A 104,809-nucleotide genomic window follows, 5' to 3' on the forward strand; every position below is an offset into this window, starting at 1 on the left:
CTCAACTCCCCCCTGACCCCGAAGTCCTGACACCCAGCACGACGAACGCCCCGGACAGCAGTGCTGGCCGGGGCGTTCCCCGTGCATGCGACGCTCCGGTCGCGGTCAGTGCGGTCCGCGGTACAACACGATCTGCGTGTTCCGCTGCGGCCGGGCGCCAGCTCGCAGCGAGATCGCCGCTCCGGACGCCGTCGCCGCGAACACGCGCGCGCCCGGTCGGCTGATCAGCTGGTCCGCGAGCGCCCGCTCGAGTTCACGCACCCGGTCACGCAGCGCCTTGTTCTCGTTCTCGAGTTCCAGCACCCGCCGGATGCCCTCCAGCGACACCCCCTCGGAGCCGAGCCGTGCGATCTCGCGCAGCTGCACGACGTCCCGCATCGAGTACCGACGGGAGCCACCACGGGTCCGCCCCGGCACGACCAGGCCGACTCGGTCGTACTGCCGCAGCGTCTGCGGGTGCATCTCCGCCAGCTCCGCGGCGACCGCGATCGCGAAGACGGGCGAGTTCTCGTCCATGTCGGTCATGGGGCTTCCTTCCGTCGTTCGCGTGGTCCTGGAACAGCCTGGAGGCGCGGCGAGCGTCCGTCAGGAAGCCACACCGAGCCTCCAGGCCGGGTCTACTGCTGTTGGTGCTGCTAGCTGCGCGCCTTGGCGAGCAGGTCCTCGCGGGGGTCCTCGTCGGGCAGTGCGGCGGCGAGTGCCTCGACGGCCTCGCGCGCCTTGTCCGACAGGTGCGACGGCACCGCGACCTGGACGGTGGCGAGCAGGTCGCCCGTGCCGTCCTTCGTCGCGACGCCACGGCCCTTGACGCGGAGGACACGACCGGAGGGCGTCCCCGGCGCGACCCGGAGCTTGACGGGTTCGCCGCCGAGCGTGGGCACCTGGATCGTGGCGCCGAGCGCTGCCTCCACGAACGTCACGGGGACGTCCACGCGGAGGTGCTGCCCGTCGCGCTCGAAGACCGGGTGCTTGCGGACGTGCACAAGCACGACCAGGTCACCGGCGTCGCCGCCGTCGGGTGAGGGCTCGCCCCGACCACGCAACCGGATCTTCTGCCCGTCGGCGACGCCCGCAGGGATGCGGACGTTGACCGGTCGGCCGTTGCCCTGCGACAGCTTGACGGTGTCACCGGCGATCGCCGTCGTGAAGTCGAGGGTCGTCGACGCCGTGACGTCGCGGCCCTTCGTCGGCCCACCGAAGCCGCGGTAGCCGCCGGAGGTCTGGCCGAAGCCACCACCCCCGCCGAACATCCCACCGAGGATGTCCTCGAAACCGCCGGCACCGCCAGGGCCGCTCTGGCCGAAGCGGACGCGCTGTCCGCCACCGCCCTGCTGCCCGAACATCCCGCCGAAGACGTCCTCGAACCCGCCCTGGCCCCCGCCGCCCGCCGTGAAGCGGGCGCCGGAGCCCATGGCACGGACCTGGTCGTACTCCTGGCGCTGCTCCTTGTCGGAGAGCACCGAGTACGCCTCGCTGATCTCCTTGAAGCGGTTCTCGGCGGCGGCGTCACCCGGGTTGGAGTCCGGGTGGAACTGCCGCGCGAGCTTGCGGTACGTCTTCTTCAGCTCGGCGTCGGAGGCGTCCTTGGACACGCCGAGGACCTTGTAGAAGTCCTTGTCGAACCAATCCTGACTGGCCATGGATCACCTGCCTTCTTCTGTCGTCACCGTGAGGACCCGGCTCAGGCCGGGACCGCCACCGCGACCTTGGCCGCGCGGAGGACCCGCTCACCGAGCTTGTAGCCCGGCTCGACGACGTCCGCGACGGTCTGTCCGGTGGCACCCGGGGTGGGGAGCTGGACGATCGCCTCGTGGATGTTTGGGTCGAACGCCTCGCCCTTCTCGCCGATCTGCACGAGCTTGAACTTCTCGAAGCCCCCGCGGATCTTCTGGCCGATGACCTGCATCGGACCCTCGGCGAGGTCACCGTGGGCCTCGGCCCGGGTGAGGTCGTCGAGCGCCGGCAGCAGTGCCCGCACCACTTCGGCGATGGCGACTTCGCGGTTGGCCTCACGGTCACGCTCGACGCGCTTGCGGAAGTTGACCAGCTCGGCCTGCGCCCGGAGCATGTCCGCACGCATCTCGGCGACGAGGTCGCGGTCCTCGGTGCTCAGCTTGTCCTCTGCGATGCCGCGGGCGGCGTCGGCGAGCAGCGCTTCGTCCTCCGGGGAGAGGTCGTTCGCTGCATCCGCCGCCGGGCCCCCGGCGGCGGGGCCGTCCGTCGGTACTTCGACGTCGGGCCCCTCCGCCTCGATGAGGTCCTCGGGCTCGGCCGCGTTCGTGGCGTCTCCCTCGACCTGGGGTTCTTCCTCGTTCGGCACGTTGTCCTTGGGATCCGTCATCGTTACTTCTTGTCCTTGTCGTCCTCGTCGTCCACGACCTCGGCGTCGACGATGTCCTCGTCGTCGGCCGGCTGCTCACCCGCGGGCTGCTCGCCACCGGCGGCGCCGGCTGCTGCGTCCTGCTGGCTGTAGATGGCCTGGCCGAGCTTGCCCTGCGACTCGTTGAGCTTGTCGAAGGCGGACTTCACGGCGTCGTCGTCCTCGCCCGCGAGTGCGGACTTGAGCGCGTCGACGTCGGCCTGCACCTCGGACTTGACGTCCGCGGGGAGCTTCTCGTCGTTCTCCTTGATGAGCTTCTCGATCGAGTAGACGAGCTGCTCGGCCTGGTTGCGACGCTCGTTGGCCTCGCGACGAGCCTTGTCCTCGGCGGCGTGCTCCTCGGCTTCGCGGACCATGCGCTCGATGTCCTCCTTCGGCAGCGAAGAACCGCCGGAGATGACCATCGACTGCTCCTTGCCGGTGCCCTTGTCCTTCGCGGACACGTGCACGATGCCGTTGGCATCGATGTCGAAGGTGACCTCGACCTGCGGGACGCCGCGGGGAGCCGGCGCGATGCCGGTGAGCTCGAAGGTACCGAGCGGCTTGTTGTCGCGGGTGAACTCGCGCTCGCCCTGGAAGACCTGGATCGCGACCGACGGCTGGTTGTCGTCAGCGGTCGTGAAGGTCTCGCTCCGCTTGGTCGGGATCGCGGTGTTGCGGTCGATGAGCTTCGTCATCAGGCCGCCCTTGGTCTCGATGCCGAGCGACAGCGGCGTGACGTCGATGAGCAGGACGTCCTTGCGCTCGCCCTTCAGGACACCGGCCTGCAGTGCGGCGCCGACGGCGACGACCTCGTCCGGGTTGACGCCCTGGTTCGGGGACTTGCCACCGGTCAGCGACTTGACGACCTCGGCCACGGCGGGCATGCGGGTCGAGCCACCGACGAGCACCACGTGGGCGATGTCGTTGACCGAGACACCGGCTTCCTTGATGACGTCGTTGAACGGCTTCTTGGTGCGGTCGAGCAGGTCGGAGGTCATCTGCTCGAACTGTGCGCGCGAGATCGTCTCGTCCAGGTTCAGCGGGCCCTCGGCGGTGAGCGTCAGGTACGGGAGCTGGATGTTCGCCGACATCTGCGACGACAGTTCCTTCTTGGCCTGCTCAGCCGCTTCCTTCAGGCGCTGCTTGGCGATCTTGTCCGTGGACAGGTCGACGCCGTGCTCGTCCTTGAACTTCTTGACCAGGTAGTCGACGATGCGCTGGTCCCAGTCGTCGCCACCGAGGCGGTTGTCACCGGAGGTCGCGCGGACCTGGATCGTCGAGAAGTCGTCGTCCTTGCCCACCTCGAGCAGGGAGACGTCGAACGTGCCGCCACCGAGGTCGAAGACCAGGATGAGCTCGTCTTCCTTGCCCTTGTCGAGGCCGTAGGCCAGGGCGGCCGCGGTCGGCTCGTTGATGATGCGGAGGACGTTGAGGCCGGCGATCTCACCGGCGTCCTTCGTGGCCTGGCGCTCGGCGTCGTTGAAGTACGCCGGGACGGTGATGACCGCGTCCGTGACGTCTTCGCCGAGGTACTGCTCGGCGTCGCGCTTGAGCTTGCCGAGGGTGCGCGCCGAGATCTCCTGCGGCGTGTACTTCTTGCCGTCGATGTCCGTCGTCCAGTCGGTGCCGATGTGGCGCTTCACGCTGGCGATGGTGCGGTCGACGTTCGTCACGGCCTGGCGCTTCGCGGTCTCACCGACGAGGACTTCCCCGTCCTTGGTGAACGCGACGATCGACGGCGTGGTGCGGAGACCCTCGGCGTTGGCGATGACCGTGGGCTCGCCGCCCTCGAGCACGCTGACGACCGAGTTGGTGGTTCCGAGGTCGATGCCTACTGCACGTCCCATGTGTGGGTGCTCCTTCTTGCTAGGGGTAAGTCGTTGGACTTGCGTCCGATGGACTCAACTCTACTCAGGACCGCCTGGGCATCAAGTCGTAGGGGCGGGAAGTTGCGTTGATCAGGCTCAACTCCCAGCGCCAGACGGCGCGCAGAGCGGCTGTCCGTTCGTATTTCACATGCTATTCTTGATACACGATTGCGCCGGAGAAGGCGCAATCACCCCTTCCCGCACAGCCGCCGTAGGGCGGCCTGTCCTGAAAGATGTACATGTCTCACAAGAAGAAGGCCTCGGTGGCCTTCAAGTCCATCGGTGCGGCCGGACTGGCCGCCGCCACCATCGTCAGCGGACTGAGCTTCGGCTCGGCCGCCATGGCTGCTCCGTCCGAGTCGCCCAAGGCGTCGGTGAACGCCTACGACACGGAGCACCCCTTCAAGCTCGTCTGGAAGAAGGGGAACGAGTTCCTCACCGCCAAAGCAAACAGCGGCCAGTACACCTCCGCGTACGTGAGCGAAGCACTCAAGCAGGCTCCCGAGGTCGTGTTCGACCCGGCGAACGGGTACATCAAGCGGGTGGACGACGGCCGTTGCCTTGGCATCGACACTTTCCCGGACGGTGTTGCAGACAGTAGGCCGAACAGTTCCCTCGCCTGGCAGCCGTGCAGCGATTTCGCAAACACGAGCGTTGGCCCGTGGACGTTCGACTCGAACGGAGTACCGAGCATCAGAGGCCTGAAGGTCACTGGCACGGTCACGGCGCCCTCGCCTTTCAACGGCAGCTTCCTCTACGCAGGCACGGGCACCGCCCTGGCAATGGCGAGCACGTACGACCCGACACCCACGGTGCCGTCGAACCCCGCGGCGATCGTGGGGCAGACCGGCACGTCGACGACGCTCGGACGGGGCACGGACACGGAGGTCGAGGCCGTGTTCAAGACCAGCGGCTCGGTCAGCAAGCCCGAGGCCACGGTGGAGTTCACCGCCCCGGCTGGCACGACGTTCGCTGCCGGGCAGAGCACCGTGAACGGTTCCTACCAGAAGCCGGGCGAGGGTTGGACGAACGAGTCCATGACCCTCACCAACGGTGTCCGGTCCGCGGACGGCACGAAGTACACCTACGACTTCACGCCCACCGAGACGGGGTGGGGCCTCCCTGACGCCTCGCTGATGAAGTGGGGCATCGAGGTCACCACCCCGGCCGGAGCCGCTGCAGCGACCGGATCGATGTCCGCGAAGCTCGTCGGTACCGCAACCGAGGGCTCCTACAACACGACGGCGACCACGCCGACCACGATCGAGGCACCTGCCCCGGCTCCGTTGAAGGAGATCATCGCGACCACGCCGTCGGGCGAGGCAGGTACGACCTCCTCGAAGGGCACCGCGAAGGTCCAGGACGAGCAGGTCGTCGGACCGATGACGTTGACCGCGCCGACCGGCACCACCTTCGCCGACGTCGCCGCACGCCACGTCAGCGATGACGTCGTGCAGGGCAACTACCGCTACACGTTCAACGCTGACCGAACGACCGTCACCATCGATGGCCCTGAGAACAACTCCGGCGCCTACTGGGGCACGAAGAACCAGTACGTGGACTACACGCTGAACATCCCCGCCTCGGCTGCGGCCGGCACCATCACCGGCGGCACCGCGACCGTCGCCGTGGACGGCGTGAACCTCGCAGTGGGCGCCTTCGGCGTCACGGTCACCGCGAACGTCGCCGCCCCGACGGGCACGGTCACGTTCTCCGACGACGTCACCCAGAAGGCGACCGTGTCGGGAACCGGTGTCGACGGCGCCACGATCACCCTCTACGCCGGCGACTCGACCACCGCCATCGGCACCGCCGTGGTGCGCAACGGCACCTGGTCGACCACGATCGACCCGATCGGCGCCGGGGACCAGAAGATCCGCATCGAGCAGTCCGGCATCGACGGCATCCAGACCGCTGACACGACCGCCGAGTACGGCGCCGCGGTCGTCCTCGACGAGCCGGCTTCCTCGACGGTCACCCCCGGCGCCGTGACCGTCACGGGCACCGGCCAGGCCGACACCACGGTCACCATCACCGGCGGCGACAAGCCGGTCACGACCACGGTCAAGGCCGACGGCACCTTCACCGCGGAGGTCGTACTCGAACCCTCGAACACCGCGAAGACCCTCACCGCGCAGCAGCACTCCAAGGGCAACCTGACCACCTCCGACACGATCACGGTGACCCCCAACGGCGCCCAGACCGCGCGCGAAGTCGTCATCACCGAGCCGACCAGCCACACCTACCAGCCCAACCGCGCGACCACGATCAGTGGCACCGCGACCCCGTATGCCACGGTCGAGCTCCGCTTCCAGTGGAACGACACCGTCTACGGCACCGCCACGGCAGACATCAACGGCAACTGGTCGATCACCCGCGGCTTCGGCCCGGCAGCGAAGTACGAACTGACCGCGACGCAGACCCGCTTCGACAAGACCACGTCCACCTCCACCATGTTCACCCTCGACCCCGAGGGCATCACGAACAAGGAGATCGTGATCACCGGGCCGGCCGACCACGCCTACAAGCCCGGCGAGCCGACCCGGGTCACCGGCACCGCCACCCCGTTCGCCAAGATCGAGCTCCGCTTCCAGTGGAACGACACCGTCTACGGCACCGCCACCGCGAACGCCGACGGCGAGTGGAACATCCTCCGCGCCTACGGCCCCGCTGCGACCTACGAACTGACCGCGAAGCAGCTCCGAGCCGACGGCACCACGTCGCTGTCGAACAGCTTCACTCTCGCCCCCACCGGCATCGACCGTCCGTTCACGCTGACCACGCCCACGATGGACTCGACCTTCGAGGCCGGCGTCCCCGTGTCCTTCACCGGCACCGGCACCCGCGGCGCGAAGATCACCGCCATCGCCCCGGCCTGGAACAACAACGAGATCTTCACGACGGAGGTCGACGACAACGGCATGTGGCAGATCCGACGCGGCCTCGCCACCGGGATCACCTACGACCTGACCCTCGTCCAGCAGCCCGTCGACGGAGAGCCCACCAGCATCTCCGGCGTCCACCTCAAGCCCGCCAGCTGACCCCGGCCAGCTGACCCGGGCCAGCTGATCCCCAACAGCTGCCCCACCCGGAACCACAAGAGCGGCGACTCCACTGAGTCGCCGCTCTTGTCATGTCATGTGATATACTAACGGCACACTTCAACCCGAACTGGAGCATCATGACGCTCTCTGACTTCCTCCGCATCATCCGGCGATCGCTGGTCGTGCTCCTCGTGGCGACGCTCCTCGGGGGCGGCGTCGGCGCGCTCATCGCCGTCGTCAGCACCCCCCAGTACCGCTCGACCGGTCAGGTCTTCGTGTCGGTGCAGCCAGGCGCCCCGGACGTGAACGACCTGGCGCAGGGCAACAACGCGGCACAGCAGAAGGTCAACTCCTACGTGCAGGTCGTCCGGAGCGCGAGCGTGCTGCAACCCGTGATCGACGAGCTCCGGTTGGACACCACGGTGACCGAGCTCGCGCAACATGTGGCGTCCACCGCCACGGTCGACAGTGTGCTGCTGGACATCTCGGTGACCGAAGACGACCCGAAGGAAGCAGCCCGCGTCGCCGCGGCCGTCATCTCCAGCTTCGCGCACGTGGTCACCGAGAACCTCGAGAAGCCGACCGACGGTGGCGCCTCACTCGTCCGGATCGAGACCGTGCAGCCGCCGCTCGTCCCCGGAGCACCGAGCTCACCAGACCTCGTCAAGTACGTCGCACTGGGGCTCGCGTTCGGACTCGCGCTGGGCGTCGGTGGAGCGCTCGTCCGACAGACACTGGACTCCAAGGTACGGACACAAGAGGACGTCGTCCGCGTCACCTCGGTGCCGGTCCTCGGTGCGATCGGGTTCGACGCCGCAGCGACGACGAACCCGCTCGTGGTCCACTCCGATCCGCGGAATCCGCGCGCGGAGTCCTTCCGCTCCCTCCGCACGAACATCCAGTTCGTGGAGACCGATGCGCAACGGCGGAGCTTCACCGTCACCTCGGCCATCCCGTCCGAGGGCAAGTCGACCACCGCCGCGAACCTCGCGATCACCATGGCGGAGAGCGGTTCCCGCGTCGTCCTGGTGGACGCCGACCTCCGGCGTCCTCGCATCGCCGAGCTCATGGGCATCGAGGGGGCAGTCGGACTCTCCGACCTCCTCATCGGCAGGACCGAGCTCGAAGACGTGACGATCCCGTGGGGACGCGGCAGCCTCTCTGTCCTGCCTGCGGGTCAGATCCCGCCCAACCCGAGCGAGCTCCTCGGCAGCAACGCGATGCTCGCCCTGATCGACCAACTGACCACGGAGTTCGACTTCGTCATCTTCGACGCACCGCCACTGCTGCCGGTCACTGACGCGGCCGTCCTCAGTCGCCTCACCGGCGGCGCCGTCGTGATCTCCTCCGTCCGCCGCGTGACGCAGAAGCAGCTCGCCTCGGCGCTCGATGCCCTCCGGAGCATCGGCAGCAAGACGCTGGGGGTCGTCATGACGATGGTCCCCACGAAGGACCGCGGCGCCTACGACACCTACTACGCAGCTGAGAACGCAGCCCCCAGCGCCCCCAGCGCCCCCAGGCAGGGTCGGCGAACCCGCGAGCTGCCCACTGACCGCCCTACCTCTGACAGAAAGAGAACCTCATGAAGCGCAAGACCCTCGTCACCGTCGCCCTCGGCGCCGCCCTGGCTGCCGCACTCACCGGCTGCAGCGGTGGTGCAACCCCGGACAAGACCTCCTCTCCGACCCCCTCCCCGACGAAGACGAGCGCCGCCAACGAGACCGTCTACAACGAGTGCATCGACGGTCTCGCGACGATCGACGCCTCCGACGCAACGACCAAGAAGCCGCTCACGGTGGGCGACTGCACGCATGTCTCCGTGCTCGGCGCCGCGAAGGACGGGTCGACGATCACGCTCGGCGCCGTCGAGGACCTCCTCGTCGAAGCGAGCGGTGCCACGATCGACGTCAAGAGCGCGAAGAGCATCACGGTGCCCGGGTCCGACAACACCGTGAAGTACTCCGGTGAGGCCGAGGTCCAAGACCTCGGCCAGGACAACACGATCTCTGCACGCTGACGAGACGCGGCACTGATCGGGGCAGGACGCCTGCTCCCGATCAGTGCCGTTGCACGTGACCTGAACGTCCGGACGGAGGCACCATGAGCTACATCGAGTCACTGCGCACCCTGCAGTCCGAGATCAGGGAGGACAGAGCGGCGAACGTCGGCCGCTCGGCCCGCACACTGCTCTGGCTGTTCCGTGTCGCACGGGCAACGCAGGCGCTACCCGCGGCACCACGCCTCCTGGCGAGTCCGCTCCGCATCGCCTACCGGGTGGTGTCGACGACGGTGCTCGGGGCCGAGATCCCCCTCGACACGGAGATCGGTCCTGGGCTGGCCCTGCCGCACTGCCGTGGACTCGTGGTCCACGAGGCCGCAGCAATCGGTCCGGCGAGCACCCTCCGGCACAACGTCACGATCGGCGTTCGTCGGTCAGGTGAGTCGACTCCCGGGGTACCGCGGCTCGGCCCGCGTGTCGACGTCGGCGCCGGCGCGCAGATCCTCGGCGACATCGAGATCGGCGCTGGAGCCCGGATCGGGGCCGGCGCGATCGTGTTGTGCGACGTCCCCGAGGGCGGCGTCGCCGTCGGCAACCCCGCTCGGGTCATCACGCAGACCCGGCCGTAATCGGCAACGGGTCGTCAACCCAGGGGCTGGTGGCCCTCGGCGATCGACGCGATCCGTTCCGCAGCGGTTCGACCGCGCTTGTCGTCCTCCGCCGGCCAGGTCGCGATCTTCGCCATGAGGTCGCTGGTCCGACCGATCACCTTCGCGGGCACACCGCCGACGATCGAGCCGTCCGGAACCGACCTGGTGACGACCGCCCCGGCAGCGACCACCGAGTCGGAGCCGATGCGGACCCCCGGCATGAGCGTGGCCCGGGCCCCGATGAAGCACCGGTCGCCGACGCTCACCGGCGCGTACCGGTACCGACGACCGCGCTCGTCCCGGTACAACCACCCGGTGCCGTCATGGGTGACGAAGAGCACGTCGACGGAGATCGTCGTGTCGTTGCCGATGGACACCATCGAGTACTCCGAAGCGACGCGGCACGAGTAGATGCGGCAGCCGGTGCCGACCTCGAGGCCCAGTCGGCGGGCGGCCACATCGCCGCCGGCGACACGTGACACGACTGCGAACACCCAGGGTCGCGGGATGCGGAGCGGGAGTGGATTGCGCATGGTGATCCTCTCATGTAGCGTTTACATATCAGATACTAGTTTATTCCGAAGGACCCCGTGGCCTCCTACATCTTCGTCCAACCGCACCTCCGCTTCGGTGGTGCGGAACGCCAGACGGTCATCGTCGCCAACCGACTCGCCGAGAACGGCCACCGTGTCACCGTGGTCCTCCACTCCGGCGGCGGTGGCCTCGTCACGCTGCTGCGCCCGGACGTCTTCGTCCACGTCCTCGGGATCGAGAGCCATGCGGCAACCGTCGACGTCGCGCGCCGCCTGCACGCGGTCCTCCGATCGCTGCCCCGGTCGCTCGTCGTCGTGAAGCTCTGGTCGTCGATCCTCGCGTGCGCCATGATCGACCGGCGCCGATCCGTCGCCCACCACGTCTTCAACTACTGCGAAGACCTCGACCCGACGGACCACGCCGAGTACATCCGCTTCGGTCGACTCAAGCAACACCTGATCGGGTCGGTCTTCCGAGCTCGACAGGTCCTCTCCGCCAACACGCACACGGTCGCCGACTCCATGACCGAGGTCTACGGACTCGACCACCGACCCGCCGTCATCCCGAGCACCGTCGACCCGGTCGCGATCCGGTCGGCCGCTGCAGCGAGCCCACGCGAACGCCACGCTGCGTTCACCGTCGTCTCGGTGGGCAGCCTCATCCGACGCAAGGGACTGGACGTCACGCTCGCGGCCCTCGAAGGCCTCGGGGTCCCGGTGCACTGGCGCGTCGTCGGCGCCGGACCCCTCGCAGCGGAACTGGCTCGGCACCACGACCCGAAGGGGCGCGTGACGGTGTCCGTCGAAGGTGCTCACGCCGAGCCGTACTCCTTCGTCGCAGCAGCCGACGTCCTCGTCCACAGCGCTCGGAGCGAGGCCTGGGGGATCGTCCTCCTCGAAGCCCTCGCGGTCGGGACCCCGGTCCTCGCGGCGGACACCATCGGCCCGTCGGAGATGCAGGCGCTGCTCGGTGTGCGGAACGACCTCTTCGAACTCTTCGAGAACGGCTCCGTGCCGGATCTGCAAGCCCGTCTGCACACGCGACTGCACGCACCGCGGCCCCGTCTCGACGACTGCGACACCTACATCGAACCGGTGACGCTCGACCACGCCGTTGCCCTGTGGGAGCGGCGCGCACACGACCTCATGGAGTCCCCAGCATGACCAACATCCTCTTCGTCTGCAGCAGTGGTGGTCACCTCGACCAGCTGCTCGCGCTCCTCCCGGCACCGGACGGCACCGACGTCGCGATCGCGACGTTCATGAAGCCCGACGCCGTCGCCAAGGTCGTCGGTCACCGGACGTACGGCCTGCACTGGCCAACCAACCGGAGCGTCACCGCGCTCGTCCGGAACCTCGTGATCGCCGCCCGGACGTTGCGCCAGGAACGTCCCGACCTGATCGTCAGCAGCGGTGCCGCCGCAGCTGTCCCCTTCTTCTGGTTGGGGAAGGTGTTCTTCCGGACGCACACCGTCTTCATCGAGTGCGTCGACCGGATCGACAACCCCACGCTCACGGCGAAGCTGGTCCGGCCGGTGACGGACCGCTTCATCGCCCAGTGGGACGACCAGCTCGCGGGGTTCCCGCGGCGCGAACGCGTGGCGGTCAGTCGATGAAGGTCCTCCTCACCGTGGGGACGCACGAGCAGCCGTTCCAGCGCCTCCTCGACGCCGCCCAGCAGACACTCCTCGCCCGACCGGACGACGAGTGGGTCGTCCAGTACGGCGTCGGCTCGTGGAGCCTCCCCCTCCCGAGCATCCGTGCCACTGCGGACTACTTCGACGCCCCGAGCATGCAGGCACACCTCGCGTGGGCCGACGTGGTCGTCAGTCAGTGCAGCCCCGGCACGGTGTTCGGTGCACTCGCGGCGGGCACCTGGCCCCTCGTCCTCGGCCGCCAGATCGCGTTCGACGAGCACGTCGACGACCACCAGGTCCTCTTCGCCCGGGAGCTCGACCGTGCGGGCCTCGCGCTCGACCTCCAGACCGCAGGACGACTCGCCACGGCCCTCGCGGAGGAAGACCAGCTGGACTGCACCGACCGACAGCGACGGTGCCGCCAAGCGGCCGACCGATCCGCCGAGAACGCCGCACGCTTCCGGACCGATGTTTGGCGCGTCCTCGGGAACGTCGCATGACGCTCGCCCCTCGGAAGTCCTTCGTCCGACGTGCGACGGTCGCGGCACTGGTCTCCGTGGCGCAGCTCTGCCGTGCCGCGGGCTACGCCGTCCGGACACGTCCGGTGACCGGGACGGCACCCGTCGTCGTGTCGCTCACCTCGCACGGCCGCCGGCTCCGGTCGGTGTCACTGGCCATCGAGTCCATCGTCAGCGGGAGTGTGCGGCCGCAGCGCCTCGTCCTCTGGGTCGACGACGAGGCCGATCGCGAGCGTGCCCTGCGCTCCCGTCCGCTCCGCCGGCTCATCGCGCGTGGACTCGAACTCCGGGTGGGCGAGCCGGTCGGTCCGCACGGCAAGTGGTGGCCGTACGTCCGGTCCGAAGCCCACCACACGCTCCCACTCGTCACGGCGGACGACGACATCCGGTACGGCCGCGCGTGGTTGCGAGCGCTGCTGGACGCCCACGCCACCACCCCGGACACCATCCACTGTCACCGGGCCCACCGCATCGTCGTGACGGCGGACTCGACCCCGGCTCCCTACATGACCTGGCCGCCCTGTCGGAGCACGACGCCGTCGCACGCGTGGTTCCTGACCGGTGTGTCCGGGGTCCTCTACCCGCCAGCGCTCCTCGACGCACTGCGCGACGACGGTGACGGGTTCCGGACGACCGCGCCGCACGCTGACGACGTCTGGTTGACGGCGAGGGCGATCGCGAACGGCGTGCGCGTCGCACAGGTCGAGACCACACCCCGCGTCTGGCAGACGATCGTCGGCGGACAGCGGTCGGCGCTCTCCCGGAGCAACGGGACGGACGGGGGCAACGACGCGCAGATCGCGGCGACGTTGACTCCCGACCTGCTGCAGGTCGTGCGCGACGAGACCACCCCGTGAGCGCCCGCCGACCGATCACCGCGAGCACGGTCATGCTGGTCGTCGGGAACGTCTTCCCGCCGGCAGCGACCTTCGTCATGGCTCCGTTCCTGGCGCACTCGCTCGGTGTCGACGGTCGGGGCGAACTCGCCGCCGTGACCGCACCGTTCCTCCTCGCGCTGTCGATCGGCACGTTCGGCATCCCCGACGCCGTGACCCAGACGATCGCCTCCGGGCGTCGGGTGGCACGGTCCGGGTGGTGGCTCGCCTGGCTGCTGCTCGCCGTCGGCGGGATCGCTGCCCTGGCGGCCGTGACCGTCGCAGCGCCGCTCATCGTGGGGACCGACGCCGCCGATCTGACCACCCTCGTGACCGTCGCGACGGCCGCCACCGCTCCCGCACTCTTCGTGGCGCTCCTCCGGGGCCGTGCGGCCGGTCGTCACGCGTGGGGCTTCGTGACCGCGGAACGCGTCACCGCCGCCAGCGTCAAGATCGTCGGCACACTGGTGCTGGCCGGCGTCGATCGTCTCGACCTCCCCTCGGCCGTCGCCCTCATCGCGTTCTCCCCCGTCGTGGGCGGCGTCGTCTACCTGTTCATGCCGCGCGCGACCCCGCCGAGCGATGTCGCAGCGGTCGTGCACGCACGGTCGATGCTCGGCTTCTCGCTCCGCAGCTGGCTCGGCTCCGCCGCCGGGGTGTTGCTCGTCCGCCTCGACCAGCTCCTGGTGCTCCCGCTGGCGAGCGCCGAGCAGCTCGGGCTCTACGCCGTGGCGGTGAACGTGGCCGAGGTCCCCGTGATCGTCACCAACGCGATCCGAGAGGTCATGCTCTCCAACGACGCCGCTGACGCGGACGACGTCCGCGTCCCCCGCGTCGCTCGGTCAGCGGCCGTGCTCGCCGTCGCGATCGCACTGCCCCTCGGGTGCACTGCGCCGTTCTGGGTCCCGTTCGTGTTCGGCCCGGCGTTCGCCGCCGCAGTGCCCGTCATGGCCGTCTCGATCGTCGCCGTCGTGATCGGTGTACCCGGTTCGATCGCGGGGAGCACGCTGACCGCTCGCGGGCGTCCCGAGCTCCGCAGCATGAGCATCACGATCGGCTGCATCGCGAACGTCGTGGCCCTCGTCGTGCTCGTCCCGGTCCTGGGGGCGGTGGGCGCTGCGACGGCGGCGCTGATCGGCAACCTGCTCTCGAGCAACGGCAGCGTGCGCTGGGCCGCTCGCCTCACCGGTGCGCGGATGCGTGACTTCTACGCCGTCGGTCCCGCCGATGTTCGCCGCGTCGGCGCCCTGGCCGTCCGGCTCGTCCGACCAGTCCTGGCGAGGGGGTGACCGTGGAGCTCCTCCGTCTGGCCGTCTGGGTCCTGTTCTGTCTCATCGTCGTGGCGACCCAGCAGTCGCGGCCGGTGGTGGTCCTGTCCGCCGTCGTCGCGCTCCGCCTCCTCGTCCCGTCCACCGCCGGAGGGCTCCTCCTCGGCAACTGGGAGGGGAACGCAGCGCTCCATCCGGCGACAGTCCTGCTCGTCGTGTACTGCGTGTTCGGCCTCCGTGGTCAGTGGAACAGCGTGGTCGCCGAGGTGGCGCCGCGCCGCGGTTGGTACGCCGGTCTGGTCGTGGTCGCGTTCCTGCTCGTGGTGCAGGCCGTCGCCGGCAGTGGCCCGACGTCGCTCCTCGGGCTGGCCAACGCCGTCCTCGCCCCGATGCTGCTCTGCTTCGTCGCGCGCACGAGCGAGCAGGCCGTCCCCGGGACCCTGCGCCGGCTGGCCGTGGTCTTCCTCGGGGTGATGCTCGTCGTCGCGGCCGTGGTCGTCGTCCAGGTCGTCCTCCGGTCCGACCTGCCGTGGGGACTGCTCGGTGGGCCGGGGACCTCGGGGATCGCCCAGTTCCGCCCGCGAGGGACGCTCGACAGTCCGCTCGACCTCGGGTTCGCTGCAGCGGTCGCGATCCCGCTGACCTCGTTCATCCACCGTGCGCCGCTCCGCCTGGTCGTCGCGCTGATGCTCCTGAGCACGGTCGTCCTCACGGCATCACGGGCACCGACCGCCGTCGCGGTCGTGGCGACCGTCTGGGTCATCGCGCGCTCGACACGGTCCTTCGTCGCTGTCCTGACGATCGTCCTCAGTGGTTGTGCCGCGGTGTTCGTGGTCCTGCGGACGTCGATGCTCAGCGGACTGGTCGAGCGCGTGACGGGTGACGACGGGAGCTCGTCCTCGGCACGTGGGGCGGCCGCGCAGTACGTGGTCGAGCACATCTGGGACCACACGTTCATCGGTGGTGGGTGGGGAGCAGCGTGGCAGCTGAAGGGCGAGGTCCTCCGCACGAGTCTCGAGAACTCCTTCGCGATCCTGGCCTTCGACCTCGGGCTGGTCCCGGTGGTGGTGTTCGTGCTCGTCCTGCTGCGTCCTGCGCTCGACGGATCCGCGCCGGTCGGTGCTCGTCTCGCCGTGGTGGCCGGCGTCGTCCTGGGGTTCTGCTACTCCGGGTTCGCGACGATGTCCGCCGCGTCGACCGTGCTCTGGCTCGCGCTGGCACTGTGCGGCCAGGCGCTGGCCGGTCGATCGCCCGAGTCATCCCGGCCAGATTCCGCTGCGCACCGCCCGCTAGTCTCGATCCCGTGCGATGGAGTCGAGTGAACTGGCCCTCCGTTGGCTACGTCTCCCTCGAGGACTTCGACGGCCAGCGCGAACACGTGACCCGGCTGCTCGAGGACGCCCCGCCGACGATCGCCGCGCTCCTGACGGTCAAGTGGACCGACTCACGGATCGAACGCTGGGTCGTGGAGTCCGCCGACGCCGTCGTCGACCCGGACGCCGACGAGGACGACGTGACGACCCCCGTCGACCTGCCGGGGCACGGTGTGCCGGACCCGGTCGTCGTGCACGCCGACATCGTGGTCCGCAACGACGAGGTGCTCGACACCCCGAGCGGCCTGTGGCGCCGCTGGAACCACGCCAGGGTGTCGCTCCGGCTGCGGGACGCCGTCATCGACCCGCCGGGTGTCGACGCCGCAGCGCTGATCGCCGGTGACGCGCACGTCGCCCGGGGCGAGCTCGAGTACCTGAACGAGCACGACGCCTGGGAACTCCGCCTGCTGATCTCCCCCGTCGGTGAGGTCGCGATCCGGTTCCGGGGCGTCCGGGTGGCGATCCGGAGCGTCGCCGAGTCCGTGTACTCCGGCCTCGAGTCGCGCCCGGCACGCGGCTGGCACGGCCCGGTGCCGGACGGTTGGGTGGAGTGGGCGACCGAGGTGGTACGGGCCGCGGCGTACGGCGACCTCGGCGGGCTGCACCTGGCCGATGACGCGAGCGACGTCGACGACGTCGACCCTCGCTGGGGCTTCGCCCCGCTGCACGCCGCCGCGTGGTTCGACCACCCCGAGATGCTCGAGGAACTCCTGCGCCGCGGGGCGACCCTGCAGCTGGAGGACACCGAGGGGCGGACGCCGCTGACGCTGGCGATCGACCGCGACGCGCGACGGGCGGTCGACGTGCTGGTCGCAGCGGGCGCCGACCTGGAGGCTCGTGACGGCGACGGCAACACCCCGATCGTCCGCGCTGCGTGGGGCGGGCACGCCGCGATCGTGCGTGCCCTCGCCGCCGCGGGTGCGGACACCAGGGCGCGCGGGTCACGGGGCGCGACGCTGCTGATCGCTGCCGTCGACTCCGGCGACCTCGACACGGTCCGCGTCGTGCTGTCGCTCGACGTCGACCGGGACGCCGCCGACGACGAGGGCTCGACCGCTGCGGACCGCGCGGAGCTGCTCCGCGAGACGGCCGTCGCCGACCTGCTCGCCGCCGCCTGAGCGCTGTCCGCACCACGGCCCGTGGGCCGACCCGTGCCGGACACGACGAAGCGCGGCGGACGGGAGCAGGGCCTCCCGTCCGCCGCGCGCCTGCGGGGTCGACCGTCCTAGACGGCGACCGACTCGAGGGCGTTCGCCTGCGCGACCCGCCCGTACCAGCGGGCGGAGTCCTTCGGCGTGCGCTCGAAGGTCTCGCGGTCCCACGCGACCAACCCGAAGGTCGGTCGGAAGCCGGAGGCCCACTCGTAGTTGTCGAGCAGCGACCAGTGCTGGTAGCCGAGGACCTCGATGCCGTCCTCGATGCAGCGGTGGATGCCCTCGAGCGCGCCCTGCGTGTACACCTGCCGGCGGGAGTCGTCGGCCGTGGCGATGCCGTTCTCGGTGATCATCAGCGGGACACCACCGGAGAGCTCCCACGCGCTGCGGAGCCCGTCGGCCGAGGCCTCGGGGTAGAACTCCCAGCCGGTGAGGGTCGTCTCGACGTCGTCCGCGACGGGCAGGGGCCCGTCCGGACCGATGAACGTGCGGGTGTAGGCCTGCACGCCGAGGAAGTCGTCGCCCGCGGCGTTCTCGAGGTACCAGTCGTCGCGCGGGTACCCGTACTCGCGGAGCATCGCGTCCGCGCCCGGCTCACCGTTGGACTTGAAGGCCTGGGTCGCGACGGTCCACCCTGACCGGAGGCCCGACACCTGTGACAACACCTCTCGCGACCGCTTGTGGCTGGCCAGCAGGGCGTCGGCGACCCCCAGGTCCGGGTTCGGCAGGCCGAAGGCCACCAGGTTGGCCGCGTCCTCGCCGCCGGCGAGCATGGCCGCGATGTTCGGTTCGTTGATCGTGCAGACGTAGCGGACGCCGTCCTGCACCACGGGGAGCGCGGCCTCGGTGTAGCGGGCGAACAGGTCGGCGGCGTCGGGTGCCCGCCAGAAGCCGTCGCGCTCGAACCAGCGCGGCACGGTGAAGTGCATGAGGGTGACGATCGGCTCGATGCCGAACTCGTGGCAGGCGTCGACCATGCGGCGGTAGTGGTCGACCTCGGCACGGCTGACGAACCCGCGCTCGGGCTCGATGCGGGCCCACTCGATGCTGAACCGGTAGGAGTTCAGCCCGAGCTCGGCCGCGATGCGGATGTCCTCGCGGTACCGGTGGTAGCTGTCCGCCGCGTCACCCGAGGGCTCGACGATGGTGGTGTCCGGCTCGTGCTCGTGCACCCACCAGTTGCTGTTGACGTTGTTGCCCTCGATCTGGTGGGCGGCGGTGGCGGCACCCCAGAGGAAGCCGTCGGGGAACTGCAGCGTGGAGATGATCGTGCCTTTCAGTGCGTGTTCGAGTCAGTGCTGGCTCAGGAATGCGTCGAAGACGGCGACCGTCCCGAGCGGGTTCTCGACCTGGGGACCGTGGTAGCTCGCGGGGATGACGACGTACTCGGCACCGGTCTGCTCGGCCATCGCCCGCTGCCACGGGATCGGCCAGGCGTTGTCCCACTCGCCGTGGGCGACGAGGACCGGCAGGCCGGTGGCGCGCAGGGCGTCGGAGGCGTCGGTGTGGTCCTCGAGGATGTGGCCACCGGCGACGACGCTGAGCGGGCTCGTCGCGTCGAAGCGGTCGCGCACCATCCGGACGTCGTCGGGCAGCTCGTCGTCAGGCCGGTACGCCCAGAGCGGGTTCGTCGAGTCGAACAGCTGCCGGAGGTTCCCGCCGGTGTCGTGCAGGATCGTCAGCTCGGCGACCTTGCGGTACGGCCACCCGTGCGGCCCGGAGCAGAACTGCACGACGTCGCGGAACGCCGTCGGGTCCTGGAGCGCGGCGGCCCGGACGATCACGCCGCCGAGCGAGTGCCCGATCAGGTGCACGGGGGCGCCGTCGTCGAGGAGGCGCGCGACCCGGACGACGTCGGCCGCTTCTTCGTCGAGGGAGTAGTCGCGGGGTTCGGTCGGTGCGGCCGAGTCGGCCTGACCGCGCCGGCTGATCGCGACCGCGGTCCAGCCGGCGTCGCGGAGGACGGGCAGGAAGGTCCGCCAGTCCTCCTTCGAGCCGGTGTAGCCGGGGACGATGAGCACGGTGCCCTTCGACACCCCCTCGGGCACGATCCGGTAGGCCGTCAGCCGCCCGACGGGGACGTCGATCCCCACGACGTCGACGCCGTCCGGGGTGGGCAGGTGGCCGAACGGCGGGACCGTCGGGAAGTCGTGCAGGTTCGTCATGCGCGCAGGGTCCTCCGCGGGTTGGGGACAGCATCGAGGAGGGCGATCGTGTACGGGTCCTGCGGGTCCTGCAGCACCTGGGCCGTGTGACCGCGCTCGACCACGGCGCCCTCGTGGAGCACCATGATGTCGTCCGTGATGAGCCGCGCACTCAGCAGGTCGTGCGTGATGTAGAGGAGCGAGACGCCCCACTGCTCGCGGAGGTCCTCGAGCAGTGCGAGCACACCGGCGCGCAGCGTCACGTCGAGCATCGACACCGGCTCGTCGGCGATGATCACCTGCGGGTCGCTCGCGAGCGCCCGGGCGATCACCACGCGCTGCCGCTGCCCACCGGAGAGCTGGTGCGGGAGCTTCTGTGCGAACTGCTCGACGGGGGTGAGCCCCACCGTCTCGAGCAGCTCGAGCACACGGCGCCGGGCATCGCGGCCGGTCAGCCCGGTGTAGTTCGCGATCGGCCGGGACAGCGTGTACTCGACCGTGTGCAGCGGGTTGAGCGCCGAGTACGGGTCCTGGAACACCATCTGGACCTCGGAGCGCAGGTCGCGCAGGCCGCGCTTGCCGAGGCGGGCGACGTCGAGGTCCCCGAACCGGACGGTGCCGGTGGTCGGCTTCTCGACGCCGGTGAGCAGCTTCGCGATGGTCGACTTGCCCGATCCGGACTGGCCGACCAGGGCGAGCGACTGCCCGGGCTCGAGGGTGAACGACACGTCGCGCACGGCCCGCACCGGCTGCTCACCGCGGCGGGGAGCCGGGTAGGTCTTCACGATGTGGTCGACGACGATCGGGTTGCGGGCGGCACTGCGCTCGCGGGAGCCGACGGTGCTGAACGACGAGGTCGTCTCCTGCCGCTTCTCGCCGGCCTCGGCACGGAGCGAGCGGTCCGGGAAGCCCGGCAGCGACACCACCTCGGCGCGGGGGTCGGCGTAGTGCGACAGGAGCATCTGCGTGTACTCGTCCTGCGGGTCGCGGAGGATCTCGCGGGAGCCGCCGTCCTCGACGATCCGGCCCTCGTGCATAACGAGGACGCGCTCGGTGGCCTCGAGGACGATGCCGAGGTCGTGGCTGATCAGGATCGCCGTGAAGCCCTCGGTGCGCTGCAGCTCGATGATGGTGTCCATCACGGCGTGCTGCACGAGGACGTCGAGCGCCGTCGTCGGCTCGTCGAACACCATGAGCTGCGGCTCGAGCGAGAGCGCCAGGGCGATGGAGACGCGCTGCCGCATGCCGCCGGAGAGCTCCCCGGGGAACCGGGCGAGCATCGAGGTCGGCAGCTTCACCTTCTCGATGAGCTCCTTCATCCGAACGTCCCAGCGGTCGCGCGACACGTGGCCGTGCGCCTTGAAGACGTCGATGAAGTGGTTCCGGATGGTGCGCACCGGGTTGAGCGCGTTCATGCCGGACTGCAGCACCATGGCGAAGCCGCCCTGCCGCTGCTGGCGCAGGGCTTCGTCGTCGAGGTCGCGGATGTCCTTGCCCGCGAAGACGATGCTGCCGCCGTTCGTGCGCGCCGGCGGCTTCTGCAGCCGCGTCAGCGCGTAGCCGAGGGTCGACTTGCCGGAACCGGACTCGCCGACCAGGCCGACGAACTCGCCCTTCTGCAGCTGGAACGACACGTGGTCGACGGCCTGGACGGCGCTCTGGCCGGCCGATTCGTAGACGACCGACAGGTCGCGGACGTCGAGCAGGACGGAGGCGTCGCCCTGGACGGCACCACCGTCGGACTGGAGGCCCGTGGCGGCGCCGGTGGGCGCCTCCAGGCCGTCTGCCGGGTGCGTTTCTGGCAAGCCGCTCATGCGCGCTTCTCCTTACGGGGCCGTGCGCCGTCGCGCAGCCGCGGGTTGGACACGGCGTCGACGCCGAAGTTGATCAGGGTGAGGCTCATCGCGAGGAGCGCGATGCAGAGACCCGGCGCGAAGAGCAGGATCCACTGCCCGGTGAGGAGCGCGTTCGAGTTCTGCGCCCAGTACAGGATCGTGCCCCAGCTGACGATCGACGAGTCGCCGAGTCCGAGGAACTCGAGGCCCGCCTCGGCGAGGATGGCGCTGGTGGCGGCCCCGAAGAAGCTGCCGACGATGAGGCTCGTCATGTTCGGCAGGATCTCGCGGAACACGATGCGGGTCGCGCCATCACCGGAGAACTGGGCGGCGGTGACGAAGTCCCGACCGCGCAGCGACTGCGTCTGCGAGCGGAGCACGCGAGCGCCCCACGCCCAACCGGTCACGACGATGACCGCGATGATCACCGCGATGCCGCCGTTCTGCAGGTAGGCGGCGATGACGATCATCAGTGGCAGACCCGGGATAACGAGGAACAGGTTCACGATGAACCCGATGACCTCGGCGATCCAGCCGCGGACGTAGCCCCAGCTGAGGCCGATCGCGACGGCGACGAGCGTGGACAGGATGCCCGCGACCGCGCCGACCATGACCGAGATGCGGGCGCCGTAGATGATCTGGGACAGGACGTCCTCGCCGGCGGCGGTGGTGCCCATCCAGTGGTCGGGCGTCGCGTCGGCGGACCGGGCGAAGCCGTTCTGGCTGGCGCCGTACGGGGCCAGGAGCGGGGCGAAGACCGCCACGAACACGAAGACGCCGAGGATGATGATGCCGATCCGGGCCTTCTTGTTCGACCAGACGACGCCGAACTGGCGGGCGGCGGCGCGCCACTTGGACGGCGCTGCTTGTTCTTCCGTGTCTTGCGTTCGCACGGCGATGGTTGCGTTGTTGGTCATCGACGCGTCCTCGGGTCCAGGACGCCGTACATGACGTCCACGATGAAGTTGGCGATGAGCACCGACACGGTGATCATCAGGAAGAGGGCCTGCATGAGCGGGTAGTCCTGCCCGATCACGGCGTTGAACAGCAGGTAGCCGATGCCTGGGTAGCCGAAGACCTGCTCGACCAGGACGGAACCGCCGACCACGCCACCGAGCGCCAGACCGAAGCCGGTCAGGTTCGGCAGGATGGCGTTGCGGGCCGCGTAGCGGATGGCCACGGTGCGTCCGCGCAGGCCGTTGGCCTCGGCGAAGGTCACGTAGTCGTCACCGAGGGTGTTGATCATCGCGTTGCGCATGCCGATGATCCAGCCGCCGAGGCTCGTCACCAGGATCGTGACCGCCGGCAGCACCGCGTGCTGCAGCGCATCGCCGAAGAAGGCGCCGTTGAGCCCGGGCGTCGTCGTCGCCGAGTAGGCGCCCGTGGTCGGGAACCAGTGCAGTACGTAGCCGAGGAAGAACAGCAGCAGCAGGGCGGTCCAGAAGTACGGGAACGTCGACATGAAGCTGCCCGACAGAGTGGGGAGCGAGTCGAGCCAGGTGCCGCGCCTCCACGCCGCCGCGACACCGATCAGGGTGCCGAGGACGAACGCCAGGATCGTGACGACCCCGACCAGGATCAGCGTGTACGGCAGGGCCTTCGACACGAGGTCACCGACGGGCTGCGGGTAGAACGTGTAGCTGACCCCGAAGTCGAGCGTGACGACCTGGTGCAGGTAGCTGACGTACTGGTCCCAGAGGTTGCCGGTCGGCACCCCGAGCTGGGCTTCGACGGCTTTCTTGGTGGCCTCGGTGACGGGGCCGTTCCGGCTGAGCTTCGCCAGGGCGGCGTCCGACGGGCTGCCCGGCATGAGACGCGGAAGCAGGAAGTTCAGCGTGACCGCGGCCCAGAGGGTCAGGACGAAGAGGACGAGTTTCTGGAGGATGTACTTCACTTCTGGTCCTCCTGCTGCGCAGCCTTCTGCTCCTGCAGGATCTGCTTGCCCGCGGCGCTGTCGCGCAGCCGGAGCTTCGTGAAGATGAGCAGCGGTGCCGAGTCGTAGTTCTGCGGTGCCATGTAGGGGTCCTTCGCGCTCGGCCAGCCGACGAACTTGCCGGTGTTGAACAGGCCCCAGAGTCCGCCGTAGTACATGCCGATGACGGGGAGCTCGTCGTAGACGGTCTGCTGCAGCTGGTCGAGGATCTCCTGCTGCTTCGCGGTGTCCGTCGTCGCCTTGTACTCGTCGAGGAGCTTCTGGGTGTCGGCGTTCTTGTACCGCTCGTAGTTGTTGACGGTCGACTTGCCGACCGGCTGGTAGAACTCGCTGCTGAGCAGGGAGTTGAACGCCTGGTAGACGTCACCGTTGCCCATGCCGCCCATCGCCATGTCGAACTCGCCGTTGTTGATCGACTGCTGGTACCCGGCGGGCTGTGGTGCGCTGATCGTCACGTCGACGCCGATCGCGGCGAGGTTCTTGCGGACCTCCTGCGCCGCGCGGAGCCAGTCGGAGTAGCCGTTGGCCGTGGTGATCGTGATCGACAGCTGCTTGCCGTCCTTGACGAGCTTCCCGCCCTGTTCCACGTACCCGGACTTCGCGAAGTTCGCCTTCGCGGCCTCGAGGTCCTGGGTGATCATGCCCTGGTCGGGGATGTCCGGGTTGAGGTAGCGCTCCTGGTTCGGCAGGATCAGACCGGTCTGGCCCGCCGCCGACAGGTTGCCCTCGGACGCGGTCTCGGCGATGGCGTCGCGGTCGAGCGCGAGCGAGATGCCCCGGCGGACGTTGACGTCGTTGAACGGCGCCTTCGTGAGGTTCGGGATGAGGCCGATCACACCGCCGGCCGGGAACCACCACTCGTTCGTCTTCGACGCGGCGCCCCAGGTGCCCTTGACGTCGGAGATGAACGAGTACGCCCAGTCGTAGCCGCGGGTGACGGTGTCCAGCTGCGTGTTCGTCGCCGGCAGGATGAGGTGCTTGATGGCGATCTTGTCGGCCTGCCAGTACTTCGGGTTCTTGTCCATCGAGTACTGCTGGTCGGTGTAGTTGCCGAGGACGAACGGACCGGTGCCGACCGGGTTCGGGTCGCGCCAGGTCGTCGGGTCCTTCACGCCGCTCCAGTGGTCCTCGCCCAGGATGTACGTCTGCCCGATGATCGTCAGGCTCGGGACGTCCTCGCTCTTGAGGTGGAAGACGACGTGGTCACCGTCCTGCTCGATGCGCTCGATGTGCTGCCAGGCCCCCTTGACGTCCATGGCGGGGAACTTCTTGAGCAGGTCGAAGGTGAAGACGACGTCCTTCGCGCTGAACGGCGAACCGTCTGACCACTCGACACCCGAGCGGATCGTCATGTCGATCGTCTTCGCATCGGGCTGGCTCCACGCGCTGGCGAGCCACGGGTTGCGCTTGCCGTCGAGGGGGTTCACCTCGATGAGGGGCTCGTACATCCACTTGGAGGCTGTCCGGGCGTTGGTGATGTACGGGTTGAAGTTGCGGTCGAACAGCGGGTTGCCGCGGTCCGCGTTGATGAGCATCGTGTCCTTGCCGATGGTGGGATCGGGTTCGGAACGGACCTGGATGCTGCAGCCGGTGGCCACGAGGGCCACTGCGGCGAGGCCGGCGATGGCCGCGACGAGGCGGCCTCGGCGGCGGGGGCCTGGGTCACGCGTGCCGCGCGTGCGCTGTGGGGGAAGCGTCATTGCTCGGTCGACCTCCATGTCGAGTCGGTACGTGCTCAATGTATGCGCTTACATCACGGCATGCAAGCGCGGGTGTTGTTTCGCGGGGTGGCACCGTGCGAGGTCTCGGCGGCGCGGGGCGGCGCACGGTGCGAGGGGCGTCGCGCGTGGTGCGAGGTTCCGTCCGTGGTGCGAGGTCGCGAGGCTCGCACCGAACACGGAAGCCCGCACCACACGCCCCTCGCACGGTGCGAGCCGCCGCACGCCTACAGCGCGGGCGGGCAGCTCTCGCGCAGCAGCACCTCGACGGGCAGGCGCACGGCGCGCGGCGGCCCCTCGCGGCGCTCCAGCCGGTCCACGATCGCCAGGACGGCAGCACGGCCGAGCGCCCCCATCGGCTGGTGCACGGTCGTCAGGCGCGGCGACGAGAACCGACCGGCGTCGATGCCGTCGAACCCCGTCACGACGAGGTCCTCGGGCACGCGGAGCCCCCGCGCAGCGGCGGCGTCGAGCACCCCGAGCGCGGACTGGTCGTTCGAGCAGACGACGGCTCGTGGGACGTCGTCGGCGAGCAGCGACACCGCGAGCTCCCGCGCCCGAGCCCGCCCGAAGTCGCCGTGCACGGTGCGCACCGTCGAGGCCGGCACCCCGTGGTCGGCCAGCGCCGCGCGGAACCCCGCCGAGCGCTCCATGTCGTCGGGCGAGTCGATGGGCCCCGCGACGTACGCGAGGGACCGGATCCCCAGGCGGCCGATGACGTGCGACGCCAGGGTCCGCATGCCCGCGGCGTTGTCCACGCTCACCGAGTCGAACCCGTGCGAGCGCCGGTCGTCGGCGAGCACCACCACCGGGATGCGTCGGGCGACGTGCTCGAGCAGGTCGTCGGGCACGGTCTGTGCCAGCACGGCCAGCCCGTCGACCCGGCCGGCGACGTCGTTCACGATGACGTCGCGCGACGACCCCCGCCCGGCGGCGACCATGAGCGCGAGCCCCCGCTGCCAGGCCTCGGTCTCGGCACCGCGCAGGACCTCGTCGAAGTACAGGTTGGACGAGAACGGCTGCGTCACGTGCCGCCGGTCGTCGACCACGCGGACGCCGCCGTCGGTGACCAGGTCCGGCCGCTCGTCGAGCACCACGTCGAACCCGGGCAACAGCAGTCCGACGACGCCGGTGCGCTTGCCGGCGAGGGCCCGGGCGTTGCCGGACGGGACGTACCCGAGGCTCCGGATCGCCGCCTGCACGCGGTCCCGGGTGCCCTCGCGGACGGCGTCGGGCGTGCGGAGCACGCGCGAGACGGTGGCGATGGAGACGCCGGCTGCAGACGCGACGTCGTAGACCGTGGGAGGTGCGGTGCGCTGGTCGGCCAACCCGTGCCTCCCCTTCGACGTCCGCTGGTGCCGCGCCTCGCGCTGTGCGGCCGGACCATCCTAGGCATGCCGTGTCCCGGGAGTTCTCCACACGGTGCCGGAAACGCTTGCGGGACCGCGGGGGTCGCGCGACACTGTTCCGACCTCAGTACGTCCCGTGAGGAAGCGCACCAGCGGGCCGCGTGCCCGCACCGATCAGGTTGCCCACACGCAGGGGAAGGACACGACATGTCACAGTCGACACGTTCCGGGAGCAAGCTCGCACTCCGCGCGAGCCACGACGAGGCCGAGGTGCGCGACGCGCTGCTCGAACGCACGGATTCGATCCGCACGTTCGACGATCTCGACGCGCCGCAGGAGACGACGGACCTGCGCTAGCGGCTCGCGCCCGGCCTCCCCCCGGACACGGCCAGGAGGCCCGGGTAGGCGCCCGCAGACCGCTCACGTCCGCGGACACTCAGCGCTCGGTCGCGCCCACGATCGTCATGCCCGCTCCACGCAGGCGTCGGCGCTCCTGCGCGATCCAGCTGAGCAGCCGGTCGTTCGTGCCCGCGACGTGGGCGGCCACGAGTTCCGCTGCGCGGTCGGCGTCACCGTCGCGGACGGCGTCGATGATGGCGCTGTGCTCGTCCCACGCGGCGTCGCGCGCCTCGGGTGTGCGGACCTCGATCCAACGCGTGCGCTCGAGCCGCGTCAGGGCGTCGGCGATGGCGTCGGTGACGAACCGGTTGCCACCGAGCGCGGCGAGGTCGAGGTGGAACGTCGACCCCATCCGGATGCCGGCCTGCTGGTCGGGGGTGGGCCGGAGCGCGTCGAGGTGCCCGCGGACCTCCGCCAACTGCTCCGGGGTGGCGCGCTGGACGGCCAGCCGCACCGCAGCGGGCTCGAGGATGCCGCGGAGTTCGGCGAGCGAGGCGATCTCGTCGAGGTCGATCGGGGTGACCGTCCACGAACGACCCTCGTGCAGGATGAGCCCCTCGCGCTCGAGCCGCGACAGTGCGGCGCGGACCGGCGTGCGCGAGGCGTGGAACCGCGCCTCGAGTCCCCGCTCCGAGATGCGCTCCCCCGGTGCGATGTCGAGGGTCAGGATGGCTGCGCGCAGGTTGTCGTAGAGCTGGGCCGTCTGCGACACGGGCGCGGCGTCGGTCGTGTCGGTCACGGCGGACAAGCCTAGCGGCGTGACGGCGGGAATGGTATACCGTTCTGGTATACCAATCCGTTCCGCGATGGAACGACGACGAACGGCCGACACGACCCATGCCCACGACCGACGCCCCGCAGCGATCCACCACGACGCCGCCGGTCTCCGCCCGCGCCTGGACGATGCTCGCCCTCGGGGTCGCGGCCCAGGCGGCGGGGACGCTCGTCGTGTCCGCGCCGGCGCTCCTCATCCCCCACCTGCTCAGCCGCGGCACGTCCCTGCCGGTCGCCGGGGTCCTCGCCGCCGCCCCGACCTTCGGCATGGTCCTGACGCTCATCGCCTGGGGCGCGATCACCGACCGGTTCGGCGAGCGCGTCGTCATCGCCGGCGGGCTCGTGCTCACCACGCTGGCCGTGGTCGCCGCCTGGCTGGCTGCGGGCGACCCGGTGCTGCTCGGGTTGGCGTTCCTGGCCGCCGGCATGACGAGTGCCTCGACGAACGCCGCGAGCGGCCGGGTCGTGGTGGGGTGGTTCCCGAAGGAGCGCCGGGGACTCGCGATGGGCATCCGGCAGATGTCGCAACCGCTCGGGGTGACGCTCGCGGCGGTCACGGTGCCGCAGCTCGCCGAGGGCTCCGGGATCCGTGCGGCCCTGGTCCTGCCGATCGTGCTGTGCGCGGTGCTCGCCGTGTGCTGCGCGATCGGGATCACCGACCCGCCACGACCTGCCCGGACCACGGTGGCGACGACGGCGACCGCGAACCCCTACCGGTCGAGCGGGTTCCTGTGGCGGGTGCACGCGGTGTCGGTCCTGCTCGTGGTGCCGCAGTTCACCCTGTCGACGTACGGGCTCGTCTGGCTCGTGGGCCTCGGCTGGTCGACGCCGGCCGCCGGGCTGCTCGTCGGCGCCGCGCAGTTCGTCGGGGCGATCGGCCGGATCCTGGTCGGTGGCTGGAGCGACCGGGCCGGGTCGCGCGTCGGGCCCCTGCGGATCGTCGCGGTGAGCGCCGCGGTGGTGATGGCGGTGCTCGCGGTCGTCGACGCGACGCACCTGGCCGGGGCTGCGGTGTTCCTGGTGCTCGCGACGAGCGTGACGGTCGCCGACAACGGGCTGGCCTACACGTCGGTCGCCGAGGCGGCGGGACCGTTCTGGTCGGGCCGGGCGCTCGGGGCGCAGAACACCGGGCAGTTCATCGCGGCGAGCGCCGTCGGTCCGGGCATCGGCGCCCTGGTCGGTGCGCTCGGGTTCGCGGCGTCGTTCGGCATCGTCGCGGTGCTCCCGCTGCTCGCGGTCCCGCTGGTGCCCCGACGCGACCGGTTGCACGACTGAGCGCGAGCCGCGCCGAGACGGACGGGAGGCCCGGTACCAGCTGGCACCGGGCCTCCCGTCCGTCGTCCGGTCACCGCTCAGGCGGTCGGCACCGCCGGTCCCACCGGCCACCGCAGCAACGCCGCGGCGGGCGCGCCGTTCGGGAGCGACGCGGCGTTCACGAGCAGCAGCTCCGCGTCGGTGAGGGCGACCGCCCGGACGATCGCGCACACGGCCGGGACCGGTCCGATGACCGGTGCCCCCGCCGCCTGCTCGGGTGCCGTGGCGATCCACGGCACCGCTCCCAGCGCGAGCAGGGTGCGGTCGCCGATCGCGGCGGCGTCGATCGCGACGACCGAGGCCTGCGCCTGCTGCAGCGCCTCGACGACGGAACCGAGACCGGTGACCGTCTGGTTGTCCCCGCGGCCGACGTGGGTGCGGAGCAGGTCCTCGAAGTCGTGCCGGCGGGTCGCGATGACCCGCGCGAGCGCGATGTCGACGTGCTCGACGAGCGCGGTCTCCGACGCGTCCGACGCCCGGGTGTCGACCGGGACCTCGGAGACGACGGCGCGCGCTTCGGTGGACAACTGGTCGAGCAGGAGCCCCCGTGCGCGGATGTCCCCCGCGACCACGATGAGCTTCGGCTGCAGCCGCCGGAACGCCTCGTCGACGGCCGTGGCGACCTCGTTCTGGTTGTCGCGCCAGATCTCCTCGGTGTGGTGCTGCCACCGCAGGTGCGACCAGCCGCCGCCCTGGAACTTGTGGAGCGTGTCGGTGCGGCCCTGCACGCGCTGCTCGTCGCGACGGTCCGGCACGTCGGCGTGGCCCAAGCGGTAGGCGCGGTAGCCACCGCCCTCGCGACCGACCTCGACGATCAGGAACGGCAGGTCGAGCGGCCGGTGCGCCAGGAGCGGCAGCAGGTCGGGCACGGGGTCGTGGCCGATCGACGTCGGGGCGTGCATCGCGCCGGGCAGGACCTCGCTGAGCACGAGTTCGCCGTCGTGCACGAGCACGTACCGGCTGACGGGTGCCGGCACCCCCGGCGTCTCCTCGAGCTCGGCCATCACCGTGTCGACGACCTCGGCGTCCGCCCCGGCCGACCGCAGCACGTCCTCGGCCTTCCGGCGCTGCAGGGCGGCGAGGTGCTGCGGGTCCTCACGGTCACCGGACGCGTCGACGTAGGCCCACGTCCACGTGCCCCCGCGCTTCAGGCGTTCGGCGATGCCGGACTGCAGGTGCGGGGCGTCATTCTGCGTCAGAGCCATCGGCGCTGCCCTCCCCGGTCTCGGTGCGGTACACGGTCGCGTCGGCTCCGTCGCCCTCGCCGGTGGGCAGCGGGTCGGCACGGTCGGCGTCGTCCTCGGGGAGCACGTCGGTGGTGTCGTCCTGCAGCTCGCCCTCGAGCTCGCCGTCGTAGCCCGACGCGGCGAGGGTCTCCGGGCTGTCGGTGTCGTCGGGGACCGGCTCGGACTGCCGGAACTCCTCGACGTGGGCGTTGCTGCCGTGCCCCTGGACGATGCTCTGCGCCTCGTGCGCGAGCTGCTCGTCGAGTTCGGGGCGATGGGTGGTGTTCCCGCGTTCGGTCATCGCTTCTCCTCCCGGTCGTGCCACCGGCGGCCTTCGCCGTCCGGGGCGTCGGTGTCTGCTCTGTGACCCCACCGTCCGCGCCCGGGCCTGGGGCCGTTCCAAGGTGCGCCGGGAACGCGCAGTGTCGGTACGGTCACGAAACCACAACGGCGTTCGGTTCTGTGGTTGGGTGTGGACAACCCCGATCAACGACGAACGGAGTGCGGCAATGGCGCCACGACCACGACCCATCACGAGACGACACCTGTTGGGCTTCGGCCTCGGCACCGCGGCGGCGGGACTCCTCGCCGGCTGTGCGGTCCCGGGCTCGACCAACGTCAACAAGGCGGCCCTCGTGCCCGCCGCGGCCTCGGGTGAGACCGTCCAGCTCACCTACTGGGCCTGGCTCAAGGACCTGCAGAAGGTCTGCGACGTCTGGAACGAGACACATCCGAACATCCAGGTGTCGGCGAACTGGATCCCCGGCGGCAACAGCGGCGGGTACCAGAAGATGTACTCCGCGCTCGCGGCCGGCGGCGGCCCGGACATCGGGCAGGTCGAGCTCCGGCAGATCCCCGAGTTCATGCTCGCGAACGGCCTGGTCGACCTGGCCCGGTACGGCGCGAAGGACTTCGAGTCGAAGTACGACGAGGCCGCGTGGGCGCAGGTGTCGTTCGTCGACGGCATCTACGGCATCCCGCAGGACACCGGCCCCATGGGGTTCTACTACCAGACCGCGATCCTCGAGCAGGCCGGCGGCGAACCCCCGACGACGTGGGACGAGTGGCGTGACCTGGCCGACAAGGTCCGGAGCACCGGGAAGCAGAACTACCTCGAGGTGTTCCCGGTCGCCGACGCCTCACCGTTCGCCGCGTACGCACAGCAGGCCGGCGCGCGCTGGTTCAAGGTCGACGGCGACGAGTGGGTCGTCGACATGACCGATGACAAGACCCTGATGGTCGCGGACTTCTTCGACGGTGTGATCGACGACAAGCTGGTCGACACGAGTGCCGGTGCGTACTCCCCCGGGTGGTACGCCGCGGCCGCGAGCGGCAAGATCGCCGCGGTCACGAGCGCCAGCTGGGGTGACGCCCTGATCGAGTCGGTGCAGGGCGGCGAGGGCAAGTGGAAGGTCGCCCCGATGCAGAAGTGGGGCGCCGACGGCTTCGGCTCAAGCGCCATCGGCGGTTCGACCGCCGCGGTCCTGGCGAACGCGAAGCACCCGAAGGAGGCGCTCGAGTTCATCACGTGGATGACCACCTCGAAGGAGGGCATCGACGCCATGATCAAGCACTGCGGCATCGGCTGGTCGCCCGCGGTCGACTACATCGGGGCGCAGCGTGAGAAGCCGTCGAAGTGGTTCTCCGGCCAGAACTACAACGAGGACGTCTTCGTGCCGGCCTCGAAGGAGCAGAACATCGACTGGTCGTGGTCCCCGGTGACCCAGTCGGCCTTCACCAGCCTGCAGAACCAGTTCCGCCGCAAGCTCACCTCGGGCCTGAAGCTCAGTGACGCCGTGGAGCTCGCACAGCGGGAGATCGTCCAGTCCTTCAAGGACAAGGGCCTCAGCGTCAGGACGGCACGATGACCCAGCAGGCCACCACCCCACGGTCCACCGGTCGACCGGCCGGCGGCACCCCCGCGTTCCGCACGAGCACGAAGGCCACGAGTGCGCAGAAGCGTGCCCCGTGGATCCTGCTCGCCCCGTTCCTGGCGCTGTTCCTGCTGACGTTCGTCATCCCGATCATCAGCGCCCTGTTCCAGTCGTTCACCACCGTCGACCGCGAGGGCCTGTTCGGCGAGGACGGCGTCGTCGGCCGGTTCGCCGGGTTCGACAACTACGCGATCGCCCTGCAGGACAGCGGGTTCGTCGCCTCGATCGGCCGCATGCTGCTCTTCGGCATCGTCCAGGTCCCGGTGATGATCATCGCCTGCACGATCCTCGCGCTGCTGCTCGAGTCGGCGAGCGCCCGCTGGCCGGGCTTCTTCCGGGCGATCTACTTCATGCCGTACGGCGTCCCCGGGGTCATCGCCACGATCCTGTGGTCGTTCCTGTACGTGCCCGGCCTGTCACCGATCGTGTCGCTGCTGCAGTCGATGGGGCTGCAGCCGGACTTCCTCGGCGCGAACAGCGTGCTGTGGTCGATCGCGAACATCGTCACGTGGACGTACACCGGCTACAACATGCTCATCATCGTGGCGCAGCTGAAGTCCATCCCCGGCGAGGTCTACGAGGCCGCCAAGGTGGACGGAGCGAACGCGTTCCAGGTCGCGTGGCGGATCCAGATCCCGCTCATCGCGCCGGCCCTGGTGCTCACGACGGTGTTCTCGATCATCGGCACCCTGCAGCTCTTCGCGGAGCCGCAGATCCTGTCGACGGTCGCCCCGGCGATCGACACCGAGTACACGCCGAACTACGCCGCCTACACGAACGCGTTCGCGTTCAACGAGTACGGCGTCGCGAGTGCGCAGGCGGTCATCATCGCGTTGGCCGCGTTCATCCTGTCGTTCACGTTCCTCGCGCTGACGAACCGACCACCCAAGGACGAACGCGACCGACGCAAGCGCGCACGGCGCGACGGCCGGGAGGCCCGCACCGCGCTCCAGACGCGCGCTGCGGCGGGCAGCACGGTCACCACCCAAGCCGACCCGGGCCTCCAGGCCGGTCGCGTCGCGACCACCGAAGGGACTGACCGATGACCAGCGAAGCCATCGAAGCGCCGGCCACGGCGAAGTCCGCCGTCCCCGTGGACACCACGTCGATCTCGGCGCACCAGCGCCGGAAGCTCGACCGGTCCCCACGCTCGCAGATCGTCGTCACGGGGATCCTCGTCGTCGTCGCGCTGTACTTCATCGTCCCGCTGTACTGGGTCGTCATCGCCGCGACGAAGACCACGGGCGCGCTGTTCTCGACCAACGGGTTCTGGTTCGGCGGCGAGTTCGCGCTCTGGAGCAACCTGCAGCAGGTGTTCACCTACGACGGCGGCATCTTCGTCCGGTGGATCGCGAACAGCATCCTGTACTCCGGCGTCGGTGCGGTCCTGGCCACCTACTTCGCCGCGGCCGGCGGGTACGCGCTGGCGAAGTACGACTTCCGGGGGCGCCAGTTCGTGTTCGGCACGATCCTCGGCGGCGTGCTCGTGCCGGGGACCGCGACGGCACTGCCGCTGTTCCTGCTGTTCTCGTCGATGGGCCTGACGGACACGTACTGGAGCGTGCTCATCCCGAGCCTGGTGTCGCCGTTCGGCCTGTTCCTGTGCCGGGTGTACGCCGCCGCGTCGGTGGACACCACCCTGCTCGAACAGGCACGCATCGACGGTGCCGGTGAACTGCGGATCTTCCACACCGTGGTGCTCCGGCAGATGACCCCGGCGCTCGTCACCGTGTTCCTGTTCCAGGTGGTCGGGATCTGGAACAACTTCTTCCTGCCGCTCATCATGCTGGCAGACCAGAAGCTGTACCCGATAACACTGGGTCTGAACAACTGGCGCTCGCAGGTCGACCGCCTGCCGGAGTTCTACCAGCTCACCACCGGCGGGGTGCTCGTCTCGGTCATCCCGCTCGTCATCGCCATCATCGTCCTCCAGCGCTTCTGGCGTGGAGGCCTCACGGAAGGATCGGTCAAGGGTTGACCCACTCCGCACTCTCGTCCACCGCACCCGGCTCCGACTCGCGGCTGGCACCCCGTGCCTGGCTGCACACCGACGCCCCGTCCCTGTCGCTGAACGGGGACTGGCGGTTCCGGTGGTCGCCCGTCGCCTCGGTCTCCGAGGACTTCGCGACCGAGGGTGGGGAGGACGACGACCCGGCCTGGGGCGAGCTCCCGGTGCCGTCGCACTGGGTGCTGCACGGCCACGGCGCTCCGAGCTACACGAACCTGCAGTACCCGTTCCCGATCGACCCGCCGCACCCGCCGGAGGAGAACCCGACCGGTGACCACCGCCGCACGTTCGAGCTGCCGTCGTCGTTCGACGGTGCCGGCCGGGTGCTGCTGCGGTTCGACGGGGTCGAGTCGCACTTCCGGGTGTGGCTGAACGGGACGCTCGTGGGGTGGTCGACGGGCTCCCGCCTGGCGACCGAGTTCGACGTCACCGAGCTGGTGCGCCCGGGAGCGAACGAGCTCGCGGTCCGGGTGCACCAGTGGTCGGCGGCGTCCTACCTGGAGGACCAGGACCAGTGGTGGCTGCCGGGCATCTTCCGTGACGTCACCCTGCTCGCCCGGCCCACGGCGCCGATCGACGACGTGTTCGTCCAGGCCGGTTGGCGAGCGACGCTCGGCACGGCTGCGTCGGCGGGCACCGCGGCGTCGGGACGGCCGGAGACGGGGACCGGCACGATCACGTTCCCAACGCTCGACGCGGTGTTCCCGGTGCGGTTCGCGGTGCCCGACCTGGGCGTCGACGTGACCTGGGCCACGGCGGACGACGTCGCGCCGATCGAGGTCGAGGGTGTCCAGCCGTGGAGTGCCGAGCTGCCGAAGCTGTACGACGCGACGCTGTCGACCGGCGCCGCGGCGGCCGGCGGCTCGGGGGGCGAGACGGTCTCGCTCCGGCTCGGGTTCCGCACCGTGTCGATCGTCGGCGACCGGTTCCTGGTGAACGGCGAGCGCGTGGTCTTCCACGGCGTGAACCGGCACGAGACCCACCCCGTGCGCGGCCGGGTGTTCGACGAGGAGCACGCCCGCGCCGACATGGCGCTGATGAAGCGGAACAACGTCAACGCCATCCGCACCTCGCACTACCCGCCGCACCCCCGCGTGCTCGACCTGGCCGACGAGCTCGGGTTCTGGGTGATCCTGGAGTGCGACCTGGAGACCCACGGGTTCCTGTTCACCGACTGGGTGGGCAACCCCTCCGACGACCCGGCGTGGGCCGAGGCCTACCTCGACCGCATCGCCCGCACCGTCGAGCGCGACAAGAACCACGCGTCGATCGTGATGTGGTCGCTCGGCAACGAGTCCGGCACCGGCCGGAACCTCGCGGCGATGTCGCAGTGGGTGCACGACCGCGACGCCGAGCGCCCGGTGCACTACGAGGGCGACTACACGGGCGAGTACACCGACGTCTACTCGCGGATGTACCCGACGCTGCAGGAGACCGAGTCGATCGGCGGCGGCACCCCGACGCCCCTGCTCGGCTGCGGCCCGGCCGAGGCCGCACGGCAGCGGTCGAAGCCCTTCATCCACTGCGAGTACGTGCACGCGATGGGCAACGGCCCCGGGCAGATCGCCGAGTACGAGGCCCTGGTCGACCGGTACCCACGGCTGCACGGCGGGTTCGTGTGGGAGTGGCGGGACCACGGCCTGCTCGCGAAGACGCCCACGGGCGAGGACTTCTACGCCTACGGCGGGGACTTCGGCGAGGTCGTGCACGACGGCAACTTCGTGATGGACGGCCTGGTGCTGCCCGACGACACCCCGACACCAGGGCTCGCCGAGTTCGCCGCCGTCGTGGCCCCGATCCGCCTGGCGGTCTCGGACACCACGGTGCTGGTCGAGAACCGGTACCACTCGGCCTCGACCGCCGGGCTCCGGCTGTGCTGGACCCTGTCGCGGAACGGCGTCGTCGAGGCCTCGGGACGCCTGTCCACGGGCATCGTCGCCGCCCGGGAGTCGGCGACGGTCCCGGTGCCCTCCGAGGTGCTCGACGCGGCCACGTCCGAACTCGCACCCGGCGACGAGCTCTGGTTCGACCTGACCGTGGAACTGGCGGGGCCGACCGCGTGGGCGGACACCGGCCACGTCGTCGCACGCACCCAGCGGCTCGTCGCGGCGCGCGCGGCGGACGCACCACGGGCCTCCCGGCAGGGGTGGGACGGTGACCGACTCGGTGACGGCACCTTCAGCGCCCGCGGTGACCTGGTGTCCTGGAAGGGCCACGAGGTCGCCGGGCCCCGTCTGGAGCTCTGGCGTGCACCGACCGACAACGACAGCCTGGCGTCACAGGGCGGCTACGAGACCGCGGACCCGGTGCTCACGCACGGTGTCGGCGACCCGACCGCTCCCCCGTCCGCGACGCGCTGGCGCGACCGAGGGCTGGACCGGCTGACGCACCGGCTGGTGTCGGTGTCGCGGACCGACTCCGGTCTGGAACAACGGGTGCGGGTGGCGGCGGCGAACAGCGGGTGGGGCCTCGAGGTCGCGCACCGCTGGACCCTGACCTCCGACGGGCTCGTGCTGCAGACCGACGCCGTGCCGTTCGGCGCCTGGGACGTCACGTGGCCGCGGATCGGGGTGCGGTTCGACCTGCCGGCCGGGCTGGCCGACGAGACGGCCACGTGGTTCGGTACCGGGCCGCTCGAGTCCTACGCCGACTCGTCGCACGCTGCTCGCGTCGGCCGGTTCACCGCTCCGGTGCGGTCGCTCGGGGTCGAGTACTCGCGGCCGCAGGAGACCGGGCACCGGCCGTCGCTCCGGTCGCTGGCGGTCGGGCCGTTCACGGTGTCGACCGTGGGGTCGCACCGTGCGGGGTTCACCCTGTCGCCGTGGACCGCGCAGCAGATCGACCGCGCCGAGCACCCGTACGAGCTGCCGACGTCGGACCACCTGTACCTGTACCTCGACGCGGCGCAGCACGGGCTCGGCAGCCGGGCGTGCGGGCTCGACGTACTGCCGGAGCACCAGCTCTGGCCGCAGGCGTTCAGTTGGAGCGTGCTGCTGGGCTAGTCGGTCACGCGCAAAACACCGGTGTTCGCACGTTGCACACCCGCATCCCGCGGCGTGCAGTGCGAACACCGGTGTTTTGCGTGCGGGAGCCTACGCGCCGGCAGACAGGGCGCGCAGGGCCTCGGGGTCGCTCGCGTTCAGGAAGTCGGTCAGGCGCTCGGGTTCGCCGGGCTCGTCGATCGCCTCGGCGGCACGGCGCAGGGCGAACAGCGCCCGCAAGACCCCACGGTTGGGGCCGTGCGACCACGGCACCGGGCCGACACCGCGCCAGCCGGCCTTGCGCAGGGCGTCGAGCCCACGGTGGTACCCGACACGGGCGTACGCGTAGGACTCGAGGGTCGCGCCGCGCGCCCACGCCTCGTCGGCGAGCAGCGCCCACGCCAGGCTCGACGACGGGTAGGACACCACCACGCTGGCGACGGGGGCCTCCGCCTCGATCGCGGCGGTCACCTCCGGCTCGGCGGGCAGCAGGGTCTCGGGGTTCGACGACGGGGTCGGCAACAGGTTCTCCGGCATGCCCCCAGCCTGTCATCCCTTGCGGGTGCCCGTGTCACGGGATTACCGTGGAGGTCACCTCGTCGTCATCGCGGGGCCGCCGGGGCGGGAGACCGACCGGCGGAACGGATGGCGGACACGGGGGTCCCCCGACGGAAGCAGACGGATTGCTGTCGATCACCGGTACCGCTCAGCCCACGCGCTGACACCGTGATCGCGCGCCCCGTCGGGCGCTCCACCGCACCGCGGTGGCCTCGGTGTCGTGCGCCCAGCATCGACACCGGGAGACACCTCCATGCCCACCAGTCCGTCCGTCGTCCTGCACGACGTCACCTTCGCCTGGCCCGACGGCACCGTCGCGCTCGACCACCTCACCGCCGCCTTCGGACGTGGCCGGACCGGCCTGGTCGGGAGGAACGGGGCCGGCAAGTCCACGCTGGTCCGGCTCGCGACCGGCGAGCTCCACCCCACGTCGGGCAGCATCGCGACGTCCGGCCCCGTCGACCACCTGCCGCAACGCCTTGCAACGGGGAACGACGACACCGTCGCCGACCTGCTCGGCGTCCGGCCCACACTCACCGCGCTCCGGGCCGTCCTGGCCGGCGACGCCACGGCCGCACAGCTCGAGGCGGTCGGCGACGACTGGGACCTGGAGGAACGGGCCGCCGCGGTGCTCGACCGGGTCGGGCTCGTCGGCACCGACCTCAACCGACCGGTGTCGACGCTGTCCGGCGGGCAGTCGGTGCTCGTCGCCGTCGCCGGAGTCCGGTTGCGCGCGCGGCCGATCGTGTTCCTGGACGAGCCGACGAACAACCTGGACCGCTGGGCCCGCGGGCTGCTCCTCGACCTGGTCGACGACTGGCGCGGCACCCTGGTGCTCGTCAGCCACGACCGGGAACTCCTGGAGCACGTCGACGAGACCGTGGAGCTCCGCGCCGGGGCGATGACCGTGTTCGGCGGGACCTTCAGCGCGTTCGAGGAGCACCTCGCCGTGCAGCAGGCGGCCGTCGAGCGCGAGGTCCGGGTCGCCGAACAGCGGCACCGCACCGAGAAGCGGCAGCGCATCGAGGCGGAGACCAAGATCGCCCGACGTGCGAGGGCCGGCGAGAAAGCGGGCCGGTCGATGCCGAAGATCCTGGCGAACGAGCAGCGGAAGAAGGCGCAGGAGACCGCCGGCCGACTGCGCGTCGGGTACGCGGACGACGAAGCCGCCGCCCTCGCCACCAAGCGCGAGGCCGAGCTCCGTCTGCGCGACGACGAGTCGATCCACGTCGCCCTGCCCGACCCGGGCGTGCCAGCATCGCGTCGGATCGCCACCGTGACCGTCCGCGGACGGGACATCGTCGTGCAGGGGCCGGAACGGATCGCCGTCACCGGAGACAACGGGGCCGGCAAGTCCACCCTGCTCGAGCAGCTCGTCGGCGACCCCGCTGCCCGGGAGCACCCGCTGCCCGAGACCACGGCCGTCGCCCACGTCGACCGGATCGCGTACCTGCCGCAGCGGAAGGACAGCCTGGACGACACCTCCACGGTGCTCGACAACGTGCGCCGGGACGCCCCGCACGTGCCCGTCGCCGAGGTCCGCAACCGGCTGGCGAAGTTCCTGGTGCGCGGGGACACCGTCGACCGCCCGGCCGGGGACCTGTCCGGCGGGGAGCGGTTCCGGGTGGCGCTGGCGGCCCTGGTGCTCGCCGACCCGCCGCCGCAGCTGCTCGTGCTCGACGAGCCGACGAACGACCTCGACCTGACGAGCGTCGACCAGCTCGTCGACGCGCTGCGGGCCTACCGGGGAGCACTCGTCGTGGTGAGCCACGACGAGACGTTCCTGGAACGGCTCGAGCTCGACGACCGGATCGAGCTGCGGTAGCCGATGGTCGCCGTCAGCGTGTCAGCGCCGTCGGGTCGGCCGGATCGCAAGTGACTCGACGGTGCCGCGCTCGGGCAGGTCGACGACGGTGCGGACCGCGGCGGCCACGTCCTCGGGCGCCAGGTAGTAGTCGGTGTCGTAGGTCTCCCCGAGCTTCGCCACGAGCTGCCGCTGCATGTCCGAGTCGGTCCGGCCCGGGTGCACGCTCGACACCCGCACGCCGTTCGCCCGCTCCTCTTCGCGCAGGGCGTCGGCGAAGGCCCGCAGCGCGAACTTCGACGCCGCGTACACGCCACCGCCGGGGCCCGAGTGGAACCCGGAGCCGCTGTTGATCGGCACGACGATGCCCCGGGCTGCCCGCAGCGCCGGCAGCGCCGACCGGGTGAGCTCGGCGACCGCGAACACGTTCGTCGCGAAGACCTGCTCCCACACCGCGCGCGGGGTGTCGGCGACGGTGGTGCCCTGCTCGACACCGGCCGAGTGCACGAGGACGTCGAGCCGATCGGGCAGCGCGGGGACCTCGCCCACGCCCAGGTCACCGACGAACGGCGCCGCGCTCGGCAGCTCTGCGACCAGGGCGTCCACGGCGTCGGCGGACCGGCCGCCGACGAGCACGTGGTGGGTGCGGCCGAGGTCGGCGGCGATCGCGCGGCCGATGCCGCGGGTGGCTCCGGTCACCAGGGCGACCGGACGGTTCTGGAGCTGGTCTGTCGTCACGTGGGCCAGCCTACGGAAGCCGGGCCGGGCCTCATGTGCGGTCGCGGCGACGACGCAGGACCGTCAGCGCGACGCCGGCGACGACCACCAGGCCCACGAGCGCGGCGATGCCCCACGGCGAGCCGGCGAGGGCCGCGACGACCGCCCAGAACACGGCGAGCCCGACCGTCGCGTACAGGAACGCCCAGGCCACGCATCCCGGAACCATCGCGATCGTGTACCGCCACCAGGCGACCCGTGCCAGCCCCGCTGCGGCGTTCATCACCGTCTGCAGGCCGACCACGACGAAGCTCACCGTCACGACGGGCAACCCCCAGCGATCGAGCAGCGCCGAACCGCGACGGACCGCCGTCGAGCGCAGCCATCCGCCCCACCGCGATCGGGACGCACCCGTGACCGCGAGCCGCGCGACCCAGTACGTGGCCTGCGCACGGCAGAACACGATCACGAAGAGCGCGAGGACGAGCCACCGGAACGGGAGCCCCTCGAGGAAGGACGGCACGCTCGCACCGTAGCGTCCCGACCCGGAGAGCGCCCGTCAGCGCACCCGGTGCCGGTCAGACGAACGACACTCAGTCGTTGTCGACGCCCTGGCGGATGCGGATGCCCTCGAGCACGTCCTGCGCCCGCTTCTCGTCCTGCTTCTCGATCTGGCGGGTGTCGCGCTCGGGGAGCTGGATGTCCTCCTCCGCGCGGATGCCGGCCTGCAGCTCGCGACCCCGCTCGATCTCGGCGTCGAACTCGGCACCGAAGAGCAGGGCGTTGTTCGTGATCCAGATCCACAGCAGGAACACGATGACCCCACCGAGGGAGCCGTACGTGGCGTTGTAGTTCGAGAAGTTCCCGACGTAGAACCCGAAGCCGACGCTGGCGATGATCCAGATGAGGATCGCCAGGATCGAGCCGCCGCTGACCCACCGGAACTTCGGCTGCTTGACGTTCGGCGACCAGTAGTAGAGCACTGCGACGACGATGATCGCGATGACGAGCAGGATCGGCCACTGCACGATGAGGAGCACGGTCGCGGCGACGTCGCCCAAGCCGATGACGTCGCCGAAGCTCCGGGCGAGTGGTCCGCTCACCAGGACCAGCAGACCGATCACGAGCAGGACGACGGTGGTCACCGTGACGCCGAGCATGGTCGGGCGGAGCTTCCAGATCGGCCGGCCCTCGCGGACGTTGTAGATCCGGTTCATGGCACGGCCGAACGCGCCCACGTAGCCAGAGGCCGACCAGAGGGCACCGACGATACCGACGATGAACGTGATGGGGGCGGCGGGCGAGCGGACGAGTCCCTCGACCGGATCGCGGATCAGCTCGACGACCTGCTGCGACCCGATGTTGCCGATGATGTCGAGCAGCGTGTCGATCGTCTTCTTCGGATCCGACACCAGACCGAGGATCGACACGACCGCCAGCAACCCGGGGAACAACGCGAGCACCGAGTAGTACGTCAGGCTCGCCGCCAGGTCGGTGCACTGGTCGCTCGTGAACTCGCGCAGCGTCTTCTTCAGCGTGTAGACGAGCGTCGGCTTCTTGAGGTCGGTGGGGTTGTCGGGCTTCCGGGCGTCGTCCGGATCCGGCTTGTGCTCTTCGTGCGCCATGTGACTACCCTCTCGCCTTCAGGGCCTGCTTCGAACGCTTGACCGCCTGCTTGCGGTTCTTGTTCGCCCGTCGCTGCACCGCCGCGATGCCGACCTGCTGCTTCACGCGGGCGCGGTGCGCCGGGTCCTGCTCGAGGGCTTCCTCCGCAGCCTTGGCCCGCGCCTTCCGGCCCTTGCGGCCTGCCTGCGCCTGCTCCTTCGCCGAGGGGGCATCGCCACGCGCACCGAACGGCAGCAGCGCGGTGAACGCGGAGTTCGCCGGCGGCTGGGCCAGGTGCCCGGCGGGACGGTTCCGCAGCGCGATGCCGAGGACGATCGCCGCGACACCGGTCAGTCCGGTGATGCCCATCGCCACCAGGGGTGTGGGGTCGCGGTGCCACCGCTGCTTCGTCTTCGCGACCGCGAGCCGCGTCCGGGCGGGCAGGTCCGCACGTCGCTTCAGCTCCGTCACGGTGTCCGTGATGCCCTCACGGGTGCGCACGTTGGCGAGTTCGAGCTCGGGCAGACTGTCCTTGGCCATTCCCCATTTCGTACACGTCCCACCCGGGATCGTGCCCAGCGGGCCGCGTCTACCGTGCCGCACATGCTCTTCCGGGACGCCGCCGAGGGGATCCACCGCCTCGAGATCGCACACACCAACACGTACCTCGTCGAGACCGGCGATCGGTTGCTCGTCGTCGACGCGGGGTTGCCCGCCGCGTGGCCGCACCTGCAGCTCGCCGTGCACGACCTGGGCTACACGCCCGACCAGGTCGAGGGGCTCCTGCTCACGCACGGGCACTTCGACCACGTCGGCACCGCCGCACGGATGCACCGCGACTGGGGCACGCCCGTGTTCGTCCACCCGGGCGATCGGCACCTCGCCGCGCACCCGTACTCCTACCGGCCGCAGACGAACCGCTTCGGGTTCGTCGCGCTCCACCCCGGTGGGCTGCGCCCCCTGGGCCGGATGCTGCTGGCCGGTGCGGTCACGGTCGACGGCATCGCGGACACCGAACCGCTGGAGAGCCGCGCCGACGTTCCGGGCAACCCGTGGATCATCGAGACCCCGGGGCACACCGACGGCCACGTGGCGCTGCACTTCGCCGACCGCGAGGCCGTGATCGCCGGGGACGCGCTCGTCACCTTCGACCCGTACACGGGCGGGATCGGACCCCGGATCGTGGCCCCCGCCGCGACCTCCGACGTCGACACGGCGGTCGCGTCGCTCGACCGGCTCGCGGACACGGAGGCGAAGCACGTGCTGCCCGGCCACGGGCCGGGCTGGTCGCTCGGTGTACGGCGGGCCGTCGCGCAGGCGCGGCGGGTGGCCGGAGCCGCCTGACGCGGCGACCAGCTCGCGAGTCCACGCGCTCAGCGACACCTCACGGGCGCTCCGACGCGTGGACTGTCGGTGAGCGCGAAACGTCGCCGAAGGGGCGTGCGCGAAACGTCGCCGACGCGGTGGACGCGACCAGAGCCGGCCTGGAGGCGGGGTGCGGGCCCGCCCCGCGCCTCCGGGCCGTGGGTGGTCGCGGTCAGGACGGGACGACGACGTCCTCGGGCAGACCGGACGCCGCGGAGCGGCCGGCGGCCTCCATCAGTGCAAGGCTCCGCAGGTTGTCGCGCCCGCTCGTCTCGGGGGCGGGGCCGCCCTGCACCGATCGGGCGAACGCCTGCAGCCCACCCTGGCGGTCGGTGTGCGCGAGCACGGGGAGCTCGACCGGCTCGGCGACGTCGTCCTGCGTGCGGCGGACGGTGACCCGGTCGCCGTCGACCGCGTTCGGCTCACCGTCGCGGCTCGTGAACCAGAGCTCGCCGTCCTCGCCCTCGATGCTCCACTCGCCGGCCCAGGCGGTGCGCGGGCCACGGCTCAGCCAGCTGCCGCGGTAGTTGACGACCGTGCCGCCGTCGAGCTCGATGATCATCGAGGCGACCGCTTCGTCCTGGTACTTGCTGTAGGCGGGGTAGCTCGCCTTGGCGAAGACGCGGACCGCCTCTTGCCCGGTGATCATCCGGAGCAGGTCGAAGTGGTGGATCGCCATGTCGTTGATCATCGCGTGCGGGAACCGGTAGTGCGGGTACGTCTCGGCGGGCTGGTCGTTGTCCCACTGCCGGAAGTCGACGTTGATCGCGGAGACCTCGCCGACCACGTCCGCCTCGAGCATCTCCTGCACGACCCGCGGTGCCGGGTACCAGCGGTAGTTCTGGCTGACCTGCAGCACCAGGCCGAGCTCCTCGGCGCGACGGACCGCGGTGACGGCCTCGTCGGTGGTGTTGGCGAACGGCTTCTCGACCAGGACGTGCTTGCCGGCGTCGAGGGCCTCGAGCGCGAGCGGCACGTGCGTCACGGCGGGGGCGGTGATGACGACGGCGTCCGCCTCGACCGCGGCGAGCGCCTCGGTCAGGGACCCGAACGCCGCCGAGGCCGGGAGCCCGAGGTCGGTCCGCACGGCCTCGAGCGTCGGCGCCGACGGGTCGACGATCCCGACCACCTGCACTTCCGACACCTCTGGGATGGCGGTGCGGGCCCAGTTGCCGCCCCACCCTCCGAGACCGACGTGGATGATCCGGACGCTCATGCGTGCACTCCTTCGTGGCTGCCGTCGTGGCTGGTGTGTCGCACCACGGACGCCGCGGTGCGTGCGTCCAGTCTGTCAGTGCGTGAACGCGTACGCGATGAGCGCCATCGTCACGATGAAGCCCGCCAGGTAGTTGATCCAGAGGAACCGCTTCCACCCGGCGTTCGCGGCCTCGGCACCCTGGTCCGTGATGTTCCACCACGGCAGCACGTTGAGCGCGTACGGCACGACGACGATCGCGGCGATCGGGCCCGGGAACGCCGAGAACAGCAGCGCGACCCCGGCGACCAGGTAGGCGACGAAGGCCAGGCGGACGGTGGCCCGTGCGCCGATCACGGTCGCGACGGAGCCGATGCCGCCGGCGCGGTCGGCCAGGACGTCCTGCACGGCACCGAACGCGTGCGAGGCCACGCCCCACAGGAAGAACGCGATGCAGACGGCGACGAGTTCACCGGTCCAGTGCGGGCCGGCCAGGGCGAGGCCGTAGATCGCCGGTGAGACGAAGTGGGTGCTCGACGTGAGCGAGTCGAGGAACGGCTTCTCCTTGAACCGCAGGCCCGGGGCCGAGTACGCGATCACCGCGAACACGCTGATCGCCAGGACGAGCCACGACCACGGCCCGTTGCCGCTGACCGCACCGAGCACGACGAGCGCGACGAGGAAGGGGACGTTCGTGACGACGACGGCCCACAGGGTGGTGCGGTGGACGCTCTTGTCGAGCAGGGCGCCCTCGACACCGCCCTTGCGCGGGTTGCGGAGGTCGGACTCGTAGTCGAAGACGTCGTTGATGCCGTACATCGCCAGGTTGTAGGGCACCAGGAAGTACACGACGCCGACCAGGAACGCGACGAGCGAGAACCCGCCACCGCCATCGACGCCGACCCCGCTGCCGAGCAGGTACGCGGCGCCGAACGGGTAGGCGGTGTTCACCCAGCTGATCGGGCGCGACGACACGAACAGGGCACGCAGGGTCGACGGCCTGGAGGCGGTGCTGGCGTTCACTTCATGTCCTCTGCTGGTGCTGGCTCCGCTGGTGCTGGGGTCGGGTCGGGCGCGCGGCGCGCGCCGGTCCGGTCGCGTGCGTCCGTCCGGTCGAACAGGACCCACAGGCTGGGCAGCAGCACGATGGCGGACATCGCGTAGGCGAGGTCCTCGACCGGGATCGCACCGATCTTCGCACCACTGATGAGCGAGGGGTCGTAGGCGACGATCCGCAGCGTGACGATGACGTTGTCGAACACCATCGTCATCACCAGCAGCGCGATGCCGGCGATCGCGGACGTGAGCACCGCGACCCGGCGCCCGAGGGCCGGCCGTCGCCCCGCCGCACGGGCCCGGCGGGCGGCGACGACGCCGGCGGTCACGGCCACGACGGCCGTGACGCCGAAGAACGGCAGGGCCAGGAGCGCGTAGGCCCCGGTGCCGTTCACGCACGCCGCCGATCGGTCGCCCGCTGCACCAGGGGCCGGACGAAGCCGACCAGGTCCATCGTCGAGTAGCAGAGCAGCAGCAGGAAGAAGAGCTCCTCGAGCGGGACCTCGGGCGCCAGGAGCACCCCGGTGAGCAGGTTCTGCGGCCCGATGAAGAAGATGCCGGCAGCGACACCGGCGACGTCCCACACCATGAAGAACGCGACACCGACGACCATCACGGCCGCCGCCCGCCACGGTGCCCGCCAGAAGAACAGCCGGAAGCGGGCGTCCAGCACGGTCATGCCGACCAGGGACACCACCAGGCCGGCGAGGTAGACCCCGGGCATCAGGCGGTCTCGGTCCGGTCCCGCTGAGCCCCGAGGGGCGTCGGCAGCGGCTCGGTGCTCCGGTCGCCGTGGATGCGCTTGAGCAGGACCTCGGCGCTGATCAGGCACATCGGCAAACCGATCCCCGGGATCGTCGAGGCACCGACGTAGTACAGCCCCTCGACCTTCTTCGACGCGTTCTTCTCGCGGAAGAACGCGCTCTGCTTCAGGGTGTGCGCCGGGCCGAGCATCGAGCCGTTCCAGGCGTTCAGGTCGTCGGCGAAGTCGCGCGGCCCGATCGTCCGTCGGACCCGGATGCGGTCGCGCAGGTCCGGCACCCCGGCGCGCTCGGCCAGCACGTCGATGGCACGGTCCGCGATCTGCTCGACCTGGTAGTCACCGGCACCGTCGATGCCGCCCTTGCCGATCGACAGGTCGGCGGGCAGGGGCACCAGGATGAACAGGTTGCTGGTGCCGGGCGGGGAGACGCTCGGGTCGGTCTCCGAGGGGGCGCAGACGTAGATCGAGGCGGGGTCCGGCACGTGCCGGTCGTCCCCGAAGATCGCGCCGAAGTTCGCCTTCCAGTCCGCGGTGAACATCAGGGTGTGGTGCAGCAGGCCCGGCGTCGGACCGTCGATGCCGAGGTACACGAGCACCGCGCTCGGGCCCGGGTCGCGCTTCTTCCAGTGGTCGGCACCGTGGGTGCGGTGCTCGCGGTCGAGCAGCTGCATCTCGGTGTGCTGCATGTCGGCAGCGCTGACCACGAGGTCGGCGGGGGCCGTGTGCTGCACGCCGTCGCGGTCGCGGTGGACGACCCCGGTGGCGACGCCGTCCTCGACGACGATCCGTTCGACCTTCGCACCGGCGATGATCTTCGCGCCTTCGGCCCGGGCGACCCGCTCGACGGCGGAGATCACCTCGGTGATGCCGCCCTTCGGGTAGAGCACGCCGTCGGCCAGGTCGAGGTGGCTCATCAGGTGGTACATGCTCGGCGCCGCGTACGGGCTCGTGCCGAGGAACACCGCCGGGTAGCCGAGGATCTGCCACAGGCGACGGTCGCGCACCGCGGTCTCGGCGAAGGTGGAGAGCGGCTCGAGCAGCAGGCGCGCGAGCTTGGGCAGGCGCCGCAGGACGTCGGGTGCGGCGAGCTTCGTGAGGTCCTGGAAGCTCGTGTAGAGGAACCGGCGCACGGCCATCGTGTAGGTGTCCTCGGCCGACGCGAGGTACTTCCGCATCCGCTCGCCGGCACCGGGCTCGATGGACTCGAACAAGGCGATGTTGGCCTCGGCGTCGGCCCGCAGGTCGATCGGCTCGTCGTGGCCCTCGCTGTAGACGCGGTAACCGGGGTCGAGCTTCACCAGGTCGAGTTCGGCCTCGGCCGACGTCCCGAGCAGCTGGAAGAAGTGGTCGAAGACCTCGGGCATGAGGTACCACGACGGCCCGGTGTCGAACCGGAACCCGTCCTGCTCCCACGAGCCGGCACGGCCGCCGAGCTGCGTGCGCTGCTCGAGCACCGTCACCGAGAAGCCGTCGCGTGCGAGCAGCGCCGCGGCCGCCAGGCCGCTGATGCCGCCGCCGATGACGACGGCGCGGCGTGCGGGCACCTTGCGCCGGGTGGTGGTGGCGACCGTCGTCGGTCGGGAGGCGCGGGGCGGGGTCATGAGGAGCCTCCCGGCCGGTGGGTGGTGCCGCGCGACCGGAGCGGTGCGCGTCCGGCGAGGACCTGCGCCGCGAGGCGGACCTTCACCGGGTTGGGGACGCGCACGCGCGTCGTGACGAGGCGGCTCGCCGGCGTGCGCGCGAGTCGGTCGTTGAGTTCCTGGAACAGTGCGTGTGCGAGTCCGACCGCGTTGCGGGCGTCGGCCGGCAGCAGCCGGATCGTCCGTGCGGCGTGGTCGAGGTCGGCCTGCACGTCGGCGACCAGGCGGTCCTTCGTGGCCTCGTCGAAGGACCGGATGTCGACGCCCGGGAAGTACGAGCGACCGAGCACCTCGAAGTCGGCGTGCAGGTCACGCAGGAAGTTCACCTTCTGGAACGCGGCACCGAGCGCACGCGCCCCGGCGACGAGTTCGGCCTGGTCGAACGTCGGCCGACCGGCCCGGTACACGAACGCGCGCAGGCACATCAGGCCGACGACCTCGGCGGAGCCGTACACGTACGCGTCGAACGAGGCGTCGTCGTGCTCGGTGCGGTCGAGGTCCATGCGCATCGAGGCGAAGAACGGGGCGGTGAGCTCGGCGCCGAAGCCGGTGGCGCGGGCGGTCCGGGCGAAGGCGTGGACGACGGGGTTCACCGAGAAGCCGAGCGCGATGGCCCGTTCGGTGTCGGCCTCGAGCTCGTCGAGCACCGTCCGGGCGAGCTCCCGGTCGAGCCCGGCCTCGGTCGCGGGGCCGTCGACGACCTCGTCGGCGACGCGGACCAGCGCGTAGACGTTCCGGATGTGCTCGCGCGTGTCGCGGGCCAGCATCCGGCTCGCCAGGCCGAACGACGTGGAGTACCGGTCGATGACGACACCCGACGCGGCCTCGGCCGTGGCGTCGTACAGCTGGAGGCGAGCCGGACGGGATCCGGTCGCCGTGGTGGCGCTGTGGGTCACCGGGCGCGCTCCACGAGTTCGGTCACGAGGGCCTCCAGGCGGTCGGCGAGGTCGTACGGCAGCCGGGCGAGCTCGGCCCGGGCGAGTGCGGTGTGGTCGGCGACGCGTTCTTCCGCGGCACCGCGCGCACCGCAGGAGACCAGGGTCGCACGGACCTCGTCCGCACGGGCCTCGGTCAGGTCCGGGTCGCCCAGGTACGGTTCGAGGTCCGGCCAGCAGTCCGTGGTCGCCGCGTAGGCGATGAGCATCGTGCGCTTGCCCTCGCGCAGGTCGCCCAGCACGGTCTTGCCGGTCATGGTCTCGTCGCCGAATACCCCGAGCAGGTCGTCGACGATCTGGTAGGCGATGCCGATCTCGCGACCGAAGGCACCGAGGGCGGTGACGACCTCCTCGTCGGCGCCGGCCAGCACGGCGCCGGACTGCAGCGGAGCCTCGAACGAGTACACGCTCGTCTTCGCCCGCTCCATCGCCAGGACCTCGTCCACCGTCGGCATCACGCCGAGTGCCAGGTCGACGTCGGTCATCTCACCGGCAGCGCTCGCGAACACGGCCTCGTCGAACAGTTCGAGCAGCCGCTCGCGCCGGGTGCCGTCGACGCCCGCGGCCTCGATGAAGCGGGGCGCCCCGGCGAGCGCCAGGTCACCGGCGATGACGGCGGCGCTCATCCCCCGGTGCTCGGCGGTCGGCAGCGGCAGGCCGCCCGTCGTCCCGTTGTCGCGGAAGGACCCGGCGACGTTCGGCTGCCCGCGGCGCGACCAGTCACGGTCGATGACGTCGTCGTGCACCACGAGTGCGGTGTGCAGGAGTTCGTACGCCGCTGCGACGTTGGCGGCAGCGTGCGCGTCGGTGCCGCCCATGCCGGCGTACGCGGTCATGACCATGCGGGGCCGGAAGCGCTTGCCGCCCATGCTCGCCTTGCGGAGCACGCGCCACAGTTCTTCCGACGGTCGGCCGTAGCGCTCGGCACGCGCCGACGACACGGCGAAGAAGCGCTCGAGGCAGTCGTCGACGAGCGCGAGGTCGATGTGCGGCACGGTGGTCGCTTCCTCGCTCATTGGCCTAACCTATCGACACAGATGAACGCTTTCCCTGAATCCGTGGTGCTCCTGGCCGACGACCGTACCCCGATCGGCACGGCGGACAAGTTCACGGTGCACACAGCCCACACGCCCCTGCACCTGGCGTTCTCGTGCCACGTCCGGAACACCGACGGTGACGTCCTGGTGACCCGACGAGCACTGTCGAAGAAGACCTGGCCGGGGGTGTGGACGAACACCTTCTGCGGCCACCCCGGTCCGGACGAGTCCTTCGAGGACGCGATCGCCCGTCGGGCCTCCCGCGAGCTCGGCATCACCGTGCGCGACGTCGAGGTCGTGCTGCCGGAGTTCCGGTACCGCGCGGTCGACGCCTCGGGCATCGTGGAGAACGAGGTCTGCCCCGTCTTCCGCGCCGTGACCGACGACACCCCGGCGCCCGCGGACGACGAGGTCGCCGAGTGGGCATGGGTATCCGAGGACTCTCTCAGGCAGGCCGTCGCCGGCGCGCCGTTCGCCTGGAGCCCGTGGCTCGGGTGGCAGCTCGCCGAGCTCGAGACCGCAGGGCTGCACGTCACGCGCTGACGCGCCTGCGCCTGCCGCTGTGCGACTGCACCCTGCCGGCGCTTTGCTCGTGCACGAGGCCGTTCTGGTCTGACAGGTGCGAAGGCGGCACCTGCCAGACCACGGCCGGTCCGCTCAGGACCAGGCGTTCGACACGCACTTCGCGATGGTGCCCGTCGTGAAACCCGCCGCCGCGGCGAGACACGGAGCGCACAGCACCATGGTCGCGCAGGCTGCGCCACACGCGACGCCGAGGACTGCGATCACCGCCCAACTGATCCCGATGCTGTTGAGGCAGTTGTTCAGCCGCTTCCAATCGAGGCCGTACGTCCCGATCGACGACGCCCGCTCCGCGTCGGATCCCTGCGTGAGGTCCACGTTCTTGGTCAGCTGACCGTCCTGCCACATGGCGAAGTGCACCACGGTGGTCGACGTCATGGCGGATGCCATCTCGGTGATCGCCGTCTCACCGTCCACGGTCACGAACGAGAGCTTCGTCATCTCCGGCACGTCGGTCCCGAGCAGCGGGACCGACACGACGTCCGCGCCCTCGTACGAGTACGCGGACGCACCGGCCCAGTCGGGTTCCAGCCCCGAACGCACGGAGTACCCCGTCTCCCGAGCCGCCGAGACCGCACTCGAGCCCCGGCTGCCGCCCTCGGCTCGGAGCTGAGACGCGAGCTGGATGAGGCGTCCTGTGCCGGAGGGGTCCGTGGCCGTCACGGCACTCGACGCATCGGCCCGTGTCGGCGCAACGACGCCGACGAGCGCGATCGCCGCAGTGGCCGCGGCGACGAACGCCACCCCCGACAGTGCCAGTGTCCTCGTCCGGCGCCGCCGCCTTGGTCGTATTGCGCGCATCCACGCCGTGGTGACCCCGGCGGCGCCCAGGAGCCACCACACGACAGCGACGTCGCGGAATCCCGGGGCGAACGACAGGGCGATGCACCCGACTGACGCGACGATGATGCCGACGGTGGGCGATTGCTTCTTGACCATGACACTCCTTCGTGTTCGCATCCAGTGTTCTGGATATCAGGACATTAGCGTCCTCCCTGGTGTGCAGCAAGGGTCGTCGCGGCCATGTGGAACGTGGTGGTCGGTGTTGTCCGACCCGCGCCGCAGGCGTACGCTCGACCGTCGGCAGCGCTCTGGGCGCCGCACGACGAGACGAGAAGGGCAGGTGAGGCGCGATGTCGGGTGACCATCCTCGATCGGGCCGGCCGCCCGTGTCGGTCGTCGCGCCCGCTCGCTGACCCTGCCCCGCCCCGGATCGCCTCCGGGGCGCCATCGCGCCCGCCTGCTCCCCACCGAAGGAGCACGCACATGGCACTGATCGACAACGCGATCTACGTCCGGGGACGCCGCGTGAAGTCTCCGTCGACCCTGTCGCGCCCGGCTCGTGGCGACCTGACGTGGATCGGGCTGCTCCGGCCCGACCCGCATGAGCTCGAGGCCGTCGCCAAAGAGTTCGACCTGCACGAGAACGCCGTCGAGGACGCCCGCAAGGGACACCAGCGCGCCAAGCTCGAGCGCTACGGAGACACCCTGTTCCTGGTGCTCCGGCCGGCCTGGTTCGACCCGTCCGAGGGCACCGTCGAGTTCGGCGAGGTGCACCTGTTCGTCGGCGACCACTTCGTCGTGAGTGTCCGGCACGCCGCCCGACCCGACCTGGCGGTGCTGCGCGCACAGGTCGAGGCGGACCCGGAGTTCCTGGCGAAGGGGTCCGAGGCCGTGACCGCGGCCGTGCTCGACGAGGTCGTGGACGGCTACGGCCCCGTCGTGCAGGTGCTGCAGGAGCAGATCGACGCCATCGAAGACCAGCTGTTCGCCGGGCAGGTCGACCCGGGGGTCTCGAAGCGCATCTACCAGCTGCTCAGCGAGGTCCTGGCGTTCCAGCGGGCCACCACCCCGGTGCCGGCGATGGTCACGGGGCTGCTCCGCGGTGCGGACAAGTACGGCGTGGACGACGACGTGCAGCACCGGCTCCGCAACGTGCACGACCACGCGCTCCGTGTCACCGAGCGGGTCGACTCGTTCCGCGCCCTGCTCGAGAACGCCCTGACCCTGCACGCCACCCTGGTGTCGCAGGAGCAGAACGAGGCGATGCGCCGGATGACCAGCGCGAGCCTGGCCCAGGGTGAGGAGAGCCGGCAACTCGCCCGGGCAGCACACCGCCAGGGCGAGGAGGTCAAGAAGATCTCGTCGTGGGCGGCGATCCTGTTCGCGCCCGGCCTGATAGCCGGTGTGTACGGGATGAACTTCGACCACATGCCCGAGCTGCACTGGCACTACGGCTACCCGGTCGCGATCCTCGGCATGCTCCTGCTGATGGGCGTGCTCTGGGCGATCTTCCGCAAGCGCAACTGGCTCTGAGCGGACGGCGGATCGGCGCACAGGTGGCGTCGATCCGTCGGACGTGCATAATGATCTGGCCCGGAATGTGAACGTGCACATCGATGTGCCACGACGCCCGGGCGGAAACGAGCAGCAATGGCGTCATCGCGGACACAGCAACCGCGTTCGCCCAGCATCCGTGACGTCGCACGGATCGCGGGCGTCTCGCACCAGACCGTCTCGCGGGTGCTGAACAACTCGGATGCGATCCGGGCCGAGACACGCGACAAGGTCCTGGCGGCCATGGAGCAGCTGCAGTACCGGCCGAACCGGGCCGCACGCGCCCTTGTCACGAGCCGGACCCACACGATCGGCGTCCTGACGGCCCGCCGCGCCCACTACGGTCCCGCCGTGGCGCTGCAGGCGATCGAGGACGCGGCGATGCTCCGCGGCTACTCGGTCACGACGGCGAACATCGCCGAGGCGACCGATGCCGCCGTGCGTGAAGGACTCGGGCACCTGCTCGACCTGGACGTCGAGGGCATCGTCGTCATCGCACCCCAGCAGCGGGTCTTCGACCTGATCGCGGAGCTCGGCATCCGCACCCCGTACGTCACCATGCGCGCCAGCGTCGGCGAGGATCCGACGGCGCTGTGGGTGGACCAGATGGAGGGCGCACGACTCGCGACCGCGCATCTGCTCGACCTGGGGCACGAGTACGTCCGGCACATCGCCGGACCACAGGACTGGATCGAGGCCGACGCCCGCATGCAGGGGTTCCTGCGCGAGATGTCCGACCGCGACATGGCCGTCGCGCCGCCGATCCTGGGCGACTGGACCGCCGACTTCGGCTACCACGCCGGCCGTGAGCTGCTGCGGTGGCGGGACTGCACCGCGATCTTCTGCTCGAACGACCAGATGGCGCTCGGGGTGATGCACGCGGCACGCTCGTACGGACTCGACGTCCCGGGCGACCTGTCCGTGGTCGGCTACGACGACATCCCCGAGGCGAAGCACTTCTGGCCGCCGCTCACCACGGTGCAGGTCGACTTCGCCGAGCTCGGGCGTCGCTGCGTGGACCTGCTGCTGCCGAGTGAGGGCGAACTGCTCCGCCCGATCGACATCGTCCCGCAGCTGGTCGTGCGCGCCTCCACCAGCGCACCCCGCACGCGCTGACGCACCTCGGGCCGCGAAACGCCCCGAGTACCTGCCACGAACGGGCATACCTGCCACGAAGTTCCGACCAGGTACGCCCGAAAGCACCAGGTACGCCCGGACACACCAGGTACGCCCGGAACCACCCGGCCGCCCCGCAGTACCTGCCAGGAACGGGCATACCTGCCACGAAGTTCCGACCAGGTACGCCCGGAAGCACCAGCCACGCCCGGAACCGCACGGCCGCGGCGCACCGGCGAGCGCGGCTCCGGACGCGACCACGAAGCGGACGGGAGGCCCGTGGCCGGCCCGCCACGGGCCTCCCGTCCGCGCATGCGGATTCGCGCAACGAAACGTCCGTTCCCGGGGCCCCTGGCCCCAACCCGGGGGACGTTCCCTCCGGATCACGCACGCCGTTACGAAAACGCGACCAATCCGAATTGACAGCCGCACCGAGGCTGTGCGTAAATTGCCTCCGTCCAGCCGATGTGACCGTTCACATGAGCGTCACACCGAGCCGGATCCGGACGCGACAACGAAGTCCACACAGGCCCCCTGTGCTTTCGCTGCCGCAGCAGAACCACCCGAACACACTGCCGCACCGAAGCGGCAGAAGGAGATGCACTGTGGCGTCAACCCCGATCGACACCGGCCTCGAGACCCGGTCGATCACCGCACCCGAGACGATCCTCGAGATGCGCTCGATCACCAAGGAGTTCCCTGGTGTGAAGGCGCTGGCTGACGTCTCCCTCAGCGTCCGTGCCGGCGAGATCCACGCGATCTGCGGCGAGAACGGCGCCGGCAAGTCGACCCTGATGAAGGTCCTGTCGGGCGTCTACCCGTACGGCACCTACAGCGGCGAGATCGTCTACGAGGGCGAAGAAGTCCGCTTCTCGAACATCAAGCAGTCCGAGCAGGCCGGCATCGTCATCATCCACCAGGAGCTGGCGCTCATCCCGGAGCTCTCGATCACCGAGAACCTGTTCCTGGGCAACGAGCCGAGCCGCGGTGGCGTCATCAACTGGACCGCCGCGCAGCTGCGTGCGCAGGACCTGCTCGCCCGCGTCGGCCTGGCCGACGACCCGGACACGCAGATCAAGAACCTCGGTGTCGGCAAGCAGCAGCTCGTCGAGATCGCGAAGGCCCTGCACAAGGACGTCAAGCTCCTGATCCTCGACGAGCCGACCGCCGCGCTCAACGAGAACGACTCGCAGCACCTGCTCGACCTGATCGTCGGGCTGAAGGCCAAGGGCATCGCGAGCATCATCATCAGCCACAAGCTCAACGAGATCGAGCAGATCGCGGACGAGATCACGATCATCCGCGACGGCAAGGCCATCGAGACGCTCAACGTCAAGGCGGACGGCGTCAACGAGGACCGCATCATCCGCGGCATGGTCGGCCGCTCGCTCGAGTCGCGCTTCCCCGACCGCACCCCGAAGATCGGCGAGACCTTCTTCGAGGTCCGCAACTGGACCGTGCAGCACCCGCTCGACTCGTCGCGTCTGGTCTGCAAGGCCTCGAACTTCCACGTCCGCCGCGGTGAGATCGTCGGCTTCGCCGGCCTGATGGGCGCCGGACGCACCGAGCTCGCGATGAGCCTGTTCGGTCGCTCGTACGGCACCTGGCTCGACGGCCAGATCATCAAGGACGGCCGCGAGATCAAGGTCACGAACGTCCAGCAGGCGATCGAGAACGGCCTCGGCTACGTCTCCGAGGACCGCAAGGCGCTCGGCCTGAACCTGCTCGACACCGTGAAGCGCTCGACGGTCGCCGCCGACCTGCGGAAGATCTCGAAGGCCGGTGTCGTCGACTCGCTCGAGGAGTACTCGGTCGCCGAGAAGTACCGCAAGATGCTCCGCACGAAGGTGCCGAGCGTCGAGGACAACGTCGGCAAGCTGTCCGGTGGCAACCAGCAGAAGGTCGTCCTGTCCAAGTGGATGTTCACCGACCCGGACATCCTGATCCTCGACGAGCCCACCCGCGGCATCGACGTGGGCGCCAAGTTCGAGATCTACGGGATCATCCAGCAGCTCGCCGCCGAGGGGAAGGGCATCATCCTCATCTCGTCCGAGCTCCCCGAACTCCTCGGTCTCTCCGACCGGATCTACACCATCTTCGAGGGCCAGATCACCGCTGACCTCCCGGCCGACCAGGCCGATCCCGAATCGCTCATGCGCAGCATGACCTCCGCGCGGAAGGGCGCCACCGCCTCATGAACAACCTGAAACTGCTCTTCGGCAAGGGCAACAGCATCGGCCAGTACGGCATGATCATCGCGCTCATCGTGCTGCTGATCTTCTTCTCGATCACGACGAACGGGCTCATCCTCGAGCCGACCAACGTCATCAACCTGTTCCTGCAGTACTCCTACATCCTGATCCTGGCGCTCGGCATGGTCATGGTCATCATCGCGGGGCACATCGACCTGTCGGTGGGGTCGGTCGCAGCGGTCGTCGGCATCGTCGTGGCGCAGTCCATGGCCGTGTGGGACTTCCCGGTGTGGGCCGCCATCATCCTGGGTCTCGCGTGCGGTGCCCTGATCGGTGCGTGGCAGGGCTTCTGGGTCGCGTTCGTGAAGGTTCCGGCCTTCATCGTGACGCTGGCCGGTCAGCTCATCTTCCGTGGTGTGAACCAGATCATCGGCAACTCGACGTCGGTCCCCGTCCCGGACGCCTTCACCCCGATCGGCGCCGGCTTCCTCGGTGACTTCGGCCCCGACTTCGGCTTCAGCAACGGCACGCTGCTCATCGGCCTCGTCACGATCCTCGCGCTCATCATCATCGAGGCCCGTGGCCGTGCCCGGCGTCGGAAGATGCAGGCCGAGGTCCCGCCGCTGTGGGTCTCGATCGTCCGCACCGGCATCCTGGTCGCCGTCACGCTCGTCGCCACGTACCTGTTCGGCGCCGGTCCGGTCGGCACCTCGGTCCCGATCGTCGCGATCATCCTCGGCATCCTGACCATCGTCTACGGCTTCGTCACGAAGAACACGATCTTCGGTCGCCAGGTCTACGCCGTCGGTGGCAACGCCAACGCCGCCGTCCTGTCCGGCGTCTCGGCGCGGCGGGTCAACTTCTTCGTCATGATGAACATGTCGGTCCTCGCCGCGATCGCCGGCATGGTGTTCGTCGCCTACTCCGGCGCCTCGGGCCCCGCGGACGGCACCGGCTGGGAGCTCGACGCGATCGCCGCCGTGTTCGTCGGTGGAGCGGCGGTCGCCGGTGGTGTCGGCACGATCTCCGGCTCGATCATCGGTGGTCTCGTGATGGCGCTGCTGTCGAACGGTCTGCAGCTCATGGGCCTCGAGTCCAACCAGGTGCAGATCATCCGCGGCCTGGTCCTGCTCGTCGCCGTCGCCTTCGACGTCTACTCGAAGTCGCAGGGACGCCCGTCCCTCATCGGGGGCATGATGCGGCAGTTCCAGCGGAAGGACACCGAGCAGAACACGGTGTCCGCCCAGCAGCCGCGGTCCATCGAGGACCAGCCGGACAAGATCACCCTCCCCTAGTTCACCCCTCCCCACAGCGGGGCTCCGGCCCCACACCTCCTCAACGAAGAGAAAGCAATCACATGCGCAAGAAGATCGTCGCCGGCCTCAGCCTGGCGCTCATCGCGGGCCTCGCCCTCAGCGGCTGCTCGGCACGCGGCTCGTCCGACGACGCCGGCAGCACCAGCAGCATCAAGAAGGGCGACCTCATCGGCGTCGCCCTGCCGGCCAAGACCTCGCAGAACTGGGTCCTCGCGGGTGCCGCGTTCAAGAAGTCGATCGAGGACGCCGGCTTCAAGGCCGACATCCAGTACGCCAACGCCGGCAACCCGGTCCCCGACCAGCAGTCGCAGATCTCCGGCATGATCACCAAGGGCGCCAAGGCCGTCATCATCGGTGCCGCCGACGGTTCGCAGCTGACCGCGCAGGTCAAGTCCGCCAAGGACCGTGGCGCCGTCGTCATCGCCTGGGACCGCAACATCCTGAACACGAAGAACGTCGACTACTACGTGGCGTTCAACAACTTCAAGGTCGGCCAGCTCCAGGCCGAGGCGCTGCTCAAGGGCCTCGAGGAGAAGAAGGGCGACAAGCCGTACAACGTCGAGCTCTTCGCCGGTTCGCCGGACGACGCCAACGCGACCGTGTTCTTCAACGGTGCGATGGACGTCCTGCAGCCGAAGATCGACGACGGCACGATCAAGGTCGTCTCCGGTCAGACCACGTTCCAGAAGGTCGTCACGCAGGGCTGGCTCGCGCAGAAGGCCCAGTCGCGCATGACCGACCTGCTCTCGCAGTACTACACGGGTGACACCGAGCTCGACGGCGTCCTGTCGCCGAACGACACCCTCGCCCGTGCGATCCTCACCGCGACCAAGGCCGCCGGCAAGGACAACCCCGTCGTGACGGGCCAGGACTCGGAGACCGCGTCCATCCCGCTCATCATGCAGGGCACGCAGTACTCGACGATCTTCAAGGACACATCGAAGGAGGCCCAGGCGGCCGTCGACCTCGTCTCCACGCTGTCGAAGGGCGACAAGCCCGACACGAAGATGGACAAGACGAACAACTACAACGGCAAGAAGACGGTCCCCGCGATCGAGCTCACGCCGGTCCTGGTCACCAAGGACAACGCCGTCGAGGCCTACAAGGGCAACGACACCCTCGAGGAGCTCGCCAAGAAGGGCTGATCTCCCCAGCACCACGGACGGCCCCGTCTCGCCTCGGCGAGACGGGGCCGTCCTGCGTCGTCCTGAGGCCGGCCACACGGCGGACGGGAGGCTCGGTGCACGTCGTGATCCGTGCCTCCAGTCCGCCGTGTGGTCCGTCCAGGGCTCGTGGCCGCGCCCGCTCCGTGCCCGCGTCCGTCAGGGGTGGGCCGCGCGCAACCGGCGCGCGGCGTCGGCGAGGTGCGGGACGTCGGTGCGGGCGGTGCCGAACACCAGCGCACGCGTCGTGTCGAAGTACCGCCGGGTCAGCCGCTCGCCCAGGTCGGACACGCGCGACCACGGGATGCCGGGCTCGCTCGCGGTGACCCCAACCGGGAGCACCCGCACGGCCTCACCGATCTCGACCAGGCGCATCCGGACCGCGTCGTGCACCAGGTCCTCGGGCAGCCGCTCGTCGTCGACGTAGCGCCGGATCGCCTCGCAGGCCCGGATGACGTCGTCGAGGCGGTCGCCGACGGCACGGCGGACGCCCGGCTCGGCGCTCACAGCGGCACCGCGGTCCGGACGACCGCGGGGCGCATGCCCGCGGCGTCGACCACGTCGACGCGGACGCCGAGCAACCGCTCGGCGGCGTCCTGGATCCGCATGAGCGCGAAGATCCCGAGCCCCGCGTCGACGTCGACCATCAGGTCCACGTCGCTGTCCGGGCCGTCTTCACCCCGGGCGACGCTGCCGAAGATCCGGGGGTTCCGCCCACCGAACCGCTGCACGATGTCGACGAGGTCCTGCCGGGCGGCGACCACCCGTTCGAGGAGCGGCTGGGGTTCCTCGACCGGCTGCAGGTCGATCGTCGTCGTGAAGCCCGCCGCCCGGAGCATCCGCTGCAGGGCGGCGAGCGACGGTTCCCGCCGACCGTTCTCGTAGGTGCTGATGACGCTCTGGGTGACGCCGGCGCGCTGGGCGAGCTGGACCTGGGTCAGTTCGGCGCGTTCACGGGCGTCGCGGATGAGCACCGCGGCCGACAGTGGCGGGGCGGACCGTGGGGGGACAGCGGACATGCTGCAACGATACACAGCATGCGACATTTCGTCTGCTGGTGGATCCGACGGGTCTGTGCAGGCCCGGACGGAACGGGACGGTCCGGCGCTCGTCAGCGCGGGTCGGAGACGTCCGCCCGGTGGAAGTTCTGCGCCGAGCGGGACGCGGTCGGGCCACGCTGACCCTGGTAGCGGGACTGGTACTCGGCGGAACCGTAGGGCTTCTCGGCCGGGCTCGAGAGCTGGAAGAAGCAGAGCTGCCCGATCTTCATCCCCGGCCACAGCTTGATCGGCAGCGTCGCCACGTTCGACAGCTCGAGCGTCACGTGCCCGGAGAACCCGGGGTCGATGAAGCCCGCGGTCGAGTGGGTCAGGAGGCCGAGGCGACCGAGCGAGCTCTTGCCCTCGAGCCGCGCCGCGATGTCGTCGGGCAGCGTCACGACCTCGAACGTGGAGCCGAGGACGAACTCACCCGGGTGCAGCACGAACGCTTCGTCCGGGTCGGTCTCGACCAGGCGGGTCAGGTCGGGCTGGTCCACCGCGGGGTCGATGTGCGGGTACTTGTGGTTGTCGAACAGCCGGAAGAACTTGTCGAGCCGGACGTCGATGCTCGACGGCTGCACGAGCGAGGCGTCGTACGGGTCGAGGCCGATCCGGCCTTCGGCGAGCTGGGCGGTGATGTCGCGGTCGGAGAGCAGCACGTAGGAAGCCTAGCGGCAGCGGGCGTCGCGCCGGTATGCTGCCAAGCTGCCCACCACCCGGGCGGGCGGCGTTCGGAGCAGTGATGACCACGTACACCGTCGACGAGATCACGGTGCCCGCCATCATGGACGACGACCCGGCGGTCGTCTCGGTGTTCCGCGAGTGGGTCGACGTGCAGAACCGGGCCGAGGTCGCGACCACGCACCTGCCCGAGCTGCTCTGGACCCCCGAGGAACAGCTGCCGTACCTGCTCGACCCGGACGCACCCAGCCGACTGTTCGTGGTCCGCGACGACGAGGGGACCGCGGTCGGAGCCGGCTCGTACGACTCGAAGGTGGACCCTGCCGCCCCGAACTGCTGGATCGCGGTCAGCGTGGCACCCGAACACCGACGTCGCGGCGTGGGCACGCTCCTGGCCGAACACCTGGAGGACGTCGCTCGCGGTCAGGGACGCACGCAGTGGAAGACCTACGCGGTCTCACGACAGGTCGGGCCAGCATCCGGCCCCGGGTACCGACAGGCCCCCACCGGGTTCGGGGCCGTCCCGGAGGACGAGGCAGCGGTCCGGTTCCTGACCCGTCGAGGCTGGCGGCTCGGGCAGGTCAACCGGATCAGCCGTCTCGCACTCCCGGCTGCCGAGGCCGCGGTGGCCGAAGTCCGTGCGGCTGCGACCGTCGCGTCGGGTGACCACCACCGCGTGCACACCTGGACGGGTCCGACACCCGATCGGTGGCAGTCGGACCTCGCGCTCCTGCTGACCCGGATGAGCACCGACGCCCCGTCGGGCGACATGACCGAGCCCGAGGACGCCTGGACGGTCGAGCGGCTCCGGACACACGAGCAGCACCTCGAGGACGGACCCCGCACGATGCGCACGGTCGTGGTCGAGGACACCTCGACCGGGTCGCTCGTCGGGTTCACCCAGCTCGCCGTCCCCGGTCCCCTCGCGCAGCCGGTCATGCAGGGCGACACCCTCGTCGTCCGTGAGCACCGTGGGCAGCGGCTCGGATGGCTCCTGAAGGCGGTCGGGATCGAGGCCGTCGAGCGGGAGCATCCGGGGCACCCCTCGATCATCACGTTCAACGCGGAGGAGAACCGCCACATGCTCGACGTGAACGAGGCCGTCGGGTTCGTCGGCGTCGGCTGCGAGGGCATCTGGGAACGGCGGGTCTGAGCGCGCATCCGAGGGGCCGGTTGCCAGCCGGCACGCCTACCATTGGACGGTCATGACCGTCACGTCACCCGAAACCCAGCCCACCGGGTCAGCGCCGGACGCCGCCCCCACCACCGGGCGCTCGTCCACCGTCGCGACGGTCCTCGTCATCGCGATCCCGCTCGCCGTCGCGTGCTCGGTCCTCGGGCTGACGATCACCGGTGCCTTCAGCGCGGGTCAGCAGCTGGTGTCCGCCGGCGACGTCGTCGAGTACGGCCTGCCGATCGCCCGAGTCGTGCACGACACGATGGCAGCGCTGACCATCGGGCTCCTCATCGTCGCGGCGTTCGCGCTGCCCGCGCAGAAGAAGGACCACGGCGCCCTGTCGAGCGTGCAGCACCGGGCCACCCGGTGGGCCGCGGCGACCGGCGCCGTCTGGTTCCTGGCCGCCGCGGTGAGCATCGTCCTGACCGGCGCGAACACCCTCGGTGTCCCGCTCACCAGCCCGGTGTTCGCCCGCAACTTCATGCTCTTCGCGTTCCAGGTCGAGATCGGCCAGGCGCTCGTGGTGTCGGCTGCCGCCATCCTGGTCGCCACGGTGGTCGCTGCCTTCGCCACCCGGGTGACGACCCTGGCGTTCGCCACCGTGATCGGCCTGTTCGCCCTGCTCCCCCTGGCCCTGTCCGGCCACGCCGCCGGGTCGCTCGAGCACGCGAACGCGGTGAACTCGCTCGCGATCCACCTGGTCGGGGTGTGCGTGTGGGCCGGCGGCCTGGTCGCCGTGGTCCTGCTCCGCACCCGCACCAAGGGCGCGACCGGACGCGTGATCGCCCGGTACTCGACGCTCGCCGGCTGGTCGTTCGGGGCCGTGGCGTTCTCCGGCATCGTCAACGCGTCGCTGCGTCTGACCGGCCCGCTCGACCTCGTCACGACGACGTACGGCTGGCTCATCACCGTCAAGGCGCTCATCCTCGTACTGCTCGGTGTCGCGGGCATCGTGCAGCGCCGGAAGCTCGTGCCCGGGCTCCTCCGCGCGCCGCTCGACCGCCGCCTGTTCACCCGGTTCGCGCTGGCCGAGATCGTGTTCATGGCCGTGGCGATCGGCGTCTCGGTCGCCGTGTCCCGCTCGCAGCCGCCGATCCCGCAGACCCCGGCGACGGGCGAGGACACCCGCTCCGGCCTGATCGGGTTCCCGTTCCCGCCGGCGCAGACCACGCAGACCTACCTGACCCAGTGGCACATCGACTGGGTGTGGCTCGGCCTGGCCGTCGTCGGGGCCGTCTGGTACCTGCTGGCGGTGCGCAAGCTCCGGAAGCGCGGCGACGCCTGGCCCGTCGGTCGCACCATCGCCTGGCTGATCGGCTGCGCCCTGTTCATCTGGACCACCTCGGCCGGCCCCGCCGTCTACGGCATGATCCACTTCTCGTCGCACATGCTCCAGCACATGCTGCTGATGATGTTCGTCCCGCTGCCGCTCGTGCTCGGTGGCCCGGTGCTGCTCGCACTCCGCACCCTGCCGGTCCGGAACGACGGCTCACGCGGCGCCCGCGAGTGGCTCATGCTCTTCGTGCACTCACGCTGGATGCAGTTCCTCGGCAAGCCAGCCGTCGCGGGCATCATCTTCGCCGGGTCCCTCGTGGTGTTCTACTTCACGCCGGCGTACCAGGCCGCGATGCAGTCGCACGAGTGGCACGTCGCGATGATCATCCACTTCGTCCTGAGCGGCTACCTGTTCTTCTGGGTCTTCGTCGGCGTCGACCCGGGCCCACAGCGCCCGCCGTACCCGATGCTCATCATCACCCTGCTGGCCACCCTGGCGTTCCACGCGTTCTTCGGCGTCGCGGTCATGACGTCGCAGTCGGTGTTCGCGGTGGACTGGTTCCACGCGCTGGGCCAGACGAACGACGCCGCGCTGCTCGACGACCAGCACACCGGCGGCGGCATCGCCTGGGGTGCGTCGGAGCTCCCGATGGTGTTCGTGGCCCTGCTCGTCGTCCGGAACTGGATGCGCTCGGACAAGCGCGACGCGAAGCGCCTGGACCGCAAGGCCGACCGCGACGGCGACGCCGACCTCAAGGCCTACAACGAGCGCCTGGCCGCGATGAGCAAGCGGGACTGACCCGCGGTACCGGCCACACGGCAGGAACGACCCCGGTCAGTCCCCGTGGACGATGCAGACCGCGTCGAGGTCCATCGCGGCTTCGAGGGCGGCCGAGATCCCCGATTCCCCGTCGGGACCCGCGGGGGTCACGGTGTCGACCCACCACAGCGGCGTCGCCAGGGTCGGGGCGTCCGGCAGGATCCGCTCGACCTCGTCGAAGGAGTCCACCCGGCGCACGCCGAGCACGGTGATCACCGGGTGCGTGGCGTCACGGCAGACCTGCATCATCGGGCCGTCGTCGAGCGCCCGGACGCCCCAGGTCTCGTCGTGCAGCAGGAGCGCCTCCGCCACCTCGCGCGTCTCGACGGGCTGACGGCAGAGGATGGTGACGTCACGCGGCACCGTGACCGCCCACCATCCGGTCGTCGCGGACGTGGCCGTCGAGCGTGCCCTCGTCGTGCGCGGGGTCGAGCGGTGCGCCGCCGACCAGCTGCAGGAAGCGGTCCTCGTCGATGCGGTCGAGGAACGACTCGAGCGCTTCCCAGCCGTCCTCGAAGCGGACGATCATCCCACCGTCGTCGGTCGCGTCGGCATCCGGACGGGCGGCCGAGCCGGAGCCGGCCGCGAAGGTCGCGGTCGTGGTGCGCGGCGGCGGCCAGACGCCGTCGCGGTCCAGGAAGCCCGCGGCCTCGGGGCCCACGACGACGGCGAGCGGCGACGGTTCGCCGTGCGAGACGGCCCGCACCAGGTGGTCGGCGTCCCCGCGGCGCTGCATGACGACGCCGAACACGGGGACGACCTGGTCGGCGACCCGCTGCACGGCGTCGAACATCCGGTTCGCCAGCCCCGGGTCGGTGTTCTCCTCGGGCACGGTGAGCACGGCGGACATCGTCTCGACGACGACCCCGCCGACCAGGTGCGCGGTCATCGTCGCGGAGAACCCCTCGCCGACGGCGTACGAGGTCGAGATCCCGGGTGCCTCGTGCTTCGCGTACTGCGTCACGACCCAGCGGTCCCACGGCACGGTGAGCGGTTCGGCGGTGCCCCACCGGGTCGGGCAGGTGCCGACGGTGTGGCACAACGCCTCGATCGCGGAGCCCATGTCGACCGCACGGCCGGGGTGGTGCCGGAGGGTCAGGTCGATGCTGATCTGTCGCACCGAGTCGGCCGAGACCGGGTGCTCGGGCGACGGCGTGCCCACGAGTTCGGGGCCTCGGTGCACGAAGTCCTCGATGTCCGATGCGGCGACGCCGGTCCGGCCGTCACGCAGTGTGCCGTCGAAGTCGGACACCGCCCACGCGGCGCCGTACGCGCCGAGCGCGTGCCGGAGAGCCGGGGTGATCGCCGCGGCCCGGCCGGTGCGGAGCACGACCGTCCGTCCGGCGTCCGCCGACCGGCGGAGCAGCGAGGCGAGCGCATCGGTCAGCCACACGACGGGCGAGGCGGACTCGACCACGATCGCCGAGCCGACCACGTCGTCGATGAGGGGATGCCTGACCATCCGGGTCCTCCTCGGTTCGGGGCTGGAACTCCCTGGACGGTACACACGGGGGCGACACCTGTCCGTCAGGCTCGCACCCTCACAGCGGAGACTCGGGAGGCGCGACACGCGCCGGCGAGACGGCGTACGGTGCGCGGTCGGCTGGCTTCCAGGCGAGAATCCGCTAGGCTTGCCGAGTCCCGTTCTGCGGGGCGCGCGAGTGTAGTTCAATGGTAGAACTCCAGCTTCCCAAGCTGGTAGCGCGGGTTCGATTCCCGTCACTCGCTCCGTCGGACGTACGCTCGCCGCATGTCCTCGTCTCCCGGTTCCCCCGAACACATCGCACCCGTGGTCGTCATCGGTGCCGGGGTCGTCGGCGCTGCGACCGCGTACGCGCTCACCGCTCGCGGCGAGCGCGTCCTGCTCGTGGAACAGCACGCCCGCGGCCACCACCTCGGTTCCTCGCACGGTGCGACCCGGATCTTCCGGCAGGGCTACGCCGACCCGGAGTACGTCGCCCTGACCACCCGGGCGCTCGAACTGTGGGGAGCGCTCGAGGCCGCCGCCGGCGAGGAGCTCATCGTCCGCACGGGGGCCGTCGACCACGGTCGGCCCGAGGTCGTCGACGCGATCGCCGCCGCCCTCGCCGATGCGGACATCCCGCACGAGTCACTGACCCCGGACCAGGCGGCGGCGCGCTGGCCCGGCATCGCGTTCGAGGGGCAGGTGCTGACCCATCCCTCCGCCGGGCGCATCCGCTCCGACCGGACGATCGAAGTGTTCCTGACGCTGGCCGAACGGACCGGTCTCGCCGACCTGCGGTTCGACACGCGGGTCACCGGGCTCGAGGACCACGGTGACGACGTCACCGTGACGCTGTCCGACGGCAGCGCGGTCCGAACCGCGTCCGTGGTGGCCGCGGTGGGCTCGTGGGCCCCCACGCTGGTCGGCGGGCTGCTCGCCGGACGCGGGGCGGGCCTCCCGGCCATCCGCGTCACCCAGGAGCAGCCGGCCCACTTCCCCAGCCACCTGCCGGACGCGGCCTGGCCGAGCTTCGTGCACTGGGCCGACGGCGACGACGTGTACGGGCTGCTGACGCCGGGCGAGGGCGTCAAGGTCGGGTTCCACGGCACCGGCCCCGTCGTCGACCCGGACAACCGGGACTTCGTGCCCGTGCGTGCCGAAGCCGAGCGGCTGCAGGCGTACGTCGCGCGGTACGTGCCGGGGGTCGACGCGACGAAGCCGACGTTCATCAGCTGCCTGTACGACAACTCCCCCGACGAGGACTTCGTCATCGACCGCGTCGGGCCGCTGACCGTGGCGACGGGGTTCTCCGGGCACGGCTTCAAGTTCGCGCCGCTGCTCGGCGAGATGCTCGCGGACCTCGCGACGGGCGGGGTGCCGCACCCGCGCTTCGCCCTGCCGGAGCCGGTGCCCGCGCCCTGAGGCCAGCGCTCGGTCGTTCGCGAGACGCCGGCGTCTTCGTTCGACGCCGCCATGGCGTCGAGACGCCGCCGGATCCGGAGGCGTCTCGAGGACAACGAGGCGTCCTGCGCACACGCCGGCGTCTCGCACACGCGCACACGCGCACACGCGCACACGCGCACACGACGGCGTCTCGCACGCACGCCGGCGTCTGGCGACCGGCCACTACGGTGGGAGCCGTGCGCATCATCGTGGCTCCGGACTCGTTCAAGGGCACCGCGACGGCGACGGCCGTCGCCGGGGCCGTCCGTACCGGTTGGCTGACCGAACGCCCCGACGACGACGTGGTGCTCGTCCCGATGGCCGACGGCGGCGAGGGCACGCTCGACGCCTTCGAGTCCGCGGTCCCCGGATCAGTCCGGGTCCCCGTCACCGTGACCGGACCGGCCGGCACGCCGGTCGACACCCACTGGCTGCGGCTGCCCGACGACCGCGCGGTGGTGGAGCTCGCGGCGACGAGCGGCCTCCCCCTGCTCGACGCACCGATGCCGGACACGGCGACGAGCCGCGGGTTCGGCGAAGCGATCGCCGCCGCGCTCGACGCCGGTCCAACGGGGCTCGTGCTCGGCATCGGGGGCAGCGCGTCGACCGACGGCGGGCGTCCAGTGCTCGAGGCGCTCGGACTCGACAGCGAAGGAGCCGGCACCGGCGGCCTCCGCGCGCTCCCCCCGCTCGGTGTCACCGTGCTCACCGACGTGACCTCTCCGCTGCTCGGTCCGACCGGTGCCGCAGCCGTCTTCGGCCCGCAGAAGGGCATCACGCCCGACCGTGTGGTGTCCTTCGATGACCGACTCGCAACCTGGGCCGCACGCTTCCCCGACGTCGACCCGGACACCCCGGGCGCCGGAGCCGCCGGCGGTGTCGGGTTCGGCCTGCTGGTGTGGGGCGCCACGCTCGCCGGTGGGGCCGCGGCCGTCGCCGAGGTCCTCGGGCTGCCGGCGCTGCTCGACGGTGCCGATGTGGTGATCAGCGGCGAAGGGTGCTTCGACGGGCAGAGCGCCGTCGGCAAGGTGCCCTCGGTGGTCCGCGACCTGACCGCGGCGCACGCTCCCGGTGCCCGCTCGATGCTCGTCGCGGGCGCGATCGAGGCCCCGCTCGACGACTACGCGGCCGCCGCGTCGCTCACCGTGCTCGCGACGCAGACCACCGGCGAGCCCGACGACGCCCTCGCCGACCCGCTGCGCTTCGCCACGATCGCGGGGCAGAGGCTGGCCCGGCTCGCCTGAGCGAGCAGAACGACGCGAGCACCGCGGCGGCGCCGCGCCGCGCAGCCGCCGCGACGCGCCCGTCCGCGGGCACAGGGGTGTCCTGGTTGTACCTCCCACCCGGCCGCGGCTGCGCGCACACTGGTTCCGGGCCGGAACCGGCCCGCAACGCACCACCCCCACGAGGAGATCATTGCGCACCGTCAACGCGTACGCGGCACCGTCAGCGACCGAGCCGCTCGTCAAGACCACCATCACCCGTCGGGACGTCGGCCCGGACGACGTCGCGATCGACATCGCCTACGCCGGCATCTGCCACTCGGACATCCACACCGTCCGCGGTGAGTGGGGCCCCATCCAGTACCCGCAGGTCGTCGGCCACGAGATCGTCGGCCACGTCACCGAGGTCGGCGCGAACGTCACCAAGCACAAGGTCGGCGACCGCGTCGGCGTCGGCTGCATGGTGAACTCGTGCGGCGAGTGCGAGAACTGCGTCGCCGGCCAGGAGCAGTACTGCCTCAAGGGCAACATCGGCACCTACGCCAGCGTCGACCCGGCCGACGGCTCGATCACCCAGGGCGGCTACTCGCAGGCCGTCGTGGTGAACGAGGACTTCGTCCTCCGTGTCCCCGAGTCGCTCGACATCGAGAAGGTCGCGCCGCTGCTCTGCGCCGGCATCACCACCTACTCGCCGCTGCACCACTGGAAGGCCGGCCCCGGCACCAAGGTCGCCGTCGTCGGCATGGGCGGGCTCGGCCACATGGCCGTCAAGATCGCCGTCGCGCTCGGCGCCGAGGTCACCGTCCTGTCGCAGACCACCTCCAAGCAGGAGGACTCGCTCCGCTACGGCGCGAAGGCCCACTACGCGACGAAGGACCCGGAGACGTTCGAGAAGCTCGCGAACTCCTTCGAGCTGATCATCAACACCGTCTCGGCGAAGATCCCGATGGGCGCCTACCTCGGCCTGCTCAAGGTCGACGGCACGCTCGTCAACGTGGGCGCTCCGTCCGAGCCGCTCGAGGTGCCGGCCTTCGCGCTCATCCCGCGTCGGCTCAGCTGGGCGGGTTCCGCCATCGGCGGCATCCAGGAGACCCAGGAGATGCTCGACTTCTGCGCCGAGCACGGGATCCTCCCGGAGACCGAGCTCATCAGCGCCGACCAGATCAACGAGGCCTACGAGCGCGTGCTGTCCTCGGACGTCCGCTACCGCTTCGTGATCGACGCGGCCACGCTGGCCTAGTCGTCACCACCTGACAAACGGGAGGCCCGGTACCAGCTGGTACCGGACCTCCCGTCTGTCGTCTCTGGACCGTCAGCCGACCTCGTCACCGGACGGCAGCGCACCGCACCAGTCGACGGAGCCCGCGTCGATGCTCGCCTCGAGCGCGCCGGAGGCCGCGTCGACGATGCTCACGAGCTCGCCGGCCGCCGACTTCGTCGCGACCGCGACGAACTGGCTGTTCGGGGACGGGCAGACCGCGGTGACGCTCGCGTCGTCCGGGATCGTCACCGGCAGCCGGGAGGCCCGTCCCCCGTCCACGCGCACGATCCGTGCCGCGATGGTGCCGTCCGACCGCACGTCCCCCAGCACCCGCAGGTACGTGTCGTCGGACAGCTGGGCGATGCGGCCGAGGACGGCCGCATCGGTGCTCGCGGCGGGCGCCTGCAGCGCCGACTTCGACCCGTCGGTCAGGTCCAGCCGCTCGATGCCCGTGCCTGTCTCGACGACGGCCGTGGTGCCGGTGCCGACGAAGCCGTGCAGGTAGGTGGCGCTGCCGAGCCGGACCGGGTCGGCACGCCCGCTCATGTCGACGAGCACCAGGTCGTCGCCGCCCGTCCGGACCAGGGCACTCTCGGTCCGCGGCACGTAGGCCCACTGCCCGACGGTCATCGGCACGGCGCCCGTCTTCGGCTTGCCGTTCGCCGCGATCGCCGTGGGCATGTGGGTGCCCGTCATGTCGACCACGTACAGGCCGGTGTTCCGGGACTGCCCGGTCGAGGTGTCGGCGTACTCGAACCCGAACGAGGCACCGTCGTCGGCGACGTGGAGCGCCGTGACGCGACCCTCGGAGGTCGGCAGGGTGAGGTGTTCGACGGGGGCGTCGGCGTCCTGCACGCCACCGCTCAGCGCCACGATGTCGACGGACGAGCTTGCGTCCGTGCCGCTCACGACCACCAGGGAACGGCCGAGCCGGGCGTACTCGGAGATCGCGGTGCCCTCGTAGACCGTGGTGGCGCCGCCCGCATCGAGGGAGCGCCGGACGATGCGGTCCTTCGCCCCGGCCTGCCCCGGCACGAGTGCGAGCACGTCGGTGCTGCCGGTGCGGATCGCCGCCGTCAGGTCGGACGTGGCGCGTTGCCCGGGTGCCCGGACGTCCGCGACCGTCACGGTGTACTCGCGGTCGTAGGCCAGGGGTCCGGCGAACTCGACCGCGATGGTGTTGCCGCTCGAGGTCACGGTGTGCGCCGCAGCCGGGCTGACCCGGACGTCGGCGGCGGCGACCTTCTGCAGCGCCTGGTTCGCCGTCAGGATCACCCGCTGGGCCGGACGGGTGACGAGACCGGTCGCGTCGTAGGACACGTCGCGGAGCCGCGGGCCCTGCTGCGAGCCGACGACCGCGGCGAGCGCGGCGACCACGGCGAGGACCACCACGACGGCGACGTACCGGCGGTGGAAGCGGTGTGCGACGGGGCGGCGCTCGCGGCGCTGGTCTTCACGGCGCTGGCCTTCGCGGCGCTGGTCTCCGCGGCGCTCAGAACTCATACGGGTCCTCGGGCTGCGCGATGTCGGTGATCTTCGCGGCCTTGACGACGATGCGGGCGTCGGCGGACTGGTCCGGGTTGGCGGCCAGGGCTCCGCGGACGGTGACCCACTGCCCCTCGTCGGGGACGGCCCCGGTGCCGTCGCCGGTCACGACGCCGAGGCCGACCGGTTGCGCGTCCACGGCGCAGCAGCTGATCACGAAGCGGGTGAGGGTGAAGGACCCGTCGTCGCCCGGCACCACGAAGCCGGACAGTTCGACCTGCTTGCCGACGAGGGCCGTGGTGTCGGTGGTCTGCCGGATCAGCGCGGCCCAGTCCTTGACGCCGTACTTCGAGGTGTCGACGCCCTCGCTGCCGAGCAGCTGCACCGCGGACTCGGAGCCGGTCGCGTTGGACAGGGTCGCGGAGTCCACGCTCCGCTGCTGGGCGGTGCGGGCGGACAGGGTCGTCGGCGGCAGGACGAGCATCGCGACCGTGACGCCGATCGTGACGACGGCGGCGGCACCGCCGAGGGCGAGGCGGACGGCGCGACCGCGGCCGGGGCGCGGCTCGTGGGCGTCGGCGTCGGCGTCGGCGTCGTGCTCGTGCCCGTGGGCATCGGCGTCGTCGTGCTCGTCCGCAGGGTGCTCGTCCGCTTCGTCACCGTGCGTGTGGCCGTACCCGCGGGCGGTGGCCACCAGTCCGGCGATCGACGCGGGCACACCGACGGCGGCGAGCACGACGGTGAACACCGAGTACCGCGGGTTGATGTACAGGTCGAGGTGCCCGACCAGCGCGAGCCACAGCGTGCAGAGCGCCGCGGCCAGCACCGACCCGAGACCCAGGTACGCGGCCGCGTTGCTGCGTGCATCAGACGAGGACATTCATCACCAACCCGACGGCTCCGGCGAACAGGACGCACACGACGGACAGCAGCACCAGGAAGCGGACCCGGAACGTCGTGCGCAGCAGGGCGATCATCTTGACGTCGATGATCGGCCCGATGATCAGGAAGGCCGTGATCGACCCGGGCAGGAACGTCGACGCGAACGACAGCGCGAAGAAGGCGTCGACGTTCGAGCAGAGCGACACCGTCATCGCCAGCAGCATCATCGCCGCGACGGACAGCACCGGGTTCGAGCCGACGGCCACCAGGGTCGAGCGGGGCACGGCGACCTGGATCGCCGCCGCCAGCCCGGCACCGACGAACAGCGCCGGCATCATCGTCGCCGTCTCGCCTCCGAACTGCGCGGCGCTCTGCCGCCAGCGGTGCAGGCCGCGGGGCGCTCCGACGGCAGCGCGGCACCGGGCCTCGAAGGCGGGGAGCAGCAGGTCGGCCGGACGGCGGTGCGCGGCGACGATCCAGCCGACGAGGTTCGCGATGACGAACCCGCCGACGATGCGCACCGGCAGGATCCACCCGGACCAGCCGAACGCCTGGGCGGTGCTGATGATGACGAGCGGGTTGAGGATCGGGGCCGCGACCAGGAACGTGACGGCTTCGGCCGGGGTGAACCCGCGCATCATCAGGCCGCGCGCGAGCGGGACGTTGCCGCACTCGCACACCGGGAACAGCATGCCGATCAGGGAGATCACGGCGCGACGGCCGAAGGCGTTCTGCGGCAGGACCTTCTCGAGCGCGCCGACCGGTACCCAGACCTCGACGACGATCGACAGCAGGATGCCGAGCACCACGAACGGCAGGGACTCGACGACGACGCTGATCGCCAGCGTGAGGAAGTCCTGCACGACGTCCGGCAGCCCGGTCGACCCGATGCTCGGGGAGAACAGCCGGATCCCCAGCAGGACGACGACGGCGAGCAGCACCAGGCCGGGGCCGGTGAGGCTCCGGGTGCGCTGCGGCGGCCGCGTGGTCGTCGTCACCGGGACAGGATAGGTGACGCGTCCTGCCCGGGGCTGCGCGCGCACCCTCGCACCGTGCGAGGGGACGGCCGGTGAATCGTTCGGTGCGAGGTTCTGTACTCGGTGCGGGGTCGCGAGCCTCACACCGAGTACGGAACCTCGCACGACCCGCACGCCCCCCTCGCACCGTGCGAGAGAGGGGCCGCGCGCTCAGCCCGCGGTGACGCCGTCCAGGTGTCGGTCGAGCACGTCGATCGCCCAGTCGCCGGACTCCCCCGGAGCCAGTCGGACGACCTGCATCGCGAGCCCGTCCAGGAGCGCGTGCAGACGGCAGGCTTCGTACTCCCGGTCGTCCGCCGGTACGCCGAGCAACCGGAGGATCTCCTCGCACCACGTCCGCATCGCCGCGACGGTGCGGTCGAGCGTCGGCCGGAGCGCGACGTCGGTGAGCGCGGCGTTGCCGAGCGCCAGGTAGACCTCGAGCTCGATGACCCGCTCCTCGTCGAGGGGCAGCAGCTCGAGCACGATCCGGCGTGCGCGCCGGGCGGGCGTGAGGTCAGCCGGGATGGCGTCGATGCGCTCGCGGATCCGGTCGAACACGAGCGTGATGGTGTGCTCACGGACGCTCGCCTGGGTCGGGAACGTGTAGCGGACCGTGCTCGGCGGCAGCCCCGCCTCGCCGGCGACGTTCCGCACGCTCAGCGCTCCGAGGCCGTCGCGGGCGAGGACCCGGCAGGCTGCCTCGGACACGGTGCGGCGCCGTTCGTCGACGTCCATGCTCCTGGCCACGACGCCATACTCGCACAGTCGTACGAACTCGTGCTACCGTCGAGATCGTTGTCGCACAGTTGTACGACAACGAGAACGAACGACTCCCGCAGGAAAGGACATCGTCATGGCATGGGCAATCCTCGTGCTCAGCGGCGTGCTCGAGGCCGTCTGGGCCACCGCCCTCAGCGCCTCGAACGGCTTCAAGAAGGTCGTCCCCACGATCGTGTTCGTCGCCGGGATGGCGCTGAGCATGGTGGGGCTGGCGTTCGCGATGAAGAGCATCCCGGTCGGCACCGCCTACGCCGTCTGGGTCGGCATCGGGGCGAGCCTGACCGTGGTCGTCGCGATCCTCCGACGGCAGGAGGCCGCGTCCTTCGCCCGCCTCGCCCTGGTCTTCGGCCTGGTGGCGTGCGTCATCGGCCTCAAGGTGGTGAGCTGACGTGGCGTGGATCGTCCTGTTCGTCAGCGCCGCGCTCGAGACCGTCTGGGCGACCGCCCTCGGCGAGAGCGACGGCTTCACCGAGCTCCGACCGACGATCGTGTTCGCCGTCACGATCGTGATCAGCCTGGTCGCCTTCGGCTACGTCCTCAAGCACATCCCGATCAGCACGGCGTACGCGGTGTGGACCGGTACCGGCGCCGCGCTCACGGTGCTGTGGGGCATGGCCACCGGCGCGGAGCCCGTCACCGTCCTGCGCCTGCTGTTCATCGCCGGCATCGTCGGGTGCGTGGTCGGCCTGAAGCTCGTGCCGGCCCGCCCGGTCGCCGAGCCCGCTGCCGAACTCACGCGCTGAGCGACAGCTCACGCACCAGCGACCCCGTGAGGTGTCGCTGACCCCGTGACGTCGGCGCGGGCCCGAGGACGCGCGCCGAGACGGACGGGAGGCCCGGTGCCAGCTGGCACCGGGCCTCCCGTCCGCTCGTGGTGGCGCTCACGGCACGCGTCAGACGGACGCGCCCGTCCACTCGTCCTCGGCGGCGACGTGGTCGCTGCCGACCGTGCCGGCCGCCATCGCGGCAGCGGCACGTGCCGCGTGCGACGGCGGGTCCGACGGGACGTCGGCGGGGCGACCCTCGTCGTTCAGCTTGCGCAGCTCCGGCACGATGTCCGTCGCGAGGATGTCGATCTGCTCGAGCACCGTCTTGAGCGGCAGACCGGCGTGGTCGATGAGGAACAGCTGGCGCTGGTAGTGGCCGACGTGGTCCTTCATCGCCGCGTACCGGTCGATGACCTGCTGCGGCGAACCGACGGTGAGCGGGGTCTGGGCGGTGAAGTCCTCCATCGAGGGGCCGTGACCGTAGACCGGGGCGTTGTCGAAGTAGGGCCGGAACTCGTTGATCGCGTCCTGCGAGTTCTTCCGCGCGAAGAACTGCCCACCGAGCCCGACGATCGCCTGATCGGCGCGGCCGTGCCCGTAGTGCTCGAAGCGCTGGCGGTACAGGCCGACCATCTGCTCGGTGTGCTGGATCGGCCAGAAGATGTTGTTGTGGAAGAAGCCGTCACCGTAGTAGGCGGCCTGCTCGGCGATCTCCGGCGTGCGGATCGAACCGTGCCAGACGAACGGCGGGACACCGTCGAGCGGACGCGGGGTCGAGGTGAAGCCCTGCAGCGGCGTGCGGAACTTGCCCTGCCAGTTGACGACGTCGTTCTCCCACAGCTGGCGGACGAGTGCGTAGTTCTCGATCGCCAGGTTGACGCCCTGGCGGATGTCCTGCCCGAACCACGGGTAGACGGGGCCGGTGTTGCCGCGGCCCATCATCAGGTCCATGCGGCCGTCGGAGACGACCTGGAGCATCGCGTACTCCTCGGCGATGCGCACCGGGTCGTTGGTGGTGATCAGGGTCGTCGACGTGGACAGGGTGATGTCCTTCGTCTTCGCCGCCAGGTAGGCGAGCAGCGTGGTCGGCGACGAGGCCACGAACGGCGGGTTGTGGTGCTCACCGGTCGCGAAGACGTCGAGTCCGGCCTGGTCGGCGTGCTCGGCGATCGTCAGGATGTCGCGGACGCGCTGGGTGTCGTCCGGCGTGGTGCCGGTCGTGGGGTCGGTCGTGACGTCACTGACCGTGAAGATGCCGAACTGCATGATGCGCCGCCTTTCGCGATTTCGATGCGTTTGCATCGACTTACTCGGTACAACGTAGCGCACGGCGTGGCATTCCCGCCAGGCTCACGCCCGTCGGACGGGCGGCCTGGAGGCCCGACTCGGCTCCCGGGTCAGCCGACGGCTTGCAGCGTGGCTGGGTCAGCGGACGGCCGGCAGCGTGGCCGGGTCGGTGCGCGCGGCGTGGTGCATCCCGTCGAGGAACCACACGATCGTCACGACCGCCAGGACGCTCGCACTGGACGCCAGCCGTCCCGCCACCAGGATCGCGGCGTGGTCGTGCGCGCCGCCGCCGGTCAGGCCGACCACGAGCGCCGCGACACCGATCGTCAGCGTGACCCCGGTCGCGACGAGCAGCACGACGCTCACCACCCGCCGCGGCCCCCGCCGACCGTCACGGTCGCCCCGGAGCCCGCGGTCGACTCGGGGCCCGACCGCGCGGACGATACCGAGCCAGAACATCGCGATCGCGCAGGCACCGATGATGTCGCTGACCCGGTGCCAGCCGTAGACCACGGTCTGGTTCGCCACGAAGACCGCGTACCCGGCGCCGACGATGGTCACCAGCGGGCGGAACCGACGAGGCGTGACCATCAGGACCGCGAACAGCGCCGCCAGCGCGATCGTCGCGTGCCCGGACGGGAACGAGTTCGGCGTCGTCGACTGAGCGATCTCAGGGCGCACGGCGATACGCTTGACGAGCGTCGAGGTGGCCGCCGACGCGAGCACCACGACCCCCGCGCCGAGTCCCACCGAGAGCCGCCGTCTGGCGAACGCCACGGCGACGATCACGACGACGAGCAACAGGATCACCGGCACCGAGATGACGTTGAGCGCAGTGTCCGAACTGAACAGGTCGGACTCCCGGACCCCGCCGAGCGCGGCGTCCTCCGCTTTCTGACCGACCGGGGTCAGCACCGCGACCCCGTAGACGAGAGGCACGATCACGAACCCCAGAGCCGCCAGCGCAGCCCACCGCCCCCGCCGCGAGACCCACGGTCCGCGCGACTCGGATGCACTGCGCTCGGGTGTCAAGGTCACCGGGCTGGTCCTCCTCGGGGTGGTCGTCGTCGGGCTCGTCGCACGACTGGCGGCGGCGCTGCGATTGGGTCGGTCGGGGTCCGACACGATACCGTTGGAGCACCGGCCGGAGGCTGGGAACCGCACCCCCGTCGGCCGTGCACTGCGCGCTGACACGAGGGGATCCGTGATCCCCGCCGGGCCGTCGCACCACGCGGGACCGACGCACGTCGCGTCGGCAGTGTACGAGGAGGAAACCGAAGTGGCCATCAAGGAACCGGGCATCATCGCCTCGCCGAACCGGGGTCTCGCACTCACGGCCGGCGGCGTCCTCGCACTCTGGGGCGTCCTGGGCTTCTTCTTCGCCGCCGACGGCGACCCGGGCTTCTTCAACCGCCAGGGCGGCATGCTGTGGAACGCGTTCGGCGTGAACCCGGCGCTCTGCTTGGTGTGGGTGCTGCTCGCTGCGGTGCTGCTCATCACCGGCCTCGGCAACACCGTCGGATCGCGCAACGGCAACCTGCTCGTCGGGGTCCTGCTCGTCGTCTTCGCGGTGTACGGCTTCGTTTTCGTCGACACCTCGGCCAACGTCTTCGCGCTCAACACCACGGACAACGTGTTCCACGCCGTCGTCGGTGTGCTCCTGCTGCTCACCGCGCTCGGTGCCGACAAGGAGAACCTCCGCGCGCTGCGAGCGGCGCGCGCCTGACGCACCCGCTCGACCGCACTCCCCGACGCCCGTCTGCCGCTCCGGCAGGCGGGCGTCGTCGTGTGCGCGGGGCGGGGCGGCGGGGTGTCGTCCGGTCACGACTCCCCGCTCAGGTCCGCCGGCCGGTCACGAACCGTCGGCTGGGGCGCGTCGGAGCGACAGATCGTGACCGCTCGAGGCGGCACCGACGGGGAGTCGTGACCGCTCAACCGCGCCGCGCGGCACGGACGGAGCCCGCTCGGACGGCGGCGTGGGGACAGCCGCAGGTCGGACGCGTCAGTCGGCGTCGGGCTCGGCGTCGGGCTGCTTCTTCGGGGCCTCGAGCTCGGTGGCGACGATGCGGGGTGCCTCGGACATGAAGCGCCGGACGTCCAGGTCCACGATGATGTCCTGCGGCCGGAGCGGGCGGGTGAGGAACAACCCCTCGAGCGAGGTCAGCCGCGACAGCGCCACGTACGTCTGGCCCGCGCTGAACACCCGGTTGCCGAGGTCGACCACGGCCCGGTCGTAGGTGCTGCCCTGCGACTTGTGGATGGTCACGGCCCAGGCCAGTCGGAGCGGGAACTGCTGGAACTCCCCGACGGTGTCCTTCTTGAGTTCCTTCTTGTCCGCGTCGTACGAGTACTTGAACTTCTCCCACACCGACGGCTGGACCTCGAACGACTCACCGTCGACGTCGACCCACACCGTGTCGCGGATGGCCGTCACGATGCCCAGGGTGCCGTTCACCCAGCGCTGGTCGGCGTCGTTGCGCAGGAACATCACGTGCGCGCCGGGCTTCAGCTCGAGGGCTTCGTCGGCCGGGAAGTTCCGTCCACCGAAGTCGCCGTTCACGTCGGCCTTGGCGGTCTTCACCTTGCCGGGCAGCCGTTCGAGGGCCGCCTTGTTGATCCGGGCGACCGTGTCGTTGCGGGTCGCCAGGGTGATGGCGTCGTCCGGAGCCGGACGTGCCCCGGCGGTGTTGAGCTGCTCGGCGATGTCCGCGGTGACCCGACCGTGCCGGACGGCGGTGAGCATCGCGGCGAAGGCGTCGTCGCGCTGCCGGTGCACCGTGGCGAGCTCGATGATGTTGAGCTCGGCCTCGAGCCACACCTTGGCGTCGAAGAACCACATCGACCGGTAGTGGTCGGTGAAGTAGGCGCGCTCGTCGGCGTCGCCGGGCACGGGGGGCAGCTGGTACGGGTCGCCGAACATCACGACCTGCACGCCGCCGAACGCCTCGAACTGCCGACCGCGGGCCTTGCGGAGCGACCGGTCCATGCCGTCGAGCAGGTCAGCGTTGACCATTGACACCTCGTCGATGACCAGAGTGTCGATCGTGTTGAGGAGCTTGCGGGTGTCCGGGCCCTGCCGCAGCTCGGCGTCGGCGATGAGCCCGATCGGCAGCCGGAACAGGGAGTGGATCGTCTGGCCGCCGACGTTGAGCGCGGCGACCCCCGTCGGCGCGCAGATGACGACCTGCTTCTCGGTGTTCCATGACAGGTGGTTGAGCAGCGTGGACTTGCCCGTGCCGGCCCGGCCGGTGATGAACACGTGGTCACGGGTGTGCTCGATGTACTCGAAGACGGCGCGCTGTTCGTCGCTCAGCTCGATGCTCATCGGGCGTCCGCCCCGGGCGAGGGTTCGAGGTCGTCACTGCCGTCGTCGAAGTCCAGGTCGTCCTGGTCGTCCTGGTCGGCCCGGGCAGCGGGCTCGGCGGCGGCGGTCGGACCGGCCACAGCTGCGTCGCCGGCAGCAGCTGCGTCAACGACGTCGACCGGGTCTCCGCCGTCACGCCGCAGCCGCACGAGCACCACCACGACCACGGTCACCAGGAGCAGCACGCCGGCGACGATCAGCACCAGGCCGGCCCTGGCCTGGTCGACGAGCGGGTCCGGCCCCCACGTCCGGCCCATCGCGCCGAACCACGAGGCCTGCAGCAGCCCGAGCGGCCCGCGCATCGCGATGCCGAGCGAGACCGTGCCCGCCGCGATCACCACGGCCCCGACGATCCGGACGGCCGCAGCAGCCGCGGTCGGACGACGGTGCCCGGCGGGGATCGGTGTGCAGAGCGTCGGGACGGCCAGCAGCCCGACCAGCAGGAACACGGCGTCGCTGACGGTGCGGCCGGTGGGGTCGCTCACCGACCACCGGACGGCATCGGTGGCGAAGAAGGCCCACCACAGGGCCGCCGCGAGCAGGAACGCGGGGAACGGCTGCACCAGGTAGCGCACGGAAGGGTGCTCGACGATGACGTCGGTCCACTCACGCACGCCCGTGCTGTCGTCGTTCCGAGGGTGCACGGCGGCGCGGATCAGGGCGACGGGTGCCGCCGCCCACACCAGGACGGGGACCACCAGGCCGAGCAGCACGTGGGCACCGACGTTCGCCGAGACGAGGAACCGGTCGTACTGGTGCAGCGAGCCCGAGGTCGCGACCACCAGGGACACGACCGCCAGGGCCGCGGCGATCGAGCGACGCGCCGGCCACCGCACGCCGCCCCGCCGCAGTCGCACGACGCCGGCCACGTAGGTCGCAGCGAGCAGGACGGCGGCCATCAGCCAGAACAGGTCGATGTTCCACTGGGTCAGCCAGCCCCACGCACCGGGCGCGTGCGGCAGCAGGTCGTCGGTCAGGAGCTCCGCGGGGCTCGGGTCGGTGGTCTTGCTCAGGGCGATCTGGTCGACCGGGGTGGCGGTCCGCCCGAGTGCCGCGGCGAACCCCGACGCCACACCCATCACCGCGAGCTCGACGACGATGAGGGTCCAGAAGGGCCGCTGCCGACCGGGCGAGGTGGTCAGCGCACGGATGGCCCGACGACGCTGCACCGCGCCGAGGACCCCGATGGCGACGATCGCACCGATCTTCACCAGGACGAGCGTGCCGTACGGGGTGAACAGGTTCGACAGCGCCCCGACGCGGATCTGCGCCGACGCGGTGCCCGAGACGGCGACGAGCACGAAGCAGCCGAGGGCGATGCTCGAGTACCGGGCCACGACCGCGGGCAGCCGGTCGCCGGGCAGCACCCCGCGCAGCAGCACGAGCATGACGAGCCCACCGACCCACAGCGCCGCACCGACCAGGTGCAGCCCCAGTGCCGTCACGGCGGCGTCGTGGCTGGCGGTGCCGGCGGCGTGGCCCTGCTGCGCGAGCGGGATGAGGCCGATCATCGAGACGCCGGCGGTCAGGGCGACCATGCCCCGCGAACGGACGGCGAAGCAGAGCACCGTGACGGCCGCGGCGACGAGGACGGTCACGAGCCAGGCCAGCCCGAGCTCGGTGCCGGTGAGGAAGACCCCCATCGACTGCCCGAACTGCTCGTCGATGCTGATGCGCGAGCCGGCGACGCTGAGGAACGTGCAGAACGTGGCGACGGCCGACGCGACCGTCCAGACGCCACTGGCCCCGGCGGCGACGTCGATCGCGCGGTTCCACTCGGGGCCGGAGCGCGAGAGGCCGATGGTCGCCAGTGCGAGCCCACCGATCGTGGTGGCCGCGGACAGGTCGACGACGAGCCGGGCGATCGGCAGCCCGAAGCGGACGACGGGCCCCGGGTCGGCGATGAGTGCGGGGTTCGCGCCCCCACCGATGACGAGTGCCGTGAGCAGCGCCACGAACCCGACGAGCAGGAGCACGGCGGGACCGGCGATGCGCGCGATCCGATTCACCCGTCAAGCCTAGGCGGTGCCCACCCGGCCGACGGACGGGGCGGGCCGATCTGTGCAAACCGGCACGGGCCTCCAGGCCGGACATGCGCACCGGGCGCTCGCACGCGCGCCCGACCGAGCACACGTCCACGCACGCGCCCGGGAACGACGAAAGGGACGGCCGAAGCCGTCCCTCCCGATGCGCGGAACAGTCTTACTTGACCGCAGCCTTGAGCTTCGAGCCGGCGCTGACCTTGACCGAGTCGCTCGCGGCGATCTCGATGGCGTCACCCGTCTGCGGGTTGCGGCCGGTGCGGGCGGCGCGGTGCGTCTTCTCGAAGGCGATCCAACCGGGGATCGTGACCTTCGTGCCGTCGGCGACGGACGACGAGACGACGCTGAAGAGCGCGTCGACGACGCCGTTGACGGTGGCCTGGCTCTGGCCGGACTCAGCGGCGACGGCAGCGACGAGCTCGGTGCGGTTCAGTGACTTGTCAGCCATGGATGTCCTCCTCGGACTTCTTGCAGTATCGGTCGGACGCACGTGTCGTCCGGCGCCCGGAGCGGTTGCCCCGTGCCACGGTGCCAGTGGGCCGAGGGCCCGGCGGAACCGGAGTTGAACCTACCAGCCGCCAGGGGTGAAAACTGCCGACTCGCCCGGATTTCCGGGGTTGTCGGGGCTCCGAGGGGGTGCTGGAGGGGCAGATGTGACGAATGACGGCTCGCGTGTACCCCGTACACAGCGAACGCCCCGCCACCAGGAGGTGACGGGGCGTCGTGTACTGCGAGTGCTTACCAGGAGCTCTTCGTGATGCCGGGGAGCTCGCCGCGGTGGGCCATGTCACGGAAGCGGACACGGCTGATGCCGAACTCACCGAGGTGGCCACGGGGGCGGCCGTCGATGGCGTCACGGTTGCGGTACCGGATGGGCGATGCGTCGCGGGGCAGCTTCTGCAGGCCCACGCGGGCGGCCTCACGCGACTCGTCGGTGCCGTTCGGGTCCACGAGGGCCTTCTTCAGCTCGAGACGACGCTCGGCGTAGCGCGCGATGATGACGGCACGCTGGTTGTTCTTCGCGATCTTGCTCTTCTTCGCCATGCTTAGCGCTCCTCACGGAAGTCGACGTGCTTGCGGATCACCGGGTCGTACTTCTTCAGCACGAGTCGGTCGGGGTTGTTCCGACGGTTCTTCTTGGTCACGTAGGTGAACCCGGTGCCCGCCGTCGAGCGGAGCTTGATGATCGGACGGATGTCCTGACCCTTTTTCGCCATCAGATCTTCTCCCCACGGGCGAGGAGATCCTTGACGACGGACTCGATGCCACGTGCGTCGATCACCTTGATGCCCTTCGCGCTGAGCGTGAGCGTGACGTTACGACGAAGCGAGGGCACGTAGTACGTCTTCTTCTGCACGTTCGGGTCGAAGCGACGCTTCGTCCGGCGGTGCGAGTGCGAGATGTTGTGACCGAAGCCGGGAACGGCGCCGGTCACCTGGCACACTGCTGCCATGGTTTCCTCCTGAGTACCGTGCGACCGGACGGTCGCACCCAAGTTCACTTGCCTGGTGCACACGCGCACTGCCACCGGGGTGGCCGTGCGAGGGGGTTGTGTGCACCGCCCAGGTCCGCATCCCCTGTCGAAGGAGAGCCGGACACCGCGCGACCGCGGCGTTCGCGACGGTCGGAGGGCTTGGAACAACGGGTCCGCCGCGCGGACGCGGAGAACCAGGGGTCCACGTTACGCGAGGACCGGGCGTGTCGCAAGCCGCGCCTCCAGGCCTGGAGGCCCGTGGCGGTCGGACCGGACCGCTCACGCACCCGCGTGGTCGCCCCTACGGCGCCTGCGACGGCTTGGGCGCGAGCGCCTGCACCATCAGCTCCCCGAGCTGCTGCGGCGCCGTGAACATCGGCCAGTGGCCGGTCTCGAGCCCGACGATGGAGAGCTCCTCGGTCGCGACGAGCTCGGCCGCCCAGGCCTGGTGGTCCGCCACCATCGCCAGCAGCTCGGCGGCGGGGATCTCGCAGGTGATGATCGTCGCGGGGATCGTGTGCCGTGCGGGGTCGGCGTAGTGGAACCGGTCCGACGGCACCGAGGCCGGCTCGGGGATCGCCCGGTGCTCGACGTCCTGCCGGACCTCGGGCGTCATGCCCCGGACGGTGGCGGGTTCCCAGATGTCCCACGACGGCAGCGGTACGACCCCGTCGACCACGGGCAGCTCGTCGTTGACGCACCCGCCCTCGGGCCCCGGGAACGTGTCGACGTAGAGCAGGTGCGCGACGAGCGAGGGGCGCTGGTCGGCGGCCATGTAAGCGATCGGCCCGGCACCCGAGTGTCCGGCCAGCACGACCGGTTCGTCGGCGGACGCGACGTCGTCCAGGATCGCGACCAACGCGGCGACCTGCTCGTCGAGCGTGTCGCCGTCGCGCGTGACCGCCTGCACCGAGTGCCCGGCCTCGCGGAGCACCGGGGCGACGTCGTCCCACGCGCTCGCGTCGAGCCAGAACCCGGGGACCAGGATGACGTGCATGCGGGGCAGGTTACTCGTCGGTGGCGGCGGTCGCTCGGGCTGCCGTGCAGACGGCGCACTCGCCGAAGATGTCGACGACGTGGCTGGCGTTGGTGAACCCGTTGGCGGCGGCGACGTCCTGCGCCCACTGCTCCACCGGGTCCGCTTCGATCTCGACGGTCCGGCCGCAGTTCCGGCAGATCAGGTGGTGGTGGTGCGCGTCCGTCGTGCACGCGCGGTACAGCGATTCGCCGTCCTGCTGCAGCGAGTCGGCGTCGCCCTCGGTGGCCAGGTCGGCGAGGGCCCGGTAGACCGTGGCCAGTCCGATGGTCGAGCCCTCGTCCCGCAGGTGCTGGTGCAGCGCCTGCGCGCTGACGAACCCCTCGGTGGAGTCGAGGGCACCGCGCACCGCTTCGCGCTGCCACGTGTTCCGCTTGGTCTTCTGCACGGCGTTCATGCTGACACCTCTTCCTTCCGACCGGCTGTCGACGTCGTCCCTGCCTGGAGGCCCGGCTCGCCCCCGCCACGCTGGTTCCGGCCGGCGACGCGGTTGCGTCCCCGCCTGTCGCGTCGCGACCCGATGATCCGGCAGACCACCCAGATCGCGAACGAGATCGTCGTCACGTACGGGCTGATGGGCAGGCCACCACCCAGGGCGAGCAGGATGCCACCGACGACCGACGTCACCGCGAACACCGTCGACAGCACCGGTACGACGACCGGGTGCGAGCTGAGGCGCAGGGCCGCGGCCGCCGGGGTCACGAGCAGGGACAGCACGAGCAACGCACCGACGATCTGCACCGACACGGCGGTGGCCAGTCCGAGCACGAGCATGAACACGATCGCGAGGGTGCGCACCGGGATCCCCGCAGCCGCAGCCACGTCGGGGTCGACCGAGGCGAACATCAGCGGGCGCCAGATGACGAGCAGCGTCGCCACGACGATCGCGGCGACCACGATCAGGAACGCCAGCTGCGGGTTGTCGACCGAGACGATCTGCCCGGTGAGCAACCCGAACTTGTTGGCGGCCCGGCCCTTGTAGAGCGCCAGGCAGAGGATGCCGAGCCCGAGCCCGAACGGCATGAGGACGGCGATGATCGAGTTGCGCTCCCGGGCACGCGACCCGAGGACGCCGATGAGCAGGGCAGCGATGACCGATCCGACGAGTGAGCCGGAGACGACGTTCACCCCGAGCAGCAGCGAGGCACTGGCCCCGGCGAACGAGAGCTCCGAGATGCCGTGCACGGCGAAGGGCATGTTCCGGGCGACGACGAACGGGCCGATGAGCCCGCCGACGATGCCGAGCACCGCGCCGGCCCAGATCGAGTTCTGCACCAGCACGAGGAGCTGGCCGTAGTCCTGGAACGAGAAGACGGTCGACAGCACGTCCATCAGATCCGCCCTTCGTCCGGCTGGTCGGCGTGCGGGTCGACCTCGCCCGGGTGGTGCTCGTGGGCCTCGTTCGCCCCGACGATGACGATGCGTCCCATGGTGCGGACGACGTCGACGGGCGTGCCGTACAGGTCGCTCAGGACGTCGGCGCGCAGGACCTCGTCCGGGGAACCGATCCGGAACCGTCCCCCGGCGATGTACAGCACCCGGTCGACGACGTCGAGGATCGGGTTCACGTCGTGCGTCACGAAGAGCACGGCAGCCTCGCGCTGCCGGCGCTCGCGGTCGATGAGCTCGGTGATCCCGCGCTGGTGCCGCAGGTCGAGCGAGATGAGGGGTTCGTCGCACAGCAGCAGGGCGGGGTCGGCGGCGATGGCCTGCCCGACGCGGGTGCGCTGCTGCTCGCCGCCGGACAGCTCGGCGACGGGGGCGTCCGCGAAGGCGGTGGCGCCGACCTCGTCGAGGACCCGGTCGACGCGCATCCGATCGGCCTTCGACGCACGTCGGATGCCCCACCGGTGCCCGGTCACGCCCTGGGCGATCATGTCCCGCGCGCGCAGGGGCGTCCCCGCCTCCATCAGACGCTGCTGCGGGATGTAGCCGATCTTCCGGTGGCCGCGGTGCACCGGCTGCCCGAGGAACGACATCGTGCCGCTCGTCAGCCGCTGCTGCCCGAGGACGGTACGGAGCAGTGAGGTCTTGCCGGCGCCGTTCGGGCCGAGGACCGCGACGAACTCCCCCGGCGCGAGGTCGAGGTCGAGGCCTGCCCAGAGCTTCCGGGCGCCGTAGGACAACCCGGCGTCGCGGAGCGCGAGGACCGGACGAGCCGCAGCCCGGTCGTCCACCGTGGTGGTCGCCGGGCCGTGGGTCGCCGCTGCTGCGGTCGAGGTCGTCACTTCTGGAGCGCTGCCTTCACCGCGTCGATGTTCGCCTGCTGCCACGAGACGTAATCCTGCCCCTTGGGGAGCGTCTCCGTGACACCGACGACGGGGATGTCGTTCTGCTCGGCCGCCTTCTGGACCTGTTCGGTCTCGGGGCTCGACGCCTGGTTGTTGTAGGCGAGCAGCTGCACGCGCTTGCCGGTGAACAGCGCGAGGGTGTCGCGGAGGGCCGCCGGCGGGACGTCGTCGCCTTCCTCGATGGCCTCGGAGAAGGCCGGCGGGGTCTCGTTCTCGAGCCCCATCGCGTCGAACAGGTACCCGGGCACCGGCTCGGTGTACGCCACCTTGTCACCGGAGTCCTGCTTCTTGACGGCGTCGGTCTGGGCCTCGAGGTCCTCGAGCTTGGTGGTGAGCGTGGCGGCGTTCTTCTCGAAGGCGTCCTTGCCGCTCTCGTCGAGCGCGCTGAGGTCCTTCGTGACCGCCTCGACCAGCTTCACCATCGTCGGGTAGCTGTAGAAGACGTGCTCGTTGAACTCGGCACTGCCGCCCTTGTCGAGGCCGGAGAGCTTCACGACGTTGATCGTGTCGGCCTTGGTGTCCGAGGCGTTCGCGAGCGTCGTCATGAAGTCGTCGTACCCGCCACCGTTCTCGATGAGCAGGTCGGCCTTGGAAACGGAGAGCTGCGTGCGGGCGCTCGACTCGAACGAGTGCGGGTCCTGCGACGGGTCGCTCAGGATGCTCGTCACGGTGACGGCGTCGCCACCGATCGTCTTGACGATCGAGCCGTAGACGTTGGTGGAGGCGACGACGTTGACCGTGCCTTCACCGCTGGCCTCCCCCGAGGCGGACGAGGTGGCGCACCCGGTCAGGGCGAGCGCGGCGGCGCCGGCGACGAGCGGGAGGGCGAGGAGGCGGTTGTGCATGGCACGACGCTAACGCCTACTGATAACGATTGTCAAAACCGCTATGAGGGCTCTCAGCGCGACCGGGAGACGGACGGGAGGCCCGGTGCCAGCTGGCACCGGGCCTCCCGTCATGGAGACGCTCGCGTCTACGGCTTGGTGGCCGCGTCGATCGTGTTCTCGGCGATCGTGTCCTCTTCACGGCCGGGCGTGCGGAGGTTCCACTTCTTGATCACGAAACTGAACAGGAAGTAGTAGACGACCGCGTAGCCGAGGCCGATCGGGATGAGCCAGATCGCCCCGTCCGCCTTGCCGAAGTTCAGCACGAAGTCGATCGCGCCGGCCGAGAACGAGAACCCGTCCCGGATGCCGAGGGCGTTCACCAGGGCGAGCGAGGACCCCGTGAGCACCGCGTGGATGACGTAGAGCGGGAACGCCACGAACATGAACGAGTACTCGAGCGGCTCGGTGATGCCCGTGACGAACGAGGTCAGTGCGGCGGAGAGCATGATGCCGCCGACGAGCTTGCGGTTCTGCGGCTTGGCGTTGCGCCAGATCGCGAGGGCCCCGGCGGGCAGCGCGAACATCATGATCGGGAAGAAGCCGGTCTGGAAGATGCCGGCCGTGGGGTCGCCCGCCAGGAAGCGCTGGATGTCGCCGTGGTAGGTCACACCACCGGTCGAGAAGCTGCCCAGCTGGAACCACGGGAAGAAGTTGAGCAGCTGGTGCAGCCCGATCGGGATGAGCATGCGGTTCACGAAGCCGAAGATGCCGCCGCCGATCACGGCGTTGTCCGCGACGGCTTGGCCAGCCGCGGTGAGCGCGATGTCGAAGTAGCGGTAGACGAACGACATGAGCACGGCGATGATCAGCGCCGCAGCGGCGGTCAGGATCGGCACGAGTCGGCGGCCGGAGAAGAACCCGAGGAAGTCGGGCATCTTCGTGCGGTGGAACTTCTCCCACAGCACGGCGGAGACGAGACCCATCACGATGCCGCCGAGGACACCGAAGTTGATCGTCGCCTGGCCGCCGTTCGCGTCCTTCACACCGGCGAGGACGATCGGCGACATCGCGGCGAACACCTGGTACATGACCATGTACCCGACGACGGCCGCGAGCGCGGTCGTGCCGTCCGACTTCTTGGCCCAACCGATCGCGATGCCGACCGCGAAGAGCAGCGGGAGCCAGGTGAAGACACCGTTGCCCGCGGCCGCGATGATCGTCGCGCCCTGCTCGAAGCCGGGGATCGCGCCGAGCATGTCGGACTGGCCCAGGCGGAGCAGGATGCCCGCTGCAGGCATGACCGCGATCGGCAGGAGCAGACTCCGTCCGAGGCGCTGGGCCTGTGCGAACAGCCGTGACTGCTTCTTCGGCTTCTTCTTCTCCGGCACATCCGTGGCAGTGGTGGCGCTCATCGGAGGTCCTCTCGTCATTGGGTGGAGCTGTCGGGGTGAGTTGAGTCGTGCAGCCAGCGCAGGTAACCTCGGCGGTGTCGCCAGGTCCGGTCCTGTCCGGTCATGACCAGTTCCGTAGTCTGATCCGCGAGCGGACCGGTGTCAACCTGCGACGCAAACCCTTAACGAGGAGGAAACGATGGCCGACATCAAGGCAGCCGACATCATCGCCGCACTCGGCGGTGCCGAGAACATCGAAGAGGTCGAGGGCTGCATCACGCGCCTCCGCGTCGAGGTCGAGGACGGGGACCTGGTCGACAAGGCCGCCCTGCAGGCCGCCGGGGCCCAGGCCGTCATCGGTGGCGGCACCGGCTGGCAGGTCATCGTCGGCACGATCGCCGACAACCTCGCCCAGGACATCCAGGACGAACTGTGACCGTCGTCCGCACCCCGTTCGGCGGCCCGGTCGTCGCCCTCGCCGACGTGCCCGACCCGGTTTTCGCCGGGCAGCTCGTCGGTGCCGGCGTCGCGGTCGACCCCACGGGCGTCGAGGGCGCGGTCACCGCGGTGGCCCCGGTCGACGGCACCATCGTGAAGCTGCACCCGCACGCGTTCGCCCTGCAGGGTGCCGCTGGCACCGACGTCCTGGTGCACGTCGGCATCGACACCGTGAAGCTCTCCGGCGAGGGCTTCGAGCTCCTCGCGACCGAGGGCGACACCGTCACGGCCGGTGACCCCGTCGTCCGGTTCACCCCCTCGGTGATCTCAGCAGCCGGGTACTCGCCGATCTGCCCGGTCGTGGTGCTCGGTTCGACGGCGGACAGCGTCGACCAGGGGACGGTCGGCACCACGGTGCTCGACGGCGACACCCTCTTCGAGGTCTAGGGGTTCTTCCTCGTCGAGAGCGACCGTGTGCTGCGGACCACCCGCGGCACACGGTCGCTTTCGCGTTGTCGGGCGGACTATGCGACCGCGGGGGTCGCGGTGACCTCCATCTGCACGCGGTAGCGGTCCGAGCGGTACCAGCTGCGGGTGTGCTCCACGGGTCGTTCCCCCGCGTACGACACCCGGTCGAACTCGAGCACCGGTGCTCCGGTCTTCGTGCCGAGCAGGGTCGCGACGTCGTCGGCCGCCGGGTTCGCCGCGACGGTCTGCTGCGCGCGGTCGATCGGGGTGCCGTACTCCGTGGCGATGATCGAGTACACCGACCCGGACAGGTCGTGGTCGAGCAGGCCCGGGAAGGCGTCGGCCACGAGCCAGGCGTCGTCGATCGAGACCGGGGCGCCGTCGGCCATCCGCAGGCGCTTCACGTGGAAGGCCGGCACGTCCTGATCGATCCGCAGGGCCGCGGCGGTGTCGGCCGGCGGCACGCGTTCCTCGCGCACGAGCACCACGGTGGTCGGCTCGTGCCCCATCGCCCGCATCTCCTCGGTGAACGAGGCGAGGTGCAGCGTCGACTGCACGGGCCGGTGCGCGACGAAGGTGCCCTTGCCGCGGACGCGCTCCAGGTACCCCTCGTTCACCAGCTGTCCGAGGGCTTCGCGCACGGTGATCCGGGAGACGCCGTACTCGGCGATGAGCTGGCGTTCGGACGGGATCGCGGCACCGGGAGCCAGGCGGGTCGTGACGAGGTCGAGCAGGATGCGCCGCAGCTGCTGGTGCTTCGGTTCGGCACCCTCGGTGATGCGGCTCGTCATGCGTCCCTCGTGCTCCGTTGCTGGTCCTGGGCGGTGGTCATGCGCGGACATGACCAGTGCCCATCACAGTAGCGAGTCAGGCCGGGAAGACCAACGTGCGCGGTGACGAAGGGACGGAGTCGGTGCTCAGGCGTTGGCGACGAGCCAGGCGAACTGCTCGTCGGAGAGCAGCCGATCGGTCCAGACCTGCCCCTCGACCCCGGCGGCCGCACGGTTCTGCGCTGCGGGAGCCCCCTGCCACACCAGCGACAGCCCGGCACGACGCAGCACGGCTGCAGAAGCAGGGTTGTTCGTGAGCACGCGTCCGGTCACCGGGACGTCCGGAGCGGTGTCGGCGGCGGCACGGGCGGCAGCGAGGGCGATCTCGGACGCGAAGCCCTGCCCCCACGCCGCGGGCGCCAGACGGTAGCCGAGGTTCCAGACCCCACCGGCGGTCATGTCGACCCCGCCCACACCGACGAAGGCGTGGTCGGAGGCGCTGCGGACCGCCCAGGACCCGAGGCCGTGGCGTGCACGACCGCCGATCTTGCGCTGCACCATGTCCACGCTCGAGCTCCGCGCCACGTGCCGACCCGTGGGCAGGTGCTGCCACGTGCGGGCGTCCGAGAAGAGCGCGTGCACGTCGTCGATGTCGGCCGGGGTCAGCGGGGTGAGCAGGAGGCGATCCGTTCGGATCTCCTGCGAGGGGGTCAGGAGCTGGTGGACCATGCACCGATCATGCCGCCGACCCCCGACATCCGTGTGAACACCACGCGACGTTTGCGGAAGCCCGCAGGAGACCGTCAGCAGGCCGAAGCGCTAGTCGAGCAGGAGCGCGGGCTCCTCGAGCACCGAAGCGACGTCGTGCACGAAGCGGGACGCCACGTCGCCGTCGACGACCCGGTGGTCGAACGAGGCACCGATGGTCGTCACCATGCGCGAGCGGACCTCGCCGTCGACGACCCACGGCTTCGGCTTGATCGTGCCCATGGCGACGATCGCGACCTCGCCCGGGTTGAGGATCGGGGTCCCGGTGTCCATGCCGAACACACCGATGTTCGTGATCGACACCGTGCCGTTGGCCATCTGCTTCGGCGTGGTCTTGCCGTCGCGGGCGGTCAGGGTGAGCTCCTCGAGCGCCTGTGCCAGCTCGAGCAGCGACATGTCCTGCGCGTCCTTGATGTTCGGCACGATGAGCCCGCGCGGGGTCGCCGCGGCGATGCCGAGGTTCACGAAGTGGTGCACGATGATCTCGCGGTCGGTCCAGGTCGAGTTCACCGAACGGTTCCGGCGGACGGCCCAGATGACGGCCTTCGCGACGATGAGCAGCGGCGAGACCTTCACGCCGGCGAACGTCGGCGAGGCCTTGAGCCGCTTGACGAACTCCATCGTGTGGGTCGCGTCGACGTCGACGAACAGCGACACGTGGGGGGCCGTGAAGGCGGACGTCGTCATCGCGGTGGCGATGGCCTTGCGGACGCCCTTGACCGGGATCGTCTCGCTGCGGACCTCGCCCCACTCGGGCGTCTCGATGTTCCGGAAGACGCTGGCCTGCTTCGCGTGCCGGATGACGTCGTCGCGGGTGACCTCGCCGGCAAGACCGGTCGCGACGATCTCGGTCAGTTCGACGCCGAGGTCCTTCGCGAGCTTCCGGATCGGCGGCTTCGCCAGGACGTTGGTCGCGGTGCTCTGCTTGTGCGCGGAGCCGGTGCCGAGGGCGCTGATCGCCTCGGCGGTGCTCTCCTCGCCCGGGTCGACGGAGGCTTCCGCCGCCGCGGCGGTGTCCACACTGGAGGCGCGGCTCGCCTCGGCCGCGAGCGCTGCGGCCCGGCGGGCGCCCGGCTTGCGACGGGAGGGCGACGAGGTCGCCGAGCCGTAGCCGACGAGGACGGCACCGGAGGACTCGTCCGTGCCCTGGACGGAGGCGTCGACCGCGACCGGCTGGACCGGCGCCGCCGGCGCGGCGGCAGGGGCGGCAGGGGCGGGCGCTGCCGGTGCGGGGGCAGCGGCGCGTGCCGGCACCGCCGCGGGAGCGGGAGGGGTCTGCGCGACCGGAGCCGACGGGGCGGCAGCGGTCTGCGGGGTGGACGCGACCACGGGCGAGACCGGGGCGGACTCGGCGACGGGCGCCGCGCCTCCCGACTGCTCGGCGGGGGGCGTGAGGGCCGCTCCGGACGCGACCGACGCGTCCGAGTCGACGCGGATGATCGGCTTGCCGACTTCGACCGTGTCGCCCTCGGACACGAGCAGACCGGTGACGGTGCCGGCGAACGGCGACGGCAGCTCGACGAGCGATTTCGCGGTCTCGATCTCGACGAGCACCTGGTCGACGGCGATCTCGTCCCCGATCGCGACGCGCCACTGCACGATCTCGGCCTCGGTGAGACCTTCACCCACGTCGGGCAGGGGGAATTCGGCGGCGGCCACTACGGCTCCTTCGCGGATCTGGTCGAGCTCGGTCGGACGGGTCAGTAGGCGAGGGCGCGGTCGACGGCCTCGAGGATGCGGTCGGCATCCGGCAGGTGCAGGTGCTCGAGCTTCGACACCGGGAACGGCACGTCGAAGCCGGAGACCCGGAGCGGCGGTGCCTGCATCGTGTAGAACGCCCGCTCGGCGACGGTCGCGGCGATCTCGCTGCCGACGCTGACGAAACCGGAGGCCTCTTGTGCGATGACCAGGCGACCGGTCTTGCGGACGGAGGCCAGCAGCGGCTCCCAGTCGATCGGCGAGATCGAGCGGAGGTCGATGACCTCGCAGCTGGTGCCCTCGGCCTCGGCGATGTCCGCCGCCTGCATCAGGGTGGCGACCATCGCGCCGTGCCCGACGAGCGTGACCTCGGTGCCGGTGCGGGCGACGCGGGTCGTGTGCATCGGGACGTGGCCGTCGACCAGGTCCACCTGGCCCTTGGGCCAGTAGCGGGACTTCGGCTCGAGGAAGACCACCGGGTCCTTCGACGCGATGGCCTCTTGGATCATCCAGTAGGCGTCGTTCGGGGTGCTCGGGCTGACGACCCGCAGGCCCGGGGTGTGCGCGAAGTACGTCTCCGGGGACTCCTGGTGGTGCTCCACGGCGCCGATGTGGCCGCCGTAGGGGATGCGGATGACGACGGGCAGCGACATGTGTGCCGGCAGGCGGTTCGCCATCTTCGCGAGCTGCGAGGTGATCTGGTCGAAGCCGGGCCACACGAAGCCGTCGAACTGGATCTCGACGACCGGGCGGTAGCCGCGCAGGGCGAGGCCGATCGCGGTGCCGATGATGCCGGCCTCGGCGAGCGGGGTGTCCCGCACGCGCTCGGCGCCGAAGCGGTCCTGCAGGCCCTCGGTGATGCGGAAGACGCCGCCCAGCTGGCCGATGTCCTCGCCCATCAGCAGGACCTTGTCGTCCGCTTCCATGGCCGCGGCGAGCCCGGCGTTCAGGGCCTTGGCCATCGGCAGGGTCGGGGTGGGGTCACTCGGGACCTCGCCGGCGCCCGGGTGGGACCGCAGGGTGTAGTCGAAGAGCTGCTCGGTGGTGCTCATGCGTGGGCGCCCCCTTCGAAGCCGGCCTCGTACTGGGCGAGCCAGGCCTTCTGCTCGGCGATCCGCGGGTGCGGCTCGCGGTACACGTTGTCGAACATGACGTCGACGGACGGTGCGGTCAGGGCGACGGTGCGACGTCGGACGTCGGCGGCGATGTCCTCGCCCTCTTCGTCGAACGCGGCGAACTGCTCGTCCGTCGCACCCTTCGAGCGCAGGTACGCCTCGGACCGGACGATCGGGTCGCGGAGGACCCATTCCTCGAGCTCGCCGTCGGCGCGGTACCGGCTCGGGTCGTCGGAGCTGGTGTGCGCACCGATGCGGTAGGTGTCGGCCTCGATGAAGGCCGGGCCCTGGCCGCTGCGGGCGTGCTCGGTCGCGACGACCGAGGCCGTGTAGGACGCGAGGATGTCGTTGCCGTCGATCAGGACACTCGGGATCCCGAAGCCGCGCGGGCGGTCGACGAGCGGCGTCGGGGACTGCACCGACACCGGCACCGAGATGGCCCAGTGGTTGTTCTGCAGGAAGAAGACGACCGGGGCCTTGGTCGACGCGGAGAACACGAAGGCCTCGTTCACGTCGCCCTGGCTGGTGGCGCCGTCGCCGAAGTAGACGATCGAGCAGGCGTCGCGGTCCGGGTCGCCCGTGCCGACGTCGCCGTCGAGCTTCTGGCCGAGCGCGTACCCGGTGGCGTGCAGGGTCTGCGAGCCGATCACCAGGGTGGAGATGTGCGTGTTGCCGCGCTGGTCCGGGTCCCACCCGCCGTGGGTCTGCCCACGGTACATCGCGATGATCTCCATCGGCTCGACGCCGCGGTGCATCGTGACGGCATGCTCGCGGTAGGACGGGAACACGTGGTCCTGGGCGCGCAGGGCGAAGGCCGAGCCGGTCTGCGCGGCCTCTTGTCCGTGGCTGGGCACCCACAGGCCGAGCTGGCCGGTGCGCTGGAGGTTGTGGCCGGCGTGGTCGAACCGACGGGTCAGCACCATGCGGCGGTGCATCGCCAGCAGGGTCTCGTCGGGGATCGCCCGCGCGGCGGCGGCGAACTCGGCGTTCTCGTCGGTCTCCACGAACCGACCCTCGGGGTCGAGGAGCCGGACGGTGGTCGTCGCGGGAGCCGCGGCGCGGAATGACATGCGGGCCAGCGTAGCGCCAGGCACTAGTCGGCCACCTGGAGGTCCCCCACAAGTGAGCGGGCTGTTTGGAGGAGCGTTTCCACAGCTTCGTGCTCACCGATCGAGATGCGGATGCCCTCTGGCGGGAAGGCCCGGACGATGATGCCGGCGTCCTCGAACGCGGCCGCAGCGGTGGCCGTCCGCTCGCCCGTCGGCAGCCAGAGGAAGTTGCCCTGGGCGTCGGGGACGTCCCAGCCCTGGGCACGGAGCTCGACGACGATCCGGTCGCGCAGGGCCGCGATCTCGGTCACGCGCTCGAGCAGCTCGGCCTCGCGTTCCAGGCTGGCGAGCGCCGCCGCCTGGCCCTGGGCGGTCACGGACAGCGGGATCGCGCAGGCACGGACGGCGTCGAGCACGTAGTCCGGACCGAGCGCGTAGCCCACCCGGAGTCCGGCGAGCCCGTACGCCTTCGAGAAGGTGCGGAGGACCACGAGGTTGGGGTGCGCGGCGAGCAGCGGGTGGCCGTGCACGGCGGCCTCGTCGGTCACGAACTCCGCGTATGCCTCGTCGAGCACGACCAGCACCGACTGCGGCACCGCGGCCATGAACACGTCGAACTCCGCGGCGGTCACGATCGGCCCCGTCGGGTTGTTCGGCGAGCAGACGAGCACCATGCGGGTGCGTTCGGTGACGGCCGCGGCCATCGCGTCGAGGTCGTGCCCACCGTCGGCGCGGTTCGGCACCTGCACGCTGGTGGCGCCGGCGACCGTGACGACGCCCGGGTACGCCTCGAACGAGCGCCACGCGTAGACGATCTCGTCACCGGGGCCGGAGGTCGCGCGGGCGAGTTCGTGCAGGATCGCGACACTGCCCGGGGCGACGTGCACCTGCTCTGCGGTCAGCCCGAAGCGGTTGGCCAGCACAGCGCGCAGGGCGAGGGCGGTGGCGTCCGGGTAGCGGTTGTACGAGGTCTGTGCCTGCACGGCCTCGACGACCCCGGGGAGCGGCGGGAACGGGTTCTCGTTGCTCGACAGCTTGAAGGCGGAGTCGGACGCCTGTCGCCCCTGCTTGTACGCGGGGAGGACGGCCACCTCGGGCCGGATGTGCACACGCTGCTCGCTCACGGGTTCAGGCTACCGGCAGGCCCACGGCACCCACGAGGGGAAGCGAGGGCATCATGGGCGCATGCGATTCCTCGTCCGCCTCGTCGTCAACGCCCTCGCGCTCTGGCTCACCACGCTGATCGTCAGCGGCGTCTCCGTCACGCCGTTCGGTGACGGCGGGACCACCGCGACCGTCCTCACCTTCCTGCTCGTGGCGTTCGTGTTCGGTCTCGTGAACGCGGTGATCGGCACGGTCATCCGGATCGTGGCCTTCCCGATCTACATCCTCACGCTCGGGCTCATCTCGTTCGTCGTGAACGCGATCCTGCTGCTCATCGTCGCGGGCATCTCGGACGCGTTCGGCTTCGGGCTCGAGGTCGACTCCTTCGGCTGGGGCATCGTCGGTGCCTTCGTGCTCGCGGTCTTCGCCTGGCTGATCGGGCTCTTCGCCCGCCCGGTGCTCAACCGCCAGCGGGCGTGACCCGGGCGGGCCTCGCGGAGGACCCCGCCCTGCGTCATGATGTGCTCATGACCCAGGACGTCGACGCCCCGTTCCGCGTCTCGTTCGTCTGCAGCGGCAACATCTGCCGCTCCCCCATGGCCGGTGTCGTCTTCGCGCAGATCGCCGCAGACGCCGGCCTCGCCGACCGGTTCCAGGTGGAGTCGGCCGGCACCGGTGACTGGCACGTCGGAGAACCCGCCGACGAGCGCACGATCGCAGCGCTGGCGGCGCGCGGATACGATGGCAGCAGGCATCGCGCCCGTCAGTTCGACCCGGACCGGTTCCCGGACCTCGACCTGGTGGTCGCACTCGACCGCTCCCACGAGCGCATCCTGCGTTCGTGGGCCCCGACCATGGACGACTCCGCCAAGGTGACGCTCCTGTTGCGGTACGACGCCGCCTGGCCCCAGCAGGCCGACGTGCCGGACCCGTACTACGCGGACCGGCACGAGTTCGACCGAGTGCTCTCGACCGTCGAACGGGCCTGCCGGGCGCTCTTCCACCAGCTCGAGCCGGCAGTCCGTCAGGGAGCCCCATGACCCCCCTTCCCCCGCAGCCGATCAGCCCGCTCGACGGGCGCTACTACCCGATCGTGCACACGGTGGGCGAGCACCTCTCCGAGGCCGGCCTCAACCGCGCGCGCATCGTGGTCGAGGTCGAGTGGCTCATCTTCCTGACCGACCACGCGATGTTCACCACCTCGCCGCTCAGCGTCGACGACAAGGCCGCACTGCGCCGGATCGTCTCGACCTTCGGCCAGGACCAGATCGCGGAGCTCGCCGAGATCGAGGCGACGACCCGGCACGACGTCAAGGCCGTCGAGTACTTCGTGCGCCGCCGACTGTCCGAGCTCGGGCTCGACGCGATCGCCGAGCTCACCCACTTCGCCGCCACGAGCGAGGACGTCAACAACCTGTCCTACGCACTCACCGTGCGGGACACCGTCGACCAGGTCTGGCTGCCCGGTTTCCGCGCCGTGCTCGAGAAGCTCCGGACGCTCGCCGTCGAGCTGAAGAGCGTGCCGATGCTCTCGCACACCCACGGTCAGCCGGCCACCCCGACGACGCTCGGCAAGGAGCTCGCGGTCGTCGTCTACCGGCTCGAGCGCGTGCTCGCCCAGATCGAGGGCGGCGAGTACCTCGGCAAGTTCTCCGGCGCGACCGGCACCTTCTCGGCACACCTCGCCGCGGACCCCGAGGCCGACTGGCCCGCGCTGTCCCGCGAGTTCGTCGAGGGCCTCGGCCTGACGTGGAACCCGCTCACCACGCAGATCGAGTCGCACGACTGGCAGGCCGAGCTCTACGACCGGGTGCGTCACGCCAACCGGATCCTGCACAACCTGGCGACCGACGTGTGGACCTACATCTCGATGGGGTACTTCACGCAGATCCCCGTCGCGGGTGCGACCGGGTCGTCGACGATGCCGCACAAGATCAACCCGATCAAGTTCGAGAACGCCGAGGCGAACCTCGAGATCTCGTCGGCGCTCTTCTCGACGCTGTCCGAGACCCTCGTGACGAGCCGACTGCAGCGCGACCTGACCGACTCCACCACGCAGCGGAACATCGGTGTCGCGTTCGGGCACTCGCTGCTCGCGCTCGACAACCTGCGCCGCGGTCTGGGCGAGATCGCCGTGAACGAGGCCAAGCTCGCCGACGACCTCGACCACAACTGGGAGGTGCTCGCCGAGGCGATCCAGACGGTCATCCGCGCCGAGGTCACCGCCGGGCAGTCGAACATCGAGGACCCCTACGCGATGCTCAAGGACCTCACCCGCGGCAAGCGCGTGACCCAGCAGGACCTCATCGTGTTCGTGAACGGCCTGGACATCTCCGACGGCGCGAAGGCCCGCCTGACGAACCTGACGCCGGCGACGTACACGGGCCTGGCGGACGAGCTGGTCGACCACCTCGACGTCTGAGCACGACGAACCGGCGGCCGGACGGCCGCCGGTTCGTCGTCGGATCCGCGTCCCGGGGTGCGGAATCCTGAGCGGTTCGATAGGTTCATGGTGCTGAGTACATCTCAGCACGGGGGCGTCGCAGTGGATGCACCCTGTCCACTGATCGGATGGATCTCCACACCGTGCTTCGTTCTCGCATCACCGCGGCCGCCGTCGGCGCCACCGTGCTCGGCGTCTCCGCCGCCCTCGTCCCGACGGTCTCGACCGCCCTCGTGACGAGCTCCACCGCTTCGGCCATCGTCACCTGGACCGACTCGGCCGACGACTTCACCGCCGCGCCGACCGGCACCTTCCCGCTGACCGACCAGTGGTACTGGGCGTCCGTGAACGATCTGGGCGGTGGCGGCTCGATCACCGACCACGCCACGCTCGACGAGGACGGCCTGTCCGTCTCCGAGGGCGAGGCCGTCGCGCTGGTCCGCGGGCTGAACACGCCGGTGGCCCCGGATGCCGTCCCCGCGCTCGCCGCCGGGATCAGCATGACCACGACCGGTGCGACGACCTTCGGCCTCGCGGTCCAGGCGGGCGACGACTCCACCGCACAGTCCGTGGTCTTCGCCACGGACGCGCCCGTCACCGACGGCGGCGGCACGGTCAGCGGTACCAGCAACTGGATCGACCCCACGACCGGCGACGTCGAGTCGACGGCCGAGCTCGCAGCCGACCTGCGGGACGCTGACGCCGAGATCGTCGGCTACGTCGTCTACGTCGGCATCGACATCGCCGGCGGGATCACCCCGCCGCCGACCGGGCCGACCGAGACCCCCGCGCCGACCGACCAGCCCACCCCGGCCCCGACCGTGGACGGCGCTCCGGCACCGACCGGCCTGCCCGGCACCGAGCTGAAGAGCCTCGCCGCCCCGCTCGAGGTCACCGGCCAGGCCCTCGCCGCCGACGCCAGCGGCTCGGTCTCCGCGCTCCGCGTCGACGACACCACGACCTACTTCACGCCGCAGCCCACCGCGGCCGCCGAACTCCTCAGCCCGACCGCGACCCTGACCGCGGCCACCACCACCGGTGTGCGCATCCAGGGCTCGGGCTTCGCTCCGGGCGAGACCGTCGGCGCCGGCGTCGGCACCGATGCCCAGGGCACCGAGATCCCCGGGGTCGCGTTCCGCGCCGACGCCGAGGGCAACGTCTCCGGCACGATCGTCCTGCCCGCCGACTTCGTGAACACCGCCGGCGCCTACAGCGTCGGTCTCGTCGGTGCCTCGTCCGCACAGGCCGCACAGGCCGCGCTCACCGTCACCGCCGACCCGGCCGCTGCCGGTGATCCGGGCACGGCACCGGTCGCCGTACCGGTGCCCGGAACGGCGAACTTCACGGGCTGATCTTGCCGATCCTCCCGACCGAGCCACGGCGGCGTGCGACTGTGATCGCCGCCGCCGTGGCCGTCGTCTGTGCGGGGGCCGTCGCGTTCGTCGCGCTCGGCCCCCTGTCGGCCGCGCCCGCCCCGACCCCGACCCGATCCGTCGCGGCGCCGACACCGACTCCCACGACGGCACCGAAGGCGACCCCGTCGGCAGCACCCGTCGACGCGGTCGATGCCCCGGCCAGCACCACCGTCGCCGCCGTCAGCGGCACGTCCGTCCCGGTCAGCGCGAGCGCGGGCGGCACGGCGACGCAGACCCTCGAGAACCCGCAGGCATCCGGCGCCCCGCTCGTCTTCCGGGTCGTCGACCAGCAGGACGGCTGGGCGGAGGTGCAGCTCGCACAGCGCCCGAACGGCAGCACGGGCTGGGTACCGGCCAGCGCCGTCACCCTGTCCGAGGACCCGTACGCGATCGTCGTCACCCGCTCGACGAACACCCTCGACCTCTACGAGGCCGGCAAGGTCGTCGAGAGCTACCCCGTCGCCACCGGCACCGGCGGCACCCCGTCGCCGACCGGCCGGTTCGCGCTGACCGAGCTGCTCGCGCCGACGAACGAGGGCTACGGCCCGTACGCGTACGGCACGACCGCGTTCTCGGACGTGCTCAACTCCTTCGGCGGTGGCCCGGGCCAGATCGGGTTGCACGGCACGGAGGACACGTCGAGCATCGGCACCGCCGCCTCGCACGGCTGCATCCGCATGCACAACGCCGACATCACGGCCCTGGCGGAGCTCCTGCCGCTCGGCACGCCGTTCCAGGTGCGCTGACGTTCCAGGGGCGCTGACGCGGCCTGGAGGCACGGCGTGCGCCCGGCGGTGGGCACGACCGTCTCAGGTGGTGACGTGCAGAGCCTCGGCGACCAGCGCCTCCAGGACGGTGCGCACCACGGGCCGGACGGCACGGTCGGGGCGGACCAGTGCCTCGATGCGGCGTCCGGCACGGACGTCGGCAAGTTCCGCCAGGTGGAAGCGCCCGGCGGCCCGCGTGCCCGACGTGTACCGCGGGACGAGTGCGATGCCGTGCCCTGCCGCCACCAGGTTCTCGATGACCGGCAGGTGGATCGTGCGGAACGCGACGCTCGGCGGGGTGTCCGTCGCCGCGGCCATCGCGTGCAGCACACGGTCGATCGGGTAGCCCTCCGGCACGCCGATCCAGCGTTCCCCGACGACCTCGTCGATGCCCACGCGTGCGCGGCCGACCAGGGCGTGCCCGGGCGACAGGGCGACGTCGAGCGGTTCGCGCAGGAGCGGCACGGTGTCGACCGATCCCTGGTCCGCCGGTCGCACGCCGTCCGACCGGTGCCCGACGACCACGTCGTGGTCGGCGGCGAGCGGTGCGAACTCCCCCTCGCTGACGTCGACGTCGACCAGGGTCAGCGCGATGCCGGGGTGCGCCTGCATCCGGGTGAGCACGCCGGGCAACAGCAGTTCGGCGGCGGACGGGAAGATCGCCAGGGACACCGGTCCGGTCGCGCCGCCGAGGTGTTCCTGCCAGGCGGCGTCCACCCGGGCGATGGCGGTCGCGACCCCGGGTGCCAGGTCGGCCAGGACCTGGCCGTGCGGGGTCAGGCGGACGCCGCGCCCGACGCGTTCGACCAGCGGGACCCCGACCTGCCGCTGCAGCGTCTGCAGCTGCTGGGAGACGGCGCTGGGTGTGCGGTGGGTGGCCTCGGCGACGGCCGTGACGCTGCCACGCTCGGCGAGCTCGCGGAGGACCGCCAGCAGCTGCACGTCGAAGTCGACCATGCAGGTAGGCTACAACGTCGGTTGCGAACAATTCGCTGGTCCTACACGTTCCGAGCCACCACGATCGGACCATGACCGCCCGTGACCGTCTCTTCGCCGTCGTGGTGGCCGTGGTCTGGGGACTGAACTTCCCCGCGACGGCACTCGCGCTCGAGCACTTCCCGCCGTTCCTGCTCGCGGCTCTGCGGTTCACGATCCTGGCGGTCCCGACGCTGCTGTTCGTGCCGCGGCCGCGGATCCCGTTCGGGCGACTGCTGCTCGTCGGCCTCGGGCTCGGCGTGCTGCAGTTCTCGTTCCTGTACCTGAGCATGGCGTCCGGCATGCCGTCGGGGCTGGCCTCGCTCGTCCTGCAGGCCTCCGCGCCCTTCACGGTGGTGCTGGCCGGGGTGTTCCTGCGCGAGCGGCTCACCGGCCGGCAGGTCGTCGGGGTCACCGTCGCCGTGGCCGCCCTCGCCGCGATCGCCCTGCACCGTTCCCAGACCGCCGCGCTGCTGCCCGTCGTGCTCGCGCTGTGCGGTGCGCTCGGGTGGGCGATCGGCAACGTCGCGACCCGGCGGGCGGGCGCCGCGAACCCGCTGCACCTGACCCTGTGGTGGTCGGTCGTGCCACCCGTGCCGATGGCCGTGCTGTCGCTCGTGGTCGAGGGACCGGACCGCATCGGGGCCGCACTCGGCACGGCGTTCACGCCGGCGGCGCTGCCGGCCGACCTCGGCCTGCTCTACATCGTGGTCGTCGCGACCCTGGTGGGCTACGGCATCTGGTCGCGGCTGCTGGCGACCTACCCCTCGAGCACGGTCGCGCCGTTCTCGATGCTCGTGCCGGTGGTCGGGGTGCTCGCGTCGTGGGCGGCCTTCGGCGAGGTGCCCGACCTGGTCGAGGTGCTCGCCGGCGCGGTCGTCGTGGCCGCCGTGCTGTGGTCGTCGCGTCCGGCGCGGGACCGCGGGCCGCGACCGGGCCGGAACCCGGTGCCGGATCCGGCCCCGACACCAGCTCCGGTCGACGGGGTCCCGGTGCCGGTGCTCAGCCCCGGTGCTGGCGGCGCTCCGCGATGATCCCGGCGAGCGCCCCACGCAGGTGCGGGTACCGGAACTCGTAGCCCGCCTCGGTCAACCGGGTCGGCACCACCCACCGGCTCTTCAGCACGAGTTCGGTCTCGGTGCGGATCGCGAACGACCCGAGTTCGAGCATCCACCGCCAGGTCGGCACCCCGAACCGGCGTCCGACGGCGTCGCGGATGGTCGCCATCACGGTGCGGTTGTCGGACGGGTTCGGGCTCGAGAGGTTCACCGGCCCCTCGATCTCCGGGTGGTCGCGGAGGAACCGGATGGACCCGAGGACATCGGCGATGTGCACCCAGCTGAAGCGCTGCCGACCGTGCGTGGGCCGGTGGTGGTGGTACGTGCCGGCGCGGAGCCGGGAGCGCGTCGGCACCCACGGCCCGTCGTACTGCGGCCCGCCGAGGCCCGCCTGCGCGAGCCGGAGGAGCGGCAGCAGGGCGCTGCCGTCGCCGAACACGATCGCCATCCGGAGCGCCACACGACGGGTGCCGGGCAGGTCGGCGCCGAAGAAGGCGTCCTCCCACGCTCGGGCCACGGAGACCGAGAACCCCTCGCCGATCTCGCCGGTGGTCTCGTCCTGCGGGCGGTCGTCGGCGTGCCGGTAGATCGTCGCGGTCGAAGCGTTCATCCACAGCGGCGTCGGGTGCTCCGACGTCCGGATGGCCTCGGCGAGCTCGAGCGTGGTGTCCACCCGTGAGCGCATGATCTCGGCACGGTTGCGTCGGCCGTAGCGGCAGTTGACGCTCTTGCCCGCCATGTTCACGACCATGGCGGCACCGTCGACGAGTTCCCGGATGCGCAGGGTGTTGCCCCACACCGCGTCGCCGGTCCGGCCGATGGTGACGACCCGGTAGCCCTCTGCCGCGAAGGCGTCCCGCAGGTACCGCCCCACGAAGCCGCTCGCTCCCGCGATCACGACGCGGCCCTTCTCGTCGCTCATCTCATCCCCGTTCTGTGTCCGGCGCGATCTCGTACCGGAACGCCCCCTCGTACCGGTACAGCGTGCCGACCACCGGCGCGGTGAGCACCAGGGACACGCGCTGCAGGTCGGCTTCGTCATCGAATCGTTCCGTGAGCGTCACACGCGGGCTCAGGGCGGCCGGGAGGCGCAGATCGCGTCCCAGCGCACGGAACGTCACGCGCGTGGAGACCAGGCGCAGGGCGCCCGCGTCCGGACCGGTGTCGTCGACCTGCGCCCGCAGACGCGCGCTGACGCGCCCGCGGCGACCGAGGTGGTCGACCAGGCCGTCGGGTTCGGCGGTGATGGCGTCCACCATCGTGCGGGCGCCCGAGCGGAACCGGAAGGTGCGGTGCGCGCGGACGGCGGGGCGAGCCTCCAGGCCGGTGCCGGGTCCACGACGGACGCGAGCCGGGCGGTTCTCGACGGTGAAGGGCACGTCCCGTTCCCACACCGGGAACATGACGGCGTCGCGCGCGAACCACGCGAGGACCGGCCAGACCCACCGGCGCGGGGTGCCGACCACGGTGAAGACGCCCTCGCCGCGACCGACGTGTCCGGGCGGGACGGCAGCGAAGTACGTCCGGAGCCGGGGGTGCAGCCGGGCCAGCACCTCGGGTGGGGTGGACAGCTCGTAGGGCGACCGGCTCACGCTGACGATCCTGGCATGTCGTCAGTGCGGATCCCTACGATGTCGCACATGGGACACGACCACGGGCACGGCGTCGGGCACGCCTCGGAGCGCGCCCTGCTCATCGCGTTCTGCATCTCGGCGGGCATCCTGCTCGCCGAGGTCGTGGGTGCCGTGGTCACGGGTTCGCTCGCACTGCTCGTCGACGCCGGTCACATGGTCGTCGACACCGGCGGACTCGGCATCGGACTCGTCGCGACGCGGCTCGCCCGCCGGTCGCCGACCGCACAGCGCACCTGGGGCTTCCAGCGGGCCGAGGTCCTCGGGGCCACCGCGCAGGCCGCGATCCTGCTCGCCGTCGGCGTCTACGTGATCATCTCGGCGGTCCAGCGGCTCGTCGTGCCGGAGGAGATCCACTCCGGGCCGCTGCTCGTCTTCGGCATCGTCGGACTCGTCGGCAACCTGGTGGCCTACGCGGTGCTGCTCCGGGCCTCGGGCGAGGGCTTCACCTCGCGTGCCGCCCGGCTCGAGGTCCTCAACGACACCCTCGGGTCGGTGGCCGTCATCATCGCCGCGGTCGTGCTCATGCTGACCGGATGGGAGCGGGCGGACTCCGTCGCCGCGATCCTGATCGGCCTGCTCATCCTGCCGCGGGCGATCCGGCTGCTGCGCGAGACCGCGAACGTGCTGCTCGAGTCGACGCCGCCGGGGCTCGACCTCGACGACGTGCGGGGCCACATCCTCGAGCTCGACCACGTCATCGCCGTGCACGACCTGCACGCGACGCTCGTGGCGACCGGGGTGCCGAACCTGACCGCGCACGTGGTCGTCGACGACCACTGCTTCTCGACGGCGCACGCCCCGGCGATCCTCGACGAGCTGCAGCGGTGCGTGGCGGAGCACTTCGACGTGCCGGTGGAGCACTCGACGTTCCAGTTGGAGCCGGCGTCGCACCGGCGGCACGAGTACGAGGTGCACGCGTAGGGGTCGGCGCTCGGCGTGTGTGCGTCTCGGCGGCGCGGCGTATGGGCGTCTCGGCGTGTGTGCGTCTCGGCGTTTGGGTGTCTGGACGCTGCGGCGGTGGGGGACGACGCGGAACGACGAGGTCGACGTCGTACGACGACGACACCGTCGCTTCGTGCAGACGCGGACTGTTGCGTGGCGGTGGTTGCGACAGCGTCGATGTCGTACGACGACGGCGGTGTCGTTCGACGTCAGTGGCCAGCGTGGTCGGTCGCAGAACGGGTGGCCAGCACAAGCGTCAGCAGTCGTCGGTGCGGGTGGGGTACGCCGTGATCACCCGGTCGGTGGTGGCCGAGACGATCACCTTGACGAAGGGCTCGTCATCGGGGCGTGAACCGTCGTCGAACCGGACGGGTGCGGCGTAGCAGACCTTGCCGTCGCCGGCGTCGAGCGGGAACCCGGGGCGTGGGTCCTCGAGGGCCGTCTGCACCGCCGTGAGCATGGCGTCGTCCCAGTCGCGCGAGCCGTGCCCGGAGACGACGTCCTGCCAGTCGGCGGTGTGCCGCACCCGGATGTGCTCGTAGCCCTGGGCAGCGGTGCCGCACTGCAGGGTGACGCGGCCCAGGGCCTCGGTCTCGTACTGCGCGACGGCCGCCTGGGTCGTCGTGTCGCACCGGCCGAGCGCCGTGCTGCCGGGCAGGTCAGGGCCGGTGCGGGTGATCGTGACGGTGCCGTCGCCGGCGGCGGTCGGCGCATCGACCGGGGTCTGTGAGGCCGAGCCGGCGCCGATGGTCGGGTCGTCCGCACCCTGCCGTGCCGTCAGGAACAGCCCGCCGGCGAGGAGACCGGCGGCGACCACGGCCGCGATCCCCGTGATCACGGGACGGTTGCGGTTCCGGG

General features: G+C 70.7%; 103 protein-coding genes and 1 tRNA gene. 43 read left to right on the top strand and 61 right to left on the bottom strand.

Annotation, left to right across the window (positions count from 1 at the left end):
- Nucleotides 1-105 precede the first annotated feature (105 nt).
- The 4 genes from ABRP24_RS16785 to dnaK all read right to left on the bottom strand — a co-directional run bounded on the left by ABRP24_RS16785 (nucleotide 106) and on the right by dnaK (nucleotide 4,209).
- A complete protein-coding gene (locus ABRP24_RS16785; protein WP_349847791.1) occupies nucleotides 106-516 on the bottom strand; it encodes a heat shock protein transcriptional repressor HspR in 411 nt (136 codons plus the stop codon).
- Between the two features lie 119 nt (nucleotides 517-635).
- Entirely contained in the window at nucleotides 636-1,640 is a 1,005-nt protein-coding gene (locus ABRP24_RS16790) for a DnaJ C-terminal domain-containing protein (RefSeq protein WP_349847210.1), read from the bottom strand.
- Nucleotides 1,641-1,681: 41 nt separating this feature from the next.
- The gene (locus ABRP24_RS16795) at nucleotides 1,682-2,341 is read right to left on the bottom strand and encodes a nucleotide exchange factor GrpE (protein WP_081827213.1); all 660 of its coding nucleotides are present in this window, start codon (nucleotides 2,339-2,341) and stop codon (nucleotides 1,682-1,684) included.
- Between the two features lie 2 nt (nucleotides 2,342-2,343).
- Nucleotides 2,344-4,209: a molecular chaperone DnaK gene (gene dnaK, locus ABRP24_RS16800; RefSeq protein ID WP_349847213.1), complete on the bottom strand. Its 1,866-nt coding sequence runs from the start codon at nucleotides 4,207-4,209 to the stop codon at nucleotides 2,344-2,346.
- 260 nt (nucleotides 4,210-4,469) lie between these two features.
- Between dnaK and ABRP24_RS16805 the strand changes: the two genes are divergently transcribed.
- From ABRP24_RS16805 to ABRP24_RS16820, 4 genes are all read left to right on the top strand, one after another.
- A complete protein-coding gene (locus ABRP24_RS16805) occupies nucleotides 4,470-7,271 on the top strand; it encodes a hypothetical protein (RefSeq protein WP_349847215.1) in 2,802 nt (933 codons plus the stop codon).
- 140 nt (nucleotides 7,272-7,411) lie between these two features.
- On the top strand, nucleotides 7,412-8,860 hold the full coding sequence (locus ABRP24_RS16810) for a polysaccharide biosynthesis tyrosine autokinase (protein WP_349847216.1): 1,449 nt from the start codon (nucleotides 7,412-7,414) through the stop codon (nucleotides 8,858-8,860).
- The gene (locus tag ABRP24_RS16815; RefSeq protein ID WP_349847217.1) at nucleotides 8,857-9,291 is read left to right on the top strand and encodes a DUF3060 domain-containing protein; all 435 of its coding nucleotides are present in this window, start codon (nucleotides 8,857-8,859) and stop codon (nucleotides 9,289-9,291) included. The genes ABRP24_RS16810 and ABRP24_RS16815 overlap by 4 nt, the downstream gene beginning before the upstream one ends.
- Before the next feature lie 83 nt (nucleotides 9,292-9,374).
- Complete coding sequence (locus tag ABRP24_RS16820) at nucleotides 9,375-9,902, top strand: serine acetyltransferase (protein WP_214561227.1); 528 nt, start codon at nucleotides 9,375-9,377, stop codon at nucleotides 9,900-9,902.
- Nucleotides 9,903-9,916: 14 nt separating this feature from the next.
- Here ABRP24_RS16820 and ABRP24_RS16825 read toward each other — a convergent pair whose 3' ends face one another.
- Nucleotides 9,917-10,456 carry an acyltransferase gene (locus ABRP24_RS16825; RefSeq protein WP_349847218.1) on the bottom strand — a complete coding sequence of 180 codons (540 nt, stop codon included), beginning with the start codon at nucleotides 10,454-10,456 and terminating at the stop codon, nucleotides 9,917-9,919.
- A 57-nt stretch (nucleotides 10,457-10,513) separates the two neighbouring features.
- Between ABRP24_RS16825 and ABRP24_RS16830 the strand changes: the two genes are divergently transcribed.
- The 7 genes from ABRP24_RS16830 to ABRP24_RS16860 are packed head-to-tail and all read left to right on the top strand — an operon-like array spanning nucleotide 10,514 to nucleotide 17,245.
- Nucleotides 10,514-11,620: a glycosyltransferase gene (locus ABRP24_RS16830; RefSeq protein WP_349847220.1), complete on the top strand. Its 1,107-nt coding sequence runs from the start codon at nucleotides 10,514-10,516 to the stop codon at nucleotides 11,618-11,620.
- A complete protein-coding gene (locus ABRP24_RS16835; RefSeq protein WP_349847221.1) occupies nucleotides 11,617-12,072 on the top strand; it encodes a UDP-N-acetylglucosamine--LPS N-acetylglucosamine transferase in 456 nt (151 codons plus the stop codon). Before ABRP24_RS16830 ends, ABRP24_RS16835 begins: the two co-directional genes overlap by 4 nt.
- A complete protein-coding gene (locus ABRP24_RS16840) occupies nucleotides 12,069-12,593 on the top strand; it encodes a glycosyltransferase (RefSeq protein ID WP_349847223.1) in 525 nt (174 codons plus the stop codon). Before ABRP24_RS16835 ends, ABRP24_RS16840 begins: the two co-directional genes overlap by 4 nt.
- Nucleotides 12,590-13,468, top strand: coding sequence for a hypothetical protein (locus ABRP24_RS16845; RefSeq protein WP_349847225.1), 879 nt, complete (start codon nucleotides 12,590-12,592; stop codon nucleotides 13,466-13,468). Before ABRP24_RS16840 ends, ABRP24_RS16845 begins: the two co-directional genes overlap by 4 nt.
- A complete protein-coding gene (locus ABRP24_RS16850) occupies nucleotides 13,465-14,775 on the top strand; it encodes an oligosaccharide flippase family protein (protein WP_349847226.1) in 1,311 nt (436 codons plus the stop codon). The genes ABRP24_RS16845 and ABRP24_RS16850 overlap by 4 nt, the downstream gene beginning before the upstream one ends.
- 2 nt (nucleotides 14,776-14,777) lie before the next feature.
- A complete protein-coding gene (locus ABRP24_RS16855; RefSeq protein ID WP_349847228.1) occupies nucleotides 14,778-16,076 on the top strand; it encodes an O-antigen ligase family protein in 1,299 nt (432 codons plus the stop codon).
- Nucleotides 16,058-17,245: an ankyrin repeat domain-containing protein gene (locus ABRP24_RS16860; protein ID WP_349847230.1), complete on the top strand. Its 1,188-nt coding sequence runs from the start codon at nucleotides 16,058-16,060 to the stop codon at nucleotides 17,243-17,245. The genes ABRP24_RS16855 and ABRP24_RS16860 overlap by 19 nt, the downstream gene beginning before the upstream one ends.
- 107 nt (nucleotides 17,246-17,352) lie before the next feature.
- On the opposite strand, the gene ABRP24_RS16865 is transcribed toward ABRP24_RS16860, so the two are convergent.
- From ABRP24_RS16865 to ABRP24_RS16895, 7 genes are all read right to left on the bottom strand, one after another.
- A complete protein-coding gene (locus tag ABRP24_RS16865) occupies nucleotides 17,353-18,549 on the bottom strand; it encodes a glycoside hydrolase family 1 protein (protein ID WP_371836765.1) in 1,197 nt (398 codons plus the stop codon).
- A gap of 24 nt (nucleotides 18,550-18,573) precedes the next feature.
- Nucleotides 18,574-19,446 (bottom strand): alpha/beta fold hydrolase, encoded by an 873-nt coding sequence (locus tag ABRP24_RS16870; RefSeq protein WP_071246157.1) that lies wholly within the window; start codon nucleotides 19,444-19,446, stop codon nucleotides 18,574-18,576.
- A complete protein-coding gene (locus ABRP24_RS16875) occupies nucleotides 19,443-21,239 on the bottom strand; it encodes an ABC transporter ATP-binding protein (protein WP_214520710.1) in 1,797 nt (598 codons plus the stop codon). Before ABRP24_RS16875 ends, ABRP24_RS16870 begins: the two co-directional genes overlap by 4 nt.
- Nucleotides 21,236-22,177, bottom strand: a complete 942-nt coding sequence (locus ABRP24_RS16880; protein WP_027464906.1) for an ABC transporter permease — start codon at nucleotides 22,175-22,177, stop codon at nucleotides 21,236-21,238. Before ABRP24_RS16880 ends, ABRP24_RS16875 begins: the two co-directional genes overlap by 4 nt.
- Complete coding sequence (locus tag ABRP24_RS16885) at nucleotides 22,174-23,154, bottom strand: ABC transporter permease (protein WP_301600185.1); 981 nt, start codon at nucleotides 23,152-23,154, stop codon at nucleotides 22,174-22,176. The genes ABRP24_RS16880 and ABRP24_RS16885 overlap by 4 nt, the downstream gene beginning before the upstream one ends.
- The gene (locus ABRP24_RS16890) at nucleotides 23,151-24,893 is read right to left on the bottom strand and encodes an ABC transporter substrate-binding protein (RefSeq protein WP_231495633.1); all 1,743 of its coding nucleotides are present in this window, start codon (nucleotides 24,891-24,893) and stop codon (nucleotides 23,151-23,153) included. The genes ABRP24_RS16885 and ABRP24_RS16890 overlap by 4 nt, the downstream gene beginning before the upstream one ends.
- Nucleotides 24,894-25,138: 245 nt before the next feature.
- Nucleotides 25,139-26,239, bottom strand: coding sequence for a LacI family DNA-binding transcriptional regulator (locus tag ABRP24_RS16895; RefSeq protein ID WP_349847234.1), 1,101 nt, complete (start codon nucleotides 26,237-26,239; stop codon nucleotides 25,139-25,141).
- Nucleotides 26,240-26,467: 228 nt separating this feature from the next.
- Between ABRP24_RS16895 and ABRP24_RS16900 the strand changes: the two genes are divergently transcribed.
- Complete coding sequence (locus tag ABRP24_RS16900; protein WP_155896754.1) at nucleotides 26,468-26,617, top strand: hypothetical protein; 150 nt, start codon at nucleotides 26,468-26,470, stop codon at nucleotides 26,615-26,617.
- Nucleotides 26,618-26,696: 79 nt separating this feature from the next.
- Here ABRP24_RS16900 and ABRP24_RS16905 read toward each other — a convergent pair whose 3' ends face one another.
- Nucleotides 26,697-27,398 carry a GntR family transcriptional regulator gene (locus ABRP24_RS16905; RefSeq protein WP_232536575.1) on the bottom strand — a complete coding sequence of 234 codons (702 nt, stop codon included), beginning with the start codon at nucleotides 27,396-27,398 and terminating at the stop codon, nucleotides 26,697-26,699.
- Between the two features lie 98 nt (nucleotides 27,399-27,496).
- On the opposite strand from ABRP24_RS16905, the gene ABRP24_RS16910 reads away from it, so the two are divergent.
- The gene (locus ABRP24_RS16910) at nucleotides 27,497-28,708 is read left to right on the top strand and encodes an MFS transporter (RefSeq protein ID WP_349847237.1); all 1,212 of its coding nucleotides are present in this window, start codon (nucleotides 27,497-27,499) and stop codon (nucleotides 28,706-28,708) included.
- A 77-nt stretch (nucleotides 28,709-28,785) separates the two neighbouring features.
- Here ABRP24_RS16910 and ABRP24_RS16915 read toward each other — a convergent pair whose 3' ends face one another.
- Together ABRP24_RS16915 and ABRP24_RS16920 are read right to left on the bottom strand one after the other, a co-directional pair.
- Nucleotides 28,786-29,952: a Vms1/Ankzf1 family peptidyl-tRNA hydrolase gene (locus ABRP24_RS16915; RefSeq protein ID WP_349847239.1), complete on the bottom strand. Its 1,167-nt coding sequence runs from the start codon at nucleotides 29,950-29,952 to the stop codon at nucleotides 28,786-28,788.
- Nucleotides 29,933-30,274: a hypothetical protein gene (locus ABRP24_RS16920; RefSeq protein ID WP_111056728.1), complete on the bottom strand. Its 342-nt coding sequence runs from the start codon at nucleotides 30,272-30,274 to the stop codon at nucleotides 29,933-29,935. The genes ABRP24_RS16915 and ABRP24_RS16920 overlap by 20 nt, the downstream gene beginning before the upstream one ends.
- A 208-nt stretch (nucleotides 30,275-30,482) precedes the next feature.
- On the opposite strand from ABRP24_RS16920, the gene ABRP24_RS16925 reads away from it, so the two are divergent.
- The 4 genes from ABRP24_RS16925 to ABRP24_RS16940 are packed head-to-tail and all read left to right on the top strand — an operon-like array spanning nucleotide 30,483 to nucleotide 36,917.
- Nucleotides 30,483-31,841, top strand: a complete 1,359-nt coding sequence (locus tag ABRP24_RS16925; protein ID WP_035807941.1) for an extracellular solute-binding protein — start codon at nucleotides 30,483-30,485, stop codon at nucleotides 31,839-31,841.
- Complete coding sequence (locus ABRP24_RS16930) at nucleotides 31,838-32,953, top strand: carbohydrate ABC transporter permease (protein ID WP_214524328.1); 1,116 nt, start codon at nucleotides 31,838-31,840, stop codon at nucleotides 32,951-32,953. The genes ABRP24_RS16925 and ABRP24_RS16930 overlap by 4 nt, the downstream gene beginning before the upstream one ends.
- Nucleotides 32,950-33,885, top strand: coding sequence for a carbohydrate ABC transporter permease (locus tag ABRP24_RS16935; RefSeq protein ID WP_138802466.1), 936 nt, complete (start codon nucleotides 32,950-32,952; stop codon nucleotides 33,883-33,885). Before ABRP24_RS16930 ends, ABRP24_RS16935 begins: the two co-directional genes overlap by 4 nt.
- Complete coding sequence (locus ABRP24_RS16940; RefSeq protein WP_349847243.1) at nucleotides 33,882-36,917, top strand: glycoside hydrolase family 2 TIM barrel-domain containing protein; 3,036 nt, start codon at nucleotides 33,882-33,884, stop codon at nucleotides 36,915-36,917. Before ABRP24_RS16935 ends, ABRP24_RS16940 begins: the two co-directional genes overlap by 4 nt.
- 90 nt (nucleotides 36,918-37,007) lie before the next feature.
- Here ABRP24_RS16940 and ABRP24_RS16945 read toward each other — a convergent pair whose 3' ends face one another.
- The gene (locus ABRP24_RS16945; RefSeq protein ID WP_138802464.1) at nucleotides 37,008-37,433 is read right to left on the bottom strand and encodes a DUF3151 domain-containing protein; all 426 of its coding nucleotides are present in this window, start codon (nucleotides 37,431-37,433) and stop codon (nucleotides 37,008-37,010) included.
- Between the two features lie 274 nt (nucleotides 37,434-37,707).
- Here ABRP24_RS16945 and ABRP24_RS16950 point away from each other — a divergent pair, with 274 nt between their 5' ends.
- Nucleotides 37,708-39,279 carry an ABC-F family ATP-binding cassette domain-containing protein gene (locus tag ABRP24_RS16950; protein ID WP_349847245.1) on the top strand — a complete coding sequence of 524 codons (1,572 nt, stop codon included), beginning with the start codon at nucleotides 37,708-37,710 and terminating at the stop codon, nucleotides 39,277-39,279.
- Between the two features lie 21 nt (nucleotides 39,280-39,300).
- Here the strand turns inward: ABRP24_RS16950 and ABRP24_RS16955 are convergent, their stop codons facing one another.
- From ABRP24_RS16955 to ABRP24_RS16970, 4 genes are all read right to left on the bottom strand, one after another.
- Nucleotides 39,301-39,996 carry an SDR family oxidoreductase gene (locus ABRP24_RS16955; RefSeq protein ID WP_301566310.1) on the bottom strand — a complete coding sequence of 232 codons (696 nt, stop codon included), beginning with the start codon at nucleotides 39,994-39,996 and terminating at the stop codon, nucleotides 39,301-39,303.
- Between the two features lie 31 nt (nucleotides 39,997-40,027).
- The gene (locus tag ABRP24_RS16960; RefSeq protein WP_349847248.1) at nucleotides 40,028-40,498 is read right to left on the bottom strand and encodes a VTT domain-containing protein; all 471 of its coding nucleotides are present in this window, start codon (nucleotides 40,496-40,498) and stop codon (nucleotides 40,028-40,030) included.
- 70 nt (nucleotides 40,499-40,568) lie between these two features.
- Nucleotides 40,569-41,600 (bottom strand): YihY/virulence factor BrkB family protein, encoded by a 1,032-nt coding sequence (locus ABRP24_RS16965; protein ID WP_301566308.1) that lies wholly within the window; start codon nucleotides 41,598-41,600, stop codon nucleotides 40,569-40,571.
- Between the two features lie 4 nt (nucleotides 41,601-41,604).
- Nucleotides 41,605-42,120 (bottom strand): hypothetical protein, encoded by a 516-nt coding sequence (locus tag ABRP24_RS16970; protein WP_111039397.1) that lies wholly within the window; start codon nucleotides 42,118-42,120, stop codon nucleotides 41,605-41,607.
- Between the two features lie 63 nt (nucleotides 42,121-42,183).
- On the opposite strand from ABRP24_RS16970, the gene ABRP24_RS16975 reads away from it, so the two are divergent.
- Complete coding sequence (locus tag ABRP24_RS16975) at nucleotides 42,184-42,924, top strand: MBL fold metallo-hydrolase (protein ID WP_176708100.1); 741 nt, start codon at nucleotides 42,184-42,186, stop codon at nucleotides 42,922-42,924.
- Nucleotides 42,925-43,117: 193 nt separating this feature from the next.
- Here the strand turns inward: ABRP24_RS16975 and ABRP24_RS16980 are convergent, their stop codons facing one another.
- From ABRP24_RS16980 to ABRP24_RS17010, 7 genes are all read right to left on the bottom strand, one after another.
- Nucleotides 43,118-44,161 (bottom strand): Gfo/Idh/MocA family protein, encoded by a 1,044-nt coding sequence (locus tag ABRP24_RS16980; RefSeq protein ID WP_027464923.1) that lies wholly within the window; start codon nucleotides 44,159-44,161, stop codon nucleotides 43,118-43,120.
- A 75-nt stretch (nucleotides 44,162-44,236) separates the two neighbouring features.
- Nucleotides 44,237-45,163 (bottom strand): prenyltransferase, encoded by a 927-nt coding sequence (locus tag ABRP24_RS16985; protein ID WP_071246190.1) that lies wholly within the window; start codon nucleotides 45,161-45,163, stop codon nucleotides 44,237-44,239.
- A complete protein-coding gene (locus ABRP24_RS16990; protein WP_349847252.1) occupies nucleotides 45,160-45,591 on the bottom strand; it encodes a lycopene cyclase domain-containing protein in 432 nt (143 codons plus the stop codon). The genes ABRP24_RS16985 and ABRP24_RS16990 overlap by 4 nt, the downstream gene beginning before the upstream one ends.
- On the bottom strand, nucleotides 45,588-45,920 hold the full coding sequence (locus ABRP24_RS16995) for a lycopene cyclase domain-containing protein (protein WP_027464925.1): 333 nt from the start codon (nucleotides 45,918-45,920) through the stop codon (nucleotides 45,588-45,590). Before ABRP24_RS16995 ends, ABRP24_RS16990 begins: the two co-directional genes overlap by 4 nt.
- Nucleotides 45,920-47,560, bottom strand: coding sequence for a phytoene desaturase family protein (gene crtI / locus ABRP24_RS17000; protein ID WP_301580790.1), 1,641 nt, complete (start codon nucleotides 47,558-47,560; stop codon nucleotides 45,920-45,922). Before crtI ends, ABRP24_RS16995 begins: the two co-directional genes overlap by 1 nt.
- Nucleotides 47,557-48,495 carry a squalene/phytoene synthase family protein gene (locus ABRP24_RS17005; RefSeq protein ID WP_349847255.1) on the bottom strand — a complete coding sequence of 313 codons (939 nt, stop codon included), beginning with the start codon at nucleotides 48,493-48,495 and terminating at the stop codon, nucleotides 47,557-47,559. Before ABRP24_RS17005 ends, crtI begins: the two co-directional genes overlap by 4 nt.
- Nucleotides 48,492-49,550, bottom strand: a complete 1,059-nt coding sequence (locus ABRP24_RS17010; RefSeq protein ID WP_349847257.1) for a polyprenyl synthetase family protein — start codon at nucleotides 49,548-49,550, stop codon at nucleotides 48,492-48,494. Before ABRP24_RS17010 ends, ABRP24_RS17005 begins: the two co-directional genes overlap by 4 nt.
- A gap of 21 nt (nucleotides 49,551-49,571) precedes the next feature.
- Between ABRP24_RS17010 and idi the strand changes: the two genes are divergently transcribed.
- The gene (idi, locus tag ABRP24_RS17015; RefSeq protein WP_071246200.1) at nucleotides 49,572-50,114 is read left to right on the top strand and encodes an isopentenyl-diphosphate Delta-isomerase; all 543 of its coding nucleotides are present in this window, start codon (nucleotides 49,572-49,574) and stop codon (nucleotides 50,112-50,114) included.
- A 114-nt stretch (nucleotides 50,115-50,228) separates the two neighbouring features.
- On the opposite strand, the gene ABRP24_RS17020 is transcribed toward idi, so the two are convergent.
- Complete coding sequence (locus ABRP24_RS17020) at nucleotides 50,229-51,092, bottom strand: hypothetical protein (RefSeq protein WP_138802454.1); 864 nt, start codon at nucleotides 51,090-51,092, stop codon at nucleotides 50,229-50,231.
- Nucleotides 51,093-51,419: 327 nt separating this feature from the next.
- On the opposite strand from ABRP24_RS17020, the gene ABRP24_RS17025 reads away from it, so the two are divergent.
- The 5 genes from ABRP24_RS17025 (at nucleotide 51,420) to ABRP24_RS17045 (ending at nucleotide 58,259) form a co-directional block, all read left to right on the top strand.
- Nucleotides 51,420-52,469, top strand: coding sequence for a magnesium and cobalt transport protein CorA (locus tag ABRP24_RS17025; RefSeq protein WP_349847259.1), 1,050 nt, complete (start codon nucleotides 51,420-51,422; stop codon nucleotides 52,467-52,469).
- A 117-nt stretch (nucleotides 52,470-52,586) separates the two neighbouring features.
- Entirely contained in the window at nucleotides 52,587-53,606 is a 1,020-nt protein-coding gene (locus ABRP24_RS17030) for a LacI family DNA-binding transcriptional regulator (RefSeq protein WP_017886425.1), read from the top strand.
- Nucleotides 53,607-54,280: 674 nt separating this feature from the next.
- A complete protein-coding gene (gene mmsA, locus ABRP24_RS17035) occupies nucleotides 54,281-55,804 on the top strand; it encodes a multiple monosaccharide ABC transporter ATP-binding protein (protein WP_051596601.1) in 1,524 nt (507 codons plus the stop codon).
- Nucleotides 55,801-57,093 carry a multiple monosaccharide ABC transporter permease gene (mmsB, locus tag ABRP24_RS17040; protein ID WP_349847262.1) on the top strand — a complete coding sequence of 431 codons (1,293 nt, stop codon included), beginning with the start codon at nucleotides 55,801-55,803 and terminating at the stop codon, nucleotides 57,091-57,093. The genes mmsA and mmsB overlap by 4 nt, the downstream gene beginning before the upstream one ends.
- Nucleotides 57,094-57,155: 62 nt before the next feature.
- Complete coding sequence (locus ABRP24_RS17045; RefSeq protein ID WP_027464932.1) at nucleotides 57,156-58,259, top strand: sugar-binding protein; 1,104 nt, start codon at nucleotides 57,156-57,158, stop codon at nucleotides 58,257-58,259.
- A gap of 177 nt (nucleotides 58,260-58,436) precedes the next feature.
- Here ABRP24_RS17045 and ABRP24_RS17050 read toward each other — a convergent pair whose 3' ends face one another.
- The 3 genes from ABRP24_RS17050 to dcd form a co-directional block, all read right to left on the bottom strand.
- Entirely contained in the window at nucleotides 58,437-58,784 is a 348-nt protein-coding gene (locus ABRP24_RS17050; RefSeq protein WP_027464933.1) for a DUF86 domain-containing protein, read from the bottom strand.
- Nucleotides 58,781-59,296, bottom strand: a complete 516-nt coding sequence (locus tag ABRP24_RS17055; protein ID WP_051596589.1) for a helix-turn-helix domain-containing protein — start codon at nucleotides 59,294-59,296, stop codon at nucleotides 58,781-58,783. Before ABRP24_RS17055 ends, ABRP24_RS17050 begins: the two co-directional genes overlap by 4 nt.
- A 92-nt stretch (nucleotides 59,297-59,388) precedes the next feature.
- On the bottom strand, nucleotides 59,389-59,976 hold the full coding sequence (gene dcd, locus ABRP24_RS17060) for a dCTP deaminase (protein WP_027464935.1): 588 nt from the start codon (nucleotides 59,974-59,976) through the stop codon (nucleotides 59,389-59,391).
- A gap of 83 nt (nucleotides 59,977-60,059) precedes the next feature.
- Between dcd and ABRP24_RS17065 the strand changes: the two genes are divergently transcribed.
- Together ABRP24_RS17065 and ABRP24_RS17070 are read left to right on the top strand one after the other, a co-directional pair.
- Nucleotides 60,060-61,151, top strand: a complete 1,092-nt coding sequence (locus ABRP24_RS17065) for a GNAT family N-acetyltransferase (protein WP_349847265.1) — start codon at nucleotides 60,060-60,062, stop codon at nucleotides 61,149-61,151.
- A 52-nt stretch (nucleotides 61,152-61,203) separates the two neighbouring features.
- Complete coding sequence (locus ABRP24_RS17070) at nucleotides 61,204-63,249, top strand: cytochrome c oxidase assembly protein (protein ID WP_349847267.1); 2,046 nt, start codon at nucleotides 61,204-61,206, stop codon at nucleotides 63,247-63,249.
- A gap of 36 nt (nucleotides 63,250-63,285) precedes the next feature.
- Here the strand turns inward: ABRP24_RS17070 and ABRP24_RS17075 are convergent, their stop codons facing one another.
- The gene (locus tag ABRP24_RS17075; protein ID WP_027464937.1) at nucleotides 63,286-63,633 is read right to left on the bottom strand and encodes a hypothetical protein; all 348 of its coding nucleotides are present in this window, start codon (nucleotides 63,631-63,633) and stop codon (nucleotides 63,286-63,288) included.
- Nucleotides 63,623-64,732: a DUF6177 family protein gene (locus ABRP24_RS17080; protein WP_071246214.1), complete on the bottom strand. Its 1,110-nt coding sequence runs from the start codon at nucleotides 64,730-64,732 to the stop codon at nucleotides 63,623-63,625. Before ABRP24_RS17080 ends, ABRP24_RS17075 begins: the two co-directional genes overlap by 11 nt.
- Nucleotides 64,733-64,927: 195 nt before the next feature.
- Here ABRP24_RS17080 and ABRP24_RS17085 point away from each other — a divergent pair.
- The 4 genes from ABRP24_RS17085 to ABRP24_RS17100 all read left to right on the top strand — a co-directional run bounded on the left by ABRP24_RS17085 (nucleotide 64,928) and on the right by ABRP24_RS17100 (nucleotide 68,641).
- Nucleotides 64,928-64,998: transfer RNA gene (locus ABRP24_RS17085), tRNA-Gly, on the top strand.
- 22 nt (nucleotides 64,999-65,020) lie between these two features.
- Entirely contained in the window at nucleotides 65,021-66,157 is a 1,137-nt protein-coding gene (locus tag ABRP24_RS17090) for an FAD-dependent oxidoreductase (protein ID WP_349847270.1), read from the top strand.
- A gap of 218 nt (nucleotides 66,158-66,375) precedes the next feature.
- A complete protein-coding gene (locus ABRP24_RS17095) occupies nucleotides 66,376-67,422 on the top strand; it encodes a glycerate kinase (protein WP_349847272.1) in 1,047 nt (348 codons plus the stop codon).
- Between the two features lie 172 nt (nucleotides 67,423-67,594).
- Entirely contained in the window at nucleotides 67,595-68,641 is a 1,047-nt protein-coding gene (locus tag ABRP24_RS17100) for an NAD(P)-dependent alcohol dehydrogenase (RefSeq protein WP_027464941.1), read from the top strand.
- 72 nt (nucleotides 68,642-68,713) lie between these two features.
- Here ABRP24_RS17100 and ABRP24_RS17105 read toward each other — a convergent pair whose 3' ends face one another.
- The 4 genes from ABRP24_RS17105 to ABRP24_RS17120 all read right to left on the bottom strand — a co-directional run bounded on the left by ABRP24_RS17105 (nucleotide 68,714) and on the right by ABRP24_RS17120 (nucleotide 72,795).
- Nucleotides 68,714-70,165 carry a hypothetical protein gene (locus ABRP24_RS17105; protein WP_301600170.1) on the bottom strand — a complete coding sequence of 484 codons (1,452 nt, stop codon included), beginning with the start codon at nucleotides 70,163-70,165 and terminating at the stop codon, nucleotides 68,714-68,716.
- A complete protein-coding gene (locus ABRP24_RS17110) occupies nucleotides 70,155-71,027 on the bottom strand; it encodes a TIGR03943 family protein (RefSeq protein ID WP_301600169.1) in 873 nt (290 codons plus the stop codon). The genes ABRP24_RS17105 and ABRP24_RS17110 overlap by 11 nt, the downstream gene beginning before the upstream one ends.
- On the bottom strand, nucleotides 71,014-72,027 hold the full coding sequence (locus ABRP24_RS17115) for a permease (RefSeq protein ID WP_176708089.1): 1,014 nt from the start codon (nucleotides 72,025-72,027) through the stop codon (nucleotides 71,014-71,016). Before ABRP24_RS17115 ends, ABRP24_RS17110 begins: the two co-directional genes overlap by 14 nt.
- A gap of 189 nt (nucleotides 72,028-72,216) precedes the next feature.
- A complete protein-coding gene (locus ABRP24_RS17120) occupies nucleotides 72,217-72,795 on the bottom strand; it encodes a TetR family transcriptional regulator C-terminal domain-containing protein (protein WP_301600168.1) in 579 nt (192 codons plus the stop codon).
- 106 nt (nucleotides 72,796-72,901) lie between these two features.
- Between ABRP24_RS17120 and ABRP24_RS17125 the strand changes: the two genes are divergently transcribed.
- Nucleotides 72,902-73,216, top strand: coding sequence for a multidrug efflux SMR transporter (locus ABRP24_RS17125; protein ID WP_027464946.1), 315 nt, complete (start codon nucleotides 72,902-72,904; stop codon nucleotides 73,214-73,216).
- A gap of 1 nt (nucleotide 73,217) precedes the next feature.
- Entirely contained in the window at nucleotides 73,218-73,571 is a 354-nt protein-coding gene (locus ABRP24_RS17130; protein ID WP_027464947.1) for a multidrug efflux SMR transporter, read from the top strand.
- A gap of 150 nt (nucleotides 73,572-73,721) precedes the next feature.
- Here ABRP24_RS17130 and ABRP24_RS17135 read toward each other — a convergent pair whose 3' ends face one another.
- Entirely contained in the window at nucleotides 73,722-74,861 is a 1,140-nt protein-coding gene (locus ABRP24_RS17135) for a CE1758 family FMN-dependent luciferase-like monooxygenase (RefSeq protein ID WP_027464948.1), read from the bottom strand.
- Nucleotides 74,862-75,020: 159 nt separating this feature from the next.
- The gene (locus tag ABRP24_RS17140; protein ID WP_301600167.1) at nucleotides 75,021-75,821 is read right to left on the bottom strand and encodes a phosphatase PAP2 family protein; all 801 of its coding nucleotides are present in this window, start codon (nucleotides 75,819-75,821) and stop codon (nucleotides 75,021-75,023) included.
- A 340-nt stretch (nucleotides 75,822-76,161) separates the two neighbouring features.
- Between ABRP24_RS17140 and ABRP24_RS17145 the strand changes: the two genes are divergently transcribed.
- Entirely contained in the window at nucleotides 76,162-76,608 is a 447-nt protein-coding gene (locus ABRP24_RS17145) for a DUF4383 domain-containing protein (RefSeq protein ID WP_027464950.1), read from the top strand.
- 276 nt (nucleotides 76,609-76,884) lie between these two features.
- On the opposite strand, the gene ABRP24_RS17150 is transcribed toward ABRP24_RS17145, so the two are convergent.
- The 12 genes from ABRP24_RS17150 to ABRP24_RS17205 form a co-directional block, all read right to left on the bottom strand.
- On the bottom strand, nucleotides 76,885-78,207 hold the full coding sequence (locus tag ABRP24_RS17150; RefSeq protein ID WP_071246239.1) for an ATP-dependent RecD-like DNA helicase: 1,323 nt from the start codon (nucleotides 78,205-78,207) through the stop codon (nucleotides 76,885-76,887).
- Entirely contained in the window at nucleotides 78,204-80,255 is a 2,052-nt protein-coding gene (locus ABRP24_RS17155; RefSeq protein ID WP_349847278.1) for a cytochrome c oxidase assembly protein, read from the bottom strand. The genes ABRP24_RS17150 and ABRP24_RS17155 overlap by 4 nt, the downstream gene beginning before the upstream one ends.
- Nucleotides 80,256-80,448: 193 nt before the next feature.
- Entirely contained in the window at nucleotides 80,449-80,736 is a 288-nt protein-coding gene (locus ABRP24_RS17160) for an HU family DNA-binding protein (RefSeq protein WP_017886454.1), read from the bottom strand.
- Nucleotides 80,737-81,026: 290 nt separating this feature from the next.
- Nucleotides 81,027-81,332 (bottom strand): 30S ribosomal protein S14, encoded by a 306-nt coding sequence (rpsN, locus tag ABRP24_RS17165; protein WP_017886455.1) that lies wholly within the window; start codon nucleotides 81,330-81,332, stop codon nucleotides 81,027-81,029.
- 2 nt (nucleotides 81,333-81,334) lie between these two features.
- Entirely contained in the window at nucleotides 81,335-81,505 is a 171-nt protein-coding gene (gene rpmG, locus ABRP24_RS17170) for a 50S ribosomal protein L33 (protein WP_017886456.1), read from the bottom strand.
- On the bottom strand, nucleotides 81,505-81,741 hold the full coding sequence (rpmB, locus tag ABRP24_RS17175; RefSeq protein WP_027464952.1) for a 50S ribosomal protein L28: 237 nt from the start codon (nucleotides 81,739-81,741) through the stop codon (nucleotides 81,505-81,507). The genes rpmG and rpmB overlap by 1 nt, the downstream gene beginning before the upstream one ends.
- 322 nt (nucleotides 81,742-82,063) lie before the next feature.
- On the bottom strand, nucleotides 82,064-82,759 hold the full coding sequence (locus tag ABRP24_RS17180) for an alpha/beta hydrolase (protein WP_349847283.1): 696 nt from the start codon (nucleotides 82,757-82,759) through the stop codon (nucleotides 82,064-82,066).
- Nucleotides 82,760-82,769: 10 nt separating this feature from the next.
- Complete coding sequence (locus ABRP24_RS17185; protein ID WP_027464954.1) at nucleotides 82,770-83,195, bottom strand: Fur family transcriptional regulator; 426 nt, start codon at nucleotides 83,193-83,195, stop codon at nucleotides 82,770-82,772.
- On the bottom strand, nucleotides 83,192-84,130 hold the full coding sequence (locus ABRP24_RS17190; protein WP_027464955.1) for a metal ABC transporter permease: 939 nt from the start codon (nucleotides 84,128-84,130) through the stop codon (nucleotides 83,192-83,194). The genes ABRP24_RS17185 and ABRP24_RS17190 overlap by 4 nt, the downstream gene beginning before the upstream one ends.
- Nucleotides 84,130-84,975, bottom strand: a complete 846-nt coding sequence (locus tag ABRP24_RS17195; RefSeq protein WP_349847792.1) for an ATP-binding cassette domain-containing protein — start codon at nucleotides 84,973-84,975, stop codon at nucleotides 84,130-84,132. Before ABRP24_RS17195 ends, ABRP24_RS17190 begins: the two co-directional genes overlap by 1 nt.
- Before the next feature lie 47 nt (nucleotides 84,976-85,022).
- Complete coding sequence (locus ABRP24_RS17200; RefSeq protein WP_349847285.1) at nucleotides 85,023-85,934, bottom strand: metal ABC transporter solute-binding protein, Zn/Mn family; 912 nt, start codon at nucleotides 85,932-85,934, stop codon at nucleotides 85,023-85,025.
- Nucleotides 85,935-86,062: 128 nt separating this feature from the next.
- Nucleotides 86,063-87,328 (bottom strand): PTS transporter subunit EIIC, encoded by a 1,266-nt coding sequence (locus tag ABRP24_RS17205; protein WP_111056697.1) that lies wholly within the window; start codon nucleotides 87,326-87,328, stop codon nucleotides 86,063-86,065.
- Between the two features lie 178 nt (nucleotides 87,329-87,506).
- On the opposite strand from ABRP24_RS17205, the gene ABRP24_RS17210 reads away from it, so the two are divergent.
- Together ABRP24_RS17210 and ABRP24_RS17215 are read left to right on the top strand one after the other, a co-directional pair.
- Nucleotides 87,507-87,743, top strand: coding sequence for a PTS transporter subunit EIIB (locus tag ABRP24_RS17210; RefSeq protein ID WP_111056696.1), 237 nt, complete (start codon nucleotides 87,507-87,509; stop codon nucleotides 87,741-87,743).
- A complete protein-coding gene (locus ABRP24_RS17215) occupies nucleotides 87,740-88,192 on the top strand; it encodes a glucose PTS transporter subunit IIA (RefSeq protein WP_027464960.1) in 453 nt (150 codons plus the stop codon). The genes ABRP24_RS17210 and ABRP24_RS17215 overlap by 4 nt, the downstream gene beginning before the upstream one ends.
- A 77-nt stretch (nucleotides 88,193-88,269) precedes the next feature.
- Here ABRP24_RS17215 and ABRP24_RS17220 read toward each other — a convergent pair whose 3' ends face one another.
- The 6 genes from ABRP24_RS17220 to ABRP24_RS17245 form a co-directional block, all read right to left on the bottom strand.
- On the bottom strand, nucleotides 88,270-89,004 hold the full coding sequence (locus ABRP24_RS17220; protein WP_027464961.1) for a GntR family transcriptional regulator: 735 nt from the start codon (nucleotides 89,002-89,004) through the stop codon (nucleotides 88,270-88,272).
- A gap of 126 nt (nucleotides 89,005-89,130) precedes the next feature.
- Nucleotides 89,131-89,712 (bottom strand): GNAT family N-acetyltransferase, encoded by a 582-nt coding sequence (locus tag ABRP24_RS17225; protein WP_035807952.1) that lies wholly within the window; start codon nucleotides 89,710-89,712, stop codon nucleotides 89,131-89,133.
- A 90-nt stretch (nucleotides 89,713-89,802) separates the two neighbouring features.
- Entirely contained in the window at nucleotides 89,803-91,410 is a 1,608-nt protein-coding gene (locus ABRP24_RS17230; protein WP_071246257.1) for a dihydrolipoamide acetyltransferase family protein, read from the bottom strand.
- A 41-nt stretch (nucleotides 91,411-91,451) separates the two neighbouring features.
- Nucleotides 91,452-92,411: an alpha-ketoacid dehydrogenase subunit beta gene (locus tag ABRP24_RS17235; protein ID WP_250898884.1), complete on the bottom strand. Its 960-nt coding sequence runs from the start codon at nucleotides 92,409-92,411 to the stop codon at nucleotides 91,452-91,454.
- A gap of 86 nt (nucleotides 92,412-92,497) precedes the next feature.
- On the bottom strand, nucleotides 92,498-93,634 hold the full coding sequence (locus ABRP24_RS17240) for a thiamine pyrophosphate-dependent dehydrogenase E1 component subunit alpha (RefSeq protein ID WP_027464965.1): 1,137 nt from the start codon (nucleotides 93,632-93,634) through the stop codon (nucleotides 92,498-92,500).
- 23 nt (nucleotides 93,635-93,657) lie between these two features.
- The gene (locus ABRP24_RS17245; RefSeq protein WP_349847289.1) at nucleotides 93,658-94,737 is read right to left on the bottom strand and encodes a histidinol-phosphate transaminase; all 1,080 of its coding nucleotides are present in this window, start codon (nucleotides 94,735-94,737) and stop codon (nucleotides 93,658-93,660) included.
- Nucleotides 94,738-94,798: 61 nt separating this feature from the next.
- Here ABRP24_RS17245 and ABRP24_RS17250 point away from each other — a divergent pair, with 61 nt between their 5' ends.
- The 5 genes from ABRP24_RS17250 (at nucleotide 94,799) to ABRP24_RS17270 (ending at nucleotide 99,321) form a co-directional block, all read left to right on the top strand.
- A complete protein-coding gene (locus ABRP24_RS17250) occupies nucleotides 94,799-95,197 on the top strand; it encodes a phage holin family protein (RefSeq protein WP_027464967.1) in 399 nt (132 codons plus the stop codon).
- A 47-nt stretch (nucleotides 95,198-95,244) separates the two neighbouring features.
- On the top strand, nucleotides 95,245-95,757 hold the full coding sequence (locus tag ABRP24_RS17255) for a low molecular weight protein-tyrosine-phosphatase (protein WP_017886476.1): 513 nt from the start codon (nucleotides 95,245-95,247) through the stop codon (nucleotides 95,755-95,757).
- Nucleotides 95,754-97,139 (top strand): adenylosuccinate lyase, encoded by a 1,386-nt coding sequence (gene purB / locus ABRP24_RS17260; RefSeq protein ID WP_214520669.1) that lies wholly within the window; start codon nucleotides 95,754-95,756, stop codon nucleotides 97,137-97,139. The genes ABRP24_RS17255 and purB overlap by 4 nt, the downstream gene beginning before the upstream one ends.
- 149 nt (nucleotides 97,140-97,288) lie before the next feature.
- Nucleotides 97,289-98,512, top strand: coding sequence for a hypothetical protein (locus ABRP24_RS17265; RefSeq protein WP_349847292.1), 1,224 nt, complete (start codon nucleotides 97,289-97,291; stop codon nucleotides 98,510-98,512).
- A gap of 2 nt (nucleotides 98,513-98,514) precedes the next feature.
- Nucleotides 98,515-99,321 carry a L,D-transpeptidase family protein gene (locus ABRP24_RS17270; RefSeq protein WP_301600157.1) on the top strand — a complete coding sequence of 269 codons (807 nt, stop codon included), beginning with the start codon at nucleotides 98,515-98,517 and terminating at the stop codon, nucleotides 99,319-99,321.
- A 63-nt stretch (nucleotides 99,322-99,384) separates the two neighbouring features.
- Here the strand turns inward: ABRP24_RS17270 and ABRP24_RS17275 are convergent, their stop codons facing one another.
- Nucleotides 99,385-100,299, bottom strand: coding sequence for a LysR family transcriptional regulator (locus ABRP24_RS17275; RefSeq protein WP_301600156.1), 915 nt, complete (start codon nucleotides 100,297-100,299; stop codon nucleotides 99,385-99,387).
- 71 nt (nucleotides 100,300-100,370) lie between these two features.
- On the opposite strand from ABRP24_RS17275, the gene ABRP24_RS17280 reads away from it, so the two are divergent.
- A complete protein-coding gene (locus ABRP24_RS17280) occupies nucleotides 100,371-101,351 on the top strand; it encodes an EamA family transporter (protein ID WP_349847294.1) in 981 nt (326 codons plus the stop codon).
- Here the strand turns inward: ABRP24_RS17280 and ABRP24_RS17285 are convergent.
- Nucleotides 101,320-102,297, bottom strand: a complete 978-nt coding sequence (locus ABRP24_RS17285; protein ID WP_027464973.1) for an epimerase — start codon at nucleotides 102,295-102,297, stop codon at nucleotides 101,320-101,322. The two genes, ABRP24_RS17280 and ABRP24_RS17285, sit on opposite strands and share 32 nt — an antisense overlap.
- A gap of 1 nt (nucleotide 102,298) precedes the next feature.
- Complete coding sequence (locus ABRP24_RS17290; protein WP_051596594.1) at nucleotides 102,299-102,967, bottom strand: DUF4166 domain-containing protein; 669 nt, start codon at nucleotides 102,965-102,967, stop codon at nucleotides 102,299-102,301.
- 48 nt (nucleotides 102,968-103,015) lie between these two features.
- Here ABRP24_RS17290 and ABRP24_RS17295 point away from each other — a divergent pair, with 48 nt between their 5' ends.
- Nucleotides 103,016-103,930 (top strand): cation diffusion facilitator family transporter, encoded by a 915-nt coding sequence (locus ABRP24_RS17295; RefSeq protein WP_083404300.1) that lies wholly within the window; start codon nucleotides 103,016-103,018, stop codon nucleotides 103,928-103,930.
- A 277-nt stretch (nucleotides 103,931-104,207) separates the two neighbouring features.
- Here the strand turns inward: ABRP24_RS17295 and ABRP24_RS17300 are convergent.
- Nucleotides 104,208-104,809: hypothetical protein (locus tag ABRP24_RS17300; RefSeq protein ID WP_371836764.1), on the bottom strand; the 602-nt coding region annotated here is incomplete at its 5' end.

Origin of the sequence: Curtobacterium sp. WHRI 8282 (assembly GCF_040223925.2) — a bacterium.
In the GTDB taxonomy this organism is placed as follows: domain Bacteria; phylum Actinomycetota; class Actinomycetes; order Actinomycetales; family Microbacteriaceae; genus Curtobacterium; species Curtobacterium flaccumfaciens.

Coding starts and splice junctions, on each gene's coding strand:
- ABRP24_RS16785 (WP_349847791.1), bottom strand. CDS start 516: ATGGACGAGAACTCGCCCGTCTTCGCGATCGCGGTCGCCGCGGAGCTG.
- ABRP24_RS16790 (WP_349847210.1), bottom strand. CDS start 1,640: ATGGCCAGTCAGGATTGGTTCGACAAGGACTTCTACAAGGTCCTCGGC.
- ABRP24_RS16795 (WP_081827213.1), bottom strand. CDS start 2,341: ATGACGGATCCCAAGGACAACGTGCCGAACGAGGAAGAACCCCAGGTC.
- dnaK (WP_349847213.1), bottom strand. CDS start 4,209: ATGGGACGTGCAGTAGGCATCGACCTCGGAACCACCAACTCGGTCGTC.
- ABRP24_RS16805 (WP_349847215.1), top strand. CDS start 4,470: ATGTCTCACAAGAAGAAGGCCTCGGTGGCCTTCAAGTCCATCGGTGCG.
- ABRP24_RS16810 (WP_349847216.1), top strand. CDS start 7,412: ATGACGCTCTCTGACTTCCTCCGCATCATCCGGCGATCGCTGGTCGTG.
- ABRP24_RS16815 (WP_349847217.1), top strand. CDS start 8,857: ATGAAGCGCAAGACCCTCGTCACCGTCGCCCTCGGCGCCGCCCTGGCT.
- ABRP24_RS16820 (WP_214561227.1), top strand. CDS start 9,375: ATGAGCTACATCGAGTCACTGCGCACCCTGCAGTCCGAGATCAGGGAG.
- ABRP24_RS16825 (WP_349847218.1), bottom strand. CDS start 10,456: ATGCGCAATCCACTCCCGCTCCGCATCCCGCGACCCTGGGTGTTCGCA.
- ABRP24_RS16835 (WP_349847221.1), top strand. CDS start 11,617: ATGACCAACATCCTCTTCGTCTGCAGCAGTGGTGGTCACCTCGACCAG.
- ABRP24_RS16840 (WP_349847223.1), top strand. CDS start 12,069: ATGAAGGTCCTCCTCACCGTGGGGACGCACGAGCAGCCGTTCCAGCGC.
- ABRP24_RS16845 (WP_349847225.1), top strand. CDS start 12,590: ATGACGCTCGCCCCTCGGAAGTCCTTCGTCCGACGTGCGACGGTCGCG.
- ABRP24_RS16870 (WP_071246157.1), bottom strand. CDS start 19,446: ATGACGAACCTGCACGACTTCCCGACGGTCCCGCCGTTCGGCCACCTG.
- ABRP24_RS16875 (WP_214520710.1), bottom strand. CDS start 21,239: ATGAGCGGCTTGCCAGAAACGCACCCGGCAGACGGCCTGGAGGCGCCC.
- ABRP24_RS16880 (WP_027464906.1), bottom strand. CDS start 22,177: ATGACCAACAACGCAACCATCGCCGTGCGAACGCAAGACACGGAAGAA.
- ABRP24_RS16890 (WP_231495633.1), bottom strand. CDS start 24,893: ATGACGCTTCCCCCACAGCGCACGCGCGGCACGCGTGACCCAGGCCCC.
- ABRP24_RS16900 (WP_155896754.1), top strand. CDS start 26,468: ATGTCACAGTCGACACGTTCCGGGAGCAAGCTCGCACTCCGCGCGAGC.
- ABRP24_RS16910 (WP_349847237.1), top strand. CDS start 27,497: ATGCCCACGACCGACGCCCCGCAGCGATCCACCACGACGCCGCCGGTC.
- ABRP24_RS16915 (WP_349847239.1), bottom strand. CDS start 29,952: ATGGCTCTGACGCAGAATGACGCCCCGCACCTGCAGTCCGGCATCGCC.
- ABRP24_RS16920 (WP_111056728.1), bottom strand. CDS start 30,274: ATGACCGAACGCGGGAACACCACCCATCGCCCCGAACTCGACGAGCAG.
- ABRP24_RS16925 (WP_035807941.1), top strand. CDS start 30,483: ATGGCGCCACGACCACGACCCATCACGAGACGACACCTGTTGGGCTTC.
- ABRP24_RS16930 (WP_214524328.1), top strand. CDS start 31,838: ATGACCCAGCAGGCCACCACCCCACGGTCCACCGGTCGACCGGCCGGC.
- ABRP24_RS16935 (WP_138802466.1), top strand. CDS start 32,950: ATGACCAGCGAAGCCATCGAAGCGCCGGCCACGGCGAAGTCCGCCGTC.
- ABRP24_RS16945 (WP_138802464.1), bottom strand. CDS start 37,433: ATGCCGGAGAACCTGTTGCCGACCCCGTCGTCGAACCCCGAGACCCTG.
- ABRP24_RS16950 (WP_349847245.1), top strand. CDS start 37,708: ATGCCCACCAGTCCGTCCGTCGTCCTGCACGACGTCACCTTCGCCTGG.
- ABRP24_RS16965 (WP_301566308.1), bottom strand. CDS start 41,600: ATGGCGCACGAAGAGCACAAGCCGGATCCGGACGACGCCCGGAAGCCC.
- ABRP24_RS16970 (WP_111039397.1), bottom strand. CDS start 42,120: ATGGCCAAGGACAGTCTGCCCGAGCTCGAACTCGCCAACGTGCGCACC.
- ABRP24_RS16975 (WP_176708100.1), top strand. CDS start 42,184: ATGCTCTTCCGGGACGCCGCCGAGGGGATCCACCGCCTCGAGATCGCA.
- ABRP24_RS16980 (WP_027464923.1), bottom strand. CDS start 44,161: ATGAGCGTCCGGATCATCCACGTCGGTCTCGGAGGGTGGGGCGGCAAC.
- ABRP24_RS16995 (WP_027464925.1), bottom strand. CDS start 45,920: ATGCCCGGGGTCTACCTCGCCGGCCTGGTGGTGTCCCTGGTCGGCATG.
- crtI (WP_301580790.1), bottom strand. CDS start 47,560: ATGACCCCGCCCCGCGCCTCCCGACCGACGACGGTCGCCACCACCACC.
- ABRP24_RS17010 (WP_349847257.1), bottom strand. CDS start 49,550: ATGAGCGAGGAAGCGACCACCGTGCCGCACATCGACCTCGCGCTCGTC.
- idi (WP_071246200.1), top strand. CDS start 49,572: ATGAACGCTTTCCCTGAATCCGTGGTGCTCCTGGCCGACGACCGTACC.
- ABRP24_RS17020 (WP_138802454.1), bottom strand. CDS start 51,092: ATGGTCAAGAAGCAATCGCCCACCGTCGGCATCATCGTCGCGTCAGTC.
- ABRP24_RS17025 (WP_349847259.1), top strand. CDS start 51,420: ATGGCACTGATCGACAACGCGATCTACGTCCGGGGACGCCGCGTGAAG.
- ABRP24_RS17030 (WP_017886425.1), top strand. CDS start 52,587: ATGGCGTCATCGCGGACACAGCAACCGCGTTCGCCCAGCATCCGTGAC.
- mmsA (WP_051596601.1), top strand. CDS start 54,281: ATGCGCTCGATCACCAAGGAGTTCCCTGGTGTGAAGGCGCTGGCTGAC.
- mmsB (WP_349847262.1), top strand. CDS start 55,801: ATGAACAACCTGAAACTGCTCTTCGGCAAGGGCAACAGCATCGGCCAG.
- ABRP24_RS17045 (WP_027464932.1), top strand. CDS start 57,156: ATGCGCAAGAAGATCGTCGCCGGCCTCAGCCTGGCGCTCATCGCGGGC.
- ABRP24_RS17055 (WP_051596589.1), bottom strand. CDS start 59,296: ATGTCCGCTGTCCCCCCACGGTCCGCCCCGCCACTGTCGGCCGCGGTG.
- ABRP24_RS17065 (WP_349847265.1), top strand. CDS start 60,060: ATGACCACGTACACCGTCGACGAGATCACGGTGCCCGCCATCATGGAC.
- ABRP24_RS17070 (WP_349847267.1), top strand. CDS start 61,204: ATGACCGTCACGTCACCCGAAACCCAGCCCACCGGGTCAGCGCCGGAC.
- ABRP24_RS17080 (WP_071246214.1), bottom strand. CDS start 64,732: ATGGTCAGGCATCCCCTCATCGACGACGTGGTCGGCTCGGCGATCGTG.
- ABRP24_RS17090 (WP_349847270.1), top strand. CDS start 65,021: ATGTCCTCGTCTCCCGGTTCCCCCGAACACATCGCACCCGTGGTCGTC.
- ABRP24_RS17105 (WP_301600170.1), bottom strand. CDS start 70,165: ATGAGTTCTGAGCGCCGCGGAGACCAGCGCCGCGAAGGCCAGCGCCGT.
- ABRP24_RS17110 (WP_301600169.1), bottom strand. CDS start 71,027: ATGTCCTCGTCTGATGCACGCAGCAACGCGGCCGCGTACCTGGGTCTC.
- ABRP24_RS17125 (WP_027464946.1), top strand. CDS start 72,902: ATGGCATGGGCAATCCTCGTGCTCAGCGGCGTGCTCGAGGCCGTCTGG.
- ABRP24_RS17135 (WP_027464948.1), bottom strand. CDS start 74,861: ATGCAGTTCGGCATCTTCACGGTCAGTGACGTCACGACCGACCCCACG.
- ABRP24_RS17150 (WP_071246239.1), bottom strand. CDS start 78,207: ATGAGCATCGAGCTGAGCGACGAACAGCGCGCCGTCTTCGAGTACATC.
- ABRP24_RS17160 (WP_017886454.1), bottom strand. CDS start 80,736: ATGGCTGACAAGTCACTGAACCGCACCGAGCTCGTCGCTGCCGTCGCC.
- rpsN (WP_017886455.1), bottom strand. CDS start 81,332: ATGGCGAAGAAGAGCAAGATCGCGAAGAACAACCAGCGTGCCGTCATC.
- rpmG (WP_017886456.1), bottom strand. CDS start 81,505: ATGGCGAAAAAGGGTCAGGACATCCGTCCGATCATCAAGCTCCGCTCG.
- rpmB (WP_027464952.1), bottom strand. CDS start 81,741: ATGGCAGCAGTGTGCCAGGTGACCGGCGCCGTTCCCGGCTTCGGTCAC.
- ABRP24_RS17180 (WP_349847283.1), bottom strand. CDS start 82,759: ATGCACGTCATCCTGGTCCCCGGGTTCTGGCTCGACGCGAGCGCGTGG.
- ABRP24_RS17185 (WP_027464954.1), bottom strand. CDS start 83,195: ATGAACGCCGTGCAGAAGACCAAGCGGAACACGTGGCAGCGCGAAGCG.
- ABRP24_RS17190 (WP_027464955.1), bottom strand. CDS start 84,130: ATGGACGTGCTGTCGACCGTCTTCTCGTTCCAGGACTACGGCCAGCTC.
- ABRP24_RS17200 (WP_349847285.1), bottom strand. CDS start 85,934: ATGCACAACCGCCTCCTCGCCCTCCCGCTCGTCGCCGGCGCCGCCGCG.
- ABRP24_RS17205 (WP_111056697.1), bottom strand. CDS start 87,328: ATGAGCGCCACCACTGCCACGGATGTGCCGGAGAAGAAGAAGCCGAAG.
- ABRP24_RS17210 (WP_111056696.1), top strand. CDS start 87,507: ATGGCCGACATCAAGGCAGCCGACATCATCGCCGCACTCGGCGGTGCC.
- ABRP24_RS17220 (WP_027464961.1), bottom strand. CDS start 89,004: ATGACGAGCCGCATCACCGAGGGTGCCGAACCGAAGCACCAGCAGCTG.
- ABRP24_RS17225 (WP_035807952.1), bottom strand. CDS start 89,712: ATGGTCCACCAGCTCCTGACCCCCTCGCAGGAGATCCGAACGGATCGC.
- ABRP24_RS17235 (WP_250898884.1), bottom strand. CDS start 92,411: ATGGCCAAGGCCCTGAACGCCGGGCTCGCCGCGGCCATGGAAGCGGAC.
- ABRP24_RS17240 (WP_027464965.1), bottom strand. CDS start 93,634: ATGTCATTCCGCGCCGCGGCTCCCGCGACGACCACCGTCCGGCTCCTC.
- ABRP24_RS17250 (WP_027464967.1), top strand. CDS start 94,799: ATGCGATTCCTCGTCCGCCTCGTCGTCAACGCCCTCGCGCTCTGGCTC.
- ABRP24_RS17255 (WP_017886476.1), top strand. CDS start 95,245: ATGACCCAGGACGTCGACGCCCCGTTCCGCGTCTCGTTCGTCTGCAGC.
- purB (WP_214520669.1), top strand. CDS start 95,754: ATGACCCCCCTTCCCCCGCAGCCGATCAGCCCGCTCGACGGGCGCTAC.
- ABRP24_RS17265 (WP_349847292.1), top strand. CDS start 97,289: ATGGATCTCCACACCGTGCTTCGTTCTCGCATCACCGCGGCCGCCGTC.
- ABRP24_RS17275 (WP_301600156.1), bottom strand. CDS start 100,299: ATGGTCGACTTCGACGTGCAGCTGCTGGCGGTCCTCCGCGAGCTCGCC.
- ABRP24_RS17280 (WP_349847294.1), top strand. CDS start 100,371: ATGACCGCCCGTGACCGTCTCTTCGCCGTCGTGGTGGCCGTGGTCTGG.
- ABRP24_RS17285 (WP_027464973.1), bottom strand. CDS start 102,297: ATGAGCGACGAGAAGGGCCGCGTCGTGATCGCGGGAGCGAGCGGCTTC.
- ABRP24_RS17295 (WP_083404300.1), top strand. CDS start 103,016: ATGGGACACGACCACGGGCACGGCGTCGGGCACGCCTCGGAGCGCGCC.